At 70.6% G+C, this 112,230-nt stretch carries 106 protein-coding genes, 2 tRNA genes and 2 pseudogenes (1 of these 110 only partly in view); 44 read left to right on the forward strand and 66 right to left on the reverse strand.

Going from position 1 to position 112,230, the window contains the following annotated elements:
- Both selA and D8M39_RS02930 read right to left on the reverse strand, forming a co-directional pair.
- On the reverse strand, nucleotides 1-1,096 hold a 1,096-nt coding region (gene selA / locus D8M39_RS02925), incomplete at its 3' end, for an L-seryl-tRNA(Sec) selenium transferase (RefSeq protein WP_126874356.1).
- Nucleotides 1,097-1,118: 22 nt separating this feature from the next.
- Nucleotides 1,119-1,213, reverse strand: a tRNA-Sec gene (locus tag D8M39_RS02930).
- 110 nt (nucleotides 1,214-1,323) lie between these two features.
- On the opposite strand from D8M39_RS02930, the gene selD reads away from it, so the two are divergent.
- Entirely contained in the window at nucleotides 1,324-2,361 is a 1,038-nt protein-coding gene (gene selD / locus D8M39_RS02935; RefSeq protein ID WP_126874357.1) for a selenide, water dikinase SelD, read from the forward strand.
- A 164-nt stretch (nucleotides 2,362-2,525) separates the two neighbouring features.
- Here selD and nrfD read toward each other — a convergent pair whose 3' ends face one another.
- The 4 genes from nrfD to D8M39_RS02960 form a co-directional block, all read right to left on the reverse strand.
- The gene (nrfD, locus tag D8M39_RS02940) at nucleotides 2,526-3,641 is read right to left on the reverse strand and encodes an NrfD/PsrC family molybdoenzyme membrane anchor subunit (RefSeq protein ID WP_055083712.1); all 1,116 of its coding nucleotides are present in this window, start codon (nucleotides 3,639-3,641) and stop codon (nucleotides 2,526-2,528) included.
- The gene (locus D8M39_RS02945; protein WP_055083710.1) at nucleotides 3,638-4,897 is read right to left on the reverse strand and encodes a 4Fe-4S dicluster domain-containing protein; all 1,260 of its coding nucleotides are present in this window, start codon (nucleotides 4,895-4,897) and stop codon (nucleotides 3,638-3,640) included. Before D8M39_RS02945 ends, nrfD begins: the two co-directional genes overlap by 4 nt.
- Nucleotides 4,894-8,364 carry a formate dehydrogenase gene (gene fdh / locus D8M39_RS02950; RefSeq protein ID WP_174233440.1) on the reverse strand — a complete coding sequence of 1,157 codons (3,471 nt, stop codon included), beginning with the start codon at nucleotides 8,362-8,364 and terminating at the stop codon, nucleotides 4,894-4,896. Before fdh ends, D8M39_RS02945 begins: the two co-directional genes overlap by 4 nt.
- A 168-nt stretch (nucleotides 8,365-8,532) precedes the next feature.
- Nucleotides 8,533-8,880: a hypothetical protein gene (locus D8M39_RS02960; RefSeq protein WP_055083704.1), complete on the reverse strand. Its 348-nt coding sequence runs from the start codon at nucleotides 8,878-8,880 to the stop codon at nucleotides 8,533-8,535.
- A gap of 275 nt (nucleotides 8,881-9,155) precedes the next feature.
- On the opposite strand from D8M39_RS02960, the gene D8M39_RS02965 reads away from it, so the two are divergent.
- From D8M39_RS02965 to D8M39_RS02985, 5 genes are all read left to right on the forward strand, one after another.
- Nucleotides 9,156-9,881, forward strand: a complete 726-nt coding sequence (locus tag D8M39_RS02965) for an LppP/LprE family lipoprotein (protein WP_126874360.1) — start codon at nucleotides 9,156-9,158, stop codon at nucleotides 9,879-9,881.
- 262 nt (nucleotides 9,882-10,143) lie between these two features.
- On the forward strand, nucleotides 10,144-10,710 hold the full coding sequence (locus tag D8M39_RS02970; RefSeq protein WP_161971374.1) for an LppP/LprE family lipoprotein: 567 nt from the start codon (nucleotides 10,144-10,146) through the stop codon (nucleotides 10,708-10,710).
- A gap of 269 nt (nucleotides 10,711-10,979) precedes the next feature.
- Nucleotides 10,980-11,552 (forward strand): LppP/LprE family lipoprotein, encoded by a 573-nt coding sequence (locus tag D8M39_RS02975; RefSeq protein ID WP_126874362.1) that lies wholly within the window; start codon nucleotides 10,980-10,982, stop codon nucleotides 11,550-11,552.
- Nucleotides 11,553-11,737: 185 nt separating this feature from the next.
- Nucleotides 11,738-12,058 (forward strand): hypothetical protein, encoded by a 321-nt coding sequence (locus D8M39_RS02980; protein ID WP_238693927.1) that lies wholly within the window; start codon nucleotides 11,738-11,740, stop codon nucleotides 12,056-12,058.
- A 3-nt stretch (nucleotides 12,059-12,061) separates the two neighbouring features.
- The gene (locus D8M39_RS02985) at nucleotides 12,062-12,874 is read left to right on the forward strand and encodes a nitroreductase family protein (RefSeq protein WP_055083694.1); all 813 of its coding nucleotides are present in this window, start codon (nucleotides 12,062-12,064) and stop codon (nucleotides 12,872-12,874) included.
- 142 nt (nucleotides 12,875-13,016) lie between these two features.
- On the opposite strand, the gene D8M39_RS02990 is transcribed toward D8M39_RS02985, so the two are convergent.
- Complete coding sequence (locus tag D8M39_RS02990) at nucleotides 13,017-13,730, reverse strand: methyltransferase domain-containing protein (protein WP_126874364.1); 714 nt, start codon at nucleotides 13,728-13,730, stop codon at nucleotides 13,017-13,019.
- A gap of 3 nt (nucleotides 13,731-13,733) precedes the next feature.
- Nucleotides 13,734-14,939, reverse strand: a complete 1,206-nt coding sequence (locus tag D8M39_RS02995) for a type III polyketide synthase (RefSeq protein WP_126874365.1) — start codon at nucleotides 14,937-14,939, stop codon at nucleotides 13,734-13,736.
- Nucleotides 14,940-14,987: 48 nt separating this feature from the next.
- On the opposite strand from D8M39_RS02995, the gene D8M39_RS03000 reads away from it, so the two are divergent.
- On the forward strand, nucleotides 14,988-15,410 hold the full coding sequence (locus D8M39_RS03000) for a rhodanese-like domain-containing protein (RefSeq protein WP_055083687.1): 423 nt from the start codon (nucleotides 14,988-14,990) through the stop codon (nucleotides 15,408-15,410).
- A 236-nt stretch (nucleotides 15,411-15,646) separates the two neighbouring features.
- Here the strand turns inward: D8M39_RS03000 and D8M39_RS03005 are convergent, their stop codons facing one another.
- Nucleotides 15,647-16,129 carry a pyridoxamine 5'-phosphate oxidase family protein gene (locus tag D8M39_RS03005; RefSeq protein WP_126874366.1) on the reverse strand — a complete coding sequence of 161 codons (483 nt, stop codon included), beginning with the start codon at nucleotides 16,127-16,129 and terminating at the stop codon, nucleotides 15,647-15,649.
- 144 nt (nucleotides 16,130-16,273) lie between these two features.
- Here D8M39_RS03005 and D8M39_RS03010 point away from each other — a divergent pair, with 144 nt between their 5' ends.
- Both D8M39_RS03010 and D8M39_RS03015 read left to right on the forward strand, forming a co-directional pair.
- Nucleotides 16,274-16,909: an endonuclease gene (locus D8M39_RS03010; RefSeq protein WP_126874367.1), complete on the forward strand. Its 636-nt coding sequence runs from the start codon at nucleotides 16,274-16,276 to the stop codon at nucleotides 16,907-16,909.
- A gap of 70 nt (nucleotides 16,910-16,979) precedes the next feature.
- Complete coding sequence (locus tag D8M39_RS03015) at nucleotides 16,980-17,240, forward strand: hypothetical protein (protein ID WP_126874368.1); 261 nt, start codon at nucleotides 16,980-16,982, stop codon at nucleotides 17,238-17,240.
- A 171-nt stretch (nucleotides 17,241-17,411) separates the two neighbouring features.
- Here the strand turns inward: D8M39_RS03015 and D8M39_RS03020 are convergent, their stop codons facing one another.
- Nucleotides 17,412-18,011 (reverse strand): TetR/AcrR family transcriptional regulator, encoded by a 600-nt coding sequence (locus D8M39_RS03020; RefSeq protein ID WP_126874369.1) that lies wholly within the window; start codon nucleotides 18,009-18,011, stop codon nucleotides 17,412-17,414.
- 94 nt (nucleotides 18,012-18,105) lie between these two features.
- Between D8M39_RS03020 and D8M39_RS03025 the strand changes: the two genes are divergently transcribed.
- Nucleotides 18,106-18,765 carry a GAP family protein gene (locus D8M39_RS03025; RefSeq protein ID WP_055083678.1) on the forward strand — a complete coding sequence of 220 codons (660 nt, stop codon included), beginning with the start codon at nucleotides 18,106-18,108 and terminating at the stop codon, nucleotides 18,763-18,765.
- Between the two features lie 162 nt (nucleotides 18,766-18,927).
- Here the strand turns inward: D8M39_RS03025 and adhP are convergent, their stop codons facing one another.
- Both adhP and D8M39_RS03035 read right to left on the reverse strand, forming a co-directional pair.
- Entirely contained in the window at nucleotides 18,928-19,947 is a 1,020-nt protein-coding gene (gene adhP, locus D8M39_RS03030) for an alcohol dehydrogenase AdhP (protein WP_126874370.1), read from the reverse strand.
- Between the two features lie 150 nt (nucleotides 19,948-20,097).
- Nucleotides 20,098-21,447, reverse strand: coding sequence for a helix-turn-helix domain-containing protein (locus D8M39_RS03035; protein ID WP_126874371.1), 1,350 nt, complete (start codon nucleotides 21,445-21,447; stop codon nucleotides 20,098-20,100).
- Nucleotides 21,448-21,933: 486 nt separating this feature from the next.
- Here D8M39_RS03035 and D8M39_RS03040 point away from each other — a divergent pair, with 486 nt between their 5' ends.
- From D8M39_RS03040 to D8M39_RS03055, 4 genes are read left to right on the forward strand one after another with little or no spacing between them, the layout of a single operon-like run.
- Entirely contained in the window at nucleotides 21,934-23,574 is a 1,641-nt protein-coding gene (locus D8M39_RS03040; RefSeq protein WP_126874372.1) for an ABC transporter substrate-binding protein, read from the forward strand.
- Nucleotides 23,575-23,609: 35 nt separating this feature from the next.
- On the forward strand, nucleotides 23,610-24,563 hold the full coding sequence (locus D8M39_RS03045) for an ABC transporter permease (RefSeq protein WP_126874373.1): 954 nt from the start codon (nucleotides 23,610-23,612) through the stop codon (nucleotides 24,561-24,563).
- Nucleotides 24,560-25,453 (forward strand): ABC transporter permease, encoded by an 894-nt coding sequence (locus tag D8M39_RS03050; RefSeq protein ID WP_342353650.1) that lies wholly within the window; start codon nucleotides 24,560-24,562, stop codon nucleotides 25,451-25,453. Before D8M39_RS03045 ends, D8M39_RS03050 begins: the two co-directional genes overlap by 4 nt.
- Nucleotides 25,446-27,158 (forward strand): ABC transporter ATP-binding protein, encoded by a 1,713-nt coding sequence (locus D8M39_RS03055; RefSeq protein WP_126874374.1) that lies wholly within the window; start codon nucleotides 25,446-25,448, stop codon nucleotides 27,156-27,158. Before D8M39_RS03050 ends, D8M39_RS03055 begins: the two co-directional genes overlap by 8 nt.
- Before the next feature lie 117 nt (nucleotides 27,159-27,275).
- Here D8M39_RS03055 and D8M39_RS03060 read toward each other — a convergent pair whose 3' ends face one another.
- The 4 genes from D8M39_RS03060 to D8M39_RS03075 form a co-directional block, all read right to left on the reverse strand.
- Nucleotides 27,276-27,479 carry a hypothetical protein gene (locus D8M39_RS03060; protein ID WP_126874375.1) on the reverse strand — a complete coding sequence of 68 codons (204 nt, stop codon included), beginning with the start codon at nucleotides 27,477-27,479 and terminating at the stop codon, nucleotides 27,276-27,278.
- Between the two features lie 329 nt (nucleotides 27,480-27,808).
- Nucleotides 27,809-28,972, reverse strand: a complete 1,164-nt coding sequence (locus D8M39_RS03065; RefSeq protein ID WP_126874376.1) for an ImmA/IrrE family metallo-endopeptidase — start codon at nucleotides 28,970-28,972, stop codon at nucleotides 27,809-27,811.
- A complete protein-coding gene (locus D8M39_RS03070) occupies nucleotides 28,965-29,687 on the reverse strand; it encodes a hypothetical protein (protein ID WP_126874377.1) in 723 nt (240 codons plus the stop codon). Before D8M39_RS03070 ends, D8M39_RS03065 begins: the two co-directional genes overlap by 8 nt.
- Nucleotides 29,688-29,792: 105 nt before the next feature.
- Nucleotides 29,793-30,785, reverse strand: coding sequence for a hypothetical protein (locus tag D8M39_RS03075; RefSeq protein WP_126874378.1), 993 nt, complete (start codon nucleotides 30,783-30,785; stop codon nucleotides 29,793-29,795).
- Between the two features lie 273 nt (nucleotides 30,786-31,058).
- Here D8M39_RS03075 and D8M39_RS03080 point away from each other — a divergent pair, with 273 nt between their 5' ends.
- The 4 genes from D8M39_RS03080 to D8M39_RS03095 all read left to right on the forward strand — a co-directional run bounded on the left by D8M39_RS03080 (nucleotide 31,059) and on the right by D8M39_RS03095 (nucleotide 35,237).
- On the forward strand, nucleotides 31,059-31,760 hold the full coding sequence (locus D8M39_RS03080; protein WP_238693928.1) for a DUF2087 domain-containing protein: 702 nt from the start codon (nucleotides 31,059-31,061) through the stop codon (nucleotides 31,758-31,760).
- On the forward strand, nucleotides 31,757-32,914 hold the full coding sequence (locus tag D8M39_RS03085) for an MFS transporter (protein ID WP_126874379.1): 1,158 nt from the start codon (nucleotides 31,757-31,759) through the stop codon (nucleotides 32,912-32,914). Before D8M39_RS03080 ends, D8M39_RS03085 begins: the two co-directional genes overlap by 4 nt.
- Nucleotides 32,915-33,072: 158 nt before the next feature.
- On the forward strand, nucleotides 33,073-33,828 hold the full coding sequence (locus D8M39_RS03090; protein WP_126874380.1) for an amidohydrolase family protein: 756 nt from the start codon (nucleotides 33,073-33,075) through the stop codon (nucleotides 33,826-33,828).
- Nucleotides 33,829-34,340: 512 nt separating this feature from the next.
- Nucleotides 34,341-35,237 (forward strand): serine aminopeptidase domain-containing protein, encoded by an 897-nt coding sequence (locus D8M39_RS03095; protein WP_126874381.1) that lies wholly within the window; start codon nucleotides 34,341-34,343, stop codon nucleotides 35,235-35,237.
- A 68-nt stretch (nucleotides 35,238-35,305) separates the two neighbouring features.
- Here D8M39_RS03095 and D8M39_RS13090 read toward each other — a convergent pair whose 3' ends face one another.
- The 4 genes from D8M39_RS13090 to D8M39_RS03110 all read right to left on the reverse strand — a co-directional run bounded on the left by D8M39_RS13090 (nucleotide 35,306) and on the right by D8M39_RS03110 (nucleotide 38,056).
- Nucleotides 35,306-35,437, reverse strand: a complete 132-nt coding sequence (locus tag D8M39_RS13090; protein ID WP_256386109.1) for a hypothetical protein — start codon at nucleotides 35,435-35,437, stop codon at nucleotides 35,306-35,308.
- The gene (locus D8M39_RS03100; RefSeq protein ID WP_238693929.1) at nucleotides 35,377-35,667 is read right to left on the reverse strand and encodes a low temperature requirement protein A; all 291 of its coding nucleotides are present in this window, start codon (nucleotides 35,665-35,667) and stop codon (nucleotides 35,377-35,379) included. The genes D8M39_RS13090 and D8M39_RS03100 overlap by 61 nt, the downstream gene beginning before the upstream one ends.
- Before the next feature lie 211 nt (nucleotides 35,668-35,878).
- Nucleotides 35,879-36,238: a cupin domain-containing protein gene (locus D8M39_RS03105; RefSeq protein WP_055086325.1), complete on the reverse strand. Its 360-nt coding sequence runs from the start codon at nucleotides 36,236-36,238 to the stop codon at nucleotides 35,879-35,881.
- A gap of 219 nt (nucleotides 36,239-36,457) precedes the next feature.
- On the reverse strand, nucleotides 36,458-38,056 hold the full coding sequence (locus D8M39_RS03110; RefSeq protein ID WP_126874382.1) for an L-lactate permease: 1,599 nt from the start codon (nucleotides 38,054-38,056) through the stop codon (nucleotides 36,458-36,460).
- 488 nt (nucleotides 38,057-38,544) lie between these two features.
- On the opposite strand from D8M39_RS03110, the gene D8M39_RS03115 reads away from it, so the two are divergent.
- From D8M39_RS03115 to D8M39_RS03130, 4 genes are all read left to right on the forward strand, one after another.
- Entirely contained in the window at nucleotides 38,545-39,447 is a 903-nt protein-coding gene (locus tag D8M39_RS03115; protein WP_126874383.1) for a hypothetical protein, read from the forward strand.
- Between the two features lie 343 nt (nucleotides 39,448-39,790).
- Nucleotides 39,791-40,426, forward strand: a complete 636-nt coding sequence (locus tag D8M39_RS03120) for a succinate dehydrogenase cytochrome b subunit (RefSeq protein ID WP_238693930.1) — start codon at nucleotides 39,791-39,793, stop codon at nucleotides 40,424-40,426.
- Entirely contained in the window at nucleotides 40,426-42,420 is a 1,995-nt protein-coding gene (locus D8M39_RS03125) for a fumarate reductase/succinate dehydrogenase flavoprotein subunit (RefSeq protein WP_126874385.1), read from the forward strand. The genes D8M39_RS03120 and D8M39_RS03125 overlap by 1 nt, the downstream gene beginning before the upstream one ends.
- 13 nt (nucleotides 42,421-42,433) lie before the next feature.
- A complete protein-coding gene (locus D8M39_RS03130) occupies nucleotides 42,434-43,183 on the forward strand; it encodes a succinate dehydrogenase/fumarate reductase iron-sulfur subunit (RefSeq protein ID WP_126874386.1) in 750 nt (249 codons plus the stop codon).
- Between the two features lie 88 nt (nucleotides 43,184-43,271).
- On the opposite strand, the gene D8M39_RS03135 is transcribed toward D8M39_RS03130, so the two are convergent.
- From D8M39_RS03135 to D8M39_RS03155, 5 genes are all read right to left on the reverse strand, one after another.
- Complete coding sequence (locus D8M39_RS03135; RefSeq protein ID WP_126874387.1) at nucleotides 43,272-44,702, reverse strand: anion permease; 1,431 nt, start codon at nucleotides 44,700-44,702, stop codon at nucleotides 43,272-43,274.
- Between the two features lie 164 nt (nucleotides 44,703-44,866).
- Nucleotides 44,867-45,418, reverse strand: coding sequence for a GNAT family N-acetyltransferase (locus D8M39_RS03140; RefSeq protein ID WP_371413749.1), 552 nt, complete (start codon nucleotides 45,416-45,418; stop codon nucleotides 44,867-44,869).
- A 107-nt stretch (nucleotides 45,419-45,525) separates the two neighbouring features.
- On the reverse strand, nucleotides 45,526-45,780 hold the full coding sequence (locus D8M39_RS03145) for a Txe/YoeB family addiction module toxin (protein ID WP_126874389.1): 255 nt from the start codon (nucleotides 45,778-45,780) through the stop codon (nucleotides 45,526-45,528).
- On the reverse strand, nucleotides 45,781-46,059 hold the full coding sequence (locus D8M39_RS03150; RefSeq protein ID WP_126874390.1) for a type II toxin-antitoxin system Phd/YefM family antitoxin: 279 nt from the start codon (nucleotides 46,057-46,059) through the stop codon (nucleotides 45,781-45,783).
- A gap of 171 nt (nucleotides 46,060-46,230) precedes the next feature.
- Nucleotides 46,231-46,533 (reverse strand): HigA family addiction module antitoxin, encoded by a 303-nt coding sequence (locus D8M39_RS03155; protein ID WP_058955251.1) that lies wholly within the window; start codon nucleotides 46,531-46,533, stop codon nucleotides 46,231-46,233.
- 37 nt (nucleotides 46,534-46,570) lie between these two features.
- Here D8M39_RS03155 and D8M39_RS03160 point away from each other — a divergent pair.
- A pseudogene (locus D8M39_RS03160) lies at nucleotides 46,571-46,867 on the forward strand (IS3 family transposase); the annotation flags it as partial.
- A 30-nt stretch (nucleotides 46,868-46,897) separates the two neighbouring features.
- On the opposite strand, the pseudogene D8M39_RS03165 reads toward D8M39_RS03160, so the two are convergent.
- Nucleotides 46,898-47,476 (reverse strand): annotated as a pseudogene (locus tag D8M39_RS03165) (transposase); the annotation flags it as partial.
- A 196-nt stretch (nucleotides 47,477-47,672) separates the two neighbouring features.
- Here D8M39_RS03165 and D8M39_RS03170 point away from each other — a divergent pair.
- Complete coding sequence (locus tag D8M39_RS03170) at nucleotides 47,673-48,626, forward strand: hypothetical protein (RefSeq protein ID WP_126874391.1); 954 nt, start codon at nucleotides 47,673-47,675, stop codon at nucleotides 48,624-48,626.
- A gap of 21 nt (nucleotides 48,627-48,647) precedes the next feature.
- Here D8M39_RS03170 and D8M39_RS03175 read toward each other — a convergent pair whose 3' ends face one another.
- The 5 genes from D8M39_RS03175 to ychF form a co-directional block, all read right to left on the reverse strand.
- The gene (locus D8M39_RS03175; protein WP_012397802.1) at nucleotides 48,648-49,199 is read right to left on the reverse strand and encodes a hypothetical protein; all 552 of its coding nucleotides are present in this window, start codon (nucleotides 49,197-49,199) and stop codon (nucleotides 48,648-48,650) included.
- Between the two features lie 224 nt (nucleotides 49,200-49,423).
- Nucleotides 49,424-49,732, reverse strand: coding sequence for a hypothetical protein (locus tag D8M39_RS03180; protein WP_012397801.1), 309 nt, complete (start codon nucleotides 49,730-49,732; stop codon nucleotides 49,424-49,426).
- Nucleotides 49,729-51,642, reverse strand: a complete 1,914-nt coding sequence (locus D8M39_RS03185) for a cation-translocating P-type ATPase (protein WP_058955295.1) — start codon at nucleotides 51,640-51,642, stop codon at nucleotides 49,729-49,731. Before D8M39_RS03185 ends, D8M39_RS03180 begins: the two co-directional genes overlap by 4 nt.
- Nucleotides 51,639-51,998, reverse strand: a complete 360-nt coding sequence (locus D8M39_RS03190) for a helix-turn-helix transcriptional regulator (RefSeq protein ID WP_012397799.1) — start codon at nucleotides 51,996-51,998, stop codon at nucleotides 51,639-51,641. The genes D8M39_RS03185 and D8M39_RS03190 overlap by 4 nt, the downstream gene beginning before the upstream one ends.
- 78 nt (nucleotides 51,999-52,076) lie before the next feature.
- Entirely contained in the window at nucleotides 52,077-53,162 is a 1,086-nt protein-coding gene (gene ychF, locus D8M39_RS03195; RefSeq protein ID WP_058955249.1) for a redox-regulated ATPase YchF, read from the reverse strand.
- A gap of 136 nt (nucleotides 53,163-53,298) precedes the next feature.
- Here ychF and D8M39_RS03200 point away from each other — a divergent pair, with 136 nt between their 5' ends.
- From D8M39_RS03200 to rmuC, 5 genes are all read left to right on the forward strand, one after another.
- Nucleotides 53,299-54,225 (forward strand): ABC transporter ATP-binding protein, encoded by a 927-nt coding sequence (locus D8M39_RS03200; RefSeq protein ID WP_126874393.1) that lies wholly within the window; start codon nucleotides 53,299-53,301, stop codon nucleotides 54,223-54,225.
- A 104-nt stretch (nucleotides 54,226-54,329) separates the two neighbouring features.
- On the forward strand, nucleotides 54,330-55,091 hold the full coding sequence (locus D8M39_RS03205) for an ABC transporter permease (RefSeq protein ID WP_126874394.1): 762 nt from the start codon (nucleotides 54,330-54,332) through the stop codon (nucleotides 55,089-55,091).
- Nucleotides 55,088-56,413 carry a sensor histidine kinase gene (locus tag D8M39_RS03210; protein ID WP_126874395.1) on the forward strand — a complete coding sequence of 442 codons (1,326 nt, stop codon included), beginning with the start codon at nucleotides 55,088-55,090 and terminating at the stop codon, nucleotides 56,411-56,413. The genes D8M39_RS03205 and D8M39_RS03210 overlap by 4 nt, the downstream gene beginning before the upstream one ends.
- Complete coding sequence (locus D8M39_RS03215) at nucleotides 56,410-57,021, forward strand: response regulator transcription factor (RefSeq protein WP_126874396.1); 612 nt, start codon at nucleotides 56,410-56,412, stop codon at nucleotides 57,019-57,021. Before D8M39_RS03210 ends, D8M39_RS03215 begins: the two co-directional genes overlap by 4 nt.
- 70 nt (nucleotides 57,022-57,091) lie before the next feature.
- Entirely contained in the window at nucleotides 57,092-58,294 is a 1,203-nt protein-coding gene (gene rmuC / locus D8M39_RS03220; protein WP_238693931.1) for a DNA recombination protein RmuC, read from the forward strand.
- A gap of 84 nt (nucleotides 58,295-58,378) precedes the next feature.
- On the opposite strand, the gene D8M39_RS03225 is transcribed toward rmuC, so the two are convergent.
- Both D8M39_RS03225 and D8M39_RS03230 read right to left on the reverse strand, forming a co-directional pair.
- Nucleotides 58,379-59,458 carry a 4-hydroxy-3-methylbut-2-enyl diphosphate reductase gene (locus tag D8M39_RS03225; protein WP_126874398.1) on the reverse strand — a complete coding sequence of 360 codons (1,080 nt, stop codon included), beginning with the start codon at nucleotides 59,456-59,458 and terminating at the stop codon, nucleotides 58,379-58,381.
- A complete protein-coding gene (locus D8M39_RS03230; RefSeq protein ID WP_126874399.1) occupies nucleotides 59,442-60,368 on the reverse strand; it encodes a hypothetical protein in 927 nt (308 codons plus the stop codon). Before D8M39_RS03230 ends, D8M39_RS03225 begins: the two co-directional genes overlap by 17 nt.
- 58 nt (nucleotides 60,369-60,426) lie before the next feature.
- Here D8M39_RS03230 and xseA point away from each other — a divergent pair, with 58 nt between their 5' ends.
- The gene (xseA, locus tag D8M39_RS03235; RefSeq protein ID WP_126874400.1) at nucleotides 60,427-61,740 is read left to right on the forward strand and encodes an exodeoxyribonuclease VII large subunit; all 1,314 of its coding nucleotides are present in this window, start codon (nucleotides 60,427-60,429) and stop codon (nucleotides 61,738-61,740) included.
- Nucleotides 61,741-61,851: 111 nt separating this feature from the next.
- Nucleotides 61,852-62,142, forward strand: a complete 291-nt coding sequence (locus D8M39_RS03240) for an exodeoxyribonuclease VII small subunit (RefSeq protein ID WP_126874401.1) — start codon at nucleotides 61,852-61,854, stop codon at nucleotides 62,140-62,142.
- A gap of 13 nt (nucleotides 62,143-62,155) precedes the next feature.
- On the opposite strand, the gene D8M39_RS03245 is transcribed toward D8M39_RS03240, so the two are convergent.
- From D8M39_RS03245 to D8M39_RS03255, 3 genes are all read right to left on the reverse strand, one after another.
- Complete coding sequence (locus D8M39_RS03245) at nucleotides 62,156-63,373, reverse strand: pyridoxal phosphate-dependent aminotransferase (protein ID WP_126874402.1); 1,218 nt, start codon at nucleotides 63,371-63,373, stop codon at nucleotides 62,156-62,158.
- An 85-nt stretch (nucleotides 63,374-63,458) separates the two neighbouring features.
- Nucleotides 63,459-64,484 (reverse strand): glycine betaine ABC transporter substrate-binding protein, encoded by a 1,026-nt coding sequence (locus D8M39_RS03250; RefSeq protein WP_238693932.1) that lies wholly within the window; start codon nucleotides 64,482-64,484, stop codon nucleotides 63,459-63,461.
- A gap of 29 nt (nucleotides 64,485-64,513) precedes the next feature.
- Nucleotides 64,514-65,038: an NUDIX hydrolase gene (locus tag D8M39_RS03255; protein ID WP_126874404.1), complete on the reverse strand. Its 525-nt coding sequence runs from the start codon at nucleotides 65,036-65,038 to the stop codon at nucleotides 64,514-64,516.
- Nucleotides 65,039-65,104: 66 nt separating this feature from the next.
- Between D8M39_RS03255 and corA the strand changes: the two genes are divergently transcribed.
- Complete coding sequence (corA, locus tag D8M39_RS03260) at nucleotides 65,105-66,145, forward strand: magnesium/cobalt transporter CorA (RefSeq protein WP_126874405.1); 1,041 nt, start codon at nucleotides 65,105-65,107, stop codon at nucleotides 66,143-66,145.
- Nucleotides 66,146-66,180: 35 nt separating this feature from the next.
- On the forward strand, nucleotides 66,181-67,260 hold the full coding sequence (locus D8M39_RS03265; protein WP_055086416.1) for a mechanosensitive ion channel family protein: 1,080 nt from the start codon (nucleotides 66,181-66,183) through the stop codon (nucleotides 67,258-67,260).
- Nucleotides 67,261-67,266: 6 nt separating this feature from the next.
- Here D8M39_RS03265 and D8M39_RS03270 read toward each other — a convergent pair whose 3' ends face one another.
- Nucleotides 67,267-68,223: a LysR substrate-binding domain-containing protein gene (locus D8M39_RS03270; protein WP_126874406.1), complete on the reverse strand. Its 957-nt coding sequence runs from the start codon at nucleotides 68,221-68,223 to the stop codon at nucleotides 67,267-67,269.
- Between the two features lie 101 nt (nucleotides 68,224-68,324).
- Between D8M39_RS03270 and D8M39_RS03275 the strand changes: the two genes are divergently transcribed.
- Both D8M39_RS03275 and D8M39_RS03280 read left to right on the forward strand, forming a co-directional pair.
- Nucleotides 68,325-68,397 (forward strand) — tRNA-Ala (locus D8M39_RS03275).
- 104 nt (nucleotides 68,398-68,501) lie between these two features.
- Nucleotides 68,502-69,344 (forward strand): TVP38/TMEM64 family protein, encoded by an 843-nt coding sequence (locus D8M39_RS03280; protein ID WP_126874407.1) that lies wholly within the window; start codon nucleotides 68,502-68,504, stop codon nucleotides 69,342-69,344.
- 10 nt (nucleotides 69,345-69,354) lie between these two features.
- Here the strand turns inward: D8M39_RS03280 and D8M39_RS03285 are convergent, their stop codons facing one another.
- Nucleotides 69,355-69,612, reverse strand: a complete 258-nt coding sequence (locus D8M39_RS03285; protein WP_127434837.1) for a hypothetical protein — start codon at nucleotides 69,610-69,612, stop codon at nucleotides 69,355-69,357.
- 219 nt (nucleotides 69,613-69,831) lie between these two features.
- Here D8M39_RS03285 and D8M39_RS03290 point away from each other — a divergent pair, with 219 nt between their 5' ends.
- Together D8M39_RS03290 and D8M39_RS03295 are read left to right on the forward strand one after the other, a co-directional pair.
- Nucleotides 69,832-70,272 carry a helix-turn-helix transcriptional regulator gene (locus D8M39_RS03290; protein ID WP_094394551.1) on the forward strand — a complete coding sequence of 147 codons (441 nt, stop codon included), beginning with the start codon at nucleotides 69,832-69,834 and terminating at the stop codon, nucleotides 70,270-70,272.
- Complete coding sequence (locus D8M39_RS03295; RefSeq protein WP_055086422.1) at nucleotides 70,272-71,237, forward strand: cation diffusion facilitator family transporter; 966 nt, start codon at nucleotides 70,272-70,274, stop codon at nucleotides 71,235-71,237. The genes D8M39_RS03290 and D8M39_RS03295 overlap by 1 nt, the downstream gene beginning before the upstream one ends.
- A gap of 14 nt (nucleotides 71,238-71,251) precedes the next feature.
- Here D8M39_RS03295 and D8M39_RS03300 read toward each other — a convergent pair whose 3' ends face one another.
- The 5 genes from D8M39_RS03300 to D8M39_RS03320 are packed head-to-tail and all read right to left on the reverse strand — an operon-like array spanning nucleotide 71,252 to nucleotide 76,372.
- Complete coding sequence (locus D8M39_RS03300) at nucleotides 71,252-72,436, reverse strand: M20 family metallopeptidase (protein WP_126874409.1); 1,185 nt, start codon at nucleotides 72,434-72,436, stop codon at nucleotides 71,252-71,254.
- Nucleotides 72,437-72,467: 31 nt separating this feature from the next.
- A complete protein-coding gene (locus D8M39_RS03305; protein WP_126874410.1) occupies nucleotides 72,468-73,058 on the reverse strand; it encodes a DUF3253 domain-containing protein in 591 nt (196 codons plus the stop codon).
- Nucleotides 73,055-74,086: a WcbI family polysaccharide biosynthesis putative acetyltransferase gene (locus D8M39_RS03310; protein WP_161971375.1), complete on the reverse strand. Its 1,032-nt coding sequence runs from the start codon at nucleotides 74,084-74,086 to the stop codon at nucleotides 73,055-73,057. Before D8M39_RS03310 ends, D8M39_RS03305 begins: the two co-directional genes overlap by 4 nt.
- A complete protein-coding gene (locus tag D8M39_RS03315; protein ID WP_055086427.1) occupies nucleotides 74,076-75,299 on the reverse strand; it encodes a glycosyltransferase family 2 protein in 1,224 nt (407 codons plus the stop codon). Before D8M39_RS03315 ends, D8M39_RS03310 begins: the two co-directional genes overlap by 11 nt.
- Complete coding sequence (locus D8M39_RS03320; RefSeq protein ID WP_126874411.1) at nucleotides 75,296-76,372, reverse strand: hypothetical protein; 1,077 nt, start codon at nucleotides 76,370-76,372, stop codon at nucleotides 75,296-75,298. The genes D8M39_RS03315 and D8M39_RS03320 overlap by 4 nt, the downstream gene beginning before the upstream one ends.
- A 108-nt stretch (nucleotides 76,373-76,480) precedes the next feature.
- Between D8M39_RS03320 and D8M39_RS03325 the strand changes: the two genes are divergently transcribed.
- Together D8M39_RS03325 and D8M39_RS03330 are read left to right on the forward strand one after the other, a co-directional pair.
- Entirely contained in the window at nucleotides 76,481-77,101 is a 621-nt protein-coding gene (locus D8M39_RS03325) for a TetR/AcrR family transcriptional regulator (RefSeq protein WP_055086430.1), read from the forward strand.
- Nucleotides 77,098-78,912 (forward strand): MDR family MFS transporter, encoded by a 1,815-nt coding sequence (locus D8M39_RS03330; RefSeq protein ID WP_055086432.1) that lies wholly within the window; start codon nucleotides 77,098-77,100, stop codon nucleotides 78,910-78,912. Before D8M39_RS03325 ends, D8M39_RS03330 begins: the two co-directional genes overlap by 4 nt.
- 281 nt (nucleotides 78,913-79,193) lie before the next feature.
- Here D8M39_RS03330 and D8M39_RS13125 read toward each other — a convergent pair whose 3' ends face one another.
- The 4 genes from D8M39_RS13125 to galU form a co-directional block, all read right to left on the reverse strand.
- A complete protein-coding gene (locus D8M39_RS13125; protein ID WP_055086434.1) occupies nucleotides 79,194-81,080 on the reverse strand; it encodes a CYTH and CHAD domain-containing protein in 1,887 nt (628 codons plus the stop codon).
- A gap of 84 nt (nucleotides 81,081-81,164) precedes the next feature.
- Complete coding sequence (locus tag D8M39_RS03340) at nucleotides 81,165-82,070, reverse strand: hypothetical protein (RefSeq protein WP_232300415.1); 906 nt, start codon at nucleotides 82,068-82,070, stop codon at nucleotides 81,165-81,167.
- Nucleotides 82,071-82,295: 225 nt separating this feature from the next.
- Nucleotides 82,296-82,940, reverse strand: coding sequence for a GNAT family N-acetyltransferase (locus tag D8M39_RS03345; protein WP_126874412.1), 645 nt, complete (start codon nucleotides 82,938-82,940; stop codon nucleotides 82,296-82,298).
- Nucleotides 82,941-82,949: 9 nt separating this feature from the next.
- Complete coding sequence (gene galU / locus D8M39_RS03350; protein WP_055086438.1) at nucleotides 82,950-83,858, reverse strand: UTP--glucose-1-phosphate uridylyltransferase GalU; 909 nt, start codon at nucleotides 83,856-83,858, stop codon at nucleotides 82,950-82,952.
- Nucleotides 83,859-83,979: 121 nt separating this feature from the next.
- On the opposite strand from galU, the gene D8M39_RS03355 reads away from it, so the two are divergent.
- The 3 genes from D8M39_RS03355 (at nucleotide 83,980) to cpaB (ending at nucleotide 86,154) form a co-directional block, all read left to right on the forward strand.
- On the forward strand, nucleotides 83,980-84,597 hold the full coding sequence (locus tag D8M39_RS03355; RefSeq protein ID WP_055086456.1) for a 5-formyltetrahydrofolate cyclo-ligase: 618 nt from the start codon (nucleotides 83,980-83,982) through the stop codon (nucleotides 84,595-84,597).
- A 163-nt stretch (nucleotides 84,598-84,760) separates the two neighbouring features.
- A complete protein-coding gene (locus D8M39_RS03360; protein ID WP_055086440.1) occupies nucleotides 84,761-85,150 on the forward strand; it encodes an FmdB family zinc ribbon protein in 390 nt (129 codons plus the stop codon).
- 329 nt (nucleotides 85,151-85,479) lie between these two features.
- Nucleotides 85,480-86,154 (forward strand): Flp pilus assembly protein CpaB, encoded by a 675-nt coding sequence (cpaB, locus tag D8M39_RS03365; protein ID WP_055083344.1) that lies wholly within the window; start codon nucleotides 85,480-85,482, stop codon nucleotides 86,152-86,154.
- A gap of 19 nt (nucleotides 86,155-86,173) precedes the next feature.
- Here the strand turns inward: cpaB and D8M39_RS03370 are convergent, their stop codons facing one another.
- The 14 genes from D8M39_RS03370 to D8M39_RS03435 form a co-directional block, all read right to left on the reverse strand.
- On the reverse strand, nucleotides 86,174-86,515 hold the full coding sequence (locus tag D8M39_RS03370; protein WP_232300228.1) for a hypothetical protein: 342 nt from the start codon (nucleotides 86,513-86,515) through the stop codon (nucleotides 86,174-86,176).
- Nucleotides 86,505-90,335 carry a hypothetical protein gene (locus D8M39_RS03375; RefSeq protein WP_126874413.1) on the reverse strand — a complete coding sequence of 1,277 codons (3,831 nt, stop codon included), beginning with the start codon at nucleotides 90,333-90,335 and terminating at the stop codon, nucleotides 86,505-86,507. Before D8M39_RS03375 ends, D8M39_RS03370 begins: the two co-directional genes overlap by 11 nt.
- A gap of 92 nt (nucleotides 90,336-90,427) precedes the next feature.
- Complete coding sequence (guaA, locus tag D8M39_RS03380) at nucleotides 90,428-92,026, reverse strand: glutamine-hydrolyzing GMP synthase (RefSeq protein ID WP_126874414.1); 1,599 nt, start codon at nucleotides 92,024-92,026, stop codon at nucleotides 90,428-90,430.
- A 42-nt stretch (nucleotides 92,027-92,068) separates the two neighbouring features.
- Entirely contained in the window at nucleotides 92,069-92,662 is a 594-nt protein-coding gene (locus tag D8M39_RS03385; RefSeq protein ID WP_126874415.1) for a DUF3817 domain-containing protein, read from the reverse strand.
- Nucleotides 92,659-93,732 (reverse strand): SURF1 family protein, encoded by a 1,074-nt coding sequence (locus tag D8M39_RS03390; RefSeq protein ID WP_094394886.1) that lies wholly within the window; start codon nucleotides 93,730-93,732, stop codon nucleotides 92,659-92,661. Before D8M39_RS03390 ends, D8M39_RS03385 begins: the two co-directional genes overlap by 4 nt.
- Before the next feature lie 78 nt (nucleotides 93,733-93,810).
- The gene (locus tag D8M39_RS03395) at nucleotides 93,811-94,932 is read right to left on the reverse strand and encodes a GuaB3 family IMP dehydrogenase-related protein (RefSeq protein ID WP_126874416.1); all 1,122 of its coding nucleotides are present in this window, start codon (nucleotides 94,930-94,932) and stop codon (nucleotides 93,811-93,813) included.
- Nucleotides 94,933-94,979: 47 nt separating this feature from the next.
- A complete protein-coding gene (gene guaB, locus D8M39_RS03400; protein WP_126874424.1) occupies nucleotides 94,980-96,476 on the reverse strand; it encodes an IMP dehydrogenase in 1,497 nt (498 codons plus the stop codon).
- Nucleotides 96,477-96,714: 238 nt separating this feature from the next.
- Entirely contained in the window at nucleotides 96,715-98,817 is a 2,103-nt protein-coding gene (locus D8M39_RS03405; protein WP_126874417.1) for an acyltransferase family protein, read from the reverse strand.
- 183 nt (nucleotides 98,818-99,000) lie between these two features.
- Complete coding sequence (groL, locus tag D8M39_RS03410) at nucleotides 99,001-100,587, reverse strand: chaperonin GroEL (protein WP_094394890.1); 1,587 nt, start codon at nucleotides 100,585-100,587, stop codon at nucleotides 99,001-99,003.
- Nucleotides 100,588-100,689: 102 nt separating this feature from the next.
- Complete coding sequence (gene groES, locus D8M39_RS03415) at nucleotides 100,690-100,986, reverse strand: co-chaperone GroES (RefSeq protein ID WP_012397747.1); 297 nt, start codon at nucleotides 100,984-100,986, stop codon at nucleotides 100,690-100,692.
- 267 nt (nucleotides 100,987-101,253) lie between these two features.
- The gene (locus D8M39_RS03420; protein ID WP_055083333.1) at nucleotides 101,254-102,009 is read right to left on the reverse strand and encodes an ABC transporter ATP-binding protein; all 756 of its coding nucleotides are present in this window, start codon (nucleotides 102,007-102,009) and stop codon (nucleotides 101,254-101,256) included.
- Nucleotides 102,006-103,067, reverse strand: coding sequence for an iron chelate uptake ABC transporter family permease subunit (locus D8M39_RS03425; RefSeq protein ID WP_055083331.1), 1,062 nt, complete (start codon nucleotides 103,065-103,067; stop codon nucleotides 102,006-102,008). Before D8M39_RS03425 ends, D8M39_RS03420 begins: the two co-directional genes overlap by 4 nt.
- A complete protein-coding gene (locus tag D8M39_RS03430; RefSeq protein ID WP_055083352.1) occupies nucleotides 103,060-104,043 on the reverse strand; it encodes an ABC transporter permease in 984 nt (327 codons plus the stop codon). Before D8M39_RS03430 ends, D8M39_RS03425 begins: the two co-directional genes overlap by 8 nt.
- Nucleotides 104,044-104,130: 87 nt before the next feature.
- Complete coding sequence (locus D8M39_RS03435) at nucleotides 104,131-105,114, reverse strand: siderophore ABC transporter substrate-binding protein (protein ID WP_126874418.1); 984 nt, start codon at nucleotides 105,112-105,114, stop codon at nucleotides 104,131-104,133.
- Between the two features lie 160 nt (nucleotides 105,115-105,274).
- Here D8M39_RS03435 and D8M39_RS03440 point away from each other — a divergent pair, with 160 nt between their 5' ends.
- Entirely contained in the window at nucleotides 105,275-106,633 is a 1,359-nt protein-coding gene (locus D8M39_RS03440; RefSeq protein ID WP_126874419.1) for a class I SAM-dependent methyltransferase, read from the forward strand.
- A gap of 97 nt (nucleotides 106,634-106,730) precedes the next feature.
- Complete coding sequence (locus tag D8M39_RS03445; RefSeq protein ID WP_126874420.1) at nucleotides 106,731-107,876, forward strand: glutamate--cysteine ligase; 1,146 nt, start codon at nucleotides 106,731-106,733, stop codon at nucleotides 107,874-107,876.
- A 132-nt stretch (nucleotides 107,877-108,008) separates the two neighbouring features.
- Here D8M39_RS03445 and tsaD read toward each other — a convergent pair whose 3' ends face one another.
- The 5 genes from tsaD to deoD form a co-directional block, all read right to left on the reverse strand.
- On the reverse strand, nucleotides 108,009-109,091 hold the full coding sequence (gene tsaD / locus D8M39_RS03450) for a tRNA (adenosine(37)-N6)-threonylcarbamoyltransferase complex transferase subunit TsaD (protein ID WP_055083323.1): 1,083 nt from the start codon (nucleotides 109,089-109,091) through the stop codon (nucleotides 108,009-108,011).
- A complete protein-coding gene (gene rimI / locus D8M39_RS03455; RefSeq protein WP_371413756.1) occupies nucleotides 109,078-109,620 on the reverse strand; it encodes a ribosomal protein S18-alanine N-acetyltransferase in 543 nt (180 codons plus the stop codon). Before rimI ends, tsaD begins: the two co-directional genes overlap by 14 nt.
- A complete protein-coding gene (gene tsaB, locus D8M39_RS03460; protein ID WP_055083321.1) occupies nucleotides 109,617-110,303 on the reverse strand; it encodes a tRNA (adenosine(37)-N6)-threonylcarbamoyltransferase complex dimerization subunit type 1 TsaB in 687 nt (228 codons plus the stop codon). Before tsaB ends, rimI begins: the two co-directional genes overlap by 4 nt.
- Nucleotides 110,304-110,386: 83 nt before the next feature.
- Nucleotides 110,387-111,856 carry an MFS transporter gene (locus tag D8M39_RS03465; protein ID WP_126874426.1) on the reverse strand — a complete coding sequence of 490 codons (1,470 nt, stop codon included), beginning with the start codon at nucleotides 111,854-111,856 and terminating at the stop codon, nucleotides 110,387-110,389.
- Nucleotides 111,857-111,861: 5 nt separating this feature from the next.
- Nucleotides 111,862-112,230 carry the 3' portion of a purine-nucleoside phosphorylase gene (gene deoD, locus D8M39_RS03470; protein ID WP_055083319.1) on the reverse strand. 348 nt of this gene lie beyond the right edge of the window, so only the last 369 of its 717 coding nucleotides appear in the window; its start codon lies beyond the right edge, outside the window; the stop codon is at nucleotides 111,862-111,864.

Here is a 112,230-nt window from a genome sequence, read left to right on the forward strand (position 1 = left end):
CCCGAGCTCTACGCTGCTCTGCACTCCCTTGCCCTACGCGACGCTCTTCCGATCTCTCGCGCAGCCGCTCGGGGTCGGCGTGCAGGGACCGGGCAACGGGAGTGGGCCCGCCGCGCAGCGTGGCCTCCAGCGCCGCCAGGGTGAGCTTGTCCGCACGCACCGCCCGGGCCAGGGGGAAACGCGCCAGGCGGGTGATCGTCTCCGCGCGGCCCAGCAGCAGACCGGCCTGGGGCCCGCCGAAGAGCTTGTCCCCGCTCGCGATCACCGCGTCCGCCCCGGCCTCCAGTGCTTCGGAGAGGCTCGGCTCGTCCGGGAACGCGGGGTCCGGGGTGAGCAGCCCGCTGCCCACGTCCACGACCAGCGGCACGCCGTGCTCGTCCGCGAGCGCCCGCAGCTCGCGCAGCGGCACCGAGGAGGCAAAGCCGGCCACCCGGAAGTTGCTGGGGTGCACCTTCAGCAGGCACCCGGTGTCCGGGCCGAGCGCGTCGCGGTAGTCGGCGAGGTGCGTCCGGTTGGTGGTGCCCACCTCGCGCAGCCGCGCGCCCGTGGACTCCATGAGGTCCGAGAGCCTGAAGCCCGCGCCGATCTCCACGAACTCGCCGCGGCTGATGACCACCTCGCGGCCCGCGGCGAGCGCGGTGGTGGCGAGCACGAGGGCAGCCGCGCCGTTGGTCACGACGAGCGCGTCCTCGGCGGCCGGGCACGCCTCCAGCAACGCCTGGCGCGCCCCGACCCCGCGCTTCGAGCGCTGCCCGGACCGCAGGTCGAGCTCCACGTCCACGTAGCCGGAGGCGTCGAGCACCGCCTGCCGGGCGGCGTCCGAGAGCGGGGCCCGGCCGAGGTTGGTGTGCACGACCACGCCGGTGGCGTTGAGCACCGGGGTCAGGGAGCTCGGGCTCTGGGCCGTCAGCGCGGCAACGACGGCCCCCACCACGTCCTCCGGGGCGATCTCACCCGCGCGGGCACGGTCCTGGGCGGCGACAACGGCGCGGCGCACGGCGGCGTCCGCCAGTCCGGTCCCGGCGCGCACCACCTCGGGCTCCGCGAGGACGCGGTCCGTGCGAGGGATCCGGCGGCGGGGGTCCTGAGTGCTCACGGTGCTCCTGGGATCTCAACGGTGGCGGAGGCGGACGGGAATCGAACCCGCCAGACCGAGGTGCTCGGTCTCACCGGTTTTGAAGACCGGGGCGCCCACCAGGACACGTACGCCTCCGCCAGCGAATGTATCACCGGCCCACGACGCCCCCGCACGGGCCGGCCGGAGCCCTCCGCGGCACCGCCGGGTCAACAGTGCGTGTCCGCGGCCGTTCCTACACTGGGCCCATGAGCGATTCCCCCGCGTCCCCGTCCGTCTCCGTGCCCTCGCCCGGGACCGGCCGCCTCACGAGCTACGCCCACGGCGGTGGCTGCGCGTGCAAGATCCCGCCGGGAGAGCTCGAGGACGCCGTGCGCGGACTCACGGGGCAGGACGCGCCGGACGTCCTGGTGGGGCTGGACGACGGCGACGACGCCGCGGCCGTCCTCGTGCGCCCGGACCTCGCCGTGCTCTCCACGGCGGACTTCTTCACCCCGGTGGTGGACAGCGCCTACGACTGGGGTCGGATCGCCGCCGCCAACGCCCTCTCGGACGTCTACGCCATGGGCGGCACTCCGGTGGTCGCGATCAACCTGGTGGGCTGGCCGCGCGAGCTGCTGCCCATGGAGCTGATGTCGGAGGTGCTCCAGGGCGGGCTGGACGTGGCCCAGCTGGCGGGCTGCCCGGTGATCGGCGGGCACTCGATCGACGCTCCTGAGCCCACATACGGCATGGCCGTCACCGGCACGGCGGACCCGCAGCGCTTGATGCGCAACGACGCCGCCCGGCCCGGTCTGCCGATCACCCTCACCAAGCCGATCGGTGTGGGGCTGCTCAACAACCGCCACAAGACCACCGGCGAGGTCTTCCCCGCGGCCATCGAGGCCATGACGTCGCTGAACAAGGAGGCGTCCGAGGCCGCGCTGGCCGCCGGGGTGGAGGCCGCCACGGACGTCACCGGTTTCGGTCTGCTGGGCCACCTCTACAAGATGTGCCGGGCCTCCGGCGTGGGTGCGACGATCGACGCCACCGCGGTTCCCCTGGTCGACGGCGCCGCCGAGGCGTTGCGCGACGGCTTCGTCTCCGGCGGCACCCGGCGCAACCTGGACTGGGTGCGTCCCTACCTCACCGCCGGGGCGGGAATCACCGAGGACACCCTGCTGCTGCTCGCGGACGCCCAGACCTCCGGCGGGCTGCTCGTGGTCGGCGAGGTCCCGGGCTGCCCGGTGATCGGCGAGACCACCGCGCTTCCGGACGCGGCGGAGACCTTTGTCACCGTGCGCTGAGGCATCCCCGGGGCAGTGCCCGGGCGGTCGTGGCCGTGCACCGAGTCGAGTGCGCAGCGTCTGCGTCTCCGCACCGCCTCAGTGCCCGGTGCAGAGGCCCGCGCGGTGGCCGTTGCGGTGCCGGCGGGAGCCCCGCCCGGCGACCGCCGCACGGTGGTGCGGTCTCAGCCCTGCGGGTGCTGCGGGCCCGTGGTGATCGAGTCGTCGGTGATGCCCGCCGCGCGCCGCTTGTTGAGGCGGTTGCGCTGCGGAATCACCGTGTACTTGGGGTCCTTCACGGACTCCTTGCCACCCCAGAACACGCCGAAGCGGGTGAGTGCGGAGGAGGCCATCAAGGCGGCGCCGGAGACGGCGGCGACCCAGCGGCGTCGTCCCCCCAGCAGGGCACCGAGACCACCGGCGATCGAGAGCCGCTCGCTCCACTCCAACCACTCCCCCGGCTTCCCCTGTTCCAGGGGCTCCACGGTCACGGGGTCCATGGCCTTCTTCATGACGTGCATGGCCACGAGCTCCCCGGCCACCCCCGCCACCGCGAAGAAGCGCGCGGGCCCCGTCTCGGAGGTGGGCGTGGTGAGCAGGATCAGCCCGCCCGAGGCCAGGGACGCCGAGCTCGCGAACACGAATGCCAGGTGGCCGTGCATCTCGTGCCACGTGGGCACGGAGGTGTCGCTGAGCAGCATGGCCGTGTAGGTGGCCATGGGCGCGCCGAGCAGACCGGCGGCCACGCTCGTGGGCAGCTCCAGCGCGTGCAGCACGGGGCGCAGCGGGCCCAGCGGCAGACGCTCTCCTGTCATGCGGTCGATTTCCACCGTCGCGGCCACGCCCGCGTTCGTGGAGAAAGTGGCGAGCACCCACGAGCCCATGCTCATGGGCGAGGTGGGCTTGAACGTGCGCATCATGTGCAGGAAGCGCTCCGGGCGCCCGAGGTCCGCGACCAGCGCGATGCCGCCCAGCCCGGCCGCGGTCAGCGCCGCCAGCCGGCCGTTGCGGCGCATCGCGGGCCTGCCGGTGAGGTGGCCGCCGAGCGCGAGGATCGCGGAGCCGCCGGAGAGTCCACCCAGGAACAGGTAGGTGGCGATCTTCGAGTCCCACGGCGGGGCCTTCACGATCGGGCGGCCGTAGTAGGAGGTGAACTCCGGCTCGGGCACCATGGCCACCTCGCGGGAGCCGTCCCCGCCGCCGCGGCGGAAGGCGCCACCCCCGGCGGGCCTGTTGCGACGACGCTTCTTGCGACGCGGCTCCTCCGGCGGACGGTAGCTGTCGTAGGGCGAGATGCTCATGAGCGATCACCCGCCGTGAAGGCCGCCACGCCCAGCGCGAGCATGCCCAGCACCGCGGCTCCGGCCCGCTTGTACATCCGCGGCAGGTCTGCGGTGGGCACACGGGGGTCCGGGGGCAGGCCGTAGACCTCCGGCTCGTCGAGCAGCAGGAAGATGGAGCCCGTACCACCCACGCCGTCCTTGGGGTTCGCGCCGTACAGCCGCGCCTCGGTCTTGCCCTGCTCGTGCAGCTGGGTCACGCGGTGCTGCGCGGTCTCCAGCATGCTCTCCCGCTCGCCGTACTTGATGGACGTGGTGGGGCACGCCTGCGCGCACGCGGGGGTCTGGTCGTTCTTCATGCGGTCGTAGCACAGCGTGCACTTCTGGGCGATGCCGTCCTGCGGAACCTTGACGGTGTCCGGCATGGGCGGGGCTCCGCGCTGCGTCTTGGGCTCCACCAGGCCGTCGTTGCGGCGCTCGATCACACCGAACGGGCAACCGGCCACGCACGTGCCGCAGCCGTTGCAGATGTCCTCCTGGACCACCACGGTGCCGAACTCCGTGCGGAACAGCGCACCCGTGGGGCACACGTCCAGGCAGCCGGCGTGGGTGCAGTGCTTGCACACGTCCGAGGACATGAGCCAGCGGAAGTCCGGGGTGTCCAGCACGGGCGAGTCCTCCGCGGCCGTGCCGGGCGCGCCGGAGGACGACGACGCCGCGGCGCCACCTCCGCAGCCGCCACCCGAACCGCAGCCCACGGGCGCCGTGACGCCCGGCGTGGACTGGGACGAGCACGCGCACCCGGGCCCCGCGGCGTCGTCGGGTGCCGGAGCGGAACCGCACGCGCACCCGCCCGAGCCGCACGCCCCGCCCTGGGAGGCGGTGGCGGCGACGTCGTCCCCGGCGGCCGGGCCGCACGCGCACCCGCCGGACGACGGCGCGGACGACGCCGCAGGGGGTCCCACCCGCGGCATCCCCAGGTTCACCAGGGCGCGCCCGGACTCGCGGGCCTGCTCGACGCGCTCCTGGGACTGCTCGATGAACGCGACGTGGCGCCACGTGTCCGCGCCCAGGCCGCCGGTGTTGTCGTAGGAGGAACCGAGGATCTCGTAGTCCGAGTCCGCGGGGTTGCGGTTCCACTCCTTGCACGCGACCTCGCAGGCCTTGCAGCCGATGCAGATGGAGGTGTCCGTGAAGAAGCCGCGCCGCGGGTGCGTGTGCTCCCAGTAGGTGTCGTCCTCGAAGGCCGAGGTGGGCGTCATCCGGTCCGTGCTCACTTGTCCTCTTCCTGGTCCGCCGGGTGGTCCGCGGGGTGGTCCTCCGGGCGTTCCCCCGGGTGGTAGGCCGTGGACCGGCCCGCGGTGTCACCGCTGTCGCGTGCTCGCAGCGGATCCTGGTTGAGCTCCCGCTCGGGGTCCGTGATGCGCTCCATGCCGGTGCGCACCGTGAGGCCCGCCCGCTCCTGGTACTCGCGCACCAGCTCGTTGCGCTGCGCACCACGCGGTCGCCGCCCGGGGATGATGTCGCACGACCCCGTCTTGAAGTTCTGGATCTGCACGTTGGGGTCCAGCGTGATGCCCAGCAGGTCGTTCGCACCGTCACCGGTGACCACCGCGTCCGTGCCCGCACCCCAGTGGTACGGCAGGCCGATCTGGTGGATGGTCTTGCCCGCCACGGTCAGCGGGGTCATACGGTCCGTGACCATGACCTTGACCTCGATGGCCGAGCGCGGGGAGACGATGGTGGCCCACCCGTAGGGCTCCAGCCCCTTCAGCTGCGCGAGCTCCGGGGAGATCTCGCAGAACATCTCGGGCTGCAGCTCGGAGAGGTAGGGCAGCCACCGGCTCATGCCGCCGGCGGTGTGGTGCTCCGTGAGCCGGTACGTGGTGAACATGAACGGGTAGACGTCCGTTCCCGGTGCGTCACCGCTGGCCGCGGAGAGGTTGTCCTCCCGCGGGAACATCACCCGCGTGGGGTTCTGCTGCTGCGCGTACAGCGGATTGGCCACCGGGGACTCCTGCGGCTCGTAGTGCGTGGGCAGGGGCCCGTCCAGCATCCCCTTGGGAGCGAAGAGCCACCCCTTGCCGTCCGCCTGCATGATGAACGGGTCGTTGCCCGCCAGGCCGTCCGGGCCGGCGACGTCCGGTCCCGGCCGCGCCGAGGGGTCACGGTCCAGAGGGAAGTCCGGGTTGTCCTTTCCGGTCCAGCGGCGGTTCTCCTCGTCCCACCACACGAGCTTCTTGCGCTCGCTCCACGGCCGGCCCTTCGGGTCCGCGGAGGCGCGGTTGTAGAGGATGCGCCGGTTGGCGGGCCAGGCCCACGCCCACTGCGAGGCGATCTCGTCCTGCTGCCACCCCGGAACACGCATGGCCGCCCGGTTGACGCGGTCCGCGTAGATGCCCGCGTAGATCCAGCACCCGCCGGACGTGCTGCCGTCCGCCGTCATCTGGCCGTAGCTGCTCAGGGGCTCACCGGCGTTCTCCCCGGACTCGAACCGCCCGTTGATCTCGGCCAGCACGGAGACCGGATCGATCTCGCCCTGCTCGTCCAGCGGGTAGTCCCACGTCAGGTCGAGCAGCGGACGGTCCCGCGGGTCCTCGGAGTCCGCGAGCCGCTGCCGGATGCGCTTGCCGAGCTCGAAGAAGAACTCCAGCTCGCTCTGCGCGTCCCCGGGCGGAGCGACGGCCTGGTGGCGCCACTGCACGAGCCGCTGGGTCTGCGTGAAGGATCCAGACTTCTCCACGTGGGTGGCCGCGGGCATGAAGAAGACCTCGGTCTGGATGTCCTCCGTCTTCAGCTCGCCCGAGGCGATCTCCGGGCCGTCCTTCCACCACGTGGCGGACTCGATCATGTTCAGGTCACGCACCACCAGCCACTTCAGGTGGGACATGCCCAGCCGCTGCATCCGACCGTTCGCCGAGCCCACGGCGGGGTTCTGCCCCAGGAGGAAGTAGCCCTCCACCTTGTCCTCGAGCATGGCCATGAGCGTCTGGTAGGTGCCGTGGGCACCGTTGATGCGGGGGATGTAGTTGTACGCCCACTCGTTCTCCGCGGTGGCGGCCTCACCCCACCACGCCTTCAGCAGGTTGACGGCGTACGCCTCCGCGTTCGCCCAGTAGCCCTTCTGCTCCGTGGTGCGGATGCCGTCCACGTAGTCCGAGAACGTCTGCTTGCTCACCTCGGGCATGGGCAGGTAGCCGGGCAGCAGGTTGAACAGGGTGGGGATGTCCGTGGAGCCCTGGATGGTCGCGTGACCGCGCAGCGCCATGATGCCGCCACCCGGGCGGCCCATGTTGCCCAGCAGCAGCTGCAGGATCGAGGCCGTGCGGATGAACTGGGCACCCAGGGTGTGCTGGGTCCAGCCCACGGCGTACGCGAAGCACGTGGTGCGGTCCCGTCCGGAGTTCTCCGTGATGGAGCGTGCCAGGTACTCGAAGTCCGCCTCCGAGATGCCGCACGCCTCCCGCACCATCTGGGGCGTGTACCGCGCGTAGTGGCGCCTGAGGATCTGGAACACCGTGCGCGGGTGCTGGAGGGTCTCGTCCCGCACCGGCACGCCTCCGCCCACGGGCGCGCCGCCGCTGCCGAACTCGTCGCCACCGGCCTCGGCCCGCTGCTTGGCGCCCTTGGCGTGCTCGTGCTCGCCCTCGCCGCCGGAGCCGTGGTTGACGACGCCGCGGCCCGCGGCGTCGTCGGACGCACCCCCGTGGGAATCCTGTCCCTCGGCGTCCTCGGTCTGGTATGCCCACGACTTCAGGTGGTAGGCGCCGCTCTCCTCGTCGTAACCGGAGAACAGTCCGTCCAGGTCCTCGGCGTCCTCGAAGTCCTCGCTGATCAGGTTGGAGGCGTTCGTGTAGTTGACCACGTAGTCGTGGAACCAGAGGTCGTTGCTCAGCACGTGGTTGATGAGCGCACCGAGCAGCACGATGTCCGATCCCGCCCGGATGGGCAGGTGCTTGTCAGCGACCGCGGAAGTGCGTGTGAAGCGCGGGTCCACGTGGATGACCCTGGCACCGCGCGCCTTGGCCTCCGTGACCCACTGGAAGCCCACGGGATGGCACTCGGCCATGTTGGAGCCCTGGATCACGATGCAGTCGGCGTTGGCCATATCCTGCAGGGACTGGGTCGCGCCACCGCGACCGAACGAGGTTCCCAGACTGGGAACCGTGGCGGAGTGTCAAATCCGGGCCTGGTTCTCGATCTGCACCGCCCCGGCCGCGGTGAACAGCTTCTTGATCAGGTAGTTCTCTTCGTTGTCCAGCGTGGCCCCGCCCAGGGACGCGATGCCCATGGTGCGGCGCAGCGGACGGCCGTCCTCGTCCGTGTCCTGCCAGCCGCGGCGTCGGGACTCGAGGAAGCGGTCCGCGATCATGTCGATCGCGGTGTCAAGCTCCAGGGGCTGCCACTCCGAGGCGCCGGGTGCCCGGTAGAGCATCTGGGTCTGGCGGCCCGGGGAGTTCACGAGCTGCTCGCTCGCGGAGCCCTTGGGGCACAGCCGACCGCGGGAGATCGGCGAGTCCGGGTCACCCTCGATCTGGATGACGCGCTCGTCCTTGACGTAGACCTTCTGTCCGCAGCCCACCGCGCAGTAGGGGCAGATGCTCTGCACCACGCGGTCCGCCGTGGCGGTGCGGGCGGTGAGGTCACGGGTGTGCTGGGACTGCACCGCGGAGCTGCGGCCGGTGCGGTCACCCGTGCGGAGCTGGCGGATGACCGGCCACTCCAGGGGGCTGAAACGAGACATGCGAAAAGGATAGACCTCCGCGCGGACACGATTGCGCACCAGGTGTTTCCCGGCTCCGCTCACCGCGGGCGCCGGCCGCCGCGTCCCAGGCGGTCGACGACGCCGCGGCGCCCCGTCATCCGGGTTCGTCCCCCGCTGCTCCGGGCACGGAGGGTGTCCCGGGGTGGCTCAGTCCTCGTCCTCCAGCGGGTCGGAGCTTTCGAAGCCTGCGTCCTCGAGGGACTCGTTGACCTCCTCGTCAGCCTGCGGGTCGTCGATCATCCGCTCGACCTCCGGGTCCGCTAGCTCCGGGTCCGTGCCCGGTTCCACCATGAGGTCCTCGTCGTCCGCGAGCTGCCGGGCGTCCGCGTCCTCGGGGTGCTTCAGGGGGTCGTCGTCCTGGCCCCACTGGGCGTCGTCCTCCTCCCAGGCGTCGTCCTCGTCCCCCGAGGTCTCGGAGAACTCGTCCTTGCCGAGGATCTCGTTCTGCACCTCGGGATCGTCCAGCGGGTTGGGGTCCGGGATGGGCTGGGTCATGGTGTGCTCCTTCGCGGGTTCTGGGGCCGCGTGCTGTCACGGGCACCGCCAGACTACGGCTCCGCGCGCGCCACCTCCACCGGCCCGGCGGGGGTTCGTTGCGGGCGGCAGCGGAGGCGACCCCGGCCGTTCCCGCACCCCGATGTGCGTGTCTCGGCGCCGACACGGTCGCGTTGCATCACTTTGCATCTATGTGGTGGTTGAGTTGAGGCACCCGGCCCTCCCGGCGGGGTCCCGCACGTCTGCGGGGTCAAGGACTCGTCGAGAGGCCCGCCATGCCCAGGACACGCCACGCCGTCGTCATCCCAGCGCTGCTCGTGCTCGCCCTCGGCGGGCTCACGGCATGCGGTTCACAGTCCGCGGAGGAGCCGCAGGCGACGTCGACCGCCGCCCGCAACGCGCCCACCTCGGGGATCCGCTCGCAGGCCCCGACGACGACGCCGTCCGCCCTCGACGGCACGCAGCCCGCCTCCCAGCCCACGAAGAAGCCCGCGGCCAGGCCGAGCGAGACGCCCAACGGTGCAGACGGCGCGGACGAGGAGACGACGTCGTCGGCCACCCCGGAACCGTCCGGGTCCTGCGGCACCGACAGCGCAAAGCAGGCTGTCGACGACAACCTCGACAAGGTTCCAGCACCGTTCGATGCATCGGATCCAGCGAGCAGCTCAGACTTCGGATGGGTTGTCGATGACGACAGCACGTACGATCCATGCGCCGCGCTGTCCTGGGTGACGCTCGGGATCAAGGGCACTGTTTCTTCTCCCTACACACAGATGCTCTTTCACAACGGTGACTACCTGGGAACCACCACCTCTAAGGCCATCGGTTTCTACCCGACGACTGTTCGACTCAACGACTCCTCAATGCAGGTGACCTACAAATTCGTCGAGGGCAACGAGAGCAACGCCGAGGCCCGTGGCCGCGCCGTGTCCGTCTACTCCTGGAACCCCGACACCGAGTCCATCGACCACTCCGGCGAGTGGCCCCCGGGCATCGGCTGACCCACCGCTGCGGGCGGGTCGTCGGGCCGAGGGACGAACTGCTCGATGGGCCGGGCAACGGCTCACCGGTTCCGTGACACAACCGTGACATCACGTCTCACGATGCTTCTGACCTGCGGAAACAATGAGACGGCGACTCATCGACGCGCCCTACAAGCATCGTCGTAAGCGGTTTGCCTTTGCACAGCCGCGGTCGAGACCCCATGGTGGAACCAGGTCGCCACACCGGTGGCCGTACGGAAAACATCCAAGGAGTCACTTCATGGGACGCCTCACTCGTCTTTCCACCCGCACCACCGCCGCGGCCGCCGGAGCCCTCCTGCTGGCCGGTGGCATTGCAGGACCGGCCATGGCCTCCGGGCAGGCGCCCGAGGCCGCGACGTCGTCCGCCGCCGCATCCGACTGCGGCCTGGAGACCGGCGACCAGGCCGCCCAGCGCTGGATCCCCGTCCTGACCCCGCCGTTCGGCGCGGACCACGAGGAGCAGGGCGCGTGGGACACCAAGAACGTGGACACCTCCACCTACGACCAGTGCGCGGAGCTGTCCTGGATCACGGTGAAGACCGAGGGCGCCACGGCCTCCTCGCCGAGCACCATCATGCTGTTCCGCAAGGGCGCCTACCTGGGCACGGCCACCAACGGGTCCTTCGGCTTCGCCCCGGACGTGGACCGCGTGGACGACTCCACGCTGGACGTGACCTTCCACTACCCGCAGGACGGCGACAGCAACGCCGACCCACACGGCACGGCGACCTCCACGTACTCGTGGGACCAGGACGCCGGCAAGCTCACCCAGGAGGGCCAGCTGCCTCCTCACCTGAACAACTGATCCCCTGCCGAGGCACGGGTGCCTGAGCGCCTGACGCCGGGCAACGCGACGGGGCCGTCCACCGACACCGGTGGGCGGCCCCGTCGTTGTCCCCGCCTGTGCGGGCAAGGCAGGGGCGCACTTCTCGGATACCCGCGAACGGCTCGCGAAGGTTACCGAATCGCAATCCCTTTCGCGCTATTTGCTATTGCACACCCGCGGTTGAGCCCCCAGTGTGGAAACAGGTCGTCGAGCGACGGCCGTACGGAAAACACCGAAGGAGTCACGTCATGGGACACCTCGCACGTCTTTCCACTCGCACCACCGCCGCCGCAGCAGGAGCACTCCTGCTCGCCGGGGGACTTTCCGCTCCCGCCCTCGCATCGGGCGCGGCCCCGCAGGGCGCGTCGTCGCCCACCGCACAGACGGCCCCGGATCCCTGCCCCAACGACTCCCCCGAGTACGCCGTGCGGCAGGCAGCCACGCAGCTGCCGCCGCCCTACAGCGCGGACGTGCCGAACGCGCCGGAGTGGGCCGTTGACGGTGCGGACACGTCTACCTACAACGGCTGCGCGGGCCTCTCCTGGGTCTCCGTGACGGTGGCCGGCGCCACGGCGTCCTCGCCTGACGCGATCATGCTGTTCTCCCACGGCCGGTGCCTGGGCACGGCGTCCGCCACGCACTTCGGCTTCGAGCCGGAGGTGGAGCGCGTAGACGACTCCACGCTGCGGGTCACCTACCGCTACCTCCTCGACGGCGACGCCAACGCGGCACCCCGGGGCAGGGCGGTCTCCGAGTTCCACTACGACGCCGCCTCGGGCCGCGTGGTGCACACCGGCGAGTTCCCGCCGCAGGACGCCTGACCAGAACCACCCCGGCGGGTCGACAGTTCCCCGGGGTGACGGACGACGAGGGCCGACCAGACCGCTGGTCGGCCCTCGTCGTTCCGACGTCGTCCGGCGGACACCTGTTTCCCGGCCGCGCGTGTGAGGTGTGGCACGATGACCGCGAGGGGCACGACGTCGTCGAGGGGGGAACCGTGGAACTAATGCGCACGCTCGTCACCGCTGCCGCGGGCTCCTACGGCGCGAACTGCGCGCTGGGGACGAGCGCGGCGCTCGGCTGGGTGGACACGTCCTCCTTCCGGTGGGTGCACCACGCGCTGTACGTGAGCACGTCCTCGCTCACCGCGGCCGCCGTGGTGGCGGGGTTGTGGAAGGGGTCGACGACGGCGCTCGCCCTGGTCCCCACGCTCGTCCCCCTCGTCCTGCTGCAGCGCCACGGTGCCCGCCCGCTGCCACGCCACACGCGGGACGCCCTCGCGGCGGCACCGTGCTACGCGGCCGGCCTCGCGCTGGCCTGGAGGTGAACCATGGAGTTCCTGGACGCTGTCTTCAACCGCAGGACCACCAACGGCCCGTTCCGTCCTGATCCGGTGAGCCCCGAGCACCAGCAGCTGCTGATCCGCGCGGCCGCGGCGGCGCCGTCCCAGTTCAACAGCCAGCCGTGGCGGTTCGTGCTGGTCGAGGACCGGGAGACCATCGGGACGATCGCCCGCATCAGCGGCGAGAGCATGACCGAGGTGATGGGCGCGGGAACGTTCTTCGACCGGTACAAGAAGTACTTCCGCTTCAGCCAGAAGGAGATGGACACCCTGCGCAGCGGCATGCTCTTCGACAGGCTGCCCGCCCTGCTGCGCCCGTTCACCTCCCGGGCGTTCACACCGTCCGGACAGAAGCTCATGAACCGGCTGCGGGTGCCGCAGACCCTCGGCGAGGAGAACCGCAAACTCGTGGCCGGTTCACCGCTGCTGCTCGGCGTGATGCTGGAGCGCGGCGAGTACCGGCCGGAGGAGCTCTCCGGCTTCTACTCCGTGTTCAGCATGGGCGCGGCCATGGAGAACCTGTGGCTGACCACCGTGGAGCTGGGCATGGGTATCCAGTTCGTGTCCTTCCCCATGGAGGCCCCGCACCAGTGGGCGCGGATCGTGGAGCTGCTCGAGGTCCCGGAAGACCTGGAGCTCATGGCCGTCTACCGATTGGGCTACGTGCCCGAGAGCACGCACCGCCCCGCGATCGACTGGTCCAGCCGCGAGCGCAAGCGCCCCTCCCAGTTCGTCTTCCGGGAGACGTGCGCCACGCCGCAGCTGGGGTGGGACGAGGACTCCCGCCCCGGTTCCGACTGACCGCGGCCCGGTCTGCCCCCCTCCTGCGTCGGCTCCCGGATCAGCCCGACCTGCGGGCCAGTCGGGTCCATGTATCAGTCAGGTCCATGTATCAGTCATGCCCACGGGGCAGTGAGGTCCGCGGGTCAGTGGGGTCCGCGGTTCAGTCCGTTCCCCGGTGCACCGCCAGGACGCGGAAGAAGCGTTGGCGGCGCACCCGCCACCCGGGCGGCACGAGCGCGGCCAGCTCGTCCGGTGTGCGGCTGCGCCGGATGGACAGCAGCCCGTCGAAGCGCACGAAGGTGCGGGCGCGGGCCAGCGGCAGGGTGGCCGCCCAGTAGATGAGCCATGCCAGGCGTGAGCGCCGCAGGTCGTTGTGCACCGCGATCCCACGTGCCAGGAGCGCGGAGTCCTCCAGCAGTCCGGTCAGTTCGGGGGCATCCAGGTGGTGCAGCACGTGGTTGGAGAGCACGGCGTCGTACCGCTCCCCCGCCGCCACGAGGTCCGCACTGGACACCGTCCGGTAGGTGGTTCCCGCCCCGCGGTCGTGCGCGCGTGCCCACGTGATGGCCCGGGAGTCCGGGTCGATGCCCGTGACCCGCACCTCCAGCGAGTCCCGGGCGGCCCAGCGCGCCACGGCCCGTGCGACGTCGCCGCCCCCGCAGCCCACGTCCAGGACCGTGGCCGGGCGGGACTCACCCGCCGCGGCGCGCAGCACCGGGCGGAGGTCACGCACGTAGACCGCCCTCCAGGAGGCCACGAGCAGGTTGATGACGCCGAACATCCGGTAGGTGGTGTCCAGGGCCCGCGGATCGCACGCGGGATCGTCCATGAGCTCGGGCTCGTCGAGGGCCCGACGGCGCAGCAGCGGGTCCACGGGTCACTCGCCCCGGCCGTCGGCGGGCCCGGGCAGCACCCGCAGCAGCGCGCTCTCGATGCTCAGCCCCGGCCCGAACGCCATGGCCGCCACCGCGCCGGGCTCCCCGCGGGCGAGGATCCGCTCCAGCACGAACAGGATGGTGGCGCTGCTCATGTTCCCGGCCTCGCGCAGCACGCTCCGGGAGGGCGCCATCTGCTCCTGCGTGAGCCCCAGCCGCGACTGCACCTTGTCCAGGATGCTGCGCCCGCCCGGGTGCACCGCCCACTGCGGTACGCGCCCCGCCGTCTCGCCCGTGCGGCGCAGCAGCGGGGCCAGTGCGTCGACCACGTGGTCGTCGATGATCCGCGGCACGTACGCGCCCAGGATCATCTCGAAGCCCTCGTCCCCCACACTCCAAGCGAGCTCGTCCTCGCCCACGGGAGCGAGTGCGGTCTCGAAGTCCACCAGTTCCATGCTCGGCCCCGCGCGGGGGACCTCCCGCGCGCTGACCACCGCTGCGGCCGCCCCGTCCGCGAACAGGGCGTTGCCCATGACGGTGTCCGGGTCGTTGCGCACGTGCAGGTGCAGCGTGCACAGCTCCAGGCACACCACCAGGACCACGGCCTGCGGGTCCGCGCGGCACGCGGTGGCCGCGGCCCGCAGGGCGGGGAAGGCCGCGTTGCAGCCCATGAACCCCAGGTGCGTGCGGGCCACGTCCGCGGGCAGCCCGAGGTCCTTGGCCACGCGCACGTCCGGTCCCGGCGCGAAGAAACCGGTGCAGGACACGGTGACCACGTGGGTCACGTCCGCCGCCTCGACCGGCGCGCGGTCCAGCGCGGCGCGAGCCACCGAGACGAACATGCGACGCGCGTTCTCCGTGTAGATCCGGTTGCGCTCGTGCGTGCCCGGGGAGAGCAGCTGCCCCGCGGCGGCCCCGACGAACGACGACGACGTCGCACCGTCACCTTCCTCGCGCGGGCGAACGGTGCCCTCCGGACCCGACGGCGCGGCATCGTCCCGGCGTGCCCGTGCGGCGTCGGCGAGGGCACCCAGCTCGGGAAGCACCGTGTGGCGCGTGTCCACACCGGCCGCGCGGAACGTGGCGCGGACCAGGCGGGTGCCCAGCCGCGTCATGCCCGGCTGCTCGGCGAAGACCTCCGCCACGTCCTCCTGGCGGATCATGGTGTCCGGGACCTCGGTGGCGATCGACAGCATGCGAACAGTCATGGCCCATGGTAGGCACCCTCACAGCGGGCAGGGCCGTAGCCTGGGGCCATGACCGAGCACCCCGACGACACCCGCCCCCGCTCCGTCCAGTTCCTCGACCGCGTGCGCGAGAACCTCGACCGGCTGAGCCCAGAAGAGGCGTACCGGGAGCAGCAGGAGGGCGCGATCATCGTGGACGTGCGCACCGAGACCCACCGCGGGGACGGCCCGCACATCCCGGGCGCGCTGGTCATCGACCTCACGGTGCTGCCGTGGCGGCTGGACCCGGACTTCGCCTGGTCCGTTCCGGAGGCGGTGTCACCGGAGCAGCGGTGGATCCTCGTGTGCCGCCACAGCTACGCGACGTCCCTGGCCGCCTGGAACCTGCGGGAGATGGGGCTCTCACGCGTCACGGACGTCGTCGGCGGCTTCGAGGCGTGGCACGAGGCGGGCCTGCCCACCACCATGGATCCGCCGGACGTCCGGCCCTGACGTCCTCCCCCACCCGTTCCCGGTGGCGGCCCGGAAACGTCGGCACCGCGCGGCGCGCCGTCCGGTGCCCGCGGCTCCGGTGGGCTCGCGGGCAGACCCGGCCCGGCGACGTCGTCCCCACGATCACCGCGGCAGCCCCGGTCCGAACGACCCGCGGAGCAGGGCCGACGGACACGACAGGGGCCGCACCCGTGCATGACGGACGCGGCCCCCGACGCGTGACGAGAACGTGTGGATCAGAGGTCCACGGCCCCGTTCTCGCCGTCCACCGTCTCGCCCGTCACCTTGGCCTTGAGGAGGTTGGCCACCTGGGTGATCTTGCTGCCACCCGGGGCGTCCCAGTACTCGGCGGTGTGCCCGTCCACCTCGATGAGCACGTTGTTCGGGTTCTCCGGGCCGCCCTCGAGCCACGACTCCGTGAAGGAGCTCCACAGCTCGCGCAGCTGGTCCGGGTCGTTGACGATGCGCGCCGTGCCGCACAGGGAGACCCACGCGCCGTTGCCCGAGTAGGCCACGTTCACCTCGGGATTCTTCTGGATGGCCTGGCCCTGCGCCGAGGCGCGCTCGGCGATGAAGCGCACCGTGCCGTCGAAGTCCACGTCCTGGGTGGCCATGGGCCGGGAGATCAGGTGGCCCTCGTCGTCCAGGTGCGTGAGCATCGCAATGCGGGTGCTCTTGATGATGTCCCGGACCTTCTGGACCTGCTCGTTGTCTTCCACCGTGACGCTCCTTCGGATTGAGGCTGTGGTCGCGTGCTCCGTCGGAGGACCTCACGGGGCCGCCGGCGCGGCACGCACCATCAGTCTAATTAGCATTGACCGGGAACACGACGGGTTGAGAAACGGAGAGGGAGGCGACGCCGCATGGGCCGCTCGCACGAGGAGACCGTTGCGCTGCTGCTCGCGCGCCACGACCGCACGTACGCGCAGGAGGCCGGGATCGAGCTGGCGGACACGCCCGCTCCCCTGTTCCAGCTGCTCGTCCTGGCCAACCTGCTCTCGGCCCGGATCGGCGCGGGTGCGGCCGTTGCCACCGCGCGGGAGCTGTTCGCGGCCGGGTTCCGCACCCCGGAGAGAATGCGTGCGGCGTCGCGCCCCGCGCTCGTGGCGGCGCTGGGTCGCGGCGGGTACAGACGCTACGACGAGCGCACGGCCACGATGCTCCACGACGGCGCGCAGCAGCTCCCCCGGGACGACGACGGCGACCTGCGCCACCTGCGCGACGCCTGCGACGGCCCCGGTCAGATCCTCAAACGGCTCCAGGAGTTCCCGGGCATCGGGCCCACGGGTGCTGCGATCTTCGGCCGCGAGGCGCAGGGTGTGTGGCCCGTCCTCGCCCCGTTCTTCGACAAGAAGGCGCTGTCCGGTGCGGTGAAGCTCGGGCTTCCCGACGACGCCGCCCGCCTGGCTGATCTCGTGCGTCCCGACCAGCTGCCGGTCCTGGCCTCCGGCCTGGTGCGGACGGCCCTGCACCGCGGCGCGGGCGACCCGCTGTGCTGAACGCACGGCGCCCCGGCAACCACCGTGACCCGCGCGCAGCGGGTGAGGCGACTCGGCCTCGGGACAGGAGATGCAGCAGTACGGCAGCTGCTTCCGGGCCCAGTCCCACGGCAAGGTCTTCCACTCGATCGCCTCGATGGTCGTGGCGAAGGTGATGGACTACGGGCTGTCGATCGCCCAGTTCTGCGTGGGGTTCGTGATGCTCGCCGGGGCCGGGTCCAGCCTGCGCGCGCGCCAGCTGGGCGACTTCCCGGGCCCGGACCTCTGCAGGGAGGCGGCCCAGCCCAGCGGGACCGAGATCTCCCCCGGAGGAGCAGTCCGAGCTCCGTGAGCGGCTCTCGACCCTGCAGCGCGAGCGACGGTGAGCACGAGGTCGCCGGGGTGTCCGGAATCCAGTCCGTGCGAGCCGCGAGCTCTCCCTCACAGATGTGCGGTCCAGGGCCGGGAACGGCAGCACCCCCGCGGGGCGCGCGAAGCCGGCCCGGGCGTCGTCGCCAGTCAGTCAGTCACTGAGGATCAGCCGCAGGCCACGGTCGAGCGCAGTCTCGACCCGCGCTCTCACCTCCTCCGGTGCATTCAGGTGGTCGATCGTCAGACCGTTCACCAGTGCCGTGACGAGCGGAGCTGCGGTCTCCGGTGTGAGTCCGTCCCGCAACTTCCCGTCCTGCTGCGCCCGCTCCAGTGCCGCGCGCACGAGGTCGTGGAACGTGCGCATGGCCTGCCAATAGAGCTCGGCAAGCCAGTCACGCGTGGACGCTGCGGCCCCGTAGCTGACCCACACCGCGGCATCCTCGTGACGGACGCCCTCCAGCGGCAGGAGTTCGCGCAGGGCCCGGCACAGCGACGCCCGGTAGCCCGGCAGCCCTCGGGCCGCCATGACACGCTCCGTCTGCCGCTCCACGGAGCGTTCGAGCGCGGCCACCAGCAGGTCCCTGCGGGTCCTGAAGTGGTACTGCACGGTACCCGCCGAGAGCCCGGACTCCTGGGCCACGCTGCGCACACTCACCACATCGAAGCCCTGCTGGGCGATCACCCGGATCGCGGCCTCGGCGATCTTCTCTCGCGTCCCGCCGCCCGAAGGGACGTCTCGGTCACCGGTCATCGCGCCTCACCTCTCGCACGAGTGTATTGCCCCCGCTCTCGTACAAACGTATTGTCGTTCTTGGATCTTACGTTCGTATGGGAAGAGGGGGGGCATGGGCGATCTCCTGGCACTGGTCGGGCTGGCGCTGCTGGACAGCACGAGCCTGGGGACCCTAGTGATCCCGCTCGTCCTCGTGATCGCCCGCCGGCGTGTGGACGCGGTACCGCTCGCGGTCTACTTCGCGACGGTCGTGCTCATCTACTTCGGCCTCGGCGTGGGCATAGCCCTGGGCTTCGACCTGCTCTCGCATCTCGCGGCGGATGTGTGGGCGAGCCGGCCGGCCCAGTGGTTCAAGCTGATCGCCGGTCTCGGCCTGTTCGGCTACGGGGTCTTCGCTCCCGATCCCGTCAAGAAGGAGGGGCTGCGCCGGGTGCCGTCCCGGCAGAATCCCGCGGCCATGATCGTCCTCGGCGCTGGCGCGGCGCTCACGGAGGCGGCCACGATGGTCCCCTACCTCGCGGCGAACGGCATCATCACGGCCATGCCCGTGGGATGGACCGCGCGACTCGTGCTCCTAGCCGGGTACTGCCTCGTGATGATCGTCCCCGCGCTGGTGCTGATCACAGGAGCCGCGCTGCTGGGTGAACGGATCTGGCCCAGGCTCGAGCGAGTCGTCCCTACTCTGGAGCACCAGACGAAGATCACGCTGCTGTGGATCGCCGGGATCGTTGGTTTCTGGATGGCCAGCACGGGATTCGCGGCGTTGCTGTAGTCAGTCCTCCACCACCGGTCAGCACCCCACGGCACCGTGCCAGCTGTCCCGGGGGGGGGGGGGATCCCCGGGACAGTCGGCATGGTGTGCAAGGCACGACGACGCCGTGCGGTCTGGTCACCGGACCACCCTCGTTCCCGTGGCCGGCTCGGTTGCTACGGGTCAGTACTCGATGACCACGCGGCCATCGATCTTGCCGTGTGACATCTCCTCGAAAATGGCGTTGATGTCCTCGAGGGGACGCTTGCTGAAGGTGGGGTGGATCTTGCCCGCCGCGTAGAACTCGAGGGCCTCGATCATGTCCTGCCGCGTGCCCACGATCGATCCGCGGATCGTGAGTCCCTTGAGCACGATGTCGAAGATCGGAGCGGGGAAGTCGCCCGGAGGCAGGCCGTTGAACACAATCGTCCCGCCGCGACGCGTCATGTTGATCGCCTGCCCGAAGGCCTGGGGGTGGACCGCGGTCACGAGCACTCCGTGGCTGCCCCCGATTTCCTGCTGGATGACCTCCGCGGGGTCCTCCGCGAATGCGTTGACAGTGAGCTCGGCACCGTGCTGCTTCGCGAGAGCGAGCTTGTCGTCGGCGACGTCCACCGCCACCACGCGCATACCCATGGCCACCGCATACTGCACTGCGATGTGCCCGAGACCGCCGATCCCGGAAATCACGACCCACTGACCGGGCTTGACCTCCGTGCGCTTGAGTCCCTTGTAGACGGTGACGCCCGCGCACAGGACGGGGGCGATCTCGTAGGGATCGGCGCCCTCCGGGATGATGGCCGCATAGCGCGCGTCCACGAGCATGTACTCGCCGAACGAGCCGTCAACGCCGTAGCCACCGTTGACCTGCTCCTCGCAGAGCGTCTCCCAACCCTGGCGGCAGTGCTCGCAGTGGCCGCACGCGGACCACAGCCACGCGTTGCCGACCATCTGCCCGACCTCGATCTCCGTGACTCCCTCGCCCACCTTTTCCACGATGCCCACGCCCTCGTGGCCCGGGATCAGGGGGAGCTTCGGCTTGACGGGCCAGTCGCCGCCCGCGGCGTGGAGATCCGTGTGGCAGACCCCGGAGGCGATGAGCTTCACCAGCGCCTGGTTCGGTCCGGGTTCGGGGATCTCGTTCGGCCCCACGACCAGGTCCTCGCCGAATCCCTTGACAACTGCCGCGTTCATGGAAGACATGTCCAACTCCTCGTTGAGTTCTCTGTGTCCACGTCCGGTGGGAACGACGGGTGTGGACGAGGTCCGTGTCCACCTTGTCCGACCGTCCGGTCCGTGATGTCCTTCGACGCTACCGAGAGCAAGGTTGCAGGAGGGTTGCAACGTCGGATCTCAGCGTTCGAGGGACTCGAGGCGGACGATGGCCGCGCAACGTTCCGGAGCAGCCCGGGGAGCCCGAGCAAGAACGGCCATGAGCACCTCGGAATCCGCGTGGGCCTCCGGGAGGGTCGAGTAGTGCCACAGCTGCGACCACGATCCCGCCTGCAGGACCGTCTCGCGCAGCAGCGCGGACACCTCGTCACGGATCTCCCTGATTCCGGGAGCCTCGGAACCGGGAAGAAGCTGGCCGCGGTAGTGGTGCATTGCGGCGGCGAGATCCCCGAGGCCCAGCGCTCGGTGGCACAGTGCGACGTCGCTAACCAGTGACCCTGTCAACCGGTACGGCCGGGATGCCACGCCGATGAGGCCGTCCCCGTGGAGCAGAATTCCCTTGCGGAGACGGGCGATCTCCGCCCGGACCGTGACCTCCTGACCGCCACCGGGACACAACGCCTCGGCGAGTTCCGCCGCGCTGAGGCCGCCGGCGTGCCAGTGCAGCAGAGTGAGCAACTCGGCGTGGCGGGTCGAGAGGTCCCGGCTCTGCCCTCCCCAGCCGATGGTTGCGGGAGGGGCACCGGTGACCCGCAGCCGGACCCTGGGTGCCTCTGTCCGAGGCAACCCGGCGTTCACCGCCGTCGCGCGAGACGCCACGGTTCCGCCGAGGTCCTCACGCGCTCTGTCTGCCCACCCACGACCCGCTGCGCGCGGGTCCAGCAGAGATCCGAGCTCTCGAGTCACGGCCTGGGACGTGCACTCGAGAAGGGGCAGCACGAGGGACGACACCGCGTCCTCGCCACCCGTGACGTCGATGACGCCGATCACCTCTCCCGTGACGGGATGCAGGACGGGCACCGCACTGCAGCTCCACTGCTGCGCCGGGGCCGCAAAGTGCTCGGCCTGGCTGACCTGGACGCCCGTTCGACTCGCAATGGCCAGTCCTGGGGCAGAGGTCCCCATCGCGGCCTCGGACCAGTCCACGCCCGGTGCGAATCCCATCCCCTCGGCCCGGCGACGGGTGTCTCCGCCGCCCTCGACCCACAGCAGTGTTCCGTGGGCGTCGCTGAGTGCCACGAGCAGCCCTGCTCGAGTTGCAGGCTCGACGAGCCGCGTGTGGAGAAGCCCCAGGACGTCGTGGAACGGGTGGGCGCGGCGTGCCTCCTCCAGGCCGGCCCGCTCGTGGACAGTCTGGACGAGGACGCCCTCCGGTGACTCCAGGTGGCGCACGGAACGGATCCAGGAGCGCAGCACCACGTCCCGCACCGCCGGGGTACGGTCACCGTCGATTGCCAGGCGGTCCAGCCCCGCGTGTGCCCTGCGCACCTCGCGCTGGTAGTCGTGGTCGGAGAGGAAGGCGTCGAACATCAGGTCACCACCAAACCCCACCCTGCGGTGCGGGCACCGGTGCAGACACGCCCGTCCCGCAGGACCAGCGGGATGACCACGGTGTGGCCCATGCCCTTCACCTCCAACGAGCCGAGCGGGTTGAGCCTCGCTCAACCTCGTCTCGAACCTACTGAGGTCGTGGAATCCGTACAAGGATCCGGGGCAACTCGCCCCGGCGTGACACCACCAGCTCCCGAACGCGACGGTGTGCAGACTGACCCGCACGGCCGCGGAAGTGGAGGACCCCGGAGGCGCCAGTCGTGCGGCGTAAAACACGTTCGGCGACCTCCCAGGAAGCTGTGATCGCACGTAGGGTGGATCTGGCCCACCGCGGGCGGTGGCCGGGGCGTGAGACGGCCCGATCGTCGCCGGGCGCGGCCGGACGCAGCGCCCCCGCCGCAAGGGACGCGCCCTGCCCGGCACACGACGTCGTGGACCACCCCGCGCCGAACGGAGAAGAGAAGCATGCGCACCCGCACCACCCGTCTGCTCGCCCTGCCCGCAGCCCTCGCGGCCGCGACCCTTGCGCTGAGCGGCTGCTCCGGCGCCCAGGACGCGCAGAGCACGCGGACCACCCTGAACTACGCGACCGGCGACGCCGAGCCCGAGTGCCTGGACCCGCACGTGGGCGGCAACTACCCGCAGGCGCTGCTGGGCACCAACTTCGCCGAGTCCCTGGTCAGCCGGGACAAGGACGGCAAGATCATCCCCTGGCTCGCGGAGTCCTGGAAGGAGTCGGCGGACGGGAAGACCTGGGAGTTCGTGCTAAAGGACGGCGTGAAGTTCACCGACGGCACGCCCCTGACGTGGGAGGCCGTGAAGGCGAACGTGGACCATCTGCTGGACCCGGACACCGCCTCCTCCACCGGCTACCTGGCCTTCCAGCAGATCGCAGACGTCACCCGCGGGGCGAACGACCATGTGGCCGTGGTGCACCTGAAGCAGACGGACTCCGCGCTGCTGGAGTCCTTCGCGCAGCCCTGGAACGCCATCGAGTCCCCCACCGCGCTCAAGCGCTCCCAGGAGGAGAACTGTGCCTCCCCCGTGGGCACGGGCCCGTTCGTGGTGGACTCCTGGACCAAGCAGGACCGCGTGGTGCTCACGCGCAACGAGAACTACACCTCCGCCCCGGCGGACGCCGCGAACCAGGACGGCCCAGCGAAGCTCCAGGAGATCGTCTGGCGCTTCATCCCGGACGCCACCACCCGGTACAACGCGCTGTCCTCCGGCGAGGTGGACGTGATCGACAACGCCCAGCCCAACAACATCACCGCGGCCGGGGACAACTCCGGGCTCGAGGACCTCAACGCCCCGCGCCCCGGCTCCTCCAACCGCATCGAGCTGAACTCCGGGCACGCGCCGTTCAACGACAAGAAGGTACGAGAGGCCTTCATCCGCGCCGCGAACGTGGACGACGGGATCCAGTCCCTGTTCATGGGCACGGCGCCGCGCTCCACCTCCGCGCTGGGCTCCACCGAGCCGCTGAGCAAGGACATGCCGGGCTCCTACCCCCACGACGTCGACGCCGCCAACCGGTTGCTGGACGAGGCCGGCTGGACGAAGGGCTCGGACGGCATCCGCGAGAAGGACGGGAAGAAGCTCACCGCGCGCTTCCCGGTGAGCACCAACCAGTCCATCCCGGCTGAGCAGTCGCTTTTCGAGCAGATCCAGGCCGGCGCCAAGGAGGTGGGCATCGACGTGAAGCTGCAGCCGGTGGACCTGCAGTCCTGGTACTCCGCGCTGGGCAAGGACGACTACGAGCTCGTGGACGCCCCCTACACCAAGGTGGGCCCGGACGTGCTGCGGATCCTGTACCACTCCGATTCGATCAAGCCCGCACCGTCCGGGTACTTCGCGAACCACGCCCAGATCGACGACGAGCAGCTGGACACGGTGCTCGACAAGGCCCGCGCTTCCACGGACGCGGACGAGCGCGCGAAGCTCTACGAGCAGGCCCAGCAGATCATCGCGGACGCCCAGGTGATCCTGCCCCTGTACGACCAGCAGAACCACTTCCTGCACTCCACCGGGGTCAAGGGCCTGCGCGCGCTGCCCACCGTCAACACTCCCACGTTCCTGGACGTGGAACCGCTGCCCGCCTCGTGAGCGCCCGCAGCGCGAGCCGGGAACCGGTGGGCTGAGTGGCCACCGCGACCGTGCATCGGCGTCGGCCCTGGCGCCCCGTCCTGATCCGTCTGGGCGGGGCGCTGGTGGCGCTGTGGCTCGTGGCCACCGTGGCGTTCGGGGTGCTGCAGCTGCTGCCCGGCGACCCGGCTGAGGCCGCCCTGGGCGGGCCCGGCTCGCAGGCGAGCGCCGAAGCCCTGCAGGCAGCCCGCGAGCAGTACGGCCTGGACCGGGCGCTGCCCGTCCAGTACCTCGCCTACCTCGGCCGCGTGCTCACCGGGGACCTGGGCACGAGCTACTCGCACCGCGCACCCGTCACCGAGGTCATGGCCCCGCTGATCGGCCCCACCCTGACGCTGGCCGTGCTGGCCCTGCTGTGCGCGTGGCTGCTCGCGCTGGGCACCGCGATGGTGGCCACGGGGACGTCCCGGCTCGCCGCGCGCGTGGCCTCCGCAGTGGAGATCGTGGCCTCGGTGCTGCCGGGCTTCTGGCTCGCCTCCGTGCTGATCATCGTCTTCGCCACGCACCTGGGCTGGTTCCCGCCGGTCTCCGACGCCACGCCGCGCGGCCTGGTGCTGCCTGTGCTCTCCCTGGCGGTCCCGCTGGCGGGCTACCTGTCCCAGACCATGCGCGAGGCCATGCTCACCGCCCTGGACTCCCCCTTCGCCCTCGCCGCCCGTACCCGCGGTGAGACCCGCGGGGGACTGCGCGTGCGCCATGCCCTGCGCCACGGTCTGGTGCCCGGCATCAACCTCTCCGGGTGGTCCTTCGGCTACCTGATCTCCGGGGCGGTGGTGATCGAGACGGTGTTCGCGCGGCCCGGTCTGGGGCGCTCTCTGGTCTCCGCAGTGACTTCCCGGGACGTTCCCCTCGTGCTCGGGGTGACGCTGTTCGCGGCACTCGGGTACGTGCTCGTCACCATGGCCGCGGACGCCCTGACCGCCGCCGTCGACACCCGGGGGGCCTCGTGAGCGCCGTCCCCTCCCTGGACGCCCCGGATCGCCGGGCACGACGGCGCCGCACGCCCGGCTCCCAAGCACCGGGCCCCCTGGCCTCGCAGATCGGTCTGTGGGTGCTGCTGGCGTGCGCCGCGGTGCTCGCCCTCGCGGGCCTGTTCCCGGGGCTGCTCGCTCCCGGTGATCCGCTCGCGGTCGACCCCGCGCAGGCGTTCCAGGCCCCCGGCTGGAGCCACCCGTTCGGCACCGACGAGTCCGGCCGGAACGTCTTCACCCGCGTGGTCCACGGCGCCGGGCCCTCCCTGTTCATCGGCGTGGCGGCCACCGTGCTGGGCGTGGGACTGGGCGCGGTGCTCGGACTGCTCACGGGCCTGGGGCGACGCTGGCTGGACGCCGCCGGGTCACGGCTGATCGACGCCATGCTCGCCTTCCCCACCCTGCTGCTCGCGCTGCTGCTGATCGCCGTGCGCGGACCCGGCGTGGCCGGCGTCGTCGTGGCCGTGGGACTTTCCTCAGCCCCCGGCTACGCGCGCCTGCTGCGCGCCGAGGTGCGCCGCGTCTCCCGCTCGGGGCATGTAGAGGCCGCGCGGATGCTGGGCCACTCCCCCCTGCGCATCGTCGTGCGCCATGTGCTGCCCGGGGCGCTCGGGCCACTTCTCGCCGTCGCCACCCTGGGGCTGGGGCAGGCGATCGTGTGGTCCTCGGCGCTCGGCTACCTGGGGCTCGGCGCACCGCCGCCCGCGCCGGAGTGGGGCGCGATGCTCAACGCCGGGCGCACGTACGTCACCAGCGCGTGGTGGATGACAGTCTTCCCGGGCCTGGCCATCGTGGCGGTCGGAGTGGTGGCAACCCTCCTGGGACGCAGGCTCTCCGCGCACCTGGCGGGACGGAGCGCCGGTGGCTGAGGATCCGGTGGTCAGCGCCCGCAACCTGCGGGTGTGCTTCGGGGACGTGGCGGCGGTCCGGGGCGTGGACCTCGTGCTGCCCCGCGGGCGCGCCGTGGCACTCGTGGGCGAGTCCGGGTCCGGCAAGTCCGTGACGGCGCGCGCGCTGATCGGCCTCACCGGGGGCGTCGTCACCGCGGACGTGCTGCGGATCGCGGGACACGACGTCGCCGGGCTGGGCGAACGCGGATCCCGCGCCGAGCGCGCGTGGCGGCGGATCCGGGGGCGCGTGGTCGGCACCGTGCTGCAGGATGCCCTGGGCTCGCTGGATCCCCTGCGGCCCGTGGGTGCCGAGGTGGCCGACGCCGCCCGCCTGGCCGGCACCGCCGTGGACGTCCCCGCCCTGCTGGAGTCCGTGGGACTCGACCCGGCCGCGGCCCGGCGTCGCCCGGACGAGCTCTCCGGCGGCATGCGTCAGCGCGCTCTCATTGCGGCGGCGCTCGCGGCGGACCCGGAGGTCGTCGTCGCGGACGAGCCCACCACCGCGCTGGACACCACCCGCCAGGCCGTGGTGCTGGACCTGCTGCGGGCACGCGTGGACGCCGGCGGATCGCTGCTGTTCATCACGCACGACCTCGGTGCGGCGCGTCGCGTCGCGGACGACGTCGTGATCCTGGACGCCGGACGCGTTGTCGAGACCGGCCCGTTCCGTACGGTCATGGCCGACCCGGCCTCCACGGAGGGGCGCCGCCTGGTCGCCTCGGTTCCGTGGGGGCGGCCCCGCGGCGAGGCCCTGCTGCCCGACGCCGCGGCGCGGCTTCCCGGAGACGCGAGACCCCGCACCGTCGCCACGCAGGGCAACGCCCCAGCACCAGCCACCCCTGCTGTCTCGCTGGGTGGCGCCGTGCCAGGTCCCGCCTCCTCGTACCGCTTGGACCCTGCACCTCAGGAACCAGAACGCCGCGGCCTGGACGCACCGCGCGAGGCGAGCCCACTGCTCTCGGCCCGCGGCGTCGTCGTGCGCTACGGCGGTACCTCTGAGCCCGCGGTGCGCGGTGCCGACCTCACGCTGCGCGCCGGTCGGACCGTGGGGCTCGTGGGCGAGTCCGGCTCCGGGAAGTCCACGCTGCTGCGGGCCCTGGCCGGGCTGCTGCCCGTCGAGTCCGGGGACGTGCGGCTGCGCGGTGAACCGTGGTCCGCCCTGCCCGAACGACGACGGCGAGCGCGCCGACGTCAGCTGGCCATGATCGTCCAGGACCCGCTGGGGTCCTTCGAACCGCGCTGGGACGTGGGCCAGGTGCTCACCGATGCGCTGGGGCGGCGCGATCCGCAGCGTGTGGCCGACCTGCTGGAGTCCGTCCATCTGGACCCCGCCGCCGCGCGCGCCCGACCGAGGACGCTGTCCGGCGGTCAGCGGCAGCGCGTCGCCATTGCTCGGGCGCTCGCGGTGGAACCCGCCGTGCTGCTCGCGGACGAGCCCGTCTCCGCGCTGGACGCCTCCGTCCAGGCGCAGGTGCTCGACCTGCTGGACGAGCTGCAGGCGCAGCGCGGGCTCGGGATTGTGCTGGTCTCCCACGACCTCGGGGTGGTCCGGCACTCCTCCGATGACATTGTGGTCCTGCAGAACGGGGTGGTCGTCGAGTCCGGCCCCACCGAGGACGTCCTCTCGCACCCGACACACCCGTTCACGAGGGAGCTGATCGAGGCCGCGCCGCGGCTGAGCTGAGCCCCGCTGGTCTGGTCCCGGTAGGGCGCTCCGTCGTGACGAGGATGAAGCAGCCGCGACGGGGACGGGGCCGCTCACCGGAACGTCTGCTGACGACTGCGCTAGGGCCCGTCCCCGTCAGAGGCGGCCGTCCCGGTACAGCTCCTCCAGCAGTGCCTGCATGCGCGGGGTGTAGGCGATCGCGGTGTACTCCTCGCCCTTCGCGTTGTGCCGCTGCTCGGTGACCACGCCCAGCCGCTCGGCGAGCGCCGTCGGCTCCCACGCACCGGTCTCGCTAGCCTCGCACCGGGCGTGATGGAGGCTCTGCGCCCACGGCAGCATGGTCAGCGAAGCAGGACCGAGGAAGTACCCGGACGAGCTTCGAGGGGGTCACCAGGATGGGCGTAGAAATGCGGATGATTCCAGCGGCGAGCTCGCGGGCGCTCCCTCGCGGGGGGGGGGGTAACTCGGTATACGCCCGAAGACATTGCGGAACTGGACCTGGTAGAACGATGGCGACCAGGAGGCACCGGCCGGAGACCACAACCAGAGACGCTAAACGATTCACCGACCTGGAGCAGGAAGAGCGCGATAACGCCGGACGAACGCGGTCCCCAAGTCGACCTCGGCTTCATTTTGAACTACATCTCCGCACATGATGGCACGCGGTTCTATACCTCAGGTGGGTCGCTGACGATACGTAGAGCCGGTCGAGAGTCTTCCGCACCAAGAACCTCGCGCACCCGCGCGGGGTGCCATCTCAGCTCTCGTGCAAGGTCGGCCTGGCCATAACCTGCGTGGTCCGCAAGTTCGGCCGCCTTGGCGAGCATCGAGGGCATCTCTCCGGGGTAGGCATTCACGGGTTCTGGTGTTTCCAGTCCCGAACTGCGTAACTGGTTCAACTTCTGGTACCCGCGTCGAATCGATGCATCAGAAACGGTGCCGGTCTCCTTCATCCGTAGCAACAGCGAATCGACGGAGACACCCCAGTGTCGCGACAATTCATCCAGCCGAGACAGGTTCACCGTGCGTGGCAGTAGGTTCACGACCTGGGAACGAGGCGTAAGGAACTCAGCAGCAAACTGGTCCGCTTCGCGCTCCTGCTGCTTGTCGCCCGGTGCCGTCTCGCCGTGCAGCATCAAGTGTCCGAGCTCATGTGCGATCGTGAACCGGTGGACAAAAACAGATTTAGCTCGCTCAGGAGTCACCACGATGATCGGCCTTGCCAGATGGGAGGTGGAGAATGCGCCGACACGAGCGACATCGGCGTTCGCCATCGTGAGCAGGCTGACGACGATCCCGTGTGACTCCACTAGGGCGACCAAATGCTTCACTGGCTTCACGCCGAGTCCCCAATGCGCGCGAAGTGTCTGCGCAGCGACAAGCGGACCTGTGTGCGCCCGCTCGCTCGGAGGCAGATCAACCGCCGGGAAGCGGACTTTCTTTTCCAACGCGAACGTCAACTCCCACACCTGCTCGATAAAGGCGATGGCCTTCGCACGATCCCGCGCGGAAGTCGAACGCAGACTCCGGAAGTGCGCCTGCGACCCGTCCACTCGACCAATCGGACGCCCGGTCGCGAAATAGTCCACGGGAACGTGTAGTTCGCGTGCCAGCACGGGCAGAAGATCTCGACGCGGGGTTGAGGAGTTTGACTCGTACTGGCCGATGGCCGCAGGAGTCACCCCCACGAAACCGGCGAGCTTTGCCTTCGACAGACCTGCCGCAAAACGCGCCTGCGTCAGGCGTGCAGGATCGAAGCTGCGCGCAACGGTACCGAGGTCAGGGCGATTGGAGGGCTCGATCGGGGAGAACAGGGTGTTCCGGTCATCCATGTGCGTCTCCGGTTGCCTCTTCCTCCTTCACGTCCAGCTGGGGAATTGGGATAGGGCCGTTTGAGAAGCCCTCATCCTCCGCAGGCGCGACATCCACCAACGAGCCCGGGTCGACATCGAGCAGCGATGCGATCGAGGCAAAGGTGAGGTAGCCGTCGGTGCCCAGGGTCGCCTCACCCCAGTCGATGCTGTGAAGCGCAGATGGGTTGCTCGCATAGGGCACGACAACCACACGGTGAGACGTCAGGGCCTTCTCGAGCGCACTGGCTTCAGCGTCGAGAAGCTTCCGCTCCTCCTCGGTCAGCTCCGGATGCTCGAACTCGATGTCGAAACGCGGCTGCCCAAGGTCGCGTTCCTTTCTGAACAGGAGTATGCGTGTCTCCGACCCCGCAAAACGACGCGAGCCGATGTCCGTAGAACGCTCTCGAGCGAAGCGCCACGGAAAGAGGATAACGCCGTTGAATGAAACCAGCTTGTAGCCCCGCTGCGGCACGATCTCGGCCGAAGGATGCCGCCCGAGCACCGTCACGAACTCATCCAGGCACTTGCGCCAGATCTGTCCATACACCCCGGCGTGCTTCATGTCGGCCTCCGCCTGCGCGTTCGCCATCTTCTCGTGGCAGTCGCGGATGATGGCCGGAATCTCCTCCCGCACCAATACCCCATCGACTCCCAGCGTCCGCAACGCCCACGCACGTCCCTCATCAATCACCATTCGAGGCTCCCTTCATCCGCCTGCAAGTAGGCTATCACAGCGCTTTAGTTTTCGACATAATATGCTCACCATTTCCCCCCTCATCCTCAATGGTCAGCACTGAGGTCAGATCCGCCACATAGTCTTGCCCGTGCCCGGCGGACCGCTCACGGCGGTGACGTCCCCCTCCTCTCCGCTCAGGAACGCGTGCACCGCCCGGCGCTGCGACGGTGTGAGCGGGAAGCCGTCGCTCATGGACCCGCAGGACAGCTTCATGGCCTCGTACAGGCCCTCGCCCTCGTGGATCGCCCGCTCCGCGATCCGCGCACCGGACCAGCCCTGGCACATCCGCTCCAGCAGGGGCGGGGCGCCGTGGTCCGCGACGTGGTCGTAGAGGTCCAGGAGCGGACCCACGGCGTTGACCCGGTCCAGCTCCCGTACGAAGCACAGATCGTGCTCCACGCGCCCGCTCCCCGGCATATCGGGGCGGACCGGAGGGGAAACATTGCCAGAGTCCTGGTCGTTGCCCGAGAGCGCTGCCGCGAAGTCGGCTGCACTGCGTCCTGCCACGGCCGCGAAGAGGCTGTCCGCAAGGTCCAGCGCACCCGCGAACGACGTCGTCTGAGACACCCCCGCGCCCAGTTGCTGTCGCGAGAACGCCCAGAAGGCGTCGAGGTCCCCGACCATGACCGCCCAGTCCCCGATCATCGGGGAGGACAGCCGCTCCGAGGGAATCCACGGAGAGCTCGCGGTCTCGAGCACCGGTTCGAGCCGCCCGTCAGGGAACAGCTTTGCCTCGAGCAGCAGCAGACCGGTGTGGCCCCCGCCGGGCAGTTCCAGAGAGACCGTGGAGACCACCACGGAGAGCGGTGGCCGGTCCTTGTCATCAGCCCCGTCCTCACCGTCTGTCGCACCGTCCGATGACTCGCCGTCGGACGGTGCCGCGACGTCGTCGTGCGCGTCGAAGAGGGTCTGTGTCTGCTCCTCCGGCAGGTAACCCGAACGCAGCAACGACCGCGGCACGGCCACGTACGGGTCGTCCCCGAAGGCCACCTCGTCCAGCCGCCCGCGCTGCAGAGCCCGCGCGAGGTAGTCCGTGATCGCTGCCGTCTCGACCATGCGCGGTCCTCGCGTTCCTGTGGCGTCGCCTGGGGGTGGCGGGGCAGGCCCGGAGCGCCCCGCCGTGGGAGCCCGAGTCTAACCAGGGCCCCCGACACGCACTGTGATGTGGCATACTCTCGTGCAGTCGGCGTGCCCAGCGCCCAGCCCGCGCACGGACCCCAGCTCCGGCGCAGCGGCGAAGGGGAGCGAATTCTCGGGCCGTCAGACGTCGTCATTCCTCGTCCGACCGGGCGATCGTGCTGGGGGCGGTGCGCGCGGTCCAGGTACGAGATGACTCACGACAGCGACTTCAAATCTCTGGTGCGCGCCCGCATGCGCGCAACCGGTCAGAACTACACCGCGGCCCGCGCCGATCTGCTCCGCGAGCGCGACGACGCCGCAGCCGCCCCTCTCCACCGAACGCAGGGGTCCCCCGCGTCCGGTCCCGCGGAGCCCCTCGCACATCGGCAACCGCCCACGGCGCGCGCCACCGGCGTGTCCCGCCGCGAGAGGCCCGCCGAATCCGCCGCCGCGGGGAGCTCCCTGCCCCACCAAGATGCGGCGAGCGCCGCGGACGGCCACCCGGCGTCGTCGTCCTCCGCTCCCCCGGTCCCCGACGGCGTCGACCCCGTCGAGTGGGAACGCGCTCACGCTGAGTACCGCCGGGTCCTGGGCCGGTTCGTGCGGGACGGCCGCGTGCACACGGTTCCCGCGCGCCGTCGTGCCCGGGTGTTCGTGCTGCTGCACCTGCTCGCCGCGTTCCCCGCGGGGCACACCTGGAGCGAGGTGGAGGTCAACGCGATCCTGCGGACGATGGTCGAGGACCAGGCGTTCTGGCGGCGCGAGCTCGTGGAGTACGGGTACCTCCAGCGCGAGGCGGGCGTCTACTGGCTGCCCGCGCGCGTGCCCGAGCGGTCCGCGTCCATGCGGCAGGAGACTCCCGCGTGGGAGGACCTGTGGCTGCCGGTCCATCTGGGACTGAGCGCGCCGTGACCCGCGCCGGCACCCGCTCCGATGTGAAGCTCGCGGTGCTGCTGCTCGGCATGCTGGTCTCCGCGTGCGGGGACGACGTCGCCGCCGTCGCCTTCTCGTTGCGCGCCGCCGAGTCAGGGGCGCCGGGTCTGCTGGCCGCGATCCTGCTGGCCCGGACGGTGCCCGCGATCGGGCTGGGGCTGCTCGGCGGCGTGCTCGTGGACCGGGCCCTGCGCTGGTGGTGGTGGCCGCTCTCGCTCGCCGTGCAGGCGGCCCTGTTCCTCGTGATGGCGGGCGCCCGGTCGAACGCGCTGATCGTCGCGTGCGTGGCCGTGGTGAGTGCGGTCTCCGCGGTGACCGGGCCCGTGGCGAGCAAGCTCATCGCGCTGCACAGCGGCGACCACCAGCGCATCGGCGGCCACCTGGCCACGGTCAACGGGCTGTCGCAGGCGTGCGGGGCGGCGCTCGGCGGCATCGCGTTCGGGGTGGGCGGGATCGGGCCGCTGCTGTGCCTCAACGCGGGGACGTTCGCGCTGCTGGCGGTGGTCGCGCTGCTCGTCACTGGCCGGTCGCCCGTGCCCGTGGACGCCTCCCCGCAGCGGGGTGTGCTGCTCGGGTTCCGGCGCCTCGCGCGCCCGGGGGCGTTCGGCGTCGTCGGGCTCGGACTGCTGGTCTGCACCGTGTTCGCGACCTCTATCGAGGGCGTGTCCGGCGTCTTCGTCCTCACGCACCACGCGCACTGGGACCCGGCGTGGGTCGGCCTCGCGTGGGGCCTGTGGGGTCTCGGCGCGGTCCTCGGCGGGCAGGGCGCGGGCCGTCTCCGCAGGTGCCCGGCCACGGTGCTGCTTGTCCTGGGTGCCGGGGGCATGGGCGCGGTCTTCCTCGTGCTGGCCCTGGGGCTGCCCGGCGTGGCCATCGGCGCACCGCTGTTCCTGGTGGGCGGCGCGGGGAACGGCGCGTTCAACGCGGCGGTCTCGCGCACCATCCTCGCCGCGGTCCCGCTGGCCGAGCAGGCCCGCGCGTGGACCGCCTACCGCTGGATCGTCACGTGCTGCGTGGTGGGCGGCTATCTCACCGGCGCGGCGTTCGGGGAGCACGATGCCGTGGCCGCCCTGGCGCTCGCCGGTGGCCTCACGCTGGTCGGGGCACTGTGCCGCACGGCTCCACACACCTGATCCGCAACCGGAGCGTGACGCACCGAGTGCGGCGACCGCCACCGGGCAGGGAATGGCGGTCGTCACGCGCAACATCACAGACTTCTAGAATCTCGTCGTTCCCGTCATCACCCCGTGGACATCGGCGGGCACCCAGCACAACAGCCCAGGAGCACCGCATGACGCAGCGCATCTTCGACACCCACCTGCACATCATCGATCCCGCGCACCCACTCGTGGAGAACAACGGGTTCATGCCGGGCCCGTTCACGGTGGACGACTACCAGCGGCGCATCGACGGGCTCGGCATAAAGGGCGGCGCGGTGGTCTCCGGCTCGTTCCAGGCCTTCGACCAGGGCTACCTGATCGACGCGCTGAAGGCCCTGGGGCCGAACTACGTGGGTGTCACCCAGGTCCCCGGGGACACCAGCGACAGGCGGATCCTCGAGCTGCACGAGGCTGGGGTGCGCGCGGTGCGCTTCAACGTGGCCCGTGGGGGCTCCGCGAACCTGGACGACATCGACCGCCTGGCACGCCGCGTCCACGACCTCGCCGGCTGGCACGCGGAGTTCTACATCGACGCCCGCACGATCGACGAAAACCTCTCCCGCCGCATCGCCGCCCTGCCCGCGGCGAGCATCGACCACCTGGGCATGCACGAGGACGGCCTTTCCAACCTGCTGCGGCTCGTGGAGCAGGGCGTGAAGGTCAAGGCCACAGGATTCGGCCGCGTGGAGCTCGATCCCGCGGCAACGGTCCGCGCGATCGACGCCACCGACCCAACGGCGCTCATGGTCGGCACGGACCTGCCCTCCACGCGGGCCCGGCGCCCGTTCCGGGACGAGGACCTTGCCCTCATCGTGGACGCGCTGCCCGCGGACCGCGTAGCGGACGTCTTCTGGAACAACGCGGCGTCGTTCTACCTGGGGGCGTGAGCGTCACCACGCGACCACGCGACCTCGCGACGGCGCCACGACGGGCAGACCGAGCCCGCCGCCGGGAGCGCACGCGGCCGCACAGAGCGAGCCGCCCGTCACTGCGCCGCGAGCACCCGCCGCGTCGGGACGCAGCCCGAGAGACCGACACCGAGCCGATCCCAGCCCACGACGACGAGCCACACCCACGGGGTGACGAGACGACGAGCGCACCCACCGCCGCGATGGCCGCACGGCAGCGCAGGACGGCCTCGGAGCCGAGCCACTCCACGACCCGGTCTGCCGGCAGACGGCCGATCGTCATGGTTGCGGAGAAGGCACCGCAGGCGACGGCCACGGTGCCCGCGGGGGTGCCGGGCACGTCCTTCAGGCTGCGCTCGCGCGGAGCTCCACCCGATCGTCACTGACGCTCCCGCCCCCGAGACGGACGTGAAGTCCCTGCGTGCGACATGAGCCACCGTCACCGTGACGGCCCAGGGTTGAGCCGCTGGAAATACCCTAGAGTAACTTCCATGTCTGACTACCGGAACTCTCCCGTAGCCGGCGTCCGCCGCGAAAACCTGAGCATTCCCGTCGCCTCGGACGCCGTGGCGGGCACGCTGTGGCTGCCCGAGGGCGAGCCGCGCGGCGTCGTCGTCATCCACCCCGCCACCGCAACGCCCGAACGGTTCTACACCGGGTTCGCCGAGTACGTGACGGGTCGCGGTCTCGCGGCGGTGACCTACGACTACCGTGGCACGGGCCGCTCCGGCGAGCCCCGGAAGAACTCGCACCTGCGCATGCGCGACTGGATGGGCGGGGACGTCCCCGCCGTGGCCGCCTGGACCCGCGCACGGTTCCCCGCGCTTCCACTGCACGCCGTGGGTCACAGCATCGGCGGGCACGCCATGGTCCTCGGCCACGGGTTCGAGGGCCTCGACCGGTTCGCGGTGGTCTCCTCCCACCTGGCGCACACCCGCACGATCGCCCCGCGGAAGGAGCAGCTGCGCGTGGCCGCCGTGCTGCATGCCGCGGGCCCGGCACTGAGCCGTACCCTGGGGTACATGCCCGGCAAGCGGCTCGGCATCGGAGAAAACATGCCCACGGCCGCGATGGTCGAGTGGGGGTCGTGGGCACGGCGTCCCGGCTACTTCTTCGACGACCCGTCCATGGACGCGACGGCCCGCGCGGCCGCGGTCACCCAGAACGTGCTCGCGCTCGGCGCCTCCGACGATCCCTGGGCCAGCCCCGCGCAGATGAGGGCCCTGACCGGGCGGCTCACCTCCGCCGCGGTGGAGCACCGCACGTTCACCCCGGAGCAGCTGGGCGTGGCGCGCATCGGCCACCACGGCCTGTTCCGCCGCTCCGCCGCCGACGCCGTGTGGCCGGGCCTCGTGGACTGGCTCACCGCGCCGTCGCCCCAGGGCTGAACGGCCTCGGCTTCCCGGGACTGCACGCTCCGGGTGGAGAAGGGCAGCCGCGACGTCGCCCTGGGCGCTCAGGCGTTGACGGGCCGGTGCTTGGGCATGGGCCTGTCCACCGGCTGGCGCCACACAAGGACCGCCACGGTCAGCATGAGCACCACGGCGATGAGACCGAACGGCACGGGCAGCAGCGGGTCGATGAGCACCAGCAGCCTTGCCAGGGAAGGACCGTCCTGACGATCCTCTCCGCGTTGCACCTGATGGCCACCGCCCACACGCCGAGCAGGAAGACGGCCAGGGGAATGCTGGACGCGAAGGAGGACCACGGGGCGTGCAGCTCGCTGTCGCCCGTGAGAACGTCGATCTCCACCTCGATGCCGGCGGAGAAGGCGCCTGCCGCGGCGAAGATGAAGAAGTGCGTGTAGCCGTAGAACATGGAGCCGGCGAACGTGTTGATGGCCCGGTGGTGCGGGTGCCACGGTGTGGACTCGATGGTCTCCGCGATCAGGCGAGGACGGCGGCGCCCATTCCCGCCGGGGTGCGTCGGTCACGTGGACGGTGTCAGACTGGCAAGGTCCCACCCCCTGCGTGGCTCACGGACCGCTCCGGGCCGGGCTCGCCCGCCCGGGCTCAGCGCAGCAGCGGGATCAGTGCAGCAGCAGTGTGACGGACAGCGTCGTGGGCTCGAGGGCCTTCACGGCGTGCAGCAGCCCCTCCGTGAGGTGCAGCACCTGGCCCGGCCGCAGCTGCACGGGACCCTCCGGGAGCTGGAAGTCCACGCTCCCCCGGACCACCTGGATCAGCGCCGGGTGCGGTGCAGCGTGCTCGTGGAGCTCGTCGCCCTCGTGGAACTCGAAGGCGACCACCTTGACGCCGTCCTCCTCCACCACCGTGGCAGCACTGGGGCGGCCCGGACGGGGTTCGCTGCGGCCGACCAGCTCTGAAAGGGTGGCGACTCCACTCCCGGAGCCGTGGTGGGTGGTGTGCTCGAACGAGTGGTGCGCCATGGCTTCTCAGGTCCCCTTCCGTGAATTGCTCGAAACATAATAAGCATATTGCCTGCAAGTTATTGGATCAACGGGGGTTCCACCCGGCCGGAACCACCGAGGGGCAGCCGCCCTCCTCCTGAGGCACCTCCCAGCTGACCCGGTGCACCGAACGGCCCACCCGCGAGGAGGTCGTGGCCCGCCTGAGGACGCGCCCCCAGACACTCGCCCGAGGGGCGCTCACACGAGGGCCAGCACGAACGTCCACACGCACACCACCGCGAGCATGCCCAGGCTGTAGGCGATGGAGCCGCGCATGATCTCACTCTCCCGCCCGTTGAGACCCACCGCCCCGGCGGCGATCGCGATGGACTGCGGGGAGATGACCTTTGCGGTGGTGCCGCCTGCCGTGTTGGTCCCCACGAGGAGGGACGGGGCGGCACCGATGCCCTGCGCCGTCGCCACCTGCAGCGGCGCGAAGAGGGTGTTGTTGTTGACCACCGAGCCCGTGAGGAACACGCCGATCCAGCCGATCACCGGGGCGATGAGCGGGAAGATGGGCCCGACCGCGGCGAGCGCGGTGCCCATGGCGGTGGAGCCGCCGGAGTAGTTGGCGATGTTCGCGAGCACCAGGATCACGGCGATGAGCAGGATGGCCGGGCCCAGTGCCTTGAGAGCGCCCGCCAGCTCCTCCCCCAGTTCTTTGGCGTGCAGCTGCGGGGTGGTGAAGAACGTGATGAGCACGGCGATCAGGATGGCCGTTCCGGTGGCACCAAGGATCGAGAAGGTCCAGGTGGCATTGACGACCGTTCCGGCGGCGGTGGTCACGTGACCGGTGAGCCCGGGCATGGGCACCGTGAAGGTCGTGAAGCTCAGCGCACCCTTGGTGAAGAGGTTCTGCACGGCGGGGACGGACCACAGCAGGATCACGGCGGTGAGGATGTAGAAGGGGCTCCAGGCGCGGACCACCTCGCCGAGGGGGTGTTTCCCCTCGGCGGTCTCGGGGACCTCCGGGGCACGGGACACGCGCTTCGGGGACCACACGTGGCACACCGCGAACAGGGCGACCATGGCCAGCAGGCCGGCCGCGAGATCCGCCAGCTCGGGACCCATGAACCACAGCAGGCCACCCTGCACCGCACAGAAGACCACCGAGGAGACCAGCGCCGGGAGCCAGGTCTCGCGCAGGCCGCGCACCCCGTCGACCATCCACACGAGCAGGAACGGAACGAGGAACGTGAGCGGCTGGAGCAGCAGCACGAGGGCTCGCGAGAGTTCCTGCGTCTCCATGCCGGTGACCTGCGCACCCACGAGCACGGGCACCCCAATGGCGCCGTAGGCACCGGCGGCCACGTTGGCCACGAGGCACAGCACTGCGGCGCGCACGGGCGGGAACCCCAGCTGCACGAGCAGTGCCGCGCAGATCGCAATGGGCACGCCGAAGCCTGCCACGCCCTCCAGGAACGCGCCGAACGCAAACGCAATGAGCAGCACCTGCACGCGCTGGTCAGCGGAGACCGCGGCGATCGAGGAGCGGATCACGTCGAAGCGGCCCGAGCGCACGCTCAGCCGGTACAGCCACACCGCCATGACGATGATGTACGCGATGGGCCACAGCGCGGTCAGCACCCCCAGCAGACCTGCACCGGCCGCGGCGGAGACGGGCATGTGGAACACGAGCAGTGCCACCAGGATCTGCACCACCAGCGCGATGAGCCCGGATTTCAGCCCCGTGAGCTTGAACAGCATCATGCAGGCCAGGAACACGACTATCGGGATCGCGGCCACGAGCGCGGTGAGGGGCAGGCTGCCCAGGGTGTCAAGAGATTGGGTCCACATAGGAGCCTCCACGACGTCCGGCGGGTGAGCAGTCCTCAAGGCGCGCTGACGACGACGCCGCGGTGCGCGCCGTCGTCGGCCGCCGGTTGCGCCGCGGGGCGGGTTCCGGGAGTCCGGAGACCCCCGCCCCACCACCTGCAACGCGCCGCGACGGCGCCTTGATCACAGGGTCAACGCTAGTCCTGAACCGGGCAGTTCGGGCGGGACCGCTCCGCGGAGAGTGACAGGTGTGAGGCGAGACACCCGCCCGTAGAGCCGGGGAGCGGAACCACGGACACGACTTGCCCTCCTCGACACCGCACCTCCCCCCGCTCCACCTCGCCTTGCGGCTCCAAAGAACCACGCGGGCAGCCGCCTCATGGGGTGGGCCCGGCACGGCCCGCGCGGCATGATGGGGTGTGCCTCTCCTAGACCCACGGTGTGCCACGACCGGCCCCGGCCGAGACCGCCCGGCAGCACGACATCCGCACGACAGAAGGTTCACCCCCATGGCCCTCACCGTCCGCAAGAAGCGCTTCATTCGCCGCATGCTCGGCTACGCCACGAATCCTGCGCAGGTGCGGTGGCGGGTCCGGCGTGGGCTAGAGCAGCACTACAGCATCGGGGGCGTGGAGATCGCGCTCCCGCCGGACCACAACCTCCCCTTCTACCAGCGCCGTGACCCCACCTACGACGCGTACGCCATCGACCTGCTCTCGCATCTCGCCGCCGGAGACCAGCACGTCACGGTGATCGACGTCGGCGCGAACGTCGGTGACACGGCCGCCGCCGTCCTGGCGTCACACCCCCTGACCTCTGTGATCAGCGTGGAAGGAGATCCCACGTTCACCGGCTACCTGCGTCGCAACGTAGCTTCCCACCGCGAGCGTGCCGTGGTGGTGGAGGGCTTCGTCGGGCCGGTCGGCGCGAAGTCCTCCTACGTGCGCGCCGGTTCAACCGGCGGCTTCCAGCAGTGCGGCCCGGACGACGGCACCCCGGTGAAGGACTGGGTTTCGCCCGAGTCCCTCCTAGCCATGGCACCCCCCGAGGACCTGGTTGTATGGAAGAGCGACATCGACGGCTTCGACATCCACGTTCTCGTCGATCACTGGGACCCCATCGACGCCCGGTGCGACGTCGTGTGGTTCGAGTACGACTCCCCGCGCACCCTCGGGGACCCTGACGACGACGAACGCCTGATCCACGCGCTGGCAGAGAGCGGACGCGCCCTACTCGTCCACGACAATCTCGGACGACGCATGGTCGAGCTGCCGCCCGGGGGCGCCGCGGGACTGCGCACGCTCTCCCGGTGGCTGCACGAACAGATCGAGGGGCACCTGGTGGTGCCGTACCTGGACATCTGGGCAGTCTCCGATCGTGCCGCGGCCCTGCTCATGCGGGGTGATTCCTGAACAAGGCTGGCCCAAGCCGGCAGCGCGGGGATTCCCACGCGCAAACGGATCAGCCGTGGAAAATCCACGGTTCCGTGAAATTACGATAGGCAAACCTTCGTTATTTCCAATGCTCTCGGCGCCCGCAAAAACCTTTTCCGGCGGCAGTACCGGAAACGCCTCGGAACGTGTCCCGCAATGCCCCTACCGGCGTAGAGTTGGGGGTGATGAACTCCCGGAGTTCAGCACACGGCTCACCCACTGACGAGGGGCAACGATGACGGCAACCATTCAGCGAGAACAACGCACGTCAGCCCCGCGGCGCAAACGACTGCCGGTGTCGAACTTTGCCGCGAAAACCATCATGGCCATCACCGGTCTCATTTTCGTGGGATTTGTGTTCGTGCACATGTACGGCAATCTGCACATCTTCCGTGGTCAGGAAGAGTTCGACCACTACGCGCACTGGTTGCGCGAGATCCTGATGCCGCTCATGCCCTACGAGGGTGTCTTGTGGGTGCTCCGTGTGGTGCTGCTGCTCAGCCTGGTGCTGCACGTGGGCTGCGGGCTCCTGCTGTGGACGCGCGCCCGTCGGGCGCGCGGGCCGTTCAAGCGCACCGGGCTGCGACGCGGCGACGCCCTGATGGCCCGCTGGATGCTCGGGACCGGCCTGGTGATCCTGCTGTTCGTGATCTTCCACATCCTGGACCTCACGCTGGGTGTCCAGCCGGCCGCGTCCGGCGCGTTCGAGAGCGGTTCGGCCTACGCCAATCTGGTGGCCAGCTTCCAGCGCCCGGTGGTCGCCGTCTTCTACATGCTCACCATGCTGGTGCTGACCGTGCACGTGGCCCACGGGACGTGGACCGCCGCCAACGACCTCGGTGCCACCGGCAAGCGGCTGCGCCAGATCGCCGCGTGGGTGGCAGGGCTGGTCGCCATTGCCATCTGCCTGGGCAACATCTCCATCCCCGTCTTGGTTCTTCTGGGAGTGATTCAGTGATGACACCATCCACGACTGCCTCGCCGCAGGCACTGCTGGACGAGCTGCGCACCGTGGGCTCGGACCTTCCCGGGCTCCAGACGGACGTGCCCCCGTCCGAGACGTGGGCGGACCGGCGGCTGCACTACCGCATGGTGGGCCCGCTCAACCGCCGGAAGTTCACGGTGGTCGTCGTGGGCACCGGACTCGCCGGTGCAGGTGCGGCGGCAGCCCTGGGCGAGCTCGGCTACAACGTGGAGTCGTTCACCTTCCACGACGCCCCGCGCCGTGCCCACTCCGTGGCGGCCCAGGGCGGCATCAACGCGGCCCGCGCCCGCACGGTGGACAACGACTCCGTGGCCCGGTTCGTGAAGGACACCGTCAAGGGCGGTGACTTCCGGGGCCGCGAGGCGGATGCCTGGCGCCTGGCCGAGGAGAGCGTGCGGGTGATCGATCACATGAACGCGATCGGCGCCCCGTTCGCGCGTGAGTACGGCGGCCAGCTGGCGACCCGCTCGTTCGGTGGCGTGCAGGTCTCCCGCACGTACTACACCCGGGGGCAGACCGGTCAGCAGCTGCAGGTGGCCGCCGCCCAGGCGCTGCTGCGGCAGGTCTCCACGGGGCAGGTGAACCTGCACACCCGCACGGAGATGCTGGACCTGATCGTCGCGGACGGCCGCGCCCAGGGCATCGTGGTGCGCGATCTCATCACGGGAAAGATCTCCGCGGTCACCGGCGACGCCGTGGTGCTGGCCACCGGCGGCTACGGCAACGTGTACTACCGCTCCACGCTGGCCAAGAACTCGAACGTGACGGCCGCGTTCCGGGCCCACCGGCGCGGGGCGCTGTTCGCCAACCCGTGCTTCATCCAGTTCCACCCCACGGCACTTCCTGTCTCCAGCGAGTGGCAGTCCAAGACCACGCTGATGAGCGAGTCCCTGCGCAACGACGGCCGCATCTGGGTGCCCGTGCAGCCCGGGGACGAGCGCGCGCCCAACGACATCCCCGAGGACGAGCGCGACTACTACCTGGAGCGCCGGTACCCGGCCTACGGCAACCTCACGCCCCGCGACGTCGCCAGCCGGGCGGCGAGGACCGAGATCGACGCGGGCCGCGGCGTCGGGCCCCTGAAGAACTCCGTGTACCTGGACTTCCGGGACGCGATCGAGCGGCTCGGGAAGAAGGTGATTGCCGAGCGCTACGGCAACCTCTTCGAGATGTACTCGGACGCGACCGGCGAGGACCCGTACGAGCAGCCCATGCGCATTGCGCCGGGCGCGCACTTCGCCATGGGCGGGCTGTGGAGCGACTACGACATGATGACGTCGCTCCCCGGCCTGTTCGTGGGCGGCGAGGCCGGCTGGGGCTACCACGGGGCCAACCGCTTGGGCGCCAACTCGCTGCTCTCGGCGTGCGTGGACGGCTGGTTCACGCTCCCCTACTCGGTGCCGAACTACCTGGCCCCGCTGCTGGGCCAGGAGAAGCTGTCGGTGGACGACGACGTCGTGCGGGCCGCGGTGGCCGAGGCCGAGGCGGGCGTGCAGGCGCTGATCGACATCGGCGGCACCCAGGGCCCGGAGCGCTTCCACCGGCGCCTGGGCGACCTGCTCTACGCGAAGTGCGGGGTCACGCGCTCCGCCGAGGGCCTCGCCGAGGGCCTGGAGGGCATCCGCGCGCTGCGCGAGGAGTTCTGGACGGACCTGCGCGTGCAGGGCCGCCCGGACGGTTTCAACCAGGAGCTCGAACGGGCCGGGCGCGTGGCCGACTACCTGGACATGGCCGAGCTCATGTGCCTGGACGCACTGGACCGGGACGAGTCCTGCGGCGCGCACTTCCGGGACGAGCACCAGACCGAGGGCGGCGAGGCCCAGCGCGACGACGCCCACTGGCTCTTCGCCTCGGCGTGGGAACGTACCGCGTCCGACCGCGCCGCCGCGCCTGGTCCGCGCTACGTGCGGCACCAGGAGCACCTGGAGTTCCCGAGCGTTCCGCCCGAGACCCGCGACTACCGATGAGAGGACCATCCTCATGAAACTCACGCTGAAAATCTGGCGGCAGGAGTCCGGCGCCGAGGGCGGGCACTTCGAGGAGTACCCGCTGGAGGACGTGGGGCCCGAGTTCTCGCTGCTCGAGGCGCTCGACAAGCTCAACGACGACCTCGTGGCCCGCGGCGAGGACCCGGTGGCGTTCGATTCGGACTGCCGCGAGGGCATCTGCGGTGCGTGCGGCGTGACCGTGGACGGCAGGCCCCACGGCCCCCAGGAGAAGACGCCGTCCTGCCGGCAGCACCTGCGCTCCTTCGAGGACGGCGCCACCGTGCAGCTCGAACCGTTCCGCAGCGGCGCGTTCCCCGTGGTCAAGGACCTCGCGGTGGACCGCAGCGCGCTGGACCGGGTGATCGAGGCCGGTGGTTTCGTGTCCACCTCCGTAGGCACCGCCCCGGACGCAGACGCCATTCCCGTGACCCACGAGTCCGCGGAGTGGGCCCTGGACCTGGCCGCGTGCATCGGCTGCGGTGCGTGCGTGGCGGCGTGCCCCAACGGCTCCGCCCAGCTGTTCGCCGGGTCCAAGACCATGCACCTGGCCACGCTGCCCTCCAGCCAGAAGGAGCGCAGCCGCCGGGCCAAGGGCATCACGCGCGCCGCCGAGGAGGAGTTCGGCCCGTGCTCGGTCTACGGCGAGTGCGCGGAGGTGTGCCCCGCGGGCATCCCGATCACCGCGATCGCGGGGCTCAACCGGGAGAAGCTGCGGCAGGTGCTGCGCAACAAGGACGACTGACCCGGCCGCTTTCCCCAACAGACGACGACGCTCGGTGCCCCTGGGAGGGCACCGAGCGTCGTCGTGCTGGGCGGGTTTGCCGTGCCGGCTACATGGCGAGGTCGCCGAGGACCCACATCCAGCCGCTGCCCACCACGGTCCAGATGATGATGATGGCCACGGACATGATGAAGGCGACCTTGAACCACTCGGAGACCTTGACGTACCCGGAGCCGTAGACCACCCCGGACGGGCCCGAGGCGTAGTGGCTGATGGCGCCGAAGAGGTTGCCGATGTAGCCGAGGGCGAGGGCCGCGAACATCGGCGGGGCGCCGGCGGTGATGGCCGCGCCCAGGAACACGCCGTACATGGCGACGATCTGCGCGGTGTTCGAGGCGAACATGTAGTGAGCGTAGAAGTACACGAGCGCGAGGATCGCGAAGGCAACAGCCCAGGGCATGCCGCCGACGGCGCCGGAGACCACCGAGCCGATCCAGGTGATGACTCCCAGGTTGTTCAGGTTCTCCGCCATGCCCACCAGGACCGCGAAGAAGATCAGGGTGTTCCAGGCGGAGCCGTTCTTGGCCATGTCGTTCCAGGTGAGCACCTTGGTCACCAGCAGCACCGCGATGCCGACGAAGGCCGCCGTGGTGGCGTTGACACCGATGGCCGTGCCGAAGACCCACAGCAGCAGGAGCAGCACGAACGTGGCCGCCATGATGATCTCGCCGCGGGTCATGGAGCCCATCTTCTGCAGCTCGCTGCGGGCCATGGTGGGTGCTTCCGGCGTGCTCTTCAGCGTGGGCGGGTAGACCTTCATGAGCAGCCACGGGACCACCGCCAGGCTCACGAGGCCGGGGATCAGCGCGGCCAGGGCCCACTGGCCCCAGGAGATGTGAACGCCGAGCTTCTCGGCGGAGGCCACGGCCAGCGGGTTGCCGGCCATGGCGGTGATGAACATGGCGCTGGTGATCACGTTGACGTGGGCGGCGGTGAACGTGAGGTAGGAGCCGAGCTTCCTGCGGGACTCGTCGGTGTCCGGGGTGGAGCCCTGGACCTCCGCGACGGAGCGGACGATCGGATAGATCACGCCACCGGCGCGGGCCGTGTTGGACGGCGTGGCCGGTGCGAGCAGAAGGTCCGTGACGGCCATGCCGTAGGCGATGCCCAGGGGCGATTTGCCCAGCACGGAGAGGAACATCAGGGCGATCCGGCGGCCCAGCCCGGTGAGCAAGAAGCCGTCCGCGATGAAGAACGCCGCGACGATGAGCAGCACCGCGGAGTTGGAGAACCCACTCAGCGCCTCCCCGCCCTTGACGTCCATGGCGCCGGTGATCATGGCCGTGGCCAGACCGATCAGCGCCACCGAGGGGGTGGGCAGGGGCTGCAGGATGAGCCCCAGGATGGTCGCGACGAAGATCCCGAGCATGTGCATGCCGCGGGGGTCCACGCCCTCGGGCGCGGGGATGCAGTAGATCACCGCCCCGACGAGGACCATGAGCCCGAACTTCCAGAGCATGGAGACGGTGTCCCGACTCATGGTTCTGGATTCGTGGGTGGAATCAACCTGATGGCCGGCCATTTCTGCCTCCGAGTGTCGCTCCGGTGTGAGACCCTTCTTCCCTCAATTTTAGACCTGGGGCCAGGGGAAATACGGTTCCCCGGGCATGTGGGGGCGGCCTGATTCGTGTTTCCCGTCACCGTTCATCGGGTGACCATGGACAGGGGGTCAAAGGCCGGATGCGGGTCGGTTTTCAACCGCCCGTAGGTGTCGACGTCGAGACGTTCTCCGTCCACCAGAAATTTCTGGCGCTGGGTGCCCTCTTTGACGAAACCAGCTCTTCTCGCGACGACGCCGGAGGCCGGGTTGTTGACGCGGTGGCCGAGTTCGAGGCGCTCCAGTCCGCGCTCCGCGAGGGCCCACTCGGCGATCGTGGCCGCGGCACGGCTCATGACTCCCCTGCCGCGCGCCCGGTCGGTCATCCAGTACCAGAACCAGCCGTTCCTGTTGTCCTCGTCCACCGTGACGCAGACGAGGCCGATCAGTGCGTCGGACTCGACGACGGCCCAGGGCTCGTGGGGCGAGTCCGGGCCCACGAGGCGGGCGACGTACGCCGAGGCCTCCTCGGCCGTGGTGACCACGCCTTGACGGGCCATGTCGGGGTTGGAGGCGAAAGCCTGGTGAACAGCATGGGCGTCCGCCTGTCGCAATCTGCGAAAAAACAGGGCTTCATCGAGCACGGCAACATTCCTCACCAGTCAATGGTCGGACACGCCTGGCGGGCTTCCCAGAGATGCGCCTTGGACGACGGCAGCGAAGTCACCTGGCACAGCCGATCCGAACAACGACAGTTCAGCCCGGCTCAGTAGTGGTATCGAGCCTGCAAGATCACGAGATCCTCACCAGCCACGAGGTAGACGAGCCGGTGCTCCTCGTTGATGCGCCGCGACCACGAGCCCCGCGCCCCGTACTTCAGCTGCTCCGGTTTGCCGATGCCCTCGAACGGCTCGCGCAGGCAGGCATCGATGAGCAGGTTGATCCGCTTGAGGATTCTCCGGTCGGCGGTCTGCCAGTACGTGTAGTCTTCCCAGGCGGCCTCGTCCCAGACCAGCCGCATTCAGACGTCCCGAGCCTGGCTGGACGGCTCGTCGGAACGGTCGAGCTCGTGGACCTGGGTCTTCCCGGCACGGGCACGATCGTAGGCGTCGAGCAGCCTTCGGGCGTTCGACGGCGACCGGAACAGGTAAGCGGTCTCCTGCCACGCCGCGTACTCGTCGGCGGGCATGAGCACCGCGTTGCCCTTCCGAGAGACGATCTCGACGGCTTCCTGGTCCTCGTTCACGCGCTCGATGAGCGGGAAGAGCGTCTTGCGGGCCTCGCTTGCGCTGATGGACATGGGGTCCCTTCCCTGCGTTGACTGGTACACGTTTATGGTACCAGCCGACATCCTGGCGTGGTCCGCATGACGACGATCAGGCATGAGCCTCCCACACTGAGGAAGTTGCCGAGGCGAGAGAGAACTGCAGCCGGGAATCTCCAGGGCTGGCTGCACGAGGCAACTCAGGAGTCACGCGACCACAAGAGGAGTAATCGCTGCAATGCGCTCTCCCGCCCGATCCTCCGCGCAGTCCAACTCGTAGTGGCTCTGAAGATTGAGCCAGAACTCGGCTGATGTCCCGAAATACCGTGCCAAACGGAGGGCCGTGTCCGCACTGATCCCCCGCTTGCCGTGCGCGATCCCATTGATCCGCCGGGGAGACATCCCGATGGAGACGGCGAGCTTGCCCTGGGTGATGCCGAGTCCTTCGATGAAGTCCTTCATCAGAACTTCTCCAGGGTGGATCGGCTCGATCTTGTCAATGGTAGTCAACGATCTCGACCTCCTCTGGTCCTGGGTGAAGCGCTCTGGGTCCCAGTTCCGCGTCAGGTCATTCGTGCACGCACTGAACGAGCAGCACCTGCACGGGTCGATGGGCCAGGTCGGTGCCGCCGGTGACAACGCGGCGATGGAGTCCTTCTTCGCGTTGTTGCAGAAGAACGTCCTCGACCGCCGTCGCGGGCAGGCCCGTGACGAGCTGCGGATCACGATTATCACCTGGATCGAACGGGCCTACCACCGGGGCCGCCGACAGGTTCGTCTGGGCCGTTTGACCCCGCGGGAGTGCAAGACCATCATGAACCCAGCCGTGGGCCTCGCGGCTTGACACTACAACTGTCCCCTAACCGTGCAGCAGTCCCTTGACGCCGGTGGCGAGCAAGACGACGGTGTTGATCACGCGGCCTCCTTCACGCACTTTCATCGTGAGGGCGTCGGCGGTGACGAACGTGAACGGGCCTGCATCGTCGAGGGGGCGGTGGCGGAAGTCGTCGACGAGCTGGTCGAGGTCGGAGGCCATGCGGCTGACCTGGGACTTCGACAGCGCGTTGATGCCGAGGGTTTTCACCAGCTTGTCCATGCGGCGCGTGGACACGCCGGCGAGGTAGCAGTCAGCGACGACGGTGATGAGTGCGGACTCGGCTCGTTTGCGTCGTTCCATGAGCCAGTCGGGGAAGTAGGTGCCTGAGCGCAGCTTCGGCACAGCGATGTCGAGGGTTCCGACACGGGTGTCGAGGTCGCGGTGGCGGTAGCCGTTGCGGTGGGTCGTGCGTGTCGGGCTGGGCTGGCCCCACTCGGCGCCGATCACGGCGTCCGCGTCGGCGGACAGCAAAGCGTTGAGCATGGTTTGCAGCAACTGGCGCATCATGTCCGGGCTTGCTTCGGACAAGGCTTCGCCCAACACGCTGGCAGGGCCGACAATGTGAGGTGCGGTCATCGTGATGACTCCGTTCGAGGATTCTGTAGGAGGTTGACTCGAAGGATCACGCGGTGGCCGCGCCCATGTCCAAGGGGCCGGGGGCGCGGCGACCGGTATTACACCACTATCAGGGACTCAACTAAGGAAGATCCTCCGCAACGGCCGGATGCCCTACCGCAGCGCGGCTACTTCGAAGTGACTCTGGACGGTTTCCATGGCGTTTGACTGGGAGCAGTTCAAGGCCAACGTCCAAGGCGAAGCTGAGTGGCAGGACGCAGATGATCTTGCGCGCATGAGCATCGAGACTCTGCGCGCTGAGCACGGCTTGCTGCGGCGCGACGCTTCTTCAGGGTCTCTGCGCCTGACTGGGCCAGGAATCACGATCCACTCGGGAGCGATCGACGGGATTGCTGACACGCTTCGCAATTTTCAGCGCCTGGTGCTTGCGACAGGCCTCGCGGTGAAGGGGCACGAGTCGTTGCGTGGGCAACCGCCCGCCGACGTCGTCTCGAAGACCCGACTGAACCTCAATGGTTCACCACTGCCGGGAAGCCTCATCCTGCAGATCGTGCCGACGACTTTGCCAGCGGACGAGATCTCACCCGATGGCCAAGTCGGGCTGTTCGGAGACGACAATGCAGAGCCCCAGTTGATCGACACCGCCATGAAGCGAGCACTGGGACTGCTCGAGGACGGACGTCGTCTCGGCCCAGATGCCGACACCAGTGACTTCTTGGCGCGCATCCGCGAGTACGGACCGCGCGTCGCCACGACGTTGCGCGACTTCTCGACAGGTCTGGTGAAATCAGGGTTCGAGCCTGATCTCACTTGGTCCCAGCCTCGCCAGGCGCGCCTGCGCACGCGCCTCTCCACGGCTGAACTCGCTCACATTGGAGAGCTCATCGCTTCTCGGGAACTCGAGCTCGAGCCGACCACCATCCGCGGCATCGTGCGGACTGTCAGCGAGATCAGCGCTGGGCAGCTGGAGATCGAGGACGGCGAGATCGTCAAGATCGACGCGAAGAAGATCCCTGCGGCGAACACTGCAACGCTGCGCACCGGCATGTCAGTTTCAGTCGATGTGTCAGTCACGGAAGAAACCGGCCCTGCCGGCGAAGTTAAGCCTAAGTACACGGCGACGTCGTTCACAGTGCTGAGCAACCCGTAAGGCCGAGTCGTTACACCACATCTAGTCCAACGGCTGGATCCGGAGGTTGGTCCGCGGCGGCAAATCCCAGCCGTGACGCGCATGAATTTCCCTAACCAACTCTTCCGCGTTGACCTGGAGCTTGGCAAGTGCAGCCGCGTCGTGGCCGACTGATCGTAAATGGCGCAGGTTGCTGCTCAGCGCGTGCGCCCAACTCATCAGCGGGTCGAGGTTCGCCACCCGCCGCTCAACGGTGTCGCCGGGCTTGGCGGCCTCCATCACCTGGCGGCCGATGGTCGCGCCCAGCGTGCGCTCGGCCTCCAGCCACGAGTCGATACCATCCCAGCCGTCGAGCTGGTCGACGAGCGCGATCGACGTGATGCGCAGGTTGGCGAGCCGCTCCCCCACCGGCTCGGCCGTCGGATCGAACCCGATTAGGCGCTGCACGGCTTCCTGCACCGCGAACCAGCGTGCGTCCTCGGCCGCTTTGCGCGACTCGGCGAGTGCCTCGTTCGCGCGCTTGTTCGCTTGGTAAGTGCCGACGCCGGCGATCAGCAGCGACAGGGCCGAGATCACCAGCGCGAGGACATCCATGGCTCGATCCTGCCACTACAAGAAGCAGTTCCTGAAGCACTTCCGGCTATTGCTTGCCCGAGGCGCGTCAGCCGACTAACCCGCGCTCACTACGATGCTCCGCGCGGCGACCAATCCCTACAGCGCGAATCTCCACTCCACCGATTTCCGGTACATACCACCCTCTTGAGGTGTGCAGTGAAGCGCTCGGCCCCGCGTCCGGGACCGACAGCTTGCGTTCGACGTCAACGATAGGTCTCGTGCAACGCCTCCTCGATCTGAGACGGAGTCGGTGCACCGGCGTACCCGCGCTCAGTCGCGTAGACCCGGCACGCGAGCGAGCGAACCGGTTGCGTCGGAAACAGGTCGACGCCGTCGACGAGGATCGTGGGCGAGCCTCCGAATCGGGTGTTCGCCGCTTCGGTCTCGGTGTGGATCGTTACCAGCTCGATGGGCACTTCCGCGAGCTCGGCGGCATCCAGCGCGGCGCGCGCGTTTGCTTCGGCGATGGCCGTGTTCGGGCAGTCGACGATGTGCAGCAGTTCGACCTTCATACGATCTGCTCCTTCCGGGTCCGGGCCGCGCGCAAGCCATTGAGGATCACGATGACCTCCGCGATCTCGTGCACGAGCACCACGGCAGCGAGTCCCAGGACGCCGAAGAGGGCGAGCGGGAGCAGGGCGATGATGATCAGCAGCGACAGGATGATGTTCTGGTTGATGATGTGCCGTCCGCGCCGGGCATGGTCGAACGCGCGCGGCAGCAGCCGCAGGTCGTGCCCGGTGAACGCGACATCGGCCGACTCGATCGCGGCATCCGACCCGGTCGCGCCCATCGCGATCCCGATGTCCGCGGCGGCGAGGGCGGGGGCGTCGTTGATGCCGTCGCCGATCATCGCCACCGAACCATGCTGGCCGAGCTCAGCGATCGCAGCGGCCTTGTCCTCGGGGCGCAGCTCGGCGCGCACGTGTTCGATCCCGGCCTGCGCCGCGAGAGCGCGGGCGGTGCGGGCGTTGTCGCCGGTGAGCATCGTGACCCCGATGCACTGCGCGGCGAGCGTGCGGACGACCTCCGGGACCTCCAGGCGCAGCTCGTCGCGGACGCCGATCGCAGCGACCGGCTCGCCGTCGCGGTGCACGATGACGACCGTCATGCCCTGCTCCTCCAGCCCTGCGACCCGGTCGCCGAGCGTCCCGGCGTCCAGCCAGCGGGGGCTGCCGACCGTGATCCGCGCGCCGTCGAGCTTGCCCTCGATGCCGTGCCCGGCCTGCTCGGTCACGTCCTCGGCTACTGAGGCCCCCGGCGCGGCGGCGGTGATCGCGGCCGCGAGCGGGTGGGTGCTGTGTTGCTCCAGCGCGGCCGCCCACGCCAGCGCCTGCGCCTCGGTGGTCCCGTCGGCGGTGAGAACGGCGGTGACGAGGGGCTCGTTTCGGGTGAGGGTGCCGGTCTTGTCGACGGCGACGTGGCGGATCACGCCGAAGCGCTCGAACGCGGCACCGGACTTGATGATCACGCCGAACTTGCTCGCCGAGCCGATCGCGGCGACCACGGTCAGCGGCACGGAGATCGCCAGCGCGCACGGCGACGCCGCCACGAGGACGACCAGGGCGCGAGTGACCCACAGCTCGGGGTCGCCGAACAGCGAACCGATCAGCGCCACCAGGACGGCGAGGACGAGCACACCAGGGACGAGGGGTCGGGCGATGCGGTCGGCGAGGCGGGCGCGGTCTCCCTTCTCGGCCTGCGCCTGCTCAACGAGCTCCACGATCGTGGTCAGCGAGTTGTCGGTGCCTGCCGCGGTCGTCTCGACTTCCAGCGCGCCGGCGGAGTTGATTGCACCGGCCGAGACTGCATCTCCCAGCTCGACCTCGACCGGGATCGACTCTCCAGTGATCGCAGACGTATCCAAACTCGAACGACCCGTGACCACGACGCCGTCGGTCGCGATCCGTTCGCCCGGCCGCACCAGCATCAGCTGGCCCACCTGGAGGTCTTTCGCGGCGACCTCGACCGACGCGCCGTCGCGGCGGATGGTCGCTGTCTCAGGGACGAGCTTGAGCAGCGCCCGGAGCCCGCCGCGGGCGCGGTCCATCGCCTTGTCCTCCAGCGCCTCAGCGATCGAGTACAGGAACGCCAGGGCCGCGGCCTCCTCGACGTAGCCGAGGATCACCGCGCCAATGGCGCTGATCGTCATCAGCAGGCTGATGCCGAGCTTGCCCTTGAACAGTTTGCGGATCGCGCCCGGGGTGAACGTCGACGCTCCCAGCAGCAGACCGAGCCAGAACAGCACCAGCGCCAGGATCTCGAGCCCGGACCACTCCAGGACGAGACCGGTCAGGAAAGCGACGCCGGAGAGGACCGGGACCATGATCCCGCGGTCCCGCCACCAGGGTCGCTCCTGCACCTCCTCAACTGCTTCGCCGACCGTGGTCTCGGGCTCGTCGCAGCCGCACGCCGCGCTCATGCGCCTGCCCCCGTCCCGCAGCAGCCCGGCACCGGGCACTGGTCATCAACGCATGGCGCGTGCTCGTCGACGGCCAGCGTCACATCCACGAGCGCCGTGAGCGCCGCAGCGAGGTGCGGGTCGGCGATCTCGTAGCGCGTCTGCCGTCCCTCGGGCTCGGCGGCCACGATGCCACAGTCGCGCAGACAGGTCAGGTGGTTCGACACGTTCGACCGGGTCAGCTCCAGCTCGCGCGACAGCACCGCCGGATAGCTCGGGCCGTCGAGCAGGGTCATCAGGATCCGGGATCGCGTCGGGTCCGCCATGGCTCGGCCGAGCCGGTGCATGACGTCGAGGCGTGAAGCAATGGTCAGCATGCACTGAACTATACAGTGACTGCTGACCTATTTTGGTCATCGCATCGGCAGGTCAGACCACTCAATCGACGCCAGAGGTTATACGGCGAAACGAAATTCCACCACATCCCCATCCTGCATCACATACTCCTTGCCCTCCATGCGCACCTTGCCCGCGGCCTTCGCATCGGCCATGGACCCGGCAGCCATGAGGTCGTCGTAGGAGACGATCTCCGCCTTGATGAAGCCCCGCTCGAAGTCCGAGTGGATCACCCCGGCGGCCTTGGGGGCGGTGTCGCCCTGGTTGATGGTCCACGCGCGGGCCTCCTTGGGGCCGGCGGTGAGGTAGGTCTGCAGGCCCAGGGTGGAGAAGCCCACGCGGGCGAGCTTGTCCAGGCCGGACTCATCCTGGCCCTCCATCTCCAGCATCTCGCGGGCCTCCTCCTCGGAGAGCTCCACCAGGTCCGCTTCGAGCTTCGCGTCCAGGAACACGCACTGCGCGGGCGCCACCAGCGCCTCCAGCTCGGCCTGACGCTCGGGTGAGGACAGCACACCCTCGTCCGCGTTGAACACGTAGATGAACGGCTTGGCGGTGAGCAGGTTCAGCTCACGCAGGTTGTCGGTGTCGAGCTTCTCGGGCCCGGCGGCCTCGAAGATCGTGCGGCCCTCCGCCAGCACCTTCTCCGCGGCCTGGTACGCGGCCAGCTGCTCGGGCGAGCCCTTCTTGATCTTGACCTGCTTCTCCAGCTTGGGGATCGCGTTCTCCAGCGTCTGCAGGTCCGCCAGGATCAGCTCGGTGTTGATGGTCTCGCGGTCCGAGGCCGGGTCGATCTTGCCGTCCACGTGGATCACGTCCGGATCGTCGAACACGCGGATCACCTGAGCGATCGCGTGCGCCTCACGGATGTTGGCCAGGAACTGGTTGCCCAGCCCCTCCCCCTCGGACGCGCCCTTCACGATGCCCGCGATGTCCACGAAGGACACCGTGGCCGGCACGATCTTCTGCGAGTCATACATCTTCGCGAGTTCGTCCAGCCGTTCGTCCGGCAGGTTCACCACGCCCACGTTCGGCTCGATGGTCGCGAACGGATAGTTCGCGGCGAGCACCGTGTTGCGCGTGAGCGCGTTGAACAGGGTTGATTTTCCGACGTTCGGCAGACCGACGATTCCAATAGTAAGAGCCACGGTCCGCCATCTTACCGGGGCCGCCCGACGACGCCGCCACGCGACTCCGCGGCCCACCCCACCCCTGACACATGTCACGCCCCACTCGTGACAGTTCGCAGTTCAGCGCCGCCGCGCCGCACGGGAATCTGAACCCATGAACACCACACACCCACCGCAGCCACACTTCCCCGCCATCCAGGTGCAGGACGCCGTCAAGACCTTCCGCACCCGCTCCGAGACGGTCCGCGCCGTGCAGGGTGTCTCGCTGGAGATTCCGCGCGGCGGCGTCGTCGCCCTGCTGGGGCCGAACGGCGCGGGAAAGACGACCCTGCTGGACATGGTGCTCGGCATGAGCGAGCCCACCTCCGGCGCGGTGAGCGTGTGCGGCGAGCGCCCGCGCGCGGCCGTGGCTCACGGGAAGGTGGGCGCGGTGCAGCAGGTGGGCGGGCTGCTCGCGGACCTGAGCGTGCGCGAGACCGTGACCATGATCGCGTCCCTCTACCCGGACCACCTGCCCGTGGACGAAGCGCTGGAACGGGCGGGGGCGGCGTCGTTCGCGCGCCGGAAGGTGGCCAAGTGCTCGGGCGGGCAGCAGCAGCGCGTCCGCTTTGCCCTGGCCCTGCTCCCGCGCCCCGAGCTGCTCGTGCTGGACGAGCCGACCGCGGGCATGGACGTGCAGTCCCGCACCGAGTTCTGGGACGCGATGCGCGCCGAGACCGAGCGCGGGCTCACGGTCGTGTTCGCCACGCACTACCTCCAGGAGGCGGAGGACGTCGCCGAGCGGATCGTCCTGATGGACGCCGGGCGCGTCACGTTCGACGGCTCCGTGGACGAGCTGCGCTCCATGTCCCGGCACCACACCGTCTCCTTCGTGTGGCCAACGGCCGAACCGCTGCCCGAGTTCGCGGGCGCCACCGTCTCGCGCCGCTCGGAGTCCCGCGTGCACCTGCGCACCGAGGACGCGGACGCCCTCGCGCGCGAACTGCTGACCCGCACCCCCGCGAGCGCCCTGGAGATCTCCCGCGGCGGCCTGGACGAGGCGTTCGCGGCGTTGATCCATCGAGACGACGCCGCCGCGTGAGCCCGCGCGCAGCGCACCGCGGGTGACCGCACCGTTCTCCCGCCCCTCCCCGCGCCCCGCACCTCGCGCGCCCGTGACCGCACCCAGACCCCAAGGAGCCCGTCATGTCCCTGACCTACACCGCCCACGACGTGCGGCGGAACCTCCGCTCGATCCCCAACCTGGTGTTCGTGGCCCTGCTGCCCGCCGTGCTGTTCATCCTGGTCGGCGCGGTGCAGGGCTGGTCCGACGCCCGCCTGCCCGGGGGCAACGTCTCCGCGTACGTGATGGTGTCGATGGCCGTGTACGGGGCCGTCACCGCCACCGCCGCGATCTCTGCGAGCGCGGCCGTGGAACGGTTGCAGGGCTGGGGCCGGCAGCTCGCCCTGACCCCCATGGGCACGGGCGGCTACGCGGCCACCAAAGTGGTGGTGGCCCTGCTGATCGCCGTGCTGCCCGTGGTCATCGTGTTCCTGGTGGGGGCGTTCACCAACGCCGCGATGGACGACCTCTGGCGCTGGCTGCTGGCCGCCGTGCTGTGCGTGGTGGTCTCCGTGGTCTTCGCCCTCTACGGTCTCGCCGCAGGCCTGATCTTCCGCTCGGACACCGCAGTGGGAGCCGCCACCGGCGCGCTGGTGGTCTTCGCGTTCTTCGGCAACGTGTTCATGCCGCTCTCCGGCGGGATGCTGGCCGTCGCCCGCTTCACCCCCATGTATGGAATCGTGGGCATTGCCCGCTATCCCGTGACCGGAGGAGAGGTGGCCACCATGGGTGGTGCCCCGCAAACCGACAGCCTGCTGTGGCTCGTGGTCAACGCCGTGGCCTGGGCCTCCGTGTTCGGGGTCATCGCCCTGCTGGCCGCCCGAACCTCCACGGCCCGCCGATGAGCGCCGCCACGCGGACCGCCCCGCGCCCACGCACCGAGGAGCCCGAGCACCATTGGTCCGACCTGCTGTTTGCCACCGTCTGGCTCGTGTTCCTCGTCATTCCCGCCGCGGCACTGCTGCAGAGTGACGAGTCGGTCTGGGCCACTGCCCTGGGACTGCTCGGACTGGTGCTCTTCGCCGGGCTCTACACGCTCTCCTGGATCCGGCAGATCCTGGTCCCGCGCCTGAGCGTGCTGGGCAACGCCGTGCTGTGGTGCGCGGTCCTGCTGGTGCCGCTCACCCTGTTGCTGCCGGCCTCCCCGTGGGGCATGGCCTACACGGCACCGTTCTTCGTGGCCGTGTGCGCGTTCCGACTGCCCTTGCGCCAGGGCATCCTGGCCTCGCTCCTGATCGAGACGGCCGCCCTGGTTCCGCTGCTCATGCTGCTCCCCCGGGAGCAGTGGTTCTGGCCGCTGTTCGGCCTGGTCCTGCCCGGGCCGATCATCCTGCTCTCCCGCTTCGCCGTGGATCGCTCCGAGACCCACGAGCGCCTGGCCCGCGAGCTCGAGATCTCCCGGCAGCGCGAGGCCGTGGGTCGGGACGTGCACGACATCCTGGGCCACTCCCTCACGGTCATCACCGTCAAGACGCAGCTCGCCCAGCGGCTCGTGGAGACGGACCCGCAGCGCGCCGTCGCCGAACTCGACGACGTCCTGGCGCTGTCCCGCGAAGCCCTCACCGACGTGCGCTCCACGGTCGGCAAGCTGCGTGACCTGGACCTGGGCGTCGAGCTCGTCCAGGCACGTGCCGCCCTGCGCGCCGCCGGGATCAACCCGCACCTGCCGTCCTCGGTCCCGCCCCTCGACGCCGTCACCCGTTCCGTGTTCGCATGGATCCTGCGCGAGGCCGTGACCAACGTGGTTCGTCACTCGGGCGCCGCTCACTGCCGCGTCACGGTCACCGGTTCGTCGCTTCGCATCGCGGACGACGGCGCACGGGCCGCGGATGCCTCCCCTGGCGATCACGTGCGGACCGGGACCGTCGCTGGCTCAGAGGGTACGGCGCCCTCGACGAGCCGTCCGCGCACCGACGACGTCGCGGCGGATGTGCCCCAACGGGACGGGGTGGGGCGCGCAGGCCTGGACATGCAGCGGCCGGCGCGGGCCGGAGACCGCGGTGACGCGGCGGCGTCGTTCTCCGGAGACGAGGGGAGCGCCGAACCGGCCCTGAGAGAGGGCAACGGCATCCACGGCATGAAGGAACGAGCCCGTGCGGCAGGATGTGAGGCGACCGTCCGGCAGAACACCGAGGGCGGGACCGTGGTGGAGGTGAGGCGGGCATGACCGAGATCCGAGTGCTGATCGCGGACGACCAGGCCCTCGTGCGCGCCGGACTGGCCGCTCTGCTGGACCTGGAACCGGACATCACCGTGGTGGCCCAGGCCGCCGACGGTGCCGAGGCGGTCGCTCTTGCCGGGGAGCTCGCCTTGGACGTGGCCCTGCTGGACATCGAGATGCCCGGCCTCACCGGGCTGGAGGCCACCGAGCGAATCGTGGCCGCCGGGCGCGGGACGCGGTGCCTGATGGTCACCACGTTCGACCGCCCCGGCTACCTGCGGCGCGCGTTCGACGCCGGTGCGTCCGGCTTCGTGGTCAAGGACACCCCCGCTGCGGAGCTCGCGGAGGCCATCCGGAAGGTGCACGCGGGGCTGCGCGTGGTCGATCCGGCGCTGGCCGAGAAGTCCCTGCTGGCCGGGCCGAACCCCCTGACCCCGCGGGAGCAGGACGTGCTGCGGGAAGCGTCCCACGGGGCCTCGGCGGGGCGGATCGCCCGGGCCCTGCAGCTCTCCGCGGGGACGGTGCGCAACCACCTGTCGGCCGCGATCGGCAAGACCGGAACCACCAACCGGACCGAGGCGGCGGCCGTCGCCGCGCGCAACGGGTGGCTGTAGCCCTCCGGATCCGGTGACGAGCTCAGCCGGGGCGCTTATGCGTGTCGGACAGCATTGTCATGGTGAGCGCATGGATGCTTCGGTGATGGCTCAGGTGTGGTGGTTGTGGGCGCTGTTCGCCCTCGTGGTGGGTGTGGTGCTGGGGTACGTGCTGGCCCACCAGAAGTCCACGGCGCTGGAGACCGAGCTGGAACAGGCCCAGGAGCAACGGATTGCCGCGCTGCAGGACGGCGCCTCCGCCCGGGCGGCCGCGGAGCAGCTCGAGCAGCGGGTGGAGTCCCTGGAGGCTCGGGCCGTGCAGGACCAGGACGTCATGCGTGCCCTGGCGCCGCTCAACGAGCAGCTCTCCTCCGTGGGACGCCACGTGAACCAGCTGGAGCGGGACCGTGCACAGCAGTTCGGGGCCGTGGCCCAGGCCCTGGAAGCGGCCCGCACCACGGACCAGCAGCTGCTGCACGCCACCACCTCCCTGGAGGGTTCCCTGCGCTCCACCACGGCTCGCGGCGCCTGGGGTGAAATGCAGCTGCGCCGCGTGGTGGAGGCCGCCGGGATGACCCGCCACGTGGACTTCACGGAGCAGACGGTGCGCGCCACGGAATCCGGTATCCAGCGCCCGGACATGGTGGTCAACCTGCCCGGGGCGCAGACCGTGGTGGTGGATGCGAAGGCCCCCATGTCCTCCTACCTTGACGCCCAGGCCGTCCCCGCGGACGGCTCCCCCGAGAACGAGCAGCGCCGCACCCAGCTGCTCGCCGCCCACGCCAAGGCCCTGCGGGCGCACGTGAACACGCTGGGCACCAAGAAGTACTGGTCCGCGGAGGAGAACTCCCCCGAGCTGGTGATGTGCTTCGTCCCGGTCGAGTCCGCCCTGGCCGCCGCGCTGGATGCGGATGCCTCCCTGCTGGATCACGCGACGCGTGCGAACGTGGCCCTGGTGTCCCCGGTGTCCCTGCTCGCCTCGCTCAAGGCCGTGGCGTTCAGCTGGCGTCAGGCCACCCTCACGGACAACGCGCGAGAGCTGTACCGGCTGTCCCGGGAGCTCTACGACCGCATGGGCTCGGTGGGCAAGCACCTGTCCGACATGGGCGGTTCGCTGCGGCGCTCGGTGGAGGGCTACAACAAGCTCGTAGGTTCGCTGGAATCACGGGTGCTGCCCTCGGCGCGCAAGATCGCCGAACTGGATCCCACGGCCACCGACTCCGAGGCACTGGAGACCAGGCCCGTGGACTCGGTGCCCCGTCCGGTCACGGCCACGGAGTTCGTGAACGACTGACGCCGCCCAGCCCGCGGGGCTGGTGCCGGGGCTCAACGTGAGGAGCGGGTGCCGGGGTCCAGTAGAAGGACCCGGCGCCACCGCTCAGCGCGAGGGCTTGGTGCCGCGGCCACCCAGACCGCGGGTGGTGTCCCCGTCCTTCGCGAGCTTGGCGCGCAGCTCCTTGGGCAGGGAGAAGAGGATGTCCTCCTGGGCGGTCACCACTTCCTCGACCTCCCCGTAGCCGTACTCCGCGAGCAGGTCCAGAACCTGCTGCACGAGCACCTCGGGCACCGACGCACCGGAGGTCAGCCCCACGGTGGCCACGCCCTCGAACCAGGACTCGTCCACCTGGTTGGCGAAGTCCACGCGCTCCGCGCGCCGGGCCCCGTACTCCAGGGCCACCTCCTTGAGGCGCACCGAGTTGGAGGAGTTCGCGGAACCCACCACCAGCACCAGGTCCGCCTGCGGGGCGATCTCCTTGATCGCGGCCTGCCGGTTGGAGGTGGCGTAGCAGATGTCGTCGCTGGGCGGGTCGATCATGTTGGGGAACCTGGCACGCAGCCGGTTCACCGTCTCCATGGTCTCGTCCACGCTCAACGTGGTCTGGGACAGCCACACGAGTTTGTCCGGGTCCTGGACCTCGATGCTGTCCACGTCCTCCGGGGAGTTCACGATCTGGATGTGTTCGGGGGCCTCCCCGAACGTGCCCTCGACCTCCTCGTGGCCCACATGGCCGATCAGGAGGATCTCGTAGTCGTTCTTGGCGAAGCGCACGGCCTCGCGGTGCACCTTGGTGACCAGCGGGCAGGTGGCGTCGATGGTGTGGAGGTTGCGGTCGTGGGCGGACTGCACCACCGCCGGGGACACCCCGTGGGCGGAGAACACGACCAGCGCGCCCTCAGGGACCTCGTCGGTCTCCTCCACGAACACGGCGCCGCGTTCCTCGAGCGTCTGCACCACGTGCTTGTTGTGCACGATCTCCTTGCGCACGTACACCGGCGCACCGTAGTGCTCCAGCGCCTTCTCCACGGCGATCACGGCCCGGTCCACGCCCGCGCAGTAGCCGCGCGGCGCGGCCAGCAGCACCTTGCGCCCGGTGACCGGGGCGGCGGCGGCAATCTCCTGGGGAGTGCGACGCACCCGGGGAACGGTGGGCATGGAGAGGTCAACCACGGTGGACATGTCCTCCATCGTAAGTGACCGTACGGACACGCACCACGGCGCCGGTCACACCCACCACCGCAACCCCGGCGGCCCACATCATCGCCTCCACGCAGCGCGTGACGAACGAGTCCCGCAGCAGGGAGAAGATCTGCTCCGTGACCAGGTGGGCCACGGGATCCACGGCGGAGGCGTTCACCACGGTGCGGGTGGCCACGAGCCCCAGGCACAGCAGGATCCCGGCGCACACCACCCCGGCGGCCCCCGCACCGGCGAGCGCCGTCCACCGCCGGGGTGCGCAGAGCACGCAGAGCACCGCGGCGGCACCGGCGAACCACGGCAGCACGTAGCGCCACTGGGCGAGCCGCACGAGAGCGTCCACCACCGGGCCGGTGTGCGCGCCGGGGACCGTGATCCGCAGGGCGTGGGCGTCGATGCCCGGGGAGATGCCCACGGTGTCCTGGACCTGGTGGTCCACCGCCCGGCCCAGAGCGCCGAGGTCCACCACGAGCTCGTCGGGAGCGGCACCGGCCGAGGGGGTGAGGGGGACGTTGGCGTCGTGGGTGTCGTTGAGCACCTGGATCCAGGTGCCCTCCTGCTCCGGCGCCGTGAGCCACGTGCGGGCGGCGTCCGCCACGGCCGTGCGGAGCCTCTCGACGGCCCGGTCCACGGGGGCGATGCCGGTGTCCGCGTCCTGCAGCACGCCGAGCGTGGCGCGGTCCAGCACGGTGCCCACGAGCTCGTCCTGGAAGGAGGTCTCCGTCATCACGGCGGCGGCCGTGTCCTGGAACCCGGAGGGTGAGAGCACGTGGTCCTGCAGCCACGTGATCCCCAGCCACAGCGCGAATCCCGCCCCGGCCAGCACGGCCAGCAGCGCCGCGGCGAGGCTGCGGAGGGGTGCGGGAACGCGGGGGCGCGCGGAGGAGCTCACCGCTCCACTGTAGAGAGAACACGCTGTGCGTGTCCCCGGCGGGTGATACTCATGGACCATGGACACCTCGTTCCCCCACGACGCCGCGCCCCACGCCCACGGCGCCCCCGGGCAGCAGGAACCGCCCGCTGAGCTGCCCCGGCTGGCCCGGGACACCTCCCCGGAGAACCCCTGGCCGCTGAGCAAGCTCTCGCACGCTCTGCACGGCTGGGTCCAGAAGGCCCCGGACGCGTGGGTCGAGGGGCAGGTGATCGAGGTCAACGAGCGCGCCCGCGTCTGCTACGTGACGCTGCGCGACCTCCAGGAGGAGGCGTCCGTGAACGTGACCCTCTTCAAGAAGGAGATGGCCCGCCTGGAGCGCCCGCTCGAACGGGGTTCACGCGTGGTCGTGAACCTCCAGGCGGACTTCTACGTCAAGACCGGTCGGCTCTCCATGCTGGGCCGGGACATCCGCCCCGTGGGCCTGGGGGACCTGCTGGAGCGCCTCGAACGGCTGCGCCGCGCCCTCGCGGACGAGGGTCTGTTCGACCCCGCCCGCAAGAAGCCCCTGCCCGTGCTGCCCCACCGCGTGGGCCTGATCACCGGGCGCAACTCGGACGCCGAGAAGGACGTGGTGCGCAACGCCACCAACCGCTGGCCGGGCGTGCAGTTCGAGATCCGCGAGGTCCCCGTCCAGGGCTCAGGCTCGGCACGCGCCGTCATCGGGGCGCTGGAGGAGCTCGACGCCATGGCCGAGGTGGACGTGATCGTGATCGCCCGCGGTGGCGGCGCCTTCGAGGACCTGCTCTCGTTCAGCGAGGAGTCCCTGCTGCGCGCGGTCTTCGCGGCCCGCACCCCGGTGGTCAGCGCGATCGGCCACGAGAACGACCAGCCCCTGCTGGACCACGTGGCGGACGTGCGGGCTTCGACCCCCACGGACGCCGGCAAGCGCGTGGTCCCGGACGTCCACGAGGAGCGGCTGCGCCTCGGGCAGGCCCGCGCCGCCCTGGACCGCGCCGTGGGGTCGCTGATCGAGCGGGAGCAGCAGGGCCTGGCCACCGTGCGCTCGCGCCCGGTGCTCTCCCAGCCGGACGGCATGATCCTCGTGCGCGAGGAGGACCTCGACCGCTGGCGCACCCGGGCGTGGACCGCCACGAACTCCCTCACCCTGCGGGCCCAGGACTCCGTGGCCCAGATGCGCGCCCGGGTCCGCGCACTCTCCCCGCAGCAGACCCTGGACCGCGGCTACGCCGTGGTGCAGACCGCGGACGGCTCTGTGCTCACGGATGCCTCCCGCGCCCAGGTGGGCCAGGAGCTCACCGTGCGGCTGGCCGCCGGGGAGCTCGGCGTGGACGTCACCGGCACGAGCACCCGCCAGCCGGGCGAGCACTGACCCGTTCGCCCTCCCCCGACCTCGGCACAACGAATCCCCCCGTCAGCTTTCCCGGGGCGCCCAGCAACGACACCCCACGCATCATCAGAGATCACCACCGGAAGGAACACCGTGGCACCGCAGAACCAGAACGCCGACTCCCAGCAGAGCCCCCAGCAGGGCGCGCCGGACCTCTCCGACGTCGACCACCTGAGCTACGAGCAGGCCCGCGAGCAGCTCGTGCAGATCGTCTCCCAGCTCGAGACGGGCGGCACCTCCCTGGAGGAGTCCCTGCACCTGTGGGAGCGCGGCGAGGCGCTGGCCACCCGCTGCGAGCAGTGGCTCGACGGTGCCCGGGAACGGCTCGACGCCGCCCGCGCCCGTCGTGAGGACCGGGAGCAGGCGGCGTCGTCGTCCGAGTGATGCGCGCGCGGCGCTACTGCTGGTAGGTCGAGAGGAACTCGCCCAGGCGGTCCAGGGCGGTGTCCAGCATGTCCACGGCGGGCAGGGTGACCAGGCGGAAGTGGTCCGGCTTGCCCCAGTTGAAGGCCGTGCCGTGGCTCAGCAGGATCTTCTGCTCCTTGAGCAGGTCCAGGGCGAAGCGCTCGTCGTCCACGATGCCGAACTTCTCGACGTCCAGCTTCGGGAACAGGTAGAGGGCGCCGTGGGCCTGCTCGCACGTGATGCCGTCGATCTCGTTGAGCTTGCGGTGGGCGATGTCGCGCTGCGCCTTGAGCCGCCCTCCCGGCAGGATGAAGTCGTTGATCGACTGGTAGCCGCCGAGTGCCGTCTGGATGGCGTGCTGCGCGGGGACGTTCGCGCACATGCGCATGTTGGCGAGCAGCTTGATGCCCTCCAGGTAGGACTCCGCGCGCCAGTTCGGCCCGGTGATCGCGAGCCACCCGGAACGGTAGCCGGCCACCCGGTACGCCTTGGACAGGCCCGAGAACGTCAGGCACAGCACGTCCTCGCCCGTGAGGCTCGCGGTGTTGATCATCTCCGCGCCGTCGTAGGTGATCTTCTCGTAGATCTCGTCCGAGAACAGGATGAGATCGTGCTCCTTGGCGAGGTCCACGATCTTCTGCAGGGTCTCGCGCGAGTACACCGCGCCCGTGGGGTTGTTCGGGTTGATGATGACGATGCCCTTGGTGCGCTCCGTGATCTTGGAGGCCATGTCCTCGAGGTCCGGGTTCCACCCGTTCTCCTCGTCGCACAGGTAGTGCACGGGCGTGCCGCCGGACAGCGCCACGGACGCGGTCCACAGCGGATAGTCCGGGGAGGGGATCAGGATCTCGTCCCCCGGGTTGCACAGCGCCTGCAGGGTCATGGTGATGAGCTCGGAGACACCGTTGCCCAGGTAGACGTCGTCGGTGTCCAGGTTCATGATCCCGCGCGTCTGGTAGTACTGCACCACCGCGGTGCGCGCGGAGTAGATGCCCCGGGAGTCCGAGTAGCCCTGCGCGTTCGGCAGGTTCTTGATCATGTCCACGAGGATGGCGTCCGGTGCCTCGAACCCGAAGGGTGCGGGGTTGCCGATGTTCAGGCGCAGGATGCGCTGACCGGCAGCCTCCATCTTCTCCGCCTGCTCCAGCACGGGCCCGCGGATGTCGTAGAGGACGTTCTTCAGTTTGTCGGACTGGTTCACCTTTGCCATGGGCTCAGACTACTCGGCACTCCCGCAGCCGCGGCCCAGCTCCAGGCCACCGCGCGGTTCGCCCCGGACGGGCGCGGCGACGTCGTCAGCGGGGCTGCTCGCGCACGTAGGTGGCCGCCTTCTCCGGCGTCATCGCGGGTGAGCTGCCCCCGGCCAGGCGCGTGATGGTGGTGAGGTCCTCGGACGTGAGGTCCGCGGAGACGGCGTTGACCGTGGCCGCGGCGTCGTCGCTCAGTGAGTCGGAGCCGATCACCACGGCGCGCTCCGGGCGGAAGAGCCTGTCCGGGTCGTCGAGGGCCACGAGCCCGCCGTCCTCGATCGCGGGGTCCGTGGAGGGCAGCACCGCCGCCTGGACGCCGTCGCTCAGCAGCGCGTCCACGAGCTCGTCCGTGCTGCCATACTCGGGCGCGGCCTTGGGGGTGCAGTCGTAGTAGGCCTTCAGCCCGCGCTCCCCCTGGGCACTGGCCGCGTAGCCCGTGGGCATCCCCACGCTCAGCTGCCCGCAGTGCGTGCCCACGGAGTTCATGTCCCCCAGCGAGTACTTCGCGCCGGTCGCCGCCGTCACCACCATGCGGTCCGTGCGCTGAGCCCCGGAGGAGTCCAGCAGGCGGATCCCGCGCGGCAGGACGTCCGGCAGGGCGCGGTACACGTCGTCGTCGGAGGGACCCGTCTCGCCCGTGATCCCCAGGAACTGGCCCAGGGAGTCCAGCAGGCCGCGGGGCGCGTCCGAACTCGCGGTGGGCGTGGCCGACGCCGCCGGGGAACCGCTCGCGCTCGGCTGCGGCGTCGCGGGGGTCTCGTGCTGCCGGGCGTAGACGTAGAGGTCGCCACTGAAGTCCGGGACCATCGTGGCCCGCCCGTCCTGCAGCGCGTCCATGATCTGCTCGCGCGAGGAGCCCACGTCCACCACGGACGCCTTCACCCCGTCCGCCTGCAGCCGCTGCTGGTAGAGGTGAGCGAGCACCTTCGTCTGGACGTCCACGCCGGTGGCGATCTTCACGGTGGCGCCGTCCGACGACGACGCCGAGGCCCCGGTCTGCGCGTCGTCCCCGCCGTCCTGCGGAGCAGCCTGCCCGCAGCCGGTCAGCGTGAGCGCTGCGAGGGTCAGCACGGCCACCGCGCGAACGCGCACCCGGCTGGTCACCGGTCCCCGCCGCGCCCGGGCTCGGTGGAGACGTCCTGTTCCGCGATGCTCTCGGTGGGGGTCCGTACCGCGCCCAGGCGGTCGCTGAGGCCCGCGAGCCGCAGCGCCTGGTCCACCAGGTCCAGCCGCGGGGTGGAGCCGACCTCCGCGAGCGGGATCCACGCGACGTCGTCCGAGGACCCGTCCTGCTCCACCGCCATCTCGCCGCCGGTGACGTGGGCCGTGTAGATCACCCGGAAGGCGTGGTTGCCGCGGTCCTGGCCGTCCAATCGCTGCTCGGGGGTCATCCAGTAGCTGTGCACGTCCACGAGCCCGTCCGAGTCCACGCGGAAACCGGTCTCCTCGAAGACCTCGCGGACCATGGTCTCCGCGGGCTGCTCCCCCGGTTCCATGCCCCCGCCGGGAAGCGTCCACGCACCCTCGAAACCCGGGTGGCGGGGGTTCCAGTGGGTGAGCAGCAGCTGCTCGTCACGGATGATGAGGGCGTAGGCGCCCACGCGGGAGTCGAAGGGCTGAGTCATGGGCGCCAGTCTACTGACGGGCCCCTGCGGTCCCTGACAGTCGCCGCCGGGGCCCATAATGGCCGGGTGAGCATCGTGGAGAGCGCCATCTACCGAGACGGCCGCAAGGTCGAGTCCCCCCAGTCCCTGCAGGACACCTACCGGCTGCTGCAGACGGTCATGGACCGGGCCCAGCAGGAGACCACAGAGGACGACCACGAGGACACCGTGGTTGCCTGGATCGGGCTCTACCGGCCCTCCAAGGAGGAGATCGCGTCCCTCGCCGAGCACTTCCAGCTCCACGAGCTCGCCGTGGAGGACACCGTCCAGGCGCACCAGCGGCCCAAGATGGAGCGCTACGGGGAGACCCTGTTCACGGTGATCCGCCCGGCCGTCTACCAGGACGAGACCGAGACGGTGGAGATCGGCGAGATCCACATCTTCACCGGTCCGAACTTCGTGATCACCATCCGCCACTCCGAGTCCAGCGGCGTGAGCAAGGTCCGCAAACGGGTGGAGGCGGATCCGGAGCTGCTGTGCTTCGGACCGGACGGCATCCTCTACGCGCTGCTGGACCAGATCGTGGACGACTACTTCCCCGTGCTCAGCGGCCTGGAGAACGACATCGACGAGATCGAGGACTCGTTGTTCGCGGGCGAGTCCAACGTCTCCCAGCGCATCTACGAGCTGGCGCGGGAGGTCAACGAGTTCCACCGCGGCGTGGCGCCGCTCAGCGAGGTGATGCGCCGCTACTTCGCGGGCTTCACCAAGTACGGCACGCACGAGGAGCTGCAGCACCGGCTGCGGGACGTGCTGGACCACGTGATCCAGGTCAGCGGCAAGCTGGACTCCATGCGCTCCTCGCTCACGGACGCCATGAGCCTGGACTCAACCCTCACCACCGCGCGGCAGAACGAGGCCGCGATGGTGCAGAACGACCAGATGAAGAAGATCTCCTCCTGGGCGGCCATCCTCTTCGCCCCGTCCATCGTGGGCTCCATCTACGGCATGAACTTCGAGAACATGCCCGAGCTGCACTGGACCCTGGGCTACCCCTTCGCCCTCGTGCTCATGGTGCTCGTGGGCGTGGTCCTCTACGCGGTGTTCAAGGTCAAGGACTGGCTGTGAGCGCACTCCCATCCGCCGGCGCTAGCCTGGCCGGGATGGACAACTGGGAATTCTGGCTCGACAAACCCTTCCGCGTGGTTCTGGTGATCGTGGGCGCGGTGGTGGTCTCCGCCGTCGTGCGCCTGCTCATACGCAAGATCACCCGCGGGATCGCGCGCGGCACGCAGTCGCGGATCGTGCGGCGCTTCGACCACGGGCAGGCCCGCTGGGTGCAGGATTCGGGGATCGCCGCGGAGCGGCAGGCCCTGCGGGCACGCACGATCGGCGCAGTGCTCTCCTCCGTGTCCTCGCTGGTGGTGTGGGCCATCGCGATCCTCATGGTCATCTCGGAGCTCGGGTTCAACATCGCTCCCGTGCTCGCTTCGGCGGGCATCGCGGGCGTGGCCCTGTCCTTCGGCGCGCAGTCGCTCGTGAAGGACTACCTCTCCGGGGTGTTCATCGTCGCGGAGGACCAGCTGGGCATCGGGGACTCCGTTGACCTGGGTGAGGCCATCGGCACCGTGGAGAACGTGGGGCTGCGCGTGACCCAGGTGCGGGATGTGAAGGGCACCCTGTGGCACGTGCGCAACGGCGAAATCCTGCGCGTGGGCAACCAGTCCCAGGGCTGGGCGCGCTGCGTGCTGGACATCCCCGTTCCCTACGACACGAACATCGACCTGATCGCGGACATGATCGCCCACGAGGCGCAGATGGTGCGCGACGATCCGGACATCGGGCCCAGCATCGTGGAGGACCCGGAGGTGTGGGGCGTGGAGAACGTCACCGGTGAGAACATCACGCTGCGCCTGGCGGTGAAGACCGCGCCGCTGCAGCAGTGGGACGTGGCCCGCGTGATGCGCGTGCGGATCAAGAAGATGCTGGACCGCGAGGGCCTGCGGATCCCGGCCACCAACCAGGTCACCGTGCGCACCGGCTCGGAGCCCGAGATGCAGGGCGATGCGCCCACCACCTCGTTCCCCGTGCCGCGCGTGCCGACCACCGGCAACCTGCGCACCACCCCGGTGTTTCCGCACCCCGCGGACGCGGACAGCCACACGCCGGACGGGCGCACCCCCAGCCGCGACGAGACCGGTGGCGCGGGCACCACGTCCTCCGAGCGCCGCGGGGACGGCTGAGCACTTTCAGCGGCGCTTCTTGTTCCGCCCGTTCTTGACCTTGCGCCCCGGCTTGCGGCGCAGGCCCGGCTTGGTGCTCGCGCCAGCCTTGGCCCAGCCCCCGGACTGGGCCTTCGCGGCGGGCTTCTTGGGGGTCGACGACGCCGCTGCCACCGGTTCCACGCGCTCCTTCGCCGTGGGCTGCTCGGCTGCCTTCTTCTCCCGCTGCCCGGACGACGACGCCGCGCGGCCGGCTTCCTCCCGCCCGCTGGTCTCCTTGCGACCACGGACCACGCCCACGAAACGCTGCACGGCGTCCTCGGTGTCGTCGTCCAGACCCTTCGGCCACACGAGGGCGACCGGAACGGTGGGGGCGTCCGTCAGCTCGCGGGTGGTCACGTCCTTGCGGGCGTGCAGCCGGGCCACGGACATCGGGAGGACCACGGGGCCCACACCGGCGGCCGCGAGCTCGACGGCCATGGCGGCGTCGTCGATGTCCGCGTGGGGCTGCGGCGTGGACTCCTCGGTGGGCTGCGCGACGGTGAGGGTGTCGAGGACGCCCAGGACGTCGTCGGTGCTCAGCACCGCAACCCGCAGCTCGTCGTAGAGCGGCACGGCGTGGTGGGTGGTGCGCAGGGACTCGAGCGATGGGTCCGCCGGGCTCCAGCCGAGGCGCACGAAGCACGCGGTCACGGTGCCGTCGTCCAGCGCCTCACGCCAGCCGGCGGCAGTGACCAGCTCGTCCCGCAGCACCGGACGCATCCGCCGCTCGCGCCACCGCCCGAACCACTTGCCGGGCATCACGCCGGGCACGTAGCCGATGGTGAGGCCGTGGCGGGCATCCGCGGGTTCGGATGCGGAGGGCGCCTGCGCGGCGTCGTTCCCGGCGCTCTCCTGCGGGGTCTCCCCTGCGGTCTCCGCGGGGGTCTCGTGGGCGGTCTCGACGGGCTCGGACAGCGGCACGGTGGGGTCTTCGGCGGTCATGCCACCAGCCTAGGCGCCGCGGCGCACGCGACCCGCCACGTCCGCCCCACCGGCTGATGTGCGAAAACCGGCCGGGAGGACTAGAGTGTTCCCTGTTGTTCGGGGCTTTAGCTCAGTTGGTAGAGCGTTTCGTTCGCAATGAAAAGGTCAGGGGTTCGATTCCCCTAAGCTCCACAGTCCCAGGAAGCCCGTTCCCTCCCCGGAGGGAACGGGCTTCCTGCGTGTGTGATGGACCCGAGGTGCCCGCCCCCGCCGCCCGCACCGTGGAAGTGGAGAGAATGACCGACGAACCGATGAGCCCCGAGCCCGCCTCCCACACCGCACCGGAGGATCCTCGCGCGGCTGCGTCGCGCTCCCGTCCCACCACGTCGGGGGAGCCCACAGACCCCGCGGGACCTGTGGACCCGGTTGCACCGGCCAGCAGCGGCGTGCAGTGGGGCGAGGTCCTGCGCAACGCACTGCTGGTGCTCGTCCTCTTCGTGATGCTCTGGCTCGCGTTCCACGTCAAACTGCCCTCGGCGCAGGTCCTGCGGGACCAGCTGAACGGCTGGGGCGGCCTGGCGTGGGCCGCGTTCATCGTGTTCTACGCGGCGCTCGCCGTGACCCCCATTCCCGTCTCGGTCCTGGCGATCGCCGGGGGCGTGCTGTTCGGCGTCGTCGAGGGCAGTGTGCTCTCGGTGATCGGCGCCATGCTGGGCAGCTGGGTGGCGTACTGGCTCGCTCGCGGCCTGGGGAAGGCCACGGTCACCAAGCTGCTCGGCAGCCACGCGGCCACCGTGGAGGAACGCCTGCAGGAGGCGGGCACCTCGGGCACCTACCTGCTGCGCCTGACCCCGGGCCTGCCCTACTGGGTGGTCAACTACGGCAGCGGCGCGTTCGGCGTCTCTCAACGGTCTTTTCTGATCGGCAGCGCCCTGGGCGCCGTCCCGGGGCAGGTCTCCCTCGTCGCGATCGGTGCGTTCATCACCGAGCCCACGGTGATTCACGGCACGGTCATCGGCGTGGCGTGGGTCGTCGTGCTGGTGCTGACCCTGCTCGCCTACCGGGAACTTCGCCGGGCACGCAGGGCCAGGGTATCGACGTCGGCGAGCGGCGCCGCCGAGGGCCTCGCCGGCCAGTAAGCCCGGCGGCTCAGCGGCAGCGCTCCTGAGAGTCAGCCGTGACGCCCGCCGATTGCCCGCGCACGTTCCGGAAGGTAGTTCGGTACGGGAGATTCCGTGGCTTCAGCCTCCGGGCACTGCCCGGCGCGGCGCAGCGGACGGGCAGGTGGATGAGCACGCTGTTCGCGCTCACCCCGAACAGACCCAGCAGCACCACGAGCACCACGGTGGCCGGGGTGGACCCGGTGAACAGGGTCATGGCGAGGAGCACGACGGCGGTCGCGGCCACCCCCGTGCGTCGAAGAGGCGGCAAGCTGCCGCGAGGATGCGGTCCTTGGCGGGCTCTCGGGTGCGGGTGGGCATGGCGTGTGCTCCTGGATGCTGGCGGGGATCCGACTCCATGGTTCGGCCGCGTCACCCTCCTGAGAGTGACAAGGTAGGCCAGTCCACCTCAAACAGATCCTTATTCACCCCTCGCATTCACGCGCTCCAGCGATATCATCGTTGTATGGCGATTGATCCTGACGAGCTCCCCGCCCTCGACGCGCGGGCGACGGCGGCGTACTCCCATCTCTTCCAGGCCCTCAGTGAACCCACCCGCCTGGCCGTGCTCCAGCACCTGGCCGGCGGAGAGCACCGCGTCCGGGACCTCGTGGAGCACATGGGCCTGGCCCAGTCCACGGTGAGCAAGCACCTGAGCTTCCTCGCGCAGTGCCACCTTGTGGCTGCCCGCCCCGAGGGGCGTGCCACGTGGTACTCCCTGACCCACCCGGAGGAGCTCGCGGCGGTCATCACGGCCGCGGAACGGGTCCTGCACACCACCGGCACGGACGCCGTGCTGTGCTCGCACCTCCACCATCCGCCTGTGGCCGCGGGGCTCGACGACGTCGCCACCGGCACCCGCGCCGCGCGGCTCACCGCGGTCCCCTCCGGCCGAGGTGAGCGCTGATGGGCGCGGGGCACTCCCACGGAGGGCATTCCCCCGGCTCGGGGCACGCCGGTCACGAGCACGCAGCAGCGGCGGGCGGAACCACGTGGCGGCTGTGGATCGCGTTCGGACTGACCGCGGGGATGGTGGTCGCCCAGGCGGTCGGCTCGGCGGTCACCGGGAGTCTCGCGCTGCTCACGGACACCGTCCACGCCCTGACCGACGCCCTCGGACTGCTGGTGGCTCTCGTGGCCGCGCACCTGATGGCCCGCCCGGCCAGTTCCAAGCACACCTGGGGCTTCCGGCGGGTGGAGGTGATCGCGGCGCTGGCGCAGGCCACCCTGCTGCTCGGTGTGGGGGTCTTCGCGGTGGTGGAGGGCATCCGCCGGCTCCTGGAGCCGCGCGCGGTGCCGCCCACCGAGCTGCTCGTCTTCGGCGCCCTGGGTCTGGCGTGCAACGTGGTGGCCATCCTGGTGCTCTCGTCCAGCAGGGGCGCCAACTTCAACATGCGCGCCGCGTTCCTGGAGGTGGCGAACGACGCCCTGGGCTCCCTCGGCGTGATCGTGGCCGCGGTGGTGATCGCCACGACCGGCTTCCAGCGCGCGGACACCGTGGCCGCCCTGTTCATCGCCGCGCTGATCCTGCCGAGGGCCGCTCGGATCATGCGGGAGACGGCTGCCGTACTGATGGAGTTCACGCCCCGGGGGCTGGACCTGGACCTGTTCCGCGAGCACATCATGAGCCTGCACCACGTGGTGGACGTGCACGACGTCCATGCCTCCACCGTGGCCACCGGCCTGCCCACGATCAGCGCCCACGTGGTGGTGGAGGACGAGTGCTTTCGGGACGGCCACGCGGCAGACCTGCTGCAGGACGTCAAAACCTGCGTGGCCGAGCACTTCGCCGTCTCGGTGCACCACTCCACGTTCCAGATCGAGACAGCACGCATCAAGCACGCGGAGTCCGACGAGGTCTTGCACGCCTGAGGCGGGCGTGCCCGTCAGCCGAGCTGCAGCCGGCCCCACGCGAGCTCGGCGAGCGCCGCCGCCTGGGCGCCCAGAACGGCGTCGTCGTAGCGCACGTGCGGCGAGTGGTTCCAGGGTGCGGTGGCGAGGTCCACGTCCGCCGGGCTGCACTGCAGGAACACGAAGCACCCGGGGACCTCGCGCAGCACGAAGGAGAAGTCCTCGGAGCCCATGCGCGGGTTCTCCATGACCTGCACGTGCTCCGCGCCGAACAGCCGGGTGAGCGTTTCCCCCGTGAAGCGCGCCTCCTGCGGGTCGTTGATGGTCGCGGGGTAGAACTCGTTCCAGTCCACCTGCGCACGCAGCCCGTAGGAGGCGGCGATGCCGTCCGCGAGCTCACGGACCAGGTGGGGGCAGCGTTCGGTGGTCTCGCGTGACAGGGTGCGCACGCTGCCGGCCGTGCAGGCGCTGTCCGGGATGACGTTCATGGCCTCCCCGGCCCACAGCTGCGTCATGGTCACGACCACCGGGTCGAACACGCTGAACCGGCGCGTCACCATGGTCTGCAGCGCGGTGCCGAACTCGCACAGCGCCGTGACCGGGTCCTTGGAGGTCCACGGCTGCGAGCCGTGCCCACCCCTGCCGTGGAACGTGACGCTCAGGTGGTTGGCCCCCGCCATGAGGGTGCCTGGGCGGTAGGTGAACACCCCGGGCTCCCCCGGGCTCACGTGGATCCCGTAGGCCGCGACGGGGCGCTCGCCCGCGGCGTTCAGCACGCCCTCCTCGATCATCGGCGCGGCGCCCCCGGGGCTTTCCTCCCCCGGCTGGAACATGAAGACCACGGAGCCGGGCAGCTCCTCCCGGCGTGCACTCAGCAGCCTGGCCGCGCCCACGAGACCGGCGGTGTGCAGGTCGTGCCCGCACGCGTGCATCGCGCCGTTCGTGGAGGCGAAGTCGAGCCCCGTCTGCTCTTCGATCGGCAGCCCGTCCATGTCCCCACGCAGCAGCACCGCGGGCCCGGGACGCCCGCCCCGCAGCACCGCGACCACCGAGCTCAGCGACCGGCCCAGGGTGATCTCCAGGTCGCAGCCGTCCAGTGCCTCCAGCACCTGCCGCTGCGTCCAGGGGAGGTCGTTGCCCAGCTCAGGGTGGGCGTGCAGGCGCCTTCGCAGCTCAACGAGCTCGGGCTGCAGCAGCTGGGCGTCCTCCAGGAATGACACGTTCGGGCTCCTCGATGGTGGTGGCGCGGCGTCATCGCCCGGGCTCGGGCAGACCCTTGAGGGCCGGTCCCGGCGCCAGCCGGACCGGCCCGCGGGCGGTCGTGAGGTCCACCTTCTCACCTTTTTGCCGCACCGTGATCTCGCCCACGTCCGCGAGCGCCCGCGCCGTCTCTCGGACCCCGTCCATGAGTTCCCGCCACTGCTCGCCGCCCAGGGCGCGAGCCACGTCCGAGGGGCAGATGGTCTTCCCCGCCCGGTGCCTCAGCAGGGCGCGGATGGTCGCCTGTTCCCGTGCGCGCAGGCCCTCCTCCGTGGGCGGTTCCCACCAGGGCTCGCCGCGCTCTCCCAGCGCGACCTTCGCATCCTGGACACGCTGCCTCGCCCCCCGGCCCTCGGACCTCACCGCACGGCGGGCACCCATCAGCTCCGCGACGAGTTCCTGCCGCAGCGTTTCCGGGATCCCGGAGTCCGTGGCGCGCCAGCGCCGGCCGTTCACCACCACGTGGTGGCCGTCTGCGGTGCGCTCCGGGCCCGACGACGCCGTGCCCTCCGGGTGCGCTCCGCTCGCCTCCCGAGCGGCGTCGGTGCCCGACGCCTCCCCCTGGTCCCTGCGCCTGCTCACGGGCGCAGCCCCAGGCGCTCGATCAGGCGCGCGTGCCGCGTGAGCCCCGCCGAGACCACGGCGGGATTCTGGGCGTACCAGCGCAGGTGCTCCGCGGCCACGGTGTCCTCCGTGATGTGCGACCCCTGGACGAGCCAGTCCTCCCGCGGCCCGCCGTCCAGGTCGGAGGCCGTGTACCCGAAGACCTCGAGAGTGCTCTCGTGGACTGGCGCGCGGATGCCACCGAGCAGCACCCTCCCCGGGTCGGGCACCGGCGCGGAGAGCCCCGCCGCATCGAGGATCTCGGAGGCCACGGTGCGCAGCACGTCGTTGCACGGGTGGTTGATCACGTGCACCGCATTCGGACCGGCGGCGTCCAGGACGGAGGCGACGTCGAGCGTGCGGTGGGCCTCCTGCCGGATCCGCAGCTGCGCGAGGGACTCCTCCCGCCCGGCGTGCGCGGCGGCGGCCGAGGGATGCTCCAGGTGCACGGTGCTCTCGCCCCGGGCGGCCGCCGTGAGGACCCGGAGGTCGTGGTACGGCACCACCGGCGGGTCCCCCACGCTCGGCGCACGGACGATCGCGAGCGTGGGCATGAATGCGGACCACCGCATCGCGGGCACGCGAACAACCTCCACCCGGGAGCCCAGACGGGGCACGACGTCGTCCGTGCCCAGCGGCAGCCCACGGTAACCGGGCACCACGGGCTGGGTGACGAACAGGCCCAGCCGCGGCAGCAGGGCGTGCAGGTGCGGGAGGTCCTCACGGGTGAGCTCGTGCACCGGGGGCATCCGCACGCCGTGCCACTGCCCCTCCAGCGCTCCGTGCAGCAGCACGCGCAGTGACTCGGCCTGGCAGTTGCCGTACACGGCGAACAGGGGGAGGTCCGGAAGCTCTGTGAGCCCGTAGAAGTCTCCGTAGTGACGGCGCCGCCCGTCGTCCTGCGGCCCCTGCCCGCTCACGGTTGACTCCGCAGGCGGGCGGTGCACGGCGTCCTGGCCCTGCGGATCAACATCGTCGATCACGTGCGGCGTGTGCTCAGCGGGCATGTCCCACCCTGTCCTCGAGTCGTGTGCTGGTGTCTGCGGCGTGGACGGGCGCGCCAGGATCGGGCACGGGTCTGCGGTCCGGGCACGATTCGCCCCGCCGCACGGCGCGGAGGTCCCGAACGCTCAGCAGTCCGGGCACCTCGCTCTCCCCCTCCGCGCACCAGACGCGCAGGGGGACCTCCAGACGGAGCGGAGCGTGGACGTCTGCCAGGAGCAGGGCACGGTCGAGAATCTCGCGCGGAGGTTCCCCCGCGCGGGCGCGAGGGTCCGCGGCCAGCGCGGCGGGAACGTCCTCGCGGTCCACGAACCAGATCCCGGCGTCCGTGTCCCGCAGCAGGTGGGCGGCACTCAGGTATGCCTCGGCGTCGTCGTCGTGACCGCCCACCCGCACCACCACCCACGGCTGCTCGAAGACCACGCCCGCGCCGCGAGTGCTCGGCAGGGGGATGCGCTGCGCCAGCGCCAGGGTCTCGGCGTCCTTCACCGCGCGGGAGATCCCGCGCCCGGCGAGGTCCGGCCCGTCGTGCCACGCCCGTGCGGAGGGCACGTGGCGGAACTGCGCACCCAGCTGCCAGCAGCGGAAGGCGAGGTCCCAGTCCTCCCCGCCGTAGCCCACGAGCGACTCGTCGAAACCGCCGCAGCGCTCGAACAGCCGCCGGTCCACCGCGAGCAGCGCACTGATGACGAGCCGGAAGTCCTCGGTCCCCGCGCGGGAGAGATCGGCGGTGCGCTCGTATCCCTGCGCAAGCCACTGCGGGTCCTCGAGCCGCCGCGCTCCCGGTGCCGAGCCGGTGCTGATCCACTCCACCACCGCCGGCACGTCACAGCCGGAGAGGTCCGCGTGATGCCTGGCGCCCACCGCGAGCGCCCCGTGGCCGTCGTCCGCGTCCCGCACCCCGGCCAGGAGGGCGGTGAGGAACCCGGGTTCTGGGATCATGTCCCCGTCCAGGAACACGATCACCTCCCCGGAGGACGCGCCCGCGCCCAGGTTCCGCGCCGTCCCGGCCCGGAAGCCGAGGTTCTCCTGACGCACCACCGAGCTCGGGAACGGCAGGGGCGGGAGCACCGGGGGCACGGCGGAGCCGTCGTCGCTCACGACCACCTCCATCTCGGCGACCGGGTGGTCCTGCAGCGCCAGCGCGGCAAGCAGCCGGTCCAGGCCGTGCTGGTTCTCGAAGTAGGGCACGACGACGCTCACGGCGGGCGCACTCACCGGTCACCTCCGCGGTTCGCCGGGATCTGTTCGCCCGTGAGCAGTGCCCACTGCCGGGCTGCGGCCACCCGTGTGGAGGGCAGGTCCTCGCCGTTCCAACGGGCAGGGTCGATCCACGTGCTGCGCGGGTCCGCGAGGGCGGCCCGCAGCGCGGCGGAGAGGTCATCGGTCAGCGTGAGCGCCCAGGGTGCCCGCTCGGCGAGCTCCTCGAAGAAGGGGTGCGGCGTCACGATCGGGGCGCGCCCGCTCGAGATCCACCGTCCGATGGACCCGGAGGCGGAGACGTGGGCCGGCGCAACCACCGGGACGGTGACCCGCTGCGCGGCGCGGGTCAGGGCGGTGTCGTCGAGGAACCCCGTGGTCCGAAAGCTGTGGCCGTGACGGCGGGCGGCCGCATCGAGCGCGGGGACGAGGCCCTCGTGGCCGTCCGACGCGCGACCGAGCGCCACCACCTCCACTGGCGTGTCGAGACCGGCGAGCGCCTCGATCACGCTCTCGTGGCCCTTGCCCGGGTAGAGGAAACCGAGGACGGCGACCCTGGGAACCCGCTCCGTGCCGTCGCCGTCCGACAGGGACAAGGGACAGGGAGGCTGAGCACCGGCCCACTGCCAGGCGCGGTGCCAGGGACCCGGTTCGGGCGGGTCGATGGGCAGGTGGTTCACGTGCACCGGCAATCCCGAGGTGGCGGGGACGTGGCGCTCGAGCTGCGCGCGCTCCGAGGCGCTGCACACGATCACGGCGCGGGCGACATCGACCACGCGGGCGAAGGCGGCACGGCGAGCTTCGAAGGCGTGGCCGTCCGAGGGCTGGGGGATGTCGTGCACGGTGACCGTTACCGGGCGGACCGCGGCGATCTCCGCCACGGTGGAGGCCGCGGCCTGCGGTGACGGGCCGAAGACGCGGTCCGTGAAGTGAAGGTGGACCGGTGAGGACTCCCCCAGCAGGACCGGTCGCAGCTCCGTGAGCGAACCGGCCACCGTGCGCGCGTCGGGAGTGTGTGCGGCGAGGTCCTGGGCGTGCATGCGGACGCCGTGCTGTTCGGGGCCCACGCAGGCCAGGAGGGGTGCGATCACGCGTTCACCCTATCGACGGCCTCCGACACGCTCCCGGGTGAGCGAGGTCATACCCTCAGGGCAAAGTCTGCACTTGTGCAAGTTTGCACCCATGCATAAAGTTGACGCGTGTCCGAATCCAACCCGTCACTGCGCGAACGCCACCGCACCCGAACCCTCACCGAGATCCACCAGGCAGCGCTGGAGCTCGTGGGCGAGTGCGGCTACGGAGACACCGCGGTGGATGCCATTGCCGAACGCGCGGGGGTCTCCCGCCGCACGTTCTTCAACTACTACCCCTCCAAGGAGGCCGCGGTGCTGGGGACCACCGAACCGCGGATCTCCGACGCGGCGCGCGAACGGTTCCTGGATCCGGCGACCGGCGACGAGTTCGCCCGCACCGTCCGGCTGTTCATGGACGTGCTGCGGGACGCCACCGGCCCCCCCGAGCTCACGGCCCGCCGCCACGAGCTCGTGGAGAACAACCCCGAGCTCAAACGCCGGGTCGGGATGCACATCACCACCGTGGAGAGCCTCGTGGTCTCCATGGTCGTGGAGCACTCGGCCCACGGCACCACTCCTCGCTCCGAGGAGACCTCGCACGCTTTCGTTCTACTGGCCGGTGCGGTCATCAAGTTCGCTTTCCGGACCAACACCCACCTGGCGACCACCCTCGACGACGACGCCGTCCAGCTCGCCCTCGACCACGCCATCGGTGTCTTCCGCACCGCCCTCAAGGAGATTTCATGACAACCACCGTCACCCGGGCTGAGACCAGCCCCGCCGCCGAGGAGAAACCCACACACCTCGGCTGGCTTTTCGCGAGCCTCATGGTCGTCATGCTGCTCGCGTCCCTCGGCCAGACCATCCTCTCCACCGCCCTGCCCACCATCGTGGGAGACCTCGGCGGTGTGGACCACATGAGCTGGGTCATCACCGGCTACATCCTGGCCTCCACCGTGATGATGCCCGTCTACGGCCGCATCTCGGACCTCTTCGGCCGCAAGCCGGTGCTGATCGCCGCCATCCTCCTGTTCCTCGCGGGCTCCGTGATCGGCGCGTCCGCCGGGACCATGGGCTGGCTCATCACCGCCCGCGTGGTCCAGGGCCTGGGCGGCGGCGGTCTGATGATCCTCGCCCAGACCTCCATCGCCGACGTGGTCCCCGCCCGGGACCGCGGCAAGTACATGGGCGTCATGGGCGCCGTGTTCGCGGTGTCCTCCGTGGCCGGACCGCTGCTCGGCGGCTGGATCACCGAGGGCCCCGGCTGGCGCTGGGCGTTCTCGTTCAACATCCCGCTGGGCATCCTGGCCATCATCGCGGTGGCCGCGTTCCTGCGCCTGCCCAAGCGCACCCGTGAGCGCAGCGAGCGCATCGACTACCTGGGCATGGTCCTGCTGGCCGCGGCCACCACGTGCCTGGTGCTCGTGTGCACGTGGGGCGGCACCCAGTACGACTGGAACTCCCCGCAGATCCTGTGGCTGTGCGCCACCACCGTGGCCGGCGGCGTCGCCTTCGCGGTCGCCGAGACCCGCGCGAGCAGCCCTGTGATCCCCCTGTCCCTGTTCAAGGACCGCAACTTCACGCTCACCACCCTCTCCGGGCTGGCCGTGGGCGTGGCCATGTTCGGCGCGCTGGGCTACATGCCCACCTACATCCAGATGGTCAAGGGCGTGGACGCCACCCAGGCCGGTCTGCTCATGACGCCCATGATGGCGTCCCTGCTGATCACGTCGATCGCCTCCGGTCAGATCGTCTCCCGCACGGGCCGGTACAAGTTCTTCCCGCTGGTGGGCATGGTGGTCATGGGCGTGGGCCTGTGGCTGCTGTCCACGCTGCAGGTGGACGACTCCACGTTCAGGATGTGCGCCTACCTGGCCGTGTTCGGCGCGGGCATCGGCCTGAGCATGCAGATCCTCGTGCTGATCGTGCAGAACTCCTTCCCCAACAAGATCGTGGGAACCGCCACGGCCGCCAGCAACTTCTTCCGTCAGGTCGGTGCCACGGTGGGCTCCGCCGTGGTGGGCTCGCTGTTCATCTCCCGCCTGAAGGACCTGCTGGCGGAGAACCTGCCCCAGGTTCCCGGGAGCGCGGGAGGTGCCAGCGGCGGCATGAACGCCAACTCCTTCACGCCGCAGAGCGTGCACGACCTGCCGCAGATGTTCCGGGACCCCGTGATCCAGTCCTACAACGACGCGCTGCTCCCCATCTTCATGTACATGATCCCGCTCGCGCTGCTCGCCCTGGTGATGCTCGCGTTCGTGGTGGAGAAGCCGCTGTCCACCCGAGTGGACCGTGAGGTCGTGGAGGCCGACTCCGCCGAGCCGGACGCCACCACCGGTCAGCTCGCCGTGGCCACGGCAACCACGGGCGCCGGCCCGAGCTACGACCCGGCCGCCACCCCGTCCTCGGCGACGACGGCGTCCGCCTCGGTCGCGCAGGTCGGCACCGGTGCGACGTCGCCCGCCTCCGCTGCCGCCCCGGCCGAGACACGGGCCGCCGCGAACCACCGCGCGGGACGCTCCCGCCGTCGCCGTTCGGCACCGCGCCACAGGGCCTGAGCCCACGGGACGGCGCACCGACCGGACCGCGGCTCACGCCGTGAGCACCGTGTCGTCGCCGTCCCGGTAGCGGCAGGGGCTGCAACGCACGAAGGGGCCGGGTGACCGGCCGGGAAACACCACCCGGCCCGGTCACCCGGCCCCTTCTTCATGTCTGTACGCGACGAGCCACTCCGCGCGTGTTCTCCCGAGGGCCCTCAGCTGCTCCCGGGAGGTCCCGAGTGCCCCGAGCGCTCCCGGGGCACACGCATCACCCGCCCCAAAGCTCGGCGGGAAGCAGGTCAGTCCTTGCTGGGCAGCGCGTCCCGCAGGTCCTCCACGAGGTCCTCCAGGATCTCGGGCGCCTCGAGCATGCCGTTGCGCAGGTCCGAGAGCTCCAGGCCGTGCAGCAGCCCCACGGCGTAGCGGTCCCTGCCCGTGCGCTGGAAGGAGCGCGCCATGCGGGCGAGCCACTCCTCCATGACGGCGGCGTCCGTGACGACCCCGAGATCGTCCTGGTAGTCCTTGGCGACCGCGGCCGCGCGCACCCGCTTCTTGCCCGCCTTCGCCTGGGCGTGCTGGAGGGCCTCCGAGACGTACCGGGCGGACTTCGCGGCCTTGCGCGTCTCGTGGAGGATCTCGAACGCGACCGCCGTCTGCCGCGGGTCCTTGCCCGGCAGGGAGATCCGCTCGCCCACCACCTGGGCCATGGTGCTCACGGTGACCTCCCCGGCGTCCTCCGGCACGGGCGTCGCGGCCGTGGCCAGCACGCGGTTCAGTGCGGCCCCCAGCACGATCTTGGCGAACTTCTTGGGCGAGTGCTGCCCGGGCTCCTCCGTGAATCCCTGCCCCGCCGCCAGGTGACGCAGGTCCTTCAGCAGCTGGAGGTAGGCGGGACTGTCGAGCTCCCGGCGCACACCGCGGGCCGCGTCCTCCCCGAGGTGCTCGGCCGCCTCGCGCAGCTCCTGCGCCGCGGCCATGCTCACGATCCCCGCGGACTGCGCCTGCAGCAGGGTCTCGAGGCGCTCCCGGGCGACCTCCTGGTCCCGCGCATCCCCCAGCACCCGGGCGAGGAGCTTGAGCCGGTTCTCCAGGTCCTCGGCCACCTCCTGCGCCACGAAGTCGCGGGAGGCCTGCAGCACGCTGCGCAGCGCACGGGAGCGCACCCGCAGCTGGTGCACGGAGTCCTCGACGCCAAGCCGCACCGCGAAGTCCCACGCCTGCAGCTCGCCCACCAGCCGGGTGAGCATCCCCGTGAGCACCTCCGCGCCGGTGGGCTCGGCGTCCTCCTCCGCGTGCTTCGCGTCCGACGCCGTGGTCGTGGCGTCCTGCCCAGAATCCTTGGTCTTGGACGAGTTCCTGGTCGACGCCGCGGACTCCCCCGAATCCTTGCCCTTGGCCTTCTTCTCACCCTTCTTGCCCTTTGCCTTCGTGGACTTCTCGGAGGCCTTCGGCTCCCCGTCCTCGGGAGCCCCCGCGGGCGAAGAACCGTCGGCCCCCTTCCCCGCGCCGCGACCATCCTCGCCCGCCGTCTGCTCGACGTGCTCGGGGGTCACGATGCGCACCGTGTCCCCTCCATCCTGCCCGAGGGCACGGGCAATCTTGGCCACGGAGGACGACGGCGTGGCTCCCGCCGCGTACAGAACCGCCTCCACGGCCTCGAAGACCTTGCGGGCCTGCTTCTCCGTGAGGTCGTCCCGGGAGAGCTCCACCTCGCACTCGGTCCAGGCGCGGGTGACCCCGGCGCGCTCGTCCCGCGCGGCCACGGTGTCGAGGCACAGCTCCGCGTACTGGCCGTCCTCCCCGAGCACGGGGTACTCCGTGCGGTGGGTGTCGATCGTGGCCACCGGGGTGAGCTCCTCACCGAGGGTCAGCCCGAGCAGCAGCTTCCGCAGCGCCGCGGGAATCCGCTCCGGGGCGGACTTGAGGGGGTCGTGGTGCACCTCCCCGCGCGCGCTTCCGGCCTGGTACTTCACGTGCCAGCCGTCGTCGGAGCCCCCTCGACGACGCCGCACGGCCACCTTGGCCCGCGCCAGCTGCAGGTCCTCGGTGTCGTAGTAGGTGGCGCTCATGTCGTGCTCCACGGGCTCGCCCACCGTGAAGCGCTCGAGCTTGTGCAGCTTCAGCGCGGGCTTCCCGGACCCGGGGACGTCGTACTTGCGTTCGATCTCAACCTGTTGCGTGACCATGGTGCTCCCTTGTGTGAAACGCGCCGCGGCCCTCGTGGGGTTCCGCGGCGCGCTGCTGTCGTCAAGTTGGCTGGTGCAGTGGTGTCAGGCCCGGCGTCGCTTGAGGACGTCGTCGAGGTTCAGGGCGGTGCTCTCCTGCTCGCCGGAGCGCACCGCGTCCTTCAGAGTGGTGGACCGCGCGGCGGGCCGGGTGGGCACTCGCAGGGGTTCGGGCTCGTTGCGCTCGACAACGGGAGCCTGGGTGTACAGCGGCTTGGGAACCGGGACCGGCTCCCAGGTGGTGGTGTCCGAACCGGTGGTCCGTGCGACCTTCAGCGCCTCGGCACGAAGCTCGGCCACCGTGTAGACGCGCTCCGTTGCGCGCTGCGGGGCCTGCTGCTCGGGCTGATAGTCCGCGGCCGGCATGTCCAGCTCGGCATCCGCGGCGCGGGTCTGCTCGGCGTGCTCCTGACGGGCCTCGTCCTCATTGTCGAAGATGGCGTGCTGAGCGGGCGCGGCCACCGGGGCGGCAGTGCGGACGGCGCCGCGGCGCTGGTCCTCCACGGCCAGGTAGCGCAGTCCGGCAACGCAACCCGCGCCCAGCAGGAAGAGCACCACGGGCACAGCCCACGAGATGGCGGTGAAGGGCGCGATCAGTGCGGACAGGAGCGCCGCGGCCACCAGGACGGCACCGGTGAGGAACACGATGGTGCGGTCCCACTTGATGCGCAGTCCCGCCAGGGATCCGCTCTGCAGCGTGGTGGCGGACGGCGCGTGTGCCGATGTCTCCATGACTGGGGTCTCCCGTTCGTGAACCTGGGCCGAGGTGGTGCTCACCACTGTACTGGGCGCGGGGCGTCTGCGCTCGTGGCTGTGGAGGAAGGCGTCGATCTGGAGGTCAGGAGCCTCCACCTGGGCATGGACGGGAAGGTTCGTCCGCCGCACCACGTGCGGCGCGAACCACATGACACTCAGCACAATGACGACGGCCAGCACGGCCGAGCTGCTCACCCATGACAATCCCACCGTTCAAGGGTAGGGCAGCAGGGATAGATTCCCGGGATGGAATGCGCGTGTTGCCTACATCAATGTAATTCGATGGGGATTTTTTCCTCTCCGGGGCGCGGCCCGTCCCTGACCTGGGGCGCAGTGCCTGCCGCGCGGCGTCGTCGTCCCCCGTCCTGACGACACGGGCTCCGCCACTCCCCTGCGGAGCGGCCGGCCGTCGCCCCGGGGTCAGCGAGGCGCGTGGCGCACCGTGATCCCCTCGTCCTCGCCCGTGAACCGGCGGACCAGGCCCTCCGGAACCTCCTCCGCCGTCAGCGCGAAGCTGCGGTGGTCCGCCCAGGAGCCCGCGATGTGCAGGAACCGCTCGCGCAGCCCCTCGTCCCGGAAGCCCAGCTTCTCCACCACCCGCAGCGACTTCGCGTTCTCCGGGCGGATGTTGATCTCCATGCGGTGCAGCCGCAGGTGCTGGAAGCAGTAGTCGGTGGCCATGGCCACGGCCATGGGCGCAATGCCCCGCCCGGCCTGCGCACCGTCCACCCAGTAGCCGAGGGTCGCGGAGCGGAACGATCCCAGGGTGATGCCCGAGACCGTCAGCTGCCCCACGAGCTGCGGGCGCCCGCCCTCGGGTCCGCGTTCCACGATCAGCCACGGAAGGCTCTGCCCGCCGCGGGCCTGCTGGCGCATGAGGCGCATGAACGCACGGTAGGACGGTGCGGCCCCACCCGGCTCGGGATTGCTCGCCTCCCAAGGCTCGAGCCACTGCCTGTTCCGGAAGCGCACCCGGTCCCACTCACCCCGGTCGCCCAGCGCGAGTGGGCGCAGCATCAGCTGCGCCCACTGCACCGTGACCGGCCACGCGGCCTGCCCGTCCACGAGGGGGACTCAGTCCGTGAGGGTCTCGGCGTAGTCCTTGATCCAGGTGCGCAGCCCGGGACCGAGGTCCTCGCGCTCGCACGCCAGCTCGATGTTGGCCTTGAGGTAGGAGAGCTTGTCACCGGTGTCGAAGCGGCGGCCCTTGAAGACCACGCCGTACATCCCGTGAGCGGCGTCGCCGCGGTCCGCGACGGTCTGCATGGCGTCGGTCAGCTGGATCTCCCCGCCGCGCCCGGGCGCGGTCTCCTCGAGGATGCCGAAGATCTCCGGGTGCAGCACGTAGCGGCCGATGATCGCGAGGTTGGAGGGGGCGTCCTCCGGAGCGGGCTTCTCCACGAGCCCGTTGACCTGCACGTAGTCCTCGCCCTCGACCGCGGTGATGTCCGCGCAGCCGTAGGCGCTGATGCTCTCGTGCGGGACCTCCATGAGGGCCACCACGGAGCCGCCGGTGCGCTCCTGCACGCGGATCATCTGGGAGAGCAGGTCCTCCTTCTCGTCGATGAGGTCGTCACCGAGCAGCACCGCGAAGGGCTCGTCCCCCACGTGGGTCTTGGCGCGCAGCACCGCGTGCCCCAGGCCCTGGGGATCCTGCTGGCGCAGGTAGTGGATTTCGCCCAGGTCGGAGGCGTGCTCGACCTCCGCGAGCAGCTTGTCCTTGCCGGACTCCTTCAGCTGCGCCTCGAGCACGGGGACGCGGTCGAAGTGGTCCTCGAGCGCCCGCTTGGACCGTCCCGTGATCATCAGGACGTCGTCCAGCCCGGCATCGACCGCTTCCTGGACCACGTACTGGATGGCGGGGCGGTCCACCACCGGCAGCATCTCCTTGGGCATGGCCTTCGTCGCGGGAAGAAAACGGGTGCCCAGACCCGCGGCGGGGATGACGGCCTTGTGGACGCGCTTGTTCTCGTGATCACTCATGGAATTAGGGTAGACGAACAAGTACCGACACCCCCGGTGCGAGACCCGGAACATGCGGGGATTACGGGGGTTTTCGAGGAATGTACTCCCAAGAGCGGACAGGGCCGGAGGGGTGGAACGCGTGGACGCAGCGGCAGGGACCCCCGGTGCCAAGGCGCGGCTGCGCGCGGAGGTCCTCGAGCGGCGTCGGCGACGCACCGCGGCCGTCCGCGAGCGCGACCGGGAAGGCTTCGCCACCCACCTCAGCCGGGTGCTGGCGGGCCACGGCCCGGGCGACGTCGCCGCATTCCTCCCGCTGCCCGGCGAACCTCCCGTGCTGCACGGGCTGGAGCGGGCGCACGCCGCGGGACGCCGCGTGTGGCTGCCGGTGGTCGAACCGGGGCACCGGCTGAGCTGGGCGCAGTGGCGGACGGACGCTCCCCTCGCACCGGGGAACCTCCCGGGACTGCTCGAACCCACCGGCCCGCGGCGCGGTCTCGAGGTCTTCGCCACGGTGCGCCTGCTGCTCGTGCCCGTGGTGGCCGTGGACCGCGGCGGGGTGCGGCTCGGCTTCGGCGGCGGGTACTACGACCGTTTCCTCCCCCTCCTGGCCGGGGCGGGGCGGGAACCGGAGATCCTGGCCTGCTGCCACGCGGACGAGGTGCTCCCCGCCGGAACCGTTCCGCGCGAGCCGTACGACGCTGTGCTCCCCGGGGTGCTCACGGAGCGGGGCACCATCCGGCTGGGCCCCGCGGCCTGAACCGGCCCCGGCGGTGGCCGGTGGCCGGGGTGACCGGGCGGAAGCGGGGCCGGGGCCGGGGCCGGGCAGGAGCGGGAGCGGGACCGGGCATCACACGCAGCGCCGTGCGAGTAGCATGTGACGTCGGCAATCCGCCGCCCCGTCAGCCCTCGAAGGAACACCCGTGCCCGTTTACGCCTACGCCTGCAAAGACTGCGGCCATGCTTTCGACATCCGCCAGTCCTTCTCCGACGACGCCCTGACGGTGTGCCCCGAGTGCGGCGGCCACCTGCGCAAGAAGTTCAACTCGGTGGGTGTGGTCTTCAAGGGCTCCGGCTTCTACCACAACGACTCCCGCGCCGACGCGAGCAAGAACGGCGGCTCCTCCTCCGGCTCGACGACCGGTTCCGCATCCTCTGGCTCCGGCGACGGCGCGTCGAGCGGCGGTTCCGCGAGCTCGGGCTCCGCGAGCTCCGGTGCCTCGAAGGACTCCGGCGCTTCCGGCGGATCGGCCTCGAGCAGCAGCACCTCGACGAGCTCCACGGGATCGGGAAGCTCCACCTCCGGTTCCTGACCGCCGCATTGCACCGGTGTGCGGTGCCGTTCGATCTGGGGCCCTGCCCGATCTGCTGCGCGTTGCACCACAACATCGCACCACGACGTCGTGGCGCCCGGGCGCCGGGCCCAGCGACGACGACCGCGCGCCAGGAGACGAGGCGGACAGAGACGCACGGTTCCCCCCCGGGGGGGGAACCGCAGCGTGCGGCGTCCCGCAGCGGTTGGCGTCCCCGCGCGCGGCGAGCGCACTGCACCAGGCGGGCCGGGGCTCCCGTCACGGCGCCCCGCCCTGCACATGGTCCCCCGGGCCCCGGCACAGGCCTGACTCACGGTTAGCGTCCGGGCATGAGTTCACGCTCCCGTCCCCGCTATCCTCTGGCACTGCGGCTGCGCACCGTCGTCCGTCGCCGCCACCGTCTCGTGGCCGCCGCGCTGTGCGCCGTGGCACTGACGCTGGTCATCCTCCGCCTAGCGCCGCCCAGCGTGCACACCACGGCGGTGGTCACGGCCGCCGGGGAGATCCCCGCGGGTCATGCCATCGCTGCCGAGGACCTCACCGTGTCCGAGTTCCCCGTGGCCCTCGCCCCCTCGGGCGCCTACGCGGCGGTTGCGGACGCGAACGGGCTGACCACGGCGGTCGCGCTGACCGAGGGCCAGCCCGTCACACCCACCACCGTGCTTGGTCCCGGTCTCCTCACGGGCCAGCCGCCGGGCACCACCGCGGCCACGGTGCGGGTCGGGGATCCCGCTGTGCTGCGGCACATCCGCCCCGGTGACGTGGTGGACGTGGTGCACCACTCCGATGAGGGGGCCTCGGGCAAGGGGACTACGGTGGCGAGTGCTGTCACCGTCCTGTGGGCCGCCAGCACGCCCTCGGGCGGCGGTGCGTCCATCCTGTCGTCGGGCGGCTCGGAGGACGACGCCGGGCTCGTGGTGCTGGCCGCCGCCCGGGAGACCGCGACCGCGCTCGCCACGCTGGACGGGGCGGGGCGTGTCTCCCTGGTACTGGTGTCACCGTGATGGCGGGATCCGACCGGGCTCAGCCCCAGTGCGGAGGGCGCTGGCGCCTCAGCCACTCCTCGTGCCCGGCCTCGCCCTGCACCTCCCGGGGATCCGGCGCATCCGCGCCGAGGTCATCGGGGGAACCGCTCCACTGGCTGCCGCCCAGCGCGCGCTCCGCGTCCGGCACGGTGCCGCCGGTGGCGCGCCGGTGCGAGCCGCGACGTCGCCCCGGCACCGCGTCAGGCCCGGCGCCGGACGTCCTGCCGGGGGCCGGGGCGGGCACCACGCCGGACGCCGCATCGGGAGCTGCATCGGCTGTCCGGCCGGACATCGCCCCGGGGGTCGTGCCGGTGCGTGAGGAGTCGCCGTCAGAACCCACGCGAAGAGCTCCCCCGGCCTGCACCCGCTCCCGGTGCCCCGTCCGCGGCACCCAGTCCGAGGTAGCGCTGCACGAGTCCCGCCACGGTCTGGGGATCGGTGAAGACCTCCACCGACCACAGACTCACGTAGTTCCAGCCCGCCCGTTCGAGCTGCTGCGGAATCAGGCGGGACCGCTCGCGCACGCTCAGCGCGCGGCTGCGGTCGGAGCCGTCCGAGCGCAGGGCCACCGGGATCCGCACGGCCTCGTCGTCGGCGCCGCTGTGCAGCACCGCCCCGGCGGACAGGGACTCCGTCTGCGCGTAGGCCGCCACGTCCACGGCGTGGGCGTAGCCCGTGTGCACCGTGGCGCCGGCCGCGCGCAGCCGACGCGCGAGGTCGTCGACGAGCGCGTCCGGCGCCTCGGGCGAGTCCTCGGACTCTGCCGCAGCGCGCTCGGAGGTGGTGTTGTCCCCGAAGAGCACCTCCAGCATGTGGTACATGTCCTTGGCCCCGTACTTCAGCCGTCGCGGCTCGGTGTCCTTGGGGTGGATGGACGTCACGATGTGGGTGTGCCGACGCGCACGCGTCATGCCGCGCACGAACGCCTGCCGACCGTCCCGCTCGGACAGGGACCCCAGCTGAGGGGTGCTGCGGCCCGAAGTCGTGCGGCCGAAGCCCAGGGAGAAGATCACGGTGTCCCGCTCGATCCCCGCCGCACGGTGGAGCTCCACCACGCGGAAGGACTCGTGCCCCGGGGCGAAGAACTCCTCCGACTCCCCCGTCTCCCGCAGCCTGCGCTGGACGGCCTGCGCCACGCGGGCGGCGTGCATCGCGCTCGCGGTGACCACCGCGAGCGAGCGCTCGGGGTGCCGCGCCGCGTGGGCGAAGACGAGGTCCACGGTGCGGTGCACCTCCGCGGTGGGGGCCTGCACCCCTTCGCTGCCCGCGGTGAGCACACCCACCCCGTCCTCGACGTACTCGGCGGACAGGCCCGTGGTGGGGCTCATCAGCTCGGAGGCGAACGGGACGCGGGTGAGCGCCCCGTCGTAGAACGCCTCGTTGAGGTAGCCGAACAGCCGCGGGTCCAGGGGCCGGCGCACCGACGTGAGGGAGCGGGTGTCCACGACCCGCGAGAGCGCCTCGTGGACGGAGTCGACCTCGGCCACGGGGTGCGGCGCATCCCGACCGGCCAGCTGCGGCGCCACCGTGAACGGCTGCGGACCGCCGGCGTGCTCGTCCCCGAAGGCGATCACCTGCTGCGCCCTGACGACCGCCGGCAGGGTGGCCGCGAGCGGCGTGGACTCGGCGTCCAGAACCACCACCGTGTCCACCTCCTGGTCCTCGCCGAGGGTGGCGGTGAGCACCAGGGGGCTGGCCGTCCACACCGGCACCAGCGACGGGGTCAGGTGCTGGACCCGGTCCAGGTCCTGCGTGTTCACGTGCCCGCTGCGCAGCATGTCCCGCAGGGCCACGGCCTCGCGGGGGAACCGGCGCGCGTCGCGGGCCCAGCGGGTGGCGAGCTCGTGCTCGAGGCGCGCCGGGGCGGCCGCCACGTGCGCGGAGTCGGCCCGGCGGAACGCGGACTCCGTCCTGCGCAGCTCGGAACCGTCCGGCATGGCCACGAAGTCGTCGCCGCTGATCATGGCCTCCAGCACCGACTGCCACCACGCGAGCTCCAGCTCGTCCCCCACCCGGTCTGCGGGCACCCCGCGCGTCTCCAGGTCCTGCAGGAACTCCCCGAGGCCGCGGGCGCGCAGGTCGTCCAGCAGGACGGTGCGCTCCGGCAGGGTGCTCAGGTGGGGCTCGTCGTTGATCAGCTCGTCGAGGACCACCCCGAGCTCGTCCACGGTCGCGGACTCCAGACGGGCGGCCGTGGCCGAGCCCTCCAGGGCGATGGCGAGCCCCTCCAGGTCCTCGCGGAAGCGGCGGTGCGTGCGCAGGGTCTCCTCGGCCCGGTCGGAGACCGCCGGCTGCTCCAGGGTGGTGGCCCACTGCCGCCACCTGTCCCGCTCCGACTGCACCTTCACCAGCGCCGCGTGCAGGTCCGAGAGGTGGACACCGGGACGGATGTACTCCTTGGCCGCCTTGCGCAGCCGGGAGCGCTGCAGCCCGCTCAGCTCGATCTCGTGGTCACGCCGCCAGCCCGCGGAGGCCGTGGCCGCGATCAGGTCCGTGACGGGGCGGTCGTAGATGTCGGGAGTGAGGTACTCCAGGGAGTTCCCCACGTCGATCACGAGCTCGAGCTGCTGCTCCCACTCGGCGATGGTCGTGCCCACGCGCAGCCCCGAGACGCCCAGGACGTTGCGCATGGCGGTGGTGAGCGTGGTCAGCTCGAGCAGCAGGGACTTGGCGAGGTCGTGGGCCTGGCGCGCCTCGTCGTCGTTGACCAGGCGCGCGCCGTGCCACGGGCTGGACAGGGCGGCCTCGTCGAAGGCACCCAGTGCCGCCGCGCGCTGGAGCTGGCGCTGCACCTCGCTGCGGTGGGACACGGCGTCGAGCACCGAGCGGCGGAACCGCACGGTCGTCTCCGGGCCCGGGTCCCGGGCGGTGAGCTCCGCCAGCGCCTGCATCGCCTCGTACGGGGACGCCTGCCAGCGGGGGCGGCGGGAGTGCAGGGAGTCCTCGTGCACACGCAGCTGCTCGCGAGAGCGGCGCAGCGCCTCGTGGATCGGTTCTGTCTGGGGCTCCGCGGCACGCTCGTTGCGCGCCACGGCCCGCACGAGGCGCTGGGCGACGTCGTCCGGGCTGAGGTGCGAGCCCAGGGGCAGCACGAGCGAGTCCAGACCCGCCCGGTTCCAGGCGCGCGTGAACGAGGCGAGGGTCGTGCGGGACTCCCCCAGGACGAGCACGCTGCGACCCCCGTGCACGAGCGCACCCACGGTGGCGACCACGGTGTCCACGGCGGGGGTGCCCACGGGCGTGCTCACCACGAAGCTCTCGCCCTGCTCGGCGAGGTCCACGACCTCCTGCTGGTTCGCGTCCAGGTCCGTGAGCAGCAGCTCGTCCGCTGGGTCGCGGTCGTCGAGGGCCGGGGCCCTGTTCTGCAGCGGGCGGACCACCGGGAGCTTGCCCACCTCCGGGTTCTTCAGGCGGGCGAGCGCCTCGACCACCTCGGTGCGGGCCTCCACGTGCTCGTCCGCGGGGCGCTCGTGCAGGTCCGCGAACGTGGAGACCACGAGCTGGTGCTCCACGTGCATGCCGGGGACGTCCACCGCGAGCTGGCGCAGGATCTCCAGCACCGGGGCGGGGTCGAGCTTGCGCGTGCCGTACGCGAGCCGGGACATCTCCGCGGTGGCCAGCTCCACCCCGTGGTCCTCGCGCAGCCGGCGCACCAGCGCCGGGTTCAGCCGCGCGGGCCCCACGATGTGCAGCTCGAAGTCCTTGTGGTCGGGGCGCAGCTTGATGGTGACCGGCGCCAGCAGCACGGGCGCGATGAAGCGGCGCAGCCCGTCCGCCACGGGGTCGGCAAGCCACGAGGCGGTCCCGGCGGCGAGGTAGGCGGCGTCCAGGCCGTGCATCACGGACAGCTCGTGGATCTTGGTGCGCAGCGCACGCGCGGAGCGCACCGCACGGTCGTAGGCGGGGGTGTCCTGGTGGATCATCGTGGACAGCCGGGTGGGCCGCTGCATGAGCAGCTGCGCCTGGCCCGAGGAGTTCGCCTCCGTGAGGTCGATGCACACGTTGTCCACCTGGTTGAAGTCCAGCAGCGTGTCCGGACCCGTGTAGGCGTCCATCTGCTGGGTCCAGGACCTCAGGGACACGCGGGGGTGCTGCGACTCCGTGGCGGCGCGGTCCGTGACCTGGGGGGTCGATCGGTCCTGGGACGGGGGTGTCGACATGGTGCTCCTACTCACGAGCGCGCCGGTCTGCACCTCGCGGGGGACGGGGCGGACCGGCGCACCGGAACTGACGGTGACTCAGACGGCGGGGTTCACTCCCACTCGATGGTTCCCGGGGGCTTGGACGTGACGTCCAGAACCACCCGGTTGATCTCCTCCACCTCGTTGGTGATGCGGTTGGAGATCCGCGCGAGCAGCTCGGAGGGCAGCCGCGACCAGTCCGCGGTCATGGCGTCCTCGGAGCTCACGGGGCGCAGCACGATGGGGTGGCCGTAGGTGCGGCCGTCGCCCTGCACGCCCACGGAGTGCACGTCCGCGAGCAGCACCACGGGCATCTGCCACACCTCGTCGTCCAGACCGGCGCGGGTGAGCTCCTCACGGGCGATCGCGTCCGCGCGGCGCAGGATGTCCAGGCGCTGCTCGGTGACCTCGCCGATGATGCGGATGCCGAGGCCCGGGCCGGGGAACGGCTGGCGGCCCACGATGTTCTCGGGCAGGCCCAGCTCGCGACCCACCGCGCGGACCTCGTCCTTGAACAGGGCGCGCAGCGGCTCCACCAGCTCGAACTGCAGGTCCTCGGGAAGCCCGCCCACGTTGTGGTGGCTCTTGATGTTGGCCGCGCCCTCGCCGCCGCCGGACTCGACGACGTCCGGGTAGAGGGTGCCCTGCACGAGGAACCGCACGGGCTCGCCGTCCGCGGCCTCCTCGCTGAGCACCTTGTGCTCGGCGGCCTCGAACGCGCGGATGAACTCGCGCCCGATGTTCTTGCGCTTGGTCTCCGGGTCGGTGACACCCTCGAGCGCGCCGAGGAAGCGTTCCTTCTCCCGGGCGATGTGCAGCTTGATGCCGGTCGCGGCCACGTAGTCCTTCTCGACCTGCTCCACCTCGTCCTGGCGCATCAGGCCGTGGTCCACCAGCACGCACGTGAGCCGGTCCCCGATCGCGCGCTGCACGAGCGCCGCCGCCACCGCGGAGTCCACACCGCCGGAGAGGCCGCACAGGGCCTTGCCGTCGCCCACCTGGGCGCGGATGGCCGCGACCTGCTCCTCGATGATGTTGCCCGTGGACCACGTGGGGCTCAGGCGGGCGCCGTTGAAGAGGAAGTTCTCGAGGACCTTCTGCCCGAAGGCGGAGTGCTTGACCTCGGGGTGCCACTGCACGCCGTAGAGTCCGCGCTCACGGTTCTCGAAGGCGGCCACGGGCGCGCCCTCGGTGGTGGCCAGGGTGGTGAAGCCCTCGGGCGCCGCCGTGACGGAGTCGCCGTGGCTCATCCACGTGGTCTGCACGTCAGGGGTGCCGTCCAGCAGGGTGCCCACGGTGTCGGAGGTGGCCGTGGCGGTGGTGGCGCCGTACTCGCGCACGCCCGTGCGCTCGACGGCGCCGCCCAGGGCGTTGGCCATCACCTGGAACCCGTAGCAGATCCCCAGGACGGGAACACCGGCCTCGAAGAGCTCGGCGTCGCGCTGCGGGGCCCCCGGCGCGTACACGGAGGCGGGGCCCCCGGAGAGGATCAGGGCGGCGGGGTTGCGCTGCAGGATCTTCTCGGTGGACCAGGTGTGCGGGACGATCTCGGAGTACACGTTCGCCTCGCGCACCCTGCGGGCGATCAGCTGCGCGTACTGCGCACCGTAATCGACCACGAGTACCGGGCGTTGTTCCAGGTCGCTCAGGTTCTCAGGGGATTCAGTCACGCGGACAAGTCTAGAACACGGCGCAGACACGCCCCGCCGGTCTCAGTAGCGCTTGGCGGCCTTCGGATTGGCGGCGAGCTCCGCCTCGGTGGAGCGGTGGATCTTGCGCTCCACGATGAACGAGAGGAAGGGCACCACACCGCCCAGGGCCATCACGATCAGCTGCGCGAACGGCCAGCGCATCAGGGACCACACGCGCAGGCACGAGAGGACGTAGACCACGTAGAACCAGCCGTGGATGATCAGGATCCACGTGGAGACGTTGACTCCCCCGGCCAGGTTCTCGAGGTCCAGGTTCTGCCACCCCAGGGCCACAGACTGGCCCGTGGCCTTGTCCGTGCCGCCGGCGATGAGGTCGTAGTGGAGGCCGTAGCGGGTGACCATCTCCGCCACGAGCAGCAGCAGGAACGTGCCGGAGACCCACGCGCACACCTTGTACACGTTCAGCGCGGTGCGGATCTGGGCCTCGGTGCCGCCGAAGCGGCGCCGAGGCTTCAGCGCGGCGGCCTTGGCGCGCACGCTGTCCGGGACGGTCGCCCGTTCCGGGGTGGCGTCCTGGGGCGCGGTGACCCGCACGCCGTCGGTGCGGCGCACCGGGCGGGGCTGCTGGTCGTTCTTCGGCGTGGGCTCAGTCATTGGGGTGCTCCGTTGTCGGATCGCGGGGTGGGGTTCTCTGACGACGACGCCGCGCGGCCGGCTCCGGCGCGCCGCGCACCCGGGCGGGCGGCGTCGTCGTGCGGGGCGTCATCGTGTGCTGCGTCGTCGTGTCGGGCGTCGTTGCGTGCGCGGGCGGCAACGGCCGGCTGGTCGTCGAAGAAGTAGTAGCACTGGTCCTGGGCGTCCCAGTAGTAGTAGGACTGCTCGGCCTCGTCCCAGAAGTAGTCGCCCTCGAAGTAGAAGTACTCCTCCGGGTTCTCCTCGCGCAGCTGCTCGTCACGGACGAAGCGCCACCACATGAAGAACGCGAACCCGGCGAAGACCACCCACTCGATGGCGTAGAAGAGGTTCAGGGCGTGCACGGAGGTGTCCGTGGGCTGCTGATCGATCTGCAGACGGCTCAGCCCGTGGCCCATCAGGGTCGCGGAGTCCTGGAGCACGCCGTCGGAGGACACCGGGGCCGGCTGAGTGGCCGGGTTCTCCGCGAAGGCCGCCACGTAGCCGGAGTAGAGGGGCGCGTCCCACAGGTTGCTCAGCTGGGCCGAGGACACGGAACCCACCTGGCCCGCGGCCAGCTTCTCGCTGGACAGCGGGGAGTCGGTGGGCAGCAGACGCCCGATCACCCGGATCTGGCCCGACGGCGCGGGGTCGACCTGCTCGGGCGAGGCCACCCAGCCGCGGGCAACCGCGAGGGAGACGTCCGAGTCCGCGACGTCCCACCGCTCCTGCGAGTCAGGCACCACGAGCTGCGTGACCACCCAGTACCCGGACGCGCCGTCCTGCAGCCGCCCGGGGACGAGCACGGTGGAGTCCGGCACGTACGTGCCGGTCACGGAGACCACGTGGTCTGCCTGCTGGGAGGTGACCGTCTCACCGGGTGTGGTGACGTCCTCGATCGCCGAGACGCGGTCCTTCGCGGGATCCGCGACGGTCGAGGACTGCAGGGACGCGTTGAGCTGCCACATGCTGAGGCTCACGAAGAGCGCCGCCACGAGCAGGGCGGCCGCCAGAAAGGCCAGAGAGCGGGGGCGCAGGGCGGTTTTCAGCACGGTTCAACCCTACTGGCCCGCGCTGGGCGTTTCCCACACCAGCGCACCCCGCGGGCAGGCCCGCGACGGCACCCGGGCTCAGCTGCGGATGACCACCTCGGCGCGCTGGAACTCCTTCAGGTCCGAGTAGCCGGTGGTGGCCATGGCGCGGCGCAACGCCCCCATCACGTTCGAGGAGCCGTCCACGTGCCGGGAGGGCCCGTTGAGCAGCTCGTCGAGGGGGCCGACCGTTCCCACGTGCGTGCGGACACCGCGCGGCGAGTGCTGGTGGTGCGCCTCCGCGCCCCACAGCCAGCCCTGCCCCGGGGCCTCCTCCGCGCGGGCCAGCAGGGTCCCGAGCATCACGGCGTCCGCGCCCATGGCGATGGCCTTGACGATGTCGCCCGAGGTGCCCAGACCGCCGTCGGCGATCACGTGGACGTAGCGGCCCCCGGACTCGTCGAGGTAGTCCCGACGCGCCGCGGCGACGTCCGAGACCGCCGTGGCCATGGCCGCGTGGATGCCGAGGATGGACTCGGTGCGCAGGGACGCTCCCCCACCGAAGCCCACCAGGACCCCGGCCGCTCCGGTGCGCATGAGGTGCAGCGCCGGGGTGTAGCCCGCGGCGCCGCCCACGATCACCGGGACGTCGAGGTCGTAGATGAACTTCTTGAGGTCCAGCGGCTCCTGCTCGCGCGAGACGTGCTCGGCGGAGACGGTGGTGCCGCGGATGACGAAGAGGTCCACGCCAGCCTCGAGGACCGTGCGGTAGTGCTCGACCACCCGCTGCGGGGACAGGGAGCCCGAGACGATCACGCCGGCCTCCCGGATCTCCGCCAGACGGGCCTTGATGAGCTCAGGCTGGACGGGCGCCGAGTAGAGCTCCTGCATCCGGCGCGTGGCCTGCGGCAGGTTCTCGGAGCTGAGGTCCGCGATCTCGTCCAGGGACGGCTGCGGGTCCTCGTAGCGGGTCCACAGCCCCTCGAGGTCCAGCACGCCCAGACCGCCCGCGCGGCCCAGCTCGATGGCCGTGGCCGGGGACATCACCGAGTCCATGGGTGCGCCCACCACGGGGATGTCGAACTGGTAGGCGTCGATCTGCCACGCCGTGCTCACGTCCTGCGGGTCCCGCGTGCGGCGGGAGGGGACCAGGGCGATCTCGTCCAGGCTGAACGTGCGGCGTGCCCGCTTGGAACGCCCGATTTCGATGTCGTAACTCACGAGGGGTCCTTTCACCGCGCCTCGGGCACGGAGGGTCGGCCGGCTGCTCAGCGCTTGTAGTTGGGCGCTTCCACGGTCATGGTGATGTCGTGCGGGTGGGACTCCTTGAGCCCCGCCGGGGTGATCCGCACGAAGCGGCCCTTCTGCTTGAGCTCCGTGACGGTGTGGGCGCCCACGTAGAACATGGTCTGGCGCAGCCCGCCGTCCAGCTGGTGCAGCACCGAGGCGAGGGGACCGCGGTACGGGACCTGGCCCTCGATGCCCTCCGGGATGAGCTTCTGGTCGTCCGAGACGTCCGCCTGGAAGTAGCGGTCCTTGGAGTAGGAGGTGTTCTTGCCACGGGACTGCATCGCACCCAGCGAGCCCATGCCGCGGTAGGCCTTGAACTGCTTGCCCGCCACGAACACGAGCTCCCCCGGGGACTCGTCGCAGCCCGCGAGCAGCGAGCCCAGCATCACGGAGTCCGCACCGGCGACCAGCGCCTTGCCGATGTCGCCGGAGAACTGCAGCCCGCCGTCGGCGATCAGCGGCACGCCCGCCGGGATGGTGACCTGTGCGGCCTCGTTGATCGCGGTGATCTGCGGGACGCCCACGCCGGCGATGATCCGGGTGGTGCAGATGGAGCCGGGACCCACGCCCACCTTCACGGCGTCCGCTCCGGCGTCCACGAGGGCCTGCGCGCCCGCGCGGGTGGCCGCCTGTCCGCCGATCACGTCCACGTGCGCCGCCGCGGGCTCCTTCTTGAGCCGGGCGATCATCTCGAGCACGCCCTGCGAGTGGCCGTTCGCGGTGTCGATGAACAGCGCGTCCACACCGGCCTCCACGAGTGTCATCGCGCGCTCCCAGCCGTCACCGAAGAAGCCCACGGCCGCGCCCACGCGCAGTCGGCCCTCGTCGTCCTTGGTGGCCAGGGGGTACTGCTCCGCCTTGGTGAAGTCCTTGACGGTGATCAGCCCGGTCAGCCGGTCCTGCTCGTCCACCAGGGGCAGCTTCTCGATCTTGTGCTTCGCGAGCAGGGCGTGGGCCTCGTCCTTGCTCATGCCCACCTTGCCGGTCACGAGCGGCATGGGGGTCATGACGTCGCGCACCAGGCGGGTCTCGAAGTCGCTCTCCGGCAGGTAGCGGGTGTCGCGGTTGGTGATGATGCCCAGCAGCTTCTGGTTCTCGTCCACCACGGGCAGGCCCGAGACCTTGAAGTAGCCGCACAGCCGGTCCAGCTCGGCCAGGGTGGCGTCCGGGGAGACCGTCACGGGGTTGGTGATCATCCCGGACTCGCTGCGCTTGACGCGGTCCACGTGGTCCGCCTGGTCCTGGATGGACAGGTTGCGGTGGATCACGCCGATCCCGCCCTGGCGCGCCATGGAGATGGCCATCGCGGACTCGGTCACGGTGTCCATGGCCGCCGAGAGCACGGGGGCCTGCAGCGTGATCCTGCGCGACAGGCGCGTCGTCGTGGAGGCCTCCGACGGGATCACGTCCGTGTTGCCGGGCAGCAGCAGCACGTCGTCGTAGGTCAGTCCGGTGAATCCGAACGGGTCGTCCATCAGTGCCGTGGGCACGGGTTCAGCCACGAGTAGTCCCTTTCACGCGAGAATGTCGCCACCAGTGTACGGCGCGGCTCCGACCCGCTCCCCACCCGTTCGCCGCGGGCCGCAGAGCACCGGGCAGGGCCCTGGGACCACGGCGTCGTACCGTGTGCGGGCCGACGAGCGGACGACGTCGCTCCGCGCGGCGACGCGGCGAGGTCGCCCCGGTGCTTGACGGCCGACCCGCGCGGGGTCCTCAGCCCGTGGCGCCGGTCCCGACGGCCGCCACGAGCTGGTCCCGCAGCAGCGGCGCGATGGAGCGCGTGTACTCCCAGGTGAGGTGGTGGGGGTCGATCCACAGGGACACGTTGCCGATCACCGGGGCGCACACACCCTGCGGGCAGATCAGGGGCGTGGGGTCGATCCCCGCGAACCCTGGGATCGAGTCCAGGGACTGCGCGGGGTTCTCGGCCGCCAGCACGGCGTCGGCGGAGACCCTGCAGGACTCGTCGTCCCGGCCCTTCTCGGCCACGCACCGGGTGGGGTCGAAGTCCAGGCGGGGGTTGTCGCGGAAACCGACCACCGTGGTCCCCTGGGCAGTGAGCTCCCGCGTCAGAGCGTCGAGGCCGCTCACCACGCGCTCTGCCGAGCCGTCCATGAGCTCTGCGCGCGTCGAGGTGGTCAGCACGGCGTCCGGCTTCAGGTCGCGCAGGTAGTCCATCGCGGCCTCGTTGCCGTCCTTGCACGTGCTCGACTGCCCCTCCACGCCGAAACCGCACCCGGGCTGCAGGACGGAGATCAGCTGCCAGTTCTCCTCCTCTGCCACGGGGATCACGGCACCCATGTACTGCTCCATGTGGGAGTTGCCGACAACGGCCACCACCTTGGCGGGGTTCTCGACCTTCTCCGTCTGGCGGCAGAATCCCTGGACCTTCTTGTCAGCGCTTTTGTACTCGCCGTCGCAGGCCTGCGGCAGCCCCACCCACTGCTCCTTCATGGACGCGGGCAGCGTGGGGGCGTCCGGGTCCCCCGTGAACTCGTAGCCCGGCTCGAGGAGCCGCGCACCGGGGTTGTTCAGTTCCGCCTGGGCCTCCAGCGCGGCGGTGCGGTGGCGCTCCACCGCGGACCACGTGCCCGCGGTGACCAGCACCGTGCCCATGCACACCACGATGACCAGCGCGAGGCGCCAGTTCTTCGCCTCCGGCCACTTCCAACGCTTGAGTGGGTTCTCCACGAGCTTCGTCAGGAGCAGTGCCAGCAGAACGGACACGATCACGATCACCACGCCGGAGCGCGGCCCGGCCACCGGTCGGTCCCGGATCACCAGATAGGTGATCAGCAGGGGCCAGTGCACGAGGTACAGGGCGTAGGCGGCGTCGCCCAGCTTCACCACCGGGGCCCAGGACAGGAACCGGTCGAGGCCCAGGCGCGATCCCGACTGCCCTGCCACGATGATCGCGGCCGCGGAGAGCAGCGGCCACAGCGCGATCCAGCCCGGGAACGCGCCCTGCACGTCCACGAGGATCCCCACCGACACCATGCTCACGAGCCCGCCCCACCCGAGGACCAGGCGCACCGCACGGGGAAGCTTCACGTACGGAATCGCGAGCGCCACGAGGGACCCCAGGGCGAACTCCCACAGGCGAGCCCTGGTGTCGAAGTACGCGAACTCCTGGTGCGTGGCCGTGGAGACCACCGAGAAGGCCAGCGAGGCCGCGAACACCAGCCCGAAGCACGCGGCCAGAACGGGGACGCTGCTGCGGCCCGTCCGGCGCTTGACCAGCCACGCCAGGCCGAAGATCAGCGGCCACAGCAGGAAGACCTGACCCTGCACCGAGAGGGACCAGAAGTGCTGGAACGGCGAGGCCGAGGAGTGGTCCGCCGCGTAGTAGTCCACCGCGTTGAACGCGAGCGTCCAGTTCTCGAAGTACAGGATCGAGGCCACGCCCTGGAAGCGGAAGTCCGCGACGTCCTGCGCGGGGTACAGCCACCACACGAGGAACAGGGTGGCCAGGATGACCACGGTCGCCAGCGGCAGCAGCCGCTTGAAGGTGTGCAGCCAGTAGCGGCCCAGCGCCAGGGGTCGCCCGCCCTCGAGCTTGCGGACGAACGAGAGGGTCATGAAGAACGCGGAGATGAACAGGAAGATGTCCACACCGCCGGAGACCCGGCCCATGAACACGTGGTAGAGCACCACCAGCAGGACCGCGACGGCGCGCAGCCCCTGCACCTCCGGGCGGAACCCGGAGTAGCGCTGCGCCCGTTGCGCGGCGGAGGATCCGGCAGTCCACGGGGGTTGCTCCCCCACCGTGAGCGGGGATGAACCGGCAACGGGATCCGAGGCTGGGGGAATGCGCATCTGGTCAGCCTAAACGCAGGGCGGCGTGCCGATCACATCGCCCGGTTCCGTCCCGACCCCTCCCGGGAGTGAGCAGTGCGCACGGCCTGCGGGGTGAGCCGCCCGGTTGCACGGGGCAGAGGTCGGGCACCGTCGCCGGTCGTTCAGCGTGCCCGGGCCGGAGTCCGGACGGCGGACGGGAGCTCAGTCCTCGTCGTCGTCCTTCTTCTCCGCCACGAGCGTCTCGGTGGTGAGCACGAGCGCGGCGATGGACGCCGCGTTCTGCAGGGCCGAGCGCGTGACCTTGACGGGGTCGATGATGCCCGCGGACAGCAGGTTCTCGTACTCCCCGGTCAGCGCGTTGTAGCCGTTGCCCGGCTCCATGTCCGCGACGCGGGCGGCCACGACGTTGCCGTCCTGGCCCGCGTTCTCCGCGATCCAGCGCAGCGGCTGGACCAGGGCGCGGCGCACGATGTTCACGGCGGTGGCGGCGTCCCCGGTGAGGCCGAGATCCGTGCCGTCGAGCGTCTTGGAGGCGTGGACCAGGGCGGAGCCGCCGCCAGCCACGATGCCCTCTTCGAGCGCGGCACGCGTGGAGGACACCGCGTCCTCGATGCGGTGCTTGCGCTCCTTCTGCTCCACCTCGGTGGCGGCACCGACCTTGATCACGGAGATGCCGCCGGCCAGGCGCGCGAGGCGCTCCTGGAGCTTCTCGCGGTCCCACTCGGAGTCCGTGCGGGCGATCTCCGCGCGGATCTCGGCCACGCGGTCCGCGACGGCCTCCGAGGAGCCGGCACCGTCCACCAGCGTGGTCTGGTTCTTGGTGACAGTGATGCGGCGCGCGCTGCCCAGCTGGGACAGGTCCACGCCGTCGAGGGAGATGCCGAGCTCCGGGGTGATCACGGTGGCGTCCGTGAGCACCGCGAGGTCCTGCATGATCGCCTTGCGGCGGTCGCCGAACCCGGGGGCCTTCAGCGCCACGACGTCGAGCGTGCCGCGCAGCTTGTTGACCACCAGTGTGGACAGGGCCTCGCCCTCGACGTCCTCCGCGATGATCGTCAGCGGCTTCTTGGCCTGCAGCACCTTCTCCAGCACCGGCATGAGGTCCTGGATGGCGGAGATCTTGCCCTGGTACAGCAGCACGTACGTGTCGTCCAGGACGGCTTCCTGGCGCTCCTGGTCCGTGATGAAGGACGGGGAGAGGTAGCCCTTGTCGAACTGCATGCCCTCGGTGACGTCCAGCTCCACCTCGGTGGAGGAGCCGTCCTCGATGGTGATCACGCCGTCCGTGCCCACGGTCTCGAAGGCGCGCGCGATCAGCTCGCCGATCTCCTCGGACTGCGCGGAGATCGCGGCCACGTGGGCCACGTCCTTGCCCTCGACCGGACGGGCGTTGTCGAGCAGGCGCTCGGACACCGCGGCCACCGCGGCCTCGACGCCGCGCTTGATGTCGCCCGGGGCGGCACCGGCGGCCACGTTGCGCAGACCCTCCTTGACGATGGCCTGGGCCAGCACGGTGGCGGTGGTGGTGCCGTCGCCGGCGACGTCGTTGGTCTTGGTGGCGACCTCCTTGGCCAGCTGCGCGCCGAGGTTCTCGTACGGGTCCTCGAGCTCCACCTCACGGGCGATGGTCACGCCGTCGTTGGTGATGGTGGGCGCGCCCCACTTCTTGTCGAGGACGACGTTGCGGCCACGGGGGCCGAGGGTGACCTTGACGGTGTCCGCGAGGCGGTTGACTCCGGCCTCGAGCGCTTTGCGAGCGGTGTCGTTGAACACCAACTGCTTGGGCATGTGTGCTCCTTGGGAGAAAGAGGGAGAGGAAATGACGGCGCGGTGCCCGCGCTGCCCGTGCGGGCGGAGGCTCGGGCACCGCGCTCGAAAGACGTGGGGTGGTTACTTCTCGATGACGGCCAGCACGTCGCGCGCCGGGAGCACGAGGTACTCCTCGCCGTTGTACTTGACCTCGGTTCCGCCGTACTTGGAGAAGATGACCAGGTCACCCTCGTTGACGTCCACGGGGATGCGGTTGCCCTTGTCGTCCACGCGGCCCGGGCCCACGGCCAGGACGGTGCCCTCCTGGGGCTTCTCCTTGGCGGTGTCCGGGATGACCAGACCGGAAGCGGTGGTCTGTTCAGCGGCCAGCGGCTGAACCACGATGCGATCCTCGAGGGGCTTGATGGAGACCGACACGATCTCTCCCTTTCTTCTAGGCGTGTGAGACGGTGTGCGCCCGCGCAGTGCCGTGGGGTCCCACGGCCGCGAGCGCCACAGGCCAGTTGGCGTGCCAACCGTCGTCGCGGTGCCGATTGAGCGCCTGGCCTTTAGCACCCTCGCTACGAGAGTGCCAAGAATCACTGTAGGGAGGCCGCCCGCGCCCGGTCAAGGCGGCGCCGCACCGCTCCCCTGTGGGCTGAAAGCTGGCCGACGACGCCGCCCGCGCGGTCGCGCGCACGGGTCTCAGTAGTAGACGGCGAGCCTGCCGTTGGGCCCGTCGTGGCACGTCACCGGGGTCTCGAAGACCCGGGTGAGGGTCTCGTCCGTCATGATCTCCTCGGGCGTCCCGAATTCCACGACCTTGCCCTCCTTCACGGCGCAGATCCAGTCCGAGTAGTGGCTCGCGAAGTTGATGTCGTGCAGCACGATCAGCACGGTGCGTCCCAGCTCGTCCGCCACGCGGCGCAGGTGGTGCATCATGTGCACCGAGTGGCGCATGTCCAGGTTGTTGAGCGGTTCGTCGAGCAGCAGGTAGTCGGTCTCCTGGCACAGCACCATGGCCACGTAGGCGCGCTGGCGCTGGCCGCCGGAGAGCTGGTCGAGGTAGCGGTTCTGCAGGGAGCCGAGGTCGAAGAACTCGATGGACTCGGAGATGATCCGCTCGTCCTCCCGGTTGATCCGCCCCCGCGTGTAGGGGAAGCGCCCGAGCGCCACCAGCTGGCGGACCGTCAGGCGCGCGGTGAAGTGGTTCTCCTGGCGCAGGGTGGAGACCACCGTGGCCAGCTTGCGCGGGTGCGTCGTCGTCACGTCGTGACCGCCGATCACCACGGTCCCGGCGTCCGGGCCCAGCAGCCGGCCCATCATCGTCAGCAGCGTGGACTTGCCCGCCCCGTTGGGCCCCACCAGCGCGGTGACTCCCCCGGTCGGGATCTCGAGGTCCACCGGCCCGATGGACGTCCCCGATCCGTAGTCCTTGAACAGCTTGCCCAGCTGGATCACAGCCGACCCCTCCTCAGGATCACCACGAGGAACACCGTGCCACCCACCAGTTCGATGATGATGGACACCGCCCCCTCCGCGTAGAACACGTTCTTCAACAGGAAATAGGCGCCCGAGAGCACTGCGAAGCCGATCAGCGCGGCCATGGGGAACACGTACCGGTGGTCGTAGGTCTCCGAGAACTGGTACGCGAGGATCGCCACCAGGAAGCCCAGGAACGTCATGGGCCCGATCAGGGACGTGGAGACGGCCATCAGGATGGAGATCCAGAACAGCGTGGTCATCAGTTCCCTGCGGTGCTTCAGGCCGAGGTTCGTGGAGACGTCCCTGCCCAGCGACAGGATGTTGAGCTTGCGCGAGTGCAGGTACAGGGCCACGGTCGCCAGGGCGCACAGGGGCACGGCGAGCGGGAAGTAGCTCGCGTCTGCGTTGGACACCGAGCCGAACAGCCGCGCGCTGAGCACGTCGAAGTCGCTCGGGGTGAGCAGCCGCTGCATGAACGTGGAGACGGAGCCCAGGCCACCGCCCAGCACGATGCCGATCAGCAGCATGATCTGCACGTTGCCGTACTTTCCGGAGAGCAGCCAGCCGTAGAGTCCCAGCGCGAAGAGCACCATGAGGCCCACCTGCACCGCGTACTGCGGCAGGCCCTGGATCGCGGTGACGCCGACGGCGCCCAGGAAGTAGACGGCGGAGGTCTGAATCAGGACGTAGAGGGACTCGAAGCCCATGATCGACGGCGTGATGATCCGGTTGTTCGCTGCCGTCTGGAACGCCACGGTGGCCATGGCCTGGCTCACCGCCACGATCGCGATCACCACGACGCTCGTGGCACGGGACTCGGCGATGCGCCAGAAGCCCCTGGTGCCGAACGGCAGGGGGTTGTCCCACGCGAGGATTCCGAGGCAGAAGGCCAGCCCCACGAGCAGCAGGCAGACCAGGACGATCCAGTAGCGCCGCCGGTGGGCCGGGGAGGTGAAGGCCGCGGAGCCCTCGCGGGCGGGGTCGTGGCGCGGTGCGGGGGTCACCGCGGCGTCGTGCGTGGCGGTGTCAGGCATGGCGGCGGCTCCGGAGCAGCAGGGCGATGAACACCGCGGCACCCACGACCCCCAGGATCAGGGAGACGGGCACCTCGAACGGCATGATGATGGTGCGCCCGATCAGGTCGCACACCGTGACCAGGCCCACGCCCAGAAGACACACCCACGGGAGGTTGGAGCGCAGATCGTCGCCGCGGAACAGCGAGACGACGTTGGGGACGATCAGCCCCAGGAACGGCAGGTTGCCCACCACCACGGTGACCACGCCGGTGGCCACGGCCACGAGGCCCGTGCCGATGAGGATGGTGCGGTTGTAGTTCAGCCCCACGTTGGTGGCGATGTCCTCACCGAGCCCGGCCACCGTGAGCCGGTCCGCGGTGACGAACACCAGCACCGCCACGACGGCGACGATCCACAGTGTCTCGTACTGGCCCTTGAGCACAGAGGTGAAGCTGCCCGCGAACCAGACACCCAGGTTCTGCAGCCGGTCCGTGACCAGCGCCAGGTAGGTGGAGACGGACCCGACCACCGCGCCGAGCATGATGCCCACGATCGGCACGATCAGGGAGGAGCGCAGGGTGACCCGGCGCAGGAACGCGAAGAAGACCATGGTGCCCAGGAACGCGGCGATGATCGCCCCGACCATGCGCACGGTCAGGGACGCGTCCGGGAAGAGGATCATCATGACCAGCAGCCCCAGCCCGGCCCACTCGGTGGTGCCCGTGGTCGTGGGCTCCACGAACCGGTTCTGGGTCAGCAGCTGCATCACCAGTCCGGACATGGCCATGGCCGCGCCGGCCAGGACGAGGGCGATCGTGCGCGGGATGCGGGTCAGCGCGAGGAAACGGCTGCCGCCACCCCCGTCGCCGAGGTCCGCGACCCCCGTGAAGATCGAGAGAACGAGCAGCCCCGCCACCACGAGCAGCGCCAACCAGAACTTCCAGTCGCGCAGCACCCCCGGGGCGGCGGTCGTGCGTCGGGCCGTGGAGACCATCACCTGTGCGCTTTCCTCACTCGTGGCGGTGCCCCGCGAGGACGTTCCCGCGGGGCACCGTTGACGACATTCCTGGGCGGAGTGCGGTCAGTTCTTCTGGCTCTCCAGCTTGTCGGCGATCTCGTTGAGGATCTCCGTGTAGGTCTGGATGCCCTCGTTCGTGTAGCTGTCCTCCGGCAGGTGCACGATGTTGCCGTTCTTCACGGCGGGGACGTCCTTCAGGGCCTCGGACTTCTCGATCACCTCGGACGCGGGAGTGGCGTCCTTCGAGGAGCTGATGGCCGCGTCACGGTCCATCACGATGATCAGCTCGGGCTTCGCCTTGGCGATGGCCTCGACGGAGATGTCGTCGCCCTGGTGGTCGTCGGAGCCCTCCACCTCGAGGGCCGGCTTCAGGCCGACCATGTCGAACAGCGGGCCGATCGTGCGACCGGTCTTGGGCACCACGTACCCGATGTCGCCGCCGGAGACGATCAGGCCCATGGCGGACTGGTCCTTGTAGGCGTCCTTGGCGCGCTGCTCGGCCTTGTCGAGATCATCGTTGAGCTTGTCGGCCTCGTCCGTCTTCTGGAAGACCTCGCCCAGGGCGGAGACCTGGCGCTTGAGCTCGGAGTCGAGGGGCTGGTCGTCGCGCGGGTCCAGGTCGAGCATCGCGGAGTCCGGGACGAGCTTCTTGATGTCGTCGTAGTACTGCGAGAAGCGCTGGCCGTTGATCACCAGGTCCGGGTCCACACCGGCAATGGCCTCGAGGTCCGGCTCGCGGTGCGATCCGAGATCCACGATGCTGTCGTCGTCCTTGTAGGCGATCGTGTCCGGGATCAGGGTCTTCGGCGCAGCCTTGAGCTTCACGCCCCAGTCCGAGAGGGTCTCGAACACGCGGTTGTCCGTGGCGACCACGGAGCTGGGCGGGGAGTCGACGGTCTGCTCGCCCTTGTCGTCCTGGATCGTGACCGTGGAGGCGGAGGCACTGGCGGAGGAGTCCGAGGAGGAGCCGCCGGAGCCGCACCCGACCAGCGCGAAGGACGCCACCGCGCACAGGGCGATCCCGGGGAACAGTCGGTTGGAAGACATGAATTTACTCGCAATCTCGTGGCATCGTCTGGTGCAGGCGGCCAGCCATAAGGTGAGCCTAACCTAAATAAAACCTGAAAATCCAGTGGGAATCCTCCCGTGACCTGCGGCTCCCCGGGGTGCGACACCCCGTTGCGCCCGGGCGTGGTGTGATGGAACGGTGAACACCTCCCCCGCACCCCAGGACCCCGAGGCCGCGGGTCTGGCCCAGCTGCTGACCCCCGAGGGGCTGCGCCTGCTCGACGAGCTCGGCCCCTACGACCCTGCCGCCTCGCTGAGCGTCAGCAAGTCCCTGCGCGCCCGCGGCCACTCCCCCGAGCTGGTCTCGGCCGCGCTCACCCAGTCGCGGCTGCGCGCGAAGGCCCGCGCCAAGTTCGGGGACTACGCCCAGCACATGGTCTTCACGCGCGACGGCGTGGAGCAGGCCACGCGCTGGTCCGTGGCCGCCCTGCACGCGCAGCGCTTCGCGCAGGCCGGGATCGAGCACGTGGTGGACCTGGGCTGCGGGGTCGGTGCGGACTCGCTCGCACTGGCGGCCCTGGACCGCACGGTCACCGCCGTGGAGCGGGACCCCCTCACCGCCGCCGTGGCCACCGTGAACCTCACGGGCTGGGACCGGGCCCGCGTGGTCTGCGCGGACGCCGAGACCCTCGACCTCGCCGATCTGGACGCGGGCCCCGTCGACGGCGTGTGGCTCGACCCGGCACGCCGGGTCACGGGTTCCGGGAGCACCCGCAGGATCTTCGACCCCGAGGCGTTCTCCCCGCCCCTGTCCTTCGTGACCGGTCTGGCCGCCGACGGCCTCGCGGTGGGCGCGAAGATCGGCCCGGGCATTCCGCACGAGCACGTGCCCGCGGATGCAGAGGCGCAGTGGATCTCCGACCGCGGGGACGTGGTCGAGGCGGTGCTGTGGTTCAACGCGGTGCGCCGCCCGACGGTGGCCCGCGCGGCACTCGTGCTGGGCCGCGGAGGCGGCGCAACGGCGTCGTCGGCCCCCGGGAGCACGGCCCTCGAAAGCACGGTGCACGAGACTGGCGACACGGAACCCGCCGAGACGGCGGAGAACGCGCCGGCCGCGGCGGAACTGACCTCCGCGTCCTGGCAGTCCCCGGCCCCGGAGGGCAAACTGCTGGGGCCCGTGGGCCGCTACCTCTACGAGCCCGACGGCGCCGTGATCCGCGCGGGGCTCGTCACGGACCTGGCCCAGCACCTGGGCGCGCACCTCGTCCACCCCGCCATCGCCTACCTGAGCTCGGACACGCTCGTGGAGACCCCGCTGGCCCGGGCGTACGAGGTCCGGGAGGTGCTCCCCCACACCGTGAAGGTTCTCAAGAGGTGGGTGCGGGAGCACGACGTGGGCACCCTGGAGATCAAGAAACGCGGCACGGACGTCACACCCGAGCAGCTGCGCCGGCAGCTCGCACCACGCGGTTGCGGGCGTGCGACGCTGGTGATGACACGGCTGCATGATGCCGGGACGGAACGTCGCGTGGTGCTCGCCGTGCACCCCGTAAACTGATGCTCCCTGTGCTGCAGTGACGGGCGGGGCCCGGGGACGGCGTCCCCGGGTACGGTCACGACCGCCGTTTCCGGCGCACCCACGAGAGGACCACGCCGTGCACATTGATTTCCACAGCTCAGACCGCTCCACCCTCGGCGTGGAGTGGGAGGTCGCCCTCGTGGAGCGCACCACGGGCGAACTCGCCCCGCGCGCGGACGAGGTCCTCGAAGCAGTGACAGCCGAGCATCCCGAGCTCGGTGAGGAGGGGGACCACCCACGGGTCACGGGCGAGTTCCTTCAGAACACCGTGGAGATGGTCACAAGGATCAGCGAGACCGTCGGGGAGGCCGTGACGGACCTGGCCAGCACGCAGGACCTGATCCGCGAAGTCACCGACCCCCGCTCGCTCGAGATCTTCGGTGCGGGAACCCACCCGTTCTCCGACTGGACCCAGCAGCCGGTGGTGGACAAGGAGCGCTACTACAAGGTGCTCGACCGCGCCCAGTACTGGGGCCGCCAGATGGTGATCTTCGGCCTGCACGTGCACGTGGGCATCAACCACCGGGACAAGGCGCTGCCCGTGCTGGACGGACTCATGAACTACTACCCGCACCTGCTGGCGCTGTCCGCGAACTCGCCGTACTGGAACGGCCACGACACCGGCTACGCGTCCCACCGCGCCCTGATCTTCCAGCAGCTCTCCACGGCGGGGCTGCCCTTCCACTTCGACACCTGGGAGGAGTACGAGTCCTACGTGGGGGACCTGGTGGCCACCGGTGTGATCGAGGAGATCTCCGAGAACCGCTGGGACATCCGCCCCGTCCCCCGCTTCGGCACCGTGGAGATGCGCGTGTGCGACGGGCCCTCCACCCTGCGCGAGGTGGGGGCGCTCGCCGCTCTCACGCAGTGCCTCGTGGAGTCCTTCTCCCGCGCCCTGGACCGCGGGGAGCCCATCCCCGTGATGCCCCCGTGGCACCACCAGGAGAACAAGTGGCGCGCCGCCCGCTACGGGCTCGACGCGATCGTGGTGAAGGACGCCCAGAACCACGAACGGCTCGTGACCGAGGACCTCACGGAGCTGCTCGAGAAGCTCGAGCCGCTGGCCCGGGAGCTCGACTGCGCGGACGAGCTCGCCCACGTGGAGACCATGATGAACGGCGCCACCGGCTACCAGCGCCAGCGCCGCGTGGCCCAGGAGAACGGCGGGGACCTGCGCGCCGTGGTCATGGACATCGTGGAGCGCAACCGCACCACGCGCTGAGCCGGGCACGACGCCGCACGGCCGGCCGACTCGCGCACGGCCCGGTTCTCGGTCGTCCCGGTTGGGGGCGGCCGCGGAGGTTGGGATTCGCCCGCCCGGGTCCGTCGTCGCGGCCCAGGTGGGCCGGCCCGGTCAGCCCGCGGCGGGCACGGCCACCGTGGTCACGGGCAGGCCGGGGTCCGCGGTGAACTCGATCCCCGTGGGTGCCACGCCCCGGGAGACGAGCCGCGCGCCGAGTGCGGCCACCATCGCACCGTTGTCCGTGCACAGGGACAGCGGCGGGACCACCACCGTGATCCCGTGGCGTGCGCAGCGCTCGGTGACGAGCTCCCGCAGCCGCGAGTTCGCGGCCACTCCCCCGCCCATGAGCAGCGTGGTGATCCCGTGCTCGGTGCAGGCCAGGACGGTCTTGCGGGAGATCACGTCCACCACGGACTCCTGGAAGCTCGCGGCCACGTGCGCCACGGGAACGGGCTGGCGCGCGGCCTGGAACGTCTCGACCACGCGCGCCACCGCGGTCTTCAGTCCGGAGAAGGACATGTCGTAGCGGTGTGGTCCGGGCTTCTCGGCGGAGCCCATGTACTTGCCGGCGGTGAGACCGCGCGGGAACGCGAAGGCGCGGGGATCGCCGTCGGCGGCCGCGGCGTCGATGGCCGGCCCGCCCGGATAGGCGAGTCCGAGCAGCCGGGCGACCTTGTCGTAGGCCTCGCCCGCGGCGTCGTCGATCGTGGAGCCCAGCAGCCGCACGTCGCTCGTGATGCTCTCCACGGCGAGGATCTCCGTGTGCCCGCCCGAGACGAGCAGGGCCCCGAGGTGCTCCGGCAGCTCGCCGCCGTCGCCCAGCAGCCCGACCCCCACGTGGGCGACCAGGTGGTTGATCGCGTACAGGGGCTTGCCCGTGGCGACCGCCAGGGCCTTCGCCGCCGCCACGCCCACCATGAGCGCCCCGGCGAGTCCGGGCCCGGAGGTCACGGCGATCGAGTCGACCTCGGCGAGGCTCACGTCCGCCTCCGCGAGCGCCGCGCGGACGGTGGGGACGAAGGCCTCGAGGTGCGCGCGGGAGGCGATCTCCGGGATCACCCCGCCGAAGCGCACGTGCTGCTCCATGGAGGAGGAGACCGTGTTGGTCAGCAGCTCGGTGCCGCGCACGATGCCCGCGCCGGTCTCGTCGCACGAGGACTCGATGCCCAGCACCAGGGGTTCAGCGGTGTTCATGGATGGTCCTTCCGTCCGCGCTGCGCTCCACGGATCCCTCGGGCGTCAGCTCGCAGCGCATGATCAGCGCGTCGTGGCCCGGCCCGTAGTAGTGGGCGCGGGTGTGGATGTGGTGGTAGCCGAAGCGGCGGTACAGCGCCTGGGCGCGGGGGTTGTCCGCCCGGACCTCCAGCATCATCTCGGTGGCCCCCTGGGCCACGGCGGCCTCGTGGAGCACGCGCAGCAGCGTGGCGCCGAGCCCCCGGCCCTCGTGGGCGGGTGCGACCGCGAGGGTCTGGACGTCCGCGACGGGTGGGATGCACATCATCCCCGCGTAGCCCACGATCTCCCGCTCCCGGGTCACCACCCAGTAGCGACGGGTGGGGTGGGCGAGCTCCTCGTGGAACATCTGCGCGGGCCACGCGTCCTCGGGGAACAGCTCGGTCTCCAGCGCGTGGACGGTCTCCAGGTCCCCCGGCTGCATGGGCCGCAGCGCGTAGCCACGGGGCAGCGACGCCGCCGCGGCCACCACGGGTTCGCCCGGCGTCACGAAGTCGCCCGCTTGGGCGCCCCGGGGACCTTGGCGTCCGACTCGCGCAGGTAGAGGGGTGTGGTGTCCGTGCTCAGCTCGCCGCCGCGGCTCGTGAGCGCCCACGCGGCGCGGGCGAGGTCCGCCGCGCTCGGGGCCACGTCCGTGCCCTGCGCGGCCGGCCGGGGGACACGGTCCGGGTAGAGGCCCGCGCCCGAGCCGTAGCAGGGCATCCCGGGGAGGTCCTCGGGCGCCGCGACCCCCGGCTCCCCCGCGGGCACGGCCTCCGGGCGGTCGTGCGACCCGGTGAGCCGGTAGCGGCGGAAGTACAGCTCCTTGCGGCGGGCGTCCGTGGCCACCGCGAACTCCGGCTCCCCCGCCGCGAGCGCGAGGGGCGCCACGTGGTGGGCCACGGCGTCGAGCGAGCAGAGGCCGTGCACGGGCAGGTCCCAGGCGAAGCCGAGGGCGCGGGCGCTCACCAGACCGGCCCGCAGGCCGGTGAACGGTCCGGGTCCGGTGCCCACCAGGATGCCGTCGAGGTCCGCGCCGGTGAGTCCGGCCCGCGTCATGAGGTCCTGCACCGCCGGGGCCAGGGCCTCGGCGTGCGAGCGGGTGTCGGTGGTGTCGAAGCGCTCGAGCACCTCACCGTCCCGGGACACTGCCACGGACGCGATGGACGAGGAATCCAGACTCAGCAGAAGCACCCGGACAGTCTAAGCCCGCACGGAGAAGCCCCTCCGCGCACGCCCGGGTGGGGCGGCGGAGAGGCCTCTCGGACCGGGCGCGGCTACTGCTGCGCGGTCAGGCGCTCGGCGGCCTTCGCGTTGTTCCGTTCGATCAGACCGAACAGCACGCGGTAGACCACCAGACCCACCAGGGTGATGCCCACCAGGAACCACAGGATGGTGGAGAAGTAGTCCCCCTCGGCGGAACCGCCCACGCTCAGCCCCGCGAACCACGTGGGCTTCGAGGACATCAGCATGGCCGTGTAGGCCACGCCGATCGGGGAGGCCACGTTGATCACGAGGTTGTAGAAGCCCACGGCCACGCCGGACTTCGCGGCGGGCATGAGCAGCAGCGCGCTGGACATCAGCGGTGCGTAGAGCAGTCCGAAGCCCACCGAGAACATGGCCATCGCCACCACCATGGCCACCACGGACACGTTGATGAACACCCCGGCCACCGCGAGCGCGAGCGCCAGCAGGCACAGCGCCAGGGTCACGGCCTGCTTGGAGTCCAGCCGCCGGCTCACTGCCCCGGACATCGCCGCGGTGGACGCGCCCAGCACGTAGCCGGGAATGGTGAGCAGCGAGACCTTGTCCATGGCCATGCCGTGCACGCCGTGGATCGCGAAGGGGAACAGGAACACGAACGCCAGGTTGACCGAGTAGATGATGAACACGATCACCAGGGCGCTGATGTACGGGCGGTTGGTGAAGAAGGACGCGTCGACGAGCGCGCGGGAGTTGGTGCGCACGTGGTGCACGAACAGCACCGTGGCCACCACCACGGGGATCCACCACCACGTGAAGTCCTGCATGAACATGATCAGTCCGGTGGCGATGACACCCACCAGGAACAGTCCGTACACGTCCACGCCGGAGCTCGTGTGCGCGACGTCGTCCGGCACGCGCGTCCTGATGAACGGCAGGGAGAGCACGATCAGCAGCGGGATCAGGAACATCCACGTCCAGGACACGTAGGTGGCCAGGAAGCCCGAGACCAGCGTGCCGATGAGCGAGGCGAGCTGGAAGGACATGTTGGAGAAGCCCAGGTACTTCTTCAGCTCCACGCCCTGGAAGTGCTTGGTCACGTAGACCACGTAGAGGGTCTCCGCGGCGGCGAGGCCCGCCGTCTGGACCACCCGGCCCACGAGCACCACGCCGAAGGACGCGGATCCCACGAAGCCGATCACCGAGCCCACCACGATCAGCCCGATGCTCAGGTACAGCAGCTTGCGGATGGCCACGGAGTCCGCGAGCGCTGAGTAGACCACGGCGCCGATGCCGATCAGCACGCCCGTGAGGGTGGCCTGCAGGCTCACGGTGGACTCGCTCAGGGACAGCGCCGCGGCCATGGGCTGGGACGTGAACTTGAAGCCCTGGTCCACCACCAGGCAGAAGATGAACAGGAACAGCAGGACCGGCACGGCGCGGCGGGGATTCACGCCGGTTGCGGGGCGGCCCGCCGGGGTCGAGGCGGCGCTCTCGGCACCGGCTCCCGACGCGAGGTCCGGGGTCTTCTCGGGGTGGTTCATCTCGTTCACAGCTCCGTCACCGTTGCGGCCAGCTCGATCATCTGCGCGAAGCCCGTCTGGCGCTGCTCCGGGGTCATCTTCTCGTGGGTCACCAGGTTGTCCGAGACCGTGAACATCGCCAGGGCCTCGACTCCCGCCGCGGCGGCGTTGGCGTAGAGCCCCGCGGTCTCCATCTCCACGGCGAGCACGCCCATCCGCGCCCAGCGCTCGGTGGTGTCGTCCTGCGCGTGGTAGAAGGTGTCCGAGGAGACCACGTTGCCCGCGTGGACGGGGATCCCCCGGTCCTCGGCGGCGCGGTGCACGTGGTTCAGCAGCCGGAAGGAGCCGGTGGGCGCCCACGTGCCGGGCAGGTCGAACTGCGCCAGGTAGTTGGA

Source organism: Kocuria sp. HSID17590 (assembly GCF_003989485.1).
Lineage (GTDB): Bacteria > Actinomycetota > Actinomycetes > Actinomycetales > Micrococcaceae > Kocuria > Kocuria salsicia.

What these genes read in the sequence shown, in the direction of transcription:
- selD (WP_126874357.1), top strand. Translation starts at nt 1,324, where the DNA reads ATGAGCGATTCCCCCGCGTCCCCGTCCGTCTCCGTGCCCTCGCCCGGG.
- nrfD (WP_055083712.1), bottom strand. Translation starts at nt 3,641, where the DNA reads ATGAGCATCTCGCCCTACGACAGCTACCGTCCGCCGGAGGAGCCGCGT.
- D8M39_RS02960 (WP_055083704.1), bottom strand. Translation starts at nt 8,880, where the DNA reads ATGACCCAGCCCATCCCGGACCCCAACCCGCTGGACGATCCCGAGGTG.
- D8M39_RS02965 (WP_126874360.1), top strand. Translation starts at nt 9,156, where the DNA reads ATGCCCAGGACACGCCACGCCGTCGTCATCCCAGCGCTGCTCGTGCTC.
- D8M39_RS02970 (WP_161971374.1), top strand. Translation starts at nt 10,144, where the DNA reads ATGGGACGCCTCACTCGTCTTTCCACCCGCACCACCGCCGCGGCCGCC.
- D8M39_RS02975 (WP_126874362.1), top strand. Translation starts at nt 10,980, where the DNA reads ATGGGACACCTCGCACGTCTTTCCACTCGCACCACCGCCGCCGCAGCA.
- D8M39_RS02980 (WP_238693927.1), top strand. Translation starts at nt 11,738, where the DNA reads ATGCGCACGCTCGTCACCGCTGCCGCGGGCTCCTACGGCGCGAACTGC.
- D8M39_RS02985 (WP_055083694.1), top strand. Translation starts at nt 12,062, where the DNA reads ATGGAGTTCCTGGACGCTGTCTTCAACCGCAGGACCACCAACGGCCCG.
- D8M39_RS02995 (WP_126874365.1), bottom strand. Translation starts at nt 14,939, where the DNA reads ATGACTGTTCGCATGCTGTCGATCGCCACCGAGGTCCCGGACACCATG.
- D8M39_RS03000 (WP_055083687.1), top strand. Translation starts at nt 14,988, where the DNA reads ATGACCGAGCACCCCGACGACACCCGCCCCCGCTCCGTCCAGTTCCTC.
- D8M39_RS03010 (WP_126874367.1), top strand. Translation starts at nt 16,274, where the DNA reads ATGGGCCGCTCGCACGAGGAGACCGTTGCGCTGCTGCTCGCGCGCCAC.
- D8M39_RS03015 (WP_126874368.1), top strand. Translation starts at nt 16,980, where the DNA reads ATGCAGCAGTACGGCAGCTGCTTCCGGGCCCAGTCCCACGGCAAGGTC.
- D8M39_RS03020 (WP_126874369.1), bottom strand. Translation starts at nt 18,011, where the DNA reads ATGACCGGTGACCGAGACGTCCCTTCGGGCGGCGGGACGCGAGAGAAG.
- D8M39_RS03025 (WP_055083678.1), top strand. Translation starts at nt 18,106, where the DNA reads ATGGGCGATCTCCTGGCACTGGTCGGGCTGGCGCTGCTGGACAGCACG.
- adhP (WP_126874370.1), bottom strand. Translation starts at nt 19,947, where the DNA reads ATGTCTTCCATGAACGCGGCAGTTGTCAAGGGATTCGGCGAGGACCTG.
- D8M39_RS03035 (WP_126874371.1), bottom strand. Translation starts at nt 21,447, where the DNA reads ATGTTCGACGCCTTCCTCTCCGACCACGACTACCAGCGCGAGGTGCGC.
- D8M39_RS03040 (WP_126874372.1), top strand. Translation starts at nt 21,934, where the DNA reads ATGCGCACCCGCACCACCCGTCTGCTCGCCCTGCCCGCAGCCCTCGCG.
- D8M39_RS03060 (WP_126874375.1), bottom strand. Translation starts at nt 27,479, where the DNA reads ATGCTGCCGTGGGCGCAGAGCCTCCATCACGCCCGGTGCGAGGCTAGC.
- D8M39_RS03065 (WP_126874376.1), bottom strand. Translation starts at nt 28,972, where the DNA reads ATGGATGACCGGAACACCCTGTTCTCCCCGATCGAGCCCTCCAATCGC.
- D8M39_RS03070 (WP_126874377.1), bottom strand. Translation starts at nt 29,687, where the DNA reads ATGGTGATTGATGAGGGACGTGCGTGGGCGTTGCGGACGCTGGGAGTC.
- D8M39_RS03075 (WP_126874378.1), bottom strand. Translation starts at nt 30,785, where the DNA reads ATGGTCGAGACGGCAGCGATCACGGACTACCTCGCGCGGGCTCTGCAG.
- D8M39_RS03080 (WP_238693928.1), top strand. Translation starts at nt 31,059, where the DNA reads ATGACTCACGACAGCGACTTCAAATCTCTGGTGCGCGCCCGCATGCGC.
- D8M39_RS03090 (WP_126874380.1), top strand. Translation starts at nt 33,073, where the DNA reads ATGACGCAGCGCATCTTCGACACCCACCTGCACATCATCGATCCCGCG.
- D8M39_RS03095 (WP_126874381.1), top strand. Translation starts at nt 34,341, where the DNA reads ATGTCTGACTACCGGAACTCTCCCGTAGCCGGCGTCCGCCGCGAAAAC.
- D8M39_RS03100 (WP_238693929.1), bottom strand. Translation starts at nt 35,667, where the DNA reads ATGTTCTACGGCTACACGCACTTCTTCATCTTCGCCGCGGCAGGCGCC.
- D8M39_RS03105 (WP_055086325.1), bottom strand. Translation starts at nt 36,238, where the DNA reads ATGGCGCACCACTCGTTCGAGCACACCACCCACCACGGCTCCGGGAGT.
- D8M39_RS03110 (WP_126874382.1), bottom strand. Translation starts at nt 38,056, where the DNA reads ATGTGGACCCAATCTCTTGACACCCTGGGCAGCCTGCCCCTCACCGCG.
- D8M39_RS03115 (WP_126874383.1), top strand. Translation starts at nt 38,545, where the DNA reads ATGGCCCTCACCGTCCGCAAGAAGCGCTTCATTCGCCGCATGCTCGGC.
- D8M39_RS03120 (WP_238693930.1), top strand. Translation starts at nt 39,791, where the DNA reads ATGGCCATCACCGGTCTCATTTTCGTGGGATTTGTGTTCGTGCACATG.
- D8M39_RS03125 (WP_126874385.1), top strand. Translation starts at nt 40,426, where the DNA reads ATGACACCATCCACGACTGCCTCGCCGCAGGCACTGCTGGACGAGCTG.
- D8M39_RS03130 (WP_126874386.1), top strand. Translation starts at nt 42,434, where the DNA reads ATGAAACTCACGCTGAAAATCTGGCGGCAGGAGTCCGGCGCCGAGGGC.
- D8M39_RS03135 (WP_126874387.1), bottom strand. Translation starts at nt 44,702, where the DNA reads ATGAGTCGGGACACCGTCTCCATGCTCTGGAAGTTCGGGCTCATGGTC.
- D8M39_RS03145 (WP_126874389.1), bottom strand. Translation starts at nt 45,780, where the DNA reads ATGCGGCTGGTCTGGGACGAGGCCGCCTGGGAAGACTACACGTACTGG.
- D8M39_RS03150 (WP_126874390.1), bottom strand. Translation starts at nt 46,059, where the DNA reads ATGTCCATCAGCGCAAGCGAGGCCCGCAAGACGCTCTTCCCGCTCATC.
- D8M39_RS03170 (WP_126874391.1), top strand. Translation starts at nt 47,673, where the DNA reads ATGGCGTTTGACTGGGAGCAGTTCAAGGCCAACGTCCAAGGCGAAGCT.
- D8M39_RS03175 (WP_012397802.1), bottom strand. Translation starts at nt 49,199, where the DNA reads ATGGATGTCCTCGCGCTGGTGATCTCGGCCCTGTCGCTGCTGATCGCC.
- D8M39_RS03180 (WP_012397801.1), bottom strand. Translation starts at nt 49,732, where the DNA reads ATGAAGGTCGAACTGCTGCACATCGTCGACTGCCCGAACACGGCCATC.
- D8M39_RS03185 (WP_058955295.1), bottom strand. Translation starts at nt 51,642, where the DNA reads ATGAGCGCGGCGTGCGGCTGCGACGAGCCCGAGACCACGGTCGGCGAA.
- D8M39_RS03190 (WP_012397799.1), bottom strand. Translation starts at nt 51,998, where the DNA reads ATGCTGACCATTGCTTCACGCCTCGACGTCATGCACCGGCTCGGCCGA.
- D8M39_RS03200 (WP_126874393.1), top strand. Translation starts at nt 53,299, where the DNA reads ATGAACACCACACACCCACCGCAGCCACACTTCCCCGCCATCCAGGTG.
- D8M39_RS03205 (WP_126874394.1), top strand. Translation starts at nt 54,330, where the DNA reads ATGTCCCTGACCTACACCGCCCACGACGTGCGGCGGAACCTCCGCTCG.
- D8M39_RS03210 (WP_126874395.1), top strand. Translation starts at nt 55,088, where the DNA reads ATGAGCGCCGCCACGCGGACCGCCCCGCGCCCACGCACCGAGGAGCCC.
- D8M39_RS03215 (WP_126874396.1), top strand. Translation starts at nt 56,410, where the DNA reads ATGACCGAGATCCGAGTGCTGATCGCGGACGACCAGGCCCTCGTGCGC.
- rmuC (WP_238693931.1), top strand. Translation starts at nt 57,092, where the DNA reads ATGGATGCTTCGGTGATGGCTCAGGTGTGGTGGTTGTGGGCGCTGTTC.
- D8M39_RS03225 (WP_126874398.1), bottom strand. Translation starts at nt 59,458, where the DNA reads ATGTCCACCGTGGTTGACCTCTCCATGCCCACCGTTCCCCGGGTGCGT.
- xseA (WP_126874400.1), top strand. Translation starts at nt 60,427, where the DNA reads ATGGACACCTCGTTCCCCCACGACGCCGCGCCCCACGCCCACGGCGCC.
- D8M39_RS03245 (WP_126874402.1), bottom strand. Translation starts at nt 63,373, where the DNA reads ATGGCAAAGGTGAACCAGTCCGACAAACTGAAGAACGTCCTCTACGAC.
- D8M39_RS03255 (WP_126874404.1), bottom strand. Translation starts at nt 65,038, where the DNA reads ATGACTCAGCCCTTCGACTCCCGCGTGGGCGCCTACGCCCTCATCATC.
- D8M39_RS03265 (WP_055086416.1), top strand. Translation starts at nt 66,181, where the DNA reads ATGGACAACTGGGAATTCTGGCTCGACAAACCCTTCCGCGTGGTTCTG.
- D8M39_RS03270 (WP_126874406.1), bottom strand. Translation starts at nt 68,223, where the DNA reads ATGACCGCCGAAGACCCCACCGTGCCGCTGTCCGAGCCCGTCGAGACC.
- D8M39_RS03280 (WP_126874407.1), top strand. Translation starts at nt 68,502, where the DNA reads ATGACCGACGAACCGATGAGCCCCGAGCCCGCCTCCCACACCGCACCG.
- D8M39_RS03290 (WP_094394551.1), top strand. Translation starts at nt 69,832, where the DNA reads ATGGCGATTGATCCTGACGAGCTCCCCGCCCTCGACGCGCGGGCGACG.
- D8M39_RS03295 (WP_055086422.1), top strand. Translation starts at nt 70,272, where the DNA reads ATGGGCGCGGGGCACTCCCACGGAGGGCATTCCCCCGGCTCGGGGCAC.
- D8M39_RS03310 (WP_161971375.1), bottom strand. Translation starts at nt 74,086, where the DNA reads ATGCCCGCTGAGCACACGCCGCACGTGATCGACGATGTTGATCCGCAG.
- D8M39_RS03330 (WP_055086432.1), top strand. Translation starts at nt 77,098, where the DNA reads ATGACAACCACCGTCACCCGGGCTGAGACCAGCCCCGCCGCCGAGGAG.
- D8M39_RS13125 (WP_055086434.1), bottom strand. Translation starts at nt 81,080, where the DNA reads ATGGTCACGCAACAGGTTGAGATCGAACGCAAGTACGACGTCCCCGGG.
- galU (WP_055086438.1), bottom strand. Translation starts at nt 83,858, where the DNA reads ATGAGTGATCACGAGAACAAGCGCGTCCACAAGGCCGTCATCCCCGCC.
- cpaB (WP_055083344.1), top strand. Translation starts at nt 85,480, where the DNA reads ATGAGTTCACGCTCCCGTCCCCGCTATCCTCTGGCACTGCGGCTGCGC.
- D8M39_RS03375 (WP_126874413.1), bottom strand. Translation starts at nt 90,335, where the DNA reads ATGTCGACACCCCCGTCCCAGGACCGATCGACCCCCCAGGTCACGGAC.
- D8M39_RS03385 (WP_126874415.1), bottom strand. Translation starts at nt 92,662, where the DNA reads ATGACTGAGCCCACGCCGAAGAACGACCAGCAGCCCCGCCCGGTGCGC.
- guaB (WP_126874424.1), bottom strand. Translation starts at nt 96,476, where the DNA reads ATGGACGACCCGTTCGGATTCACCGGACTGACCTACGACGACGTGCTG.
- D8M39_RS03405 (WP_126874417.1), bottom strand. Translation starts at nt 98,817, where the DNA reads ATGCGCATTCCCCCAGCCTCGGATCCCGTTGCCGGTTCATCCCCGCTC.
- groL (WP_094394890.1), bottom strand. Translation starts at nt 100,587, where the DNA reads ATGCCCAAGCAGTTGGTGTTCAACGACACCGCTCGCAAAGCGCTCGAG.
- D8M39_RS03425 (WP_055083331.1), bottom strand. Translation starts at nt 103,067, where the DNA reads ATGCCTGACACCGCCACGCACGACGCCGCGGTGACCCCCGCACCGCGC.
- D8M39_RS03430 (WP_055083352.1), bottom strand. Translation starts at nt 104,043, where the DNA reads ATGGTCTCCACGGCCCGACGCACGACCGCCGCCCCGGGGGTGCTGCGC.
- D8M39_RS03435 (WP_126874418.1), bottom strand. Translation starts at nt 105,114, where the DNA reads ATGTCTTCCAACCGACTGTTCCCCGGGATCGCCCTGTGCGCGGTGGCG.
- tsaD (WP_055083323.1), bottom strand. Translation starts at nt 109,091, where the DNA reads ATGAACACCGCTGAACCCCTGGTGCTGGGCATCGAGTCCTCGTGCGAC.
- D8M39_RS03465 (WP_126874426.1), bottom strand. Translation starts at nt 111,856, where the DNA reads ATGAACCACCCCGAGAAGACCCCGGACCTCGCGTCGGGAGCCGGTGCC.